The organism is Micromonospora sp. NPDC049374 (genome assembly GCF_040677165.1).
Classification (GTDB): Bacteria; Actinomycetota; Actinomycetes; order Mycobacteriales; family Micromonosporaceae; genus Micromonospora.
Window position 1 is genome coordinate 1 of sequence record NZ_JBFAQH010000008.1, and the last position, 113,503, is coordinate 113,503.

General features: G+C 71.7%; 108 protein-coding genes, 1 pseudogene and 1 riboswitch (1 of these 110 cut by a window edge). Of the genes and pseudogenes, 69 read left to right on the forward strand and 40 right to left on the reverse strand.

What is annotated here, in order from left to right; all coding sequences use genetic code 11:
• From AB0J93_RS15090 to AB0J93_RS15100, 3 genes are all read left to right on the forward strand, one after another.
• Nucleotides 1–486: glycoside hydrolase family 11 protein (locus AB0J93_RS15090; RefSeq protein WP_363922075.1), on the forward strand; the 486-nt coding region annotated here is incomplete at its 5' end.
• A gap of 271 nt (nt 487–757) precedes the next feature.
• On the forward strand, nt 758–1,651 hold the full coding sequence (locus AB0J93_RS15095) for a DUF1996 domain-containing protein (RefSeq protein WP_363922077.1): 894 nt from the start codon (nt 758–760) through the stop codon (nt 1,649–1,651).
• Between the two features lie 74 nt (nt 1,652–1,725).
• The gene (locus AB0J93_RS15100; RefSeq protein WP_363922079.1) at nt 1,726–2,175 is read left to right on the forward strand and encodes a hypothetical protein; all 450 of its coding nucleotides are present in this window, start codon (nt 1,726–1,728) and stop codon (nt 2,173–2,175) included.
• Between the two features lie 57 nt (nt 2,176–2,232).
• On the opposite strand, the gene AB0J93_RS15105 is transcribed toward AB0J93_RS15100, so the two are convergent.
• Complete coding sequence (locus AB0J93_RS15105; protein ID WP_363922081.1) at nt 2,233–2,649, reverse strand: DUF6223 family protein; 417 nt, start codon at nt 2,647–2,649, stop codon at nt 2,233–2,235.
• A gap of 229 nt (nt 2,650–2,878) precedes the next feature.
• Between AB0J93_RS15105 and AB0J93_RS15110 the strand changes: the two genes are divergently transcribed.
• Complete coding sequence (locus AB0J93_RS15110; protein WP_363922083.1) at nt 2,879–4,012, forward strand: histidine kinase; 1,134 nt, start codon at nt 2,879–2,881, stop codon at nt 4,010–4,012.
• Complete coding sequence (locus tag AB0J93_RS15115) at nt 4,009–4,671, forward strand: response regulator transcription factor (RefSeq protein WP_363922085.1); 663 nt, start codon at nt 4,009–4,011, stop codon at nt 4,669–4,671. Before AB0J93_RS15110 ends, AB0J93_RS15115 begins: the two co-directional genes overlap by 4 nt.
• 58 nt (nt 4,672–4,729) lie before the next feature.
• Here AB0J93_RS15115 and AB0J93_RS15120 read toward each other — a convergent pair whose 3' ends face one another.
• Nucleotides 4,730–7,456: a M48 family metalloprotease gene (locus AB0J93_RS15120; RefSeq protein WP_363922087.1), complete on the reverse strand. Its 2,727-nt coding sequence runs from the start codon at nt 7,454–7,456 to the stop codon at nt 4,730–4,732.
• Nucleotides 7,440–7,961, reverse strand: a complete 522-nt coding sequence (locus AB0J93_RS15125; RefSeq protein WP_363922089.1) for a hypothetical protein — start codon at nt 7,959–7,961, stop codon at nt 7,440–7,442. The genes AB0J93_RS15120 and AB0J93_RS15125 overlap by 17 nt, the downstream gene beginning before the upstream one ends.
• 122 nt (nt 7,962–8,083) lie before the next feature.
• Between AB0J93_RS15125 and AB0J93_RS15130 the strand changes: the two genes are divergently transcribed.
• The 12 genes and pseudogenes from AB0J93_RS15130 to AB0J93_RS15185 all read left to right on the forward strand — a co-directional run bounded on the left by AB0J93_RS15130 (nt 8,084) and on the right by AB0J93_RS15185 (nt 20,286).
• The gene (locus AB0J93_RS15130; RefSeq protein WP_363922091.1) at nt 8,084–8,857 is read left to right on the forward strand and encodes a (Fe-S)-binding protein; all 774 of its coding nucleotides are present in this window, start codon (nt 8,084–8,086) and stop codon (nt 8,855–8,857) included.
• 17 nt (nt 8,858–8,874) lie between these two features.
• The gene (locus tag AB0J93_RS15135; protein ID WP_363922536.1) at nt 8,875–10,284 is read left to right on the forward strand and encodes a lactate utilization protein B; all 1,410 of its coding nucleotides are present in this window, start codon (nt 8,875–8,877) and stop codon (nt 10,282–10,284) included.
• Nucleotides 10,266–10,940, forward strand: coding sequence for an LUD domain-containing protein (locus AB0J93_RS15140; RefSeq protein WP_363922093.1), 675 nt, complete (start codon nt 10,266–10,268; stop codon nt 10,938–10,940). Before AB0J93_RS15135 ends, AB0J93_RS15140 begins: the two co-directional genes overlap by 19 nt.
• A 69-nt stretch (nt 10,941–11,009) precedes the next feature.
• The gene (locus AB0J93_RS15145; RefSeq protein WP_363922095.1) at nt 11,010–11,459 is read left to right on the forward strand and encodes a helix-turn-helix transcriptional regulator; all 450 of its coding nucleotides are present in this window, start codon (nt 11,010–11,012) and stop codon (nt 11,457–11,459) included.
• 4 nt (nt 11,460–11,463) lie between these two features.
• Nucleotides 11,464–11,874: a VOC family protein gene (locus AB0J93_RS15150; RefSeq protein ID WP_363922097.1), complete on the forward strand. Its 411-nt coding sequence runs from the start codon at nt 11,464–11,466 to the stop codon at nt 11,872–11,874.
• Nucleotides 11,871–14,249: an excinuclease ABC subunit UvrA gene (locus AB0J93_RS15155; protein ID WP_363922099.1), complete on the forward strand. Its 2,379-nt coding sequence runs from the start codon at nt 11,871–11,873 to the stop codon at nt 14,247–14,249. The genes AB0J93_RS15150 and AB0J93_RS15155 overlap by 4 nt, the downstream gene beginning before the upstream one ends.
• A gap of 354 nt (nt 14,250–14,603) precedes the next feature.
• A complete protein-coding gene (locus AB0J93_RS15160) occupies nt 14,604–15,350 on the forward strand; it encodes a hypothetical protein (protein WP_363922101.1) in 747 nt (248 codons plus the stop codon).
• A 518-nt stretch (nt 15,351–15,868) separates the two neighbouring features.
• Nucleotides 15,869–17,065, forward strand: a complete 1,197-nt coding sequence (locus AB0J93_RS15165) for a helix-turn-helix transcriptional regulator (protein WP_363922103.1) — start codon at nt 15,869–15,871, stop codon at nt 17,063–17,065.
• Nucleotides 17,066–17,386: 321 nt separating this feature from the next.
• Nucleotides 17,387–17,734: pseudogene (locus AB0J93_RS15170) on the forward strand (hypothetical protein); the annotation flags it as partial.
• Nucleotides 17,731–18,021 carry a hypothetical protein gene (locus AB0J93_RS15175; protein ID WP_363922105.1) on the forward strand — a complete coding sequence of 97 codons (291 nt, stop codon included), beginning with the start codon at nt 17,731–17,733 and terminating at the stop codon, nt 18,019–18,021. The pseudogene AB0J93_RS15170 and the gene AB0J93_RS15175, both read left to right, overlap by 4 nt.
• A gap of 319 nt (nt 18,022–18,340) precedes the next feature.
• A complete protein-coding gene (locus AB0J93_RS15180; RefSeq protein WP_363922107.1) occupies nt 18,341–19,840 on the forward strand; it encodes a SulP family inorganic anion transporter in 1,500 nt (499 codons plus the stop codon).
• Nucleotides 19,840–20,286: a MerR family transcriptional regulator gene (locus AB0J93_RS15185; RefSeq protein WP_363922109.1), complete on the forward strand. Its 447-nt coding sequence runs from the start codon at nt 19,840–19,842 to the stop codon at nt 20,284–20,286. Before AB0J93_RS15180 ends, AB0J93_RS15185 begins: the two co-directional genes overlap by 1 nt.
• Before the next feature lie 84 nt (nt 20,287–20,370).
• Here AB0J93_RS15185 and AB0J93_RS15190 read toward each other — a convergent pair whose 3' ends face one another.
• Nucleotides 20,371–21,606, reverse strand: a complete 1,236-nt coding sequence (locus AB0J93_RS15190; protein ID WP_363922111.1) for a cytochrome P450 — start codon at nt 21,604–21,606, stop codon at nt 20,371–20,373.
• 95 nt (nt 21,607–21,701) lie between these two features.
• A complete protein-coding gene (locus AB0J93_RS15195; RefSeq protein ID WP_363922113.1) occupies nt 21,702–22,343 on the reverse strand; it encodes a response regulator transcription factor in 642 nt (213 codons plus the stop codon).
• A 65-nt stretch (nt 22,344–22,408) separates the two neighbouring features.
• Between AB0J93_RS15195 and AB0J93_RS15200 the strand changes: the two genes are divergently transcribed.
• The 7 genes from AB0J93_RS15200 (at nt 22,409) to AB0J93_RS15230 (ending at nt 29,561) form a co-directional block, all read left to right on the forward strand.
• Nucleotides 22,409–23,134: a sensor histidine kinase gene (locus AB0J93_RS15200; RefSeq protein ID WP_363922115.1), complete on the forward strand. Its 726-nt coding sequence runs from the start codon at nt 22,409–22,411 to the stop codon at nt 23,132–23,134.
• An 84-nt stretch (nt 23,135–23,218) separates the two neighbouring features.
• Nucleotides 23,219–24,088 carry a manganese catalase family protein gene (locus tag AB0J93_RS15205; RefSeq protein ID WP_363922117.1) on the forward strand — a complete coding sequence of 290 codons (870 nt, stop codon included), beginning with the start codon at nt 23,219–23,221 and terminating at the stop codon, nt 24,086–24,088.
• A gap of 69 nt (nt 24,089–24,157) precedes the next feature.
• Nucleotides 24,158–25,264: a putative manganese transporter gene (locus AB0J93_RS15210; RefSeq protein WP_363922119.1), complete on the forward strand. Its 1,107-nt coding sequence runs from the start codon at nt 24,158–24,160 to the stop codon at nt 25,262–25,264.
• 20 nt (nt 25,265–25,284) lie between these two features.
• Entirely contained in the window at nt 25,285–25,557 is a 273-nt protein-coding gene (locus AB0J93_RS15215; RefSeq protein WP_363922121.1) for a hypothetical protein, read from the forward strand.
• 187 nt (nt 25,558–25,744) lie between these two features.
• Nucleotides 25,745–27,400: a hypothetical protein gene (locus AB0J93_RS15220; protein WP_363922123.1), complete on the forward strand. Its 1,656-nt coding sequence runs from the start codon at nt 25,745–25,747 to the stop codon at nt 27,398–27,400.
• Nucleotides 27,400–28,485, forward strand: coding sequence for a hypothetical protein (locus tag AB0J93_RS15225; protein WP_363922125.1), 1,086 nt, complete (start codon nt 27,400–27,402; stop codon nt 28,483–28,485). Before AB0J93_RS15220 ends, AB0J93_RS15225 begins: the two co-directional genes overlap by 1 nt.
• On the forward strand, nt 28,482–29,561 hold the full coding sequence (locus tag AB0J93_RS15230; protein WP_363922127.1) for a hypothetical protein: 1,080 nt from the start codon (nt 28,482–28,484) through the stop codon (nt 29,559–29,561). The genes AB0J93_RS15225 and AB0J93_RS15230 overlap by 4 nt, the downstream gene beginning before the upstream one ends.
• Nucleotides 29,562–29,572: 11 nt before the next feature.
• Here the strand turns inward: AB0J93_RS15230 and AB0J93_RS15235 are convergent, their stop codons facing one another.
• Together AB0J93_RS15235 and AB0J93_RS15240 are read right to left on the reverse strand one after the other, a co-directional pair.
• Complete coding sequence (locus AB0J93_RS15235) at nt 29,573–30,349, reverse strand: NAD(P)H-binding protein (protein ID WP_363922130.1); 777 nt, start codon at nt 30,347–30,349, stop codon at nt 29,573–29,575.
• A gap of 70 nt (nt 30,350–30,419) precedes the next feature.
• Nucleotides 30,420–31,109, reverse strand: a complete 690-nt coding sequence (locus AB0J93_RS15240; RefSeq protein WP_363922132.1) for a DUF2306 domain-containing protein — start codon at nt 31,107–31,109, stop codon at nt 30,420–30,422.
• A 241-nt stretch (nt 31,110–31,350) separates the two neighbouring features.
• On the opposite strand from AB0J93_RS15240, the gene AB0J93_RS15245 reads away from it, so the two are divergent.
• The 3 genes from AB0J93_RS15245 to AB0J93_RS15255 all read left to right on the forward strand — a co-directional run bounded on the left by AB0J93_RS15245 (nt 31,351) and on the right by AB0J93_RS15255 (nt 34,007).
• Nucleotides 31,351–32,025, forward strand: a complete 675-nt coding sequence (locus tag AB0J93_RS15245; protein WP_363922134.1) for a response regulator transcription factor — start codon at nt 31,351–31,353, stop codon at nt 32,023–32,025.
• Between the two features lie 189 nt (nt 32,026–32,214).
• Nucleotides 32,215–32,847, forward strand: a complete 633-nt coding sequence (locus AB0J93_RS15250; RefSeq protein ID WP_363922136.1) for an HNH endonuclease family protein — start codon at nt 32,215–32,217, stop codon at nt 32,845–32,847.
• A 152-nt stretch (nt 32,848–32,999) separates the two neighbouring features.
• Nucleotides 33,000–34,007 (forward strand): 1-aminocyclopropane-1-carboxylate deaminase, encoded by a 1,008-nt coding sequence (locus AB0J93_RS15255; protein ID WP_363922138.1) that lies wholly within the window; start codon nt 33,000–33,002, stop codon nt 34,005–34,007.
• Between the two features lie 188 nt (nt 34,008–34,195).
• On the opposite strand, the gene AB0J93_RS15260 is transcribed toward AB0J93_RS15255, so the two are convergent.
• Both AB0J93_RS15260 and AB0J93_RS15265 read right to left on the reverse strand, forming a co-directional pair.
• Nucleotides 34,196–35,434, reverse strand: a complete 1,239-nt coding sequence (locus tag AB0J93_RS15260) for a sigma-70 family RNA polymerase sigma factor (RefSeq protein WP_363922140.1) — start codon at nt 35,432–35,434, stop codon at nt 34,196–34,198.
• The gene (locus AB0J93_RS15265; protein WP_363922538.1) at nt 35,434–35,823 is read right to left on the reverse strand and encodes a YciI family protein; all 390 of its coding nucleotides are present in this window, start codon (nt 35,821–35,823) and stop codon (nt 35,434–35,436) included. Before AB0J93_RS15265 ends, AB0J93_RS15260 begins: the two co-directional genes overlap by 1 nt.
• A 235-nt stretch (nt 35,824–36,058) precedes the next feature.
• Between AB0J93_RS15265 and AB0J93_RS15270 the strand changes: the two genes are divergently transcribed.
• Both AB0J93_RS15270 and AB0J93_RS15275 read left to right on the forward strand, forming a co-directional pair.
• On the forward strand, nt 36,059–36,829 hold the full coding sequence (locus AB0J93_RS15270) for a neutral zinc metallopeptidase (protein WP_363922540.1): 771 nt from the start codon (nt 36,059–36,061) through the stop codon (nt 36,827–36,829).
• 101 nt (nt 36,830–36,930) lie between these two features.
• Complete coding sequence (locus AB0J93_RS15275) at nt 36,931–37,578, forward strand: HAD family phosphatase (protein ID WP_363922542.1); 648 nt, start codon at nt 36,931–36,933, stop codon at nt 37,576–37,578.
• Nucleotides 37,579–37,680: 102 nt separating this feature from the next.
• On the opposite strand, the gene AB0J93_RS15280 is transcribed toward AB0J93_RS15275, so the two are convergent.
• From AB0J93_RS15280 to AB0J93_RS15300, 5 genes are all read right to left on the reverse strand, one after another.
• Nucleotides 37,681–40,230, reverse strand: coding sequence for an FtsX-like permease family protein (locus tag AB0J93_RS15280; protein ID WP_363922142.1), 2,550 nt, complete (start codon nt 40,228–40,230; stop codon nt 37,681–37,683).
• Nucleotides 40,230–40,997 (reverse strand): ABC transporter ATP-binding protein, encoded by a 768-nt coding sequence (locus tag AB0J93_RS15285; RefSeq protein WP_363922144.1) that lies wholly within the window; start codon nt 40,995–40,997, stop codon nt 40,230–40,232. The genes AB0J93_RS15280 and AB0J93_RS15285 overlap by 1 nt, the downstream gene beginning before the upstream one ends.
• Before the next feature lie 281 nt (nt 40,998–41,278).
• On the reverse strand, nt 41,279–41,965 hold the full coding sequence (locus AB0J93_RS15290) for a response regulator transcription factor (RefSeq protein WP_363922544.1): 687 nt from the start codon (nt 41,963–41,965) through the stop codon (nt 41,279–41,281).
• 40 nt (nt 41,966–42,005) lie between these two features.
• A complete protein-coding gene (locus AB0J93_RS15295) occupies nt 42,006–43,202 on the reverse strand; it encodes a sensor histidine kinase (protein ID WP_363922146.1) in 1,197 nt (398 codons plus the stop codon).
• Between the two features lie 79 nt (nt 43,203–43,281).
• Complete coding sequence (locus tag AB0J93_RS15300) at nt 43,282–44,196, reverse strand: PD-(D/E)XK nuclease family protein (RefSeq protein WP_363922148.1); 915 nt, start codon at nt 44,194–44,196, stop codon at nt 43,282–43,284.
• A gap of 83 nt (nt 44,197–44,279) precedes the next feature.
• On the opposite strand from AB0J93_RS15300, the gene AB0J93_RS15305 reads away from it, so the two are divergent.
• From AB0J93_RS15305 to AB0J93_RS15315, 3 genes are all read left to right on the forward strand, one after another.
• Complete coding sequence (locus AB0J93_RS15305; protein ID WP_363922150.1) at nt 44,280–45,443, forward strand: M50 family metallopeptidase; 1,164 nt, start codon at nt 44,280–44,282, stop codon at nt 45,441–45,443.
• Nucleotides 45,440–46,462, forward strand: a complete 1,023-nt coding sequence (locus AB0J93_RS15310; RefSeq protein ID WP_363922152.1) for a tRNA (adenine-N1)-methyltransferase — start codon at nt 45,440–45,442, stop codon at nt 46,460–46,462. Before AB0J93_RS15305 ends, AB0J93_RS15310 begins: the two co-directional genes overlap by 4 nt.
• 256 nt (nt 46,463–46,718) lie before the next feature.
• On the forward strand, nt 46,719–47,291 hold the full coding sequence (locus AB0J93_RS15315) for a hypothetical protein (protein ID WP_363922154.1): 573 nt from the start codon (nt 46,719–46,721) through the stop codon (nt 47,289–47,291).
• Between the two features lie 28 nt (nt 47,292–47,319).
• Here the strand turns inward: AB0J93_RS15315 and AB0J93_RS15320 are convergent, their stop codons facing one another.
• Entirely contained in the window at nt 47,320–47,613 is a 294-nt protein-coding gene (locus tag AB0J93_RS15320) for a ferredoxin (RefSeq protein WP_363922546.1), read from the reverse strand.
• A 178-nt stretch (nt 47,614–47,791) separates the two neighbouring features.
• On the opposite strand from AB0J93_RS15320, the gene arc reads away from it, so the two are divergent.
• The 6 genes from arc to prcA all read left to right on the forward strand — a co-directional run bounded on the left by arc (nt 47,792) and on the right by prcA (nt 53,946).
• Nucleotides 47,792–49,573 (forward strand): proteasome ATPase, encoded by a 1,782-nt coding sequence (arc, locus tag AB0J93_RS15325; protein WP_363922156.1) that lies wholly within the window; start codon nt 47,792–47,794, stop codon nt 49,571–49,573.
• 190 nt (nt 49,574–49,763) lie between these two features.
• The gene (gene dop / locus AB0J93_RS15330; protein WP_363922158.1) at nt 49,764–51,281 is read left to right on the forward strand and encodes a depupylase/deamidase Dop; all 1,518 of its coding nucleotides are present in this window, start codon (nt 49,764–49,766) and stop codon (nt 51,279–51,281) included.
• Between the two features lie 117 nt (nt 51,282–51,398).
• Entirely contained in the window at nt 51,399–51,614 is a 216-nt protein-coding gene (locus AB0J93_RS15335) for a ubiquitin-like protein Pup (protein WP_013734319.1), read from the forward strand.
• Between the two features lie 95 nt (nt 51,615–51,709).
• Entirely contained in the window at nt 51,710–52,291 is a 582-nt protein-coding gene (locus AB0J93_RS15340; protein ID WP_363922160.1) for an endonuclease VII domain-containing protein, read from the forward strand.
• A complete protein-coding gene (prcB, locus tag AB0J93_RS15345; RefSeq protein ID WP_363922162.1) occupies nt 52,210–53,049 on the forward strand; it encodes a proteasome subunit beta in 840 nt (279 codons plus the stop codon). The genes AB0J93_RS15340 and prcB overlap by 82 nt, the downstream gene beginning before the upstream one ends.
• A 63-nt stretch (nt 53,050–53,112) precedes the next feature.
• Nucleotides 53,113–53,946, forward strand: coding sequence for a proteasome subunit alpha (gene prcA / locus AB0J93_RS15350; RefSeq protein ID WP_363922164.1), 834 nt, complete (start codon nt 53,113–53,115; stop codon nt 53,944–53,946).
• A 122-nt stretch (nt 53,947–54,068) separates the two neighbouring features.
• Here the strand turns inward: prcA and AB0J93_RS15355 are convergent, their stop codons facing one another.
• The 6 genes from AB0J93_RS15355 to rfbB are packed head-to-tail and all read right to left on the reverse strand — an operon-like array spanning nt 54,069 to nt 59,363.
• The gene (locus AB0J93_RS15355; RefSeq protein ID WP_363922166.1) at nt 54,069–55,097 is read right to left on the reverse strand and encodes a glycosyltransferase family 2 protein; all 1,029 of its coding nucleotides are present in this window, start codon (nt 55,095–55,097) and stop codon (nt 54,069–54,071) included.
• Complete coding sequence (locus AB0J93_RS15360) at nt 55,094–56,398, reverse strand: polysaccharide biosynthesis protein (RefSeq protein WP_363922168.1); 1,305 nt, start codon at nt 56,396–56,398, stop codon at nt 55,094–55,096. Before AB0J93_RS15360 ends, AB0J93_RS15355 begins: the two co-directional genes overlap by 4 nt.
• On the reverse strand, nt 56,395–57,096 hold the full coding sequence (locus tag AB0J93_RS15365) for a glycosyltransferase family 2 protein (RefSeq protein ID WP_363922170.1): 702 nt from the start codon (nt 57,094–57,096) through the stop codon (nt 56,395–56,397). The genes AB0J93_RS15360 and AB0J93_RS15365 overlap by 4 nt, the downstream gene beginning before the upstream one ends.
• Nucleotides 57,089–57,487: a DUF2304 domain-containing protein gene (locus AB0J93_RS15370; protein ID WP_363922172.1), complete on the reverse strand. Its 399-nt coding sequence runs from the start codon at nt 57,485–57,487 to the stop codon at nt 57,089–57,091. The genes AB0J93_RS15365 and AB0J93_RS15370 overlap by 8 nt, the downstream gene beginning before the upstream one ends.
• The gene (gene rfbD, locus AB0J93_RS15375) at nt 57,484–58,368 is read right to left on the reverse strand and encodes a dTDP-4-dehydrorhamnose reductase (RefSeq protein WP_363922174.1); all 885 of its coding nucleotides are present in this window, start codon (nt 58,366–58,368) and stop codon (nt 57,484–57,486) included. Before rfbD ends, AB0J93_RS15370 begins: the two co-directional genes overlap by 4 nt.
• On the reverse strand, nt 58,365–59,363 hold the full coding sequence (gene rfbB, locus AB0J93_RS15380; protein WP_363922176.1) for a dTDP-glucose 4,6-dehydratase: 999 nt from the start codon (nt 59,361–59,363) through the stop codon (nt 58,365–58,367). The genes rfbD and rfbB overlap by 4 nt, the downstream gene beginning before the upstream one ends.
• 85 nt (nt 59,364–59,448) lie before the next feature.
• Here rfbB and rfbA point away from each other — a divergent pair, with 85 nt between their 5' ends.
• From rfbA to AB0J93_RS15400, 4 genes are read left to right on the forward strand one after another with little or no spacing between them, the layout of a single operon-like run.
• A complete protein-coding gene (rfbA, locus tag AB0J93_RS15385) occupies nt 59,449–60,360 on the forward strand; it encodes a glucose-1-phosphate thymidylyltransferase RfbA (protein ID WP_363922178.1) in 912 nt (303 codons plus the stop codon).
• Nucleotides 60,357–60,974, forward strand: coding sequence for a dTDP-4-dehydrorhamnose 3,5-epimerase (rfbC, locus tag AB0J93_RS15390; RefSeq protein WP_363922180.1), 618 nt, complete (start codon nt 60,357–60,359; stop codon nt 60,972–60,974). The genes rfbA and rfbC overlap by 4 nt, the downstream gene beginning before the upstream one ends.
• Before the next feature lie 57 nt (nt 60,975–61,031).
• The gene (pafA, locus tag AB0J93_RS15395; protein ID WP_363922182.1) at nt 61,032–62,390 is read left to right on the forward strand and encodes a Pup--protein ligase; all 1,359 of its coding nucleotides are present in this window, start codon (nt 61,032–61,034) and stop codon (nt 62,388–62,390) included.
• Nucleotides 62,391–62,443: 53 nt separating this feature from the next.
• Nucleotides 62,444–62,629: a hypothetical protein gene (locus AB0J93_RS15400; protein ID WP_363922184.1), complete on the forward strand. Its 186-nt coding sequence runs from the start codon at nt 62,444–62,446 to the stop codon at nt 62,627–62,629.
• 50 nt (nt 62,630–62,679) lie between these two features.
• Here the strand turns inward: AB0J93_RS15400 and AB0J93_RS15405 are convergent, their stop codons facing one another.
• Nucleotides 62,680–63,792, reverse strand: coding sequence for a DUF3866 family protein (locus AB0J93_RS15405; protein ID WP_363922186.1), 1,113 nt, complete (start codon nt 63,790–63,792; stop codon nt 62,680–62,682).
• Between the two features lie 197 nt (nt 63,793–63,989).
• Between AB0J93_RS15405 and AB0J93_RS15410 the strand changes: the two genes are divergently transcribed.
• The 8 genes from AB0J93_RS15410 (at nt 63,990) to AB0J93_RS15445 (ending at nt 71,175) form a co-directional block, all read left to right on the forward strand.
• Entirely contained in the window at nt 63,990–64,979 is a 990-nt protein-coding gene (locus AB0J93_RS15410) for a WYL domain-containing protein (RefSeq protein ID WP_363922188.1), read from the forward strand.
• Complete coding sequence (locus AB0J93_RS15415) at nt 64,976–65,998, forward strand: YafY family protein (protein WP_363922190.1); 1,023 nt, start codon at nt 64,976–64,978, stop codon at nt 65,996–65,998. Before AB0J93_RS15410 ends, AB0J93_RS15415 begins: the two co-directional genes overlap by 4 nt.
• 10 nt (nt 65,999–66,008) lie before the next feature.
• Complete coding sequence (locus AB0J93_RS15420; RefSeq protein WP_363922192.1) at nt 66,009–66,257, forward strand: hypothetical protein; 249 nt, start codon at nt 66,009–66,011, stop codon at nt 66,255–66,257.
• A gap of 249 nt (nt 66,258–66,506) precedes the next feature.
• The gene (gene tatA / locus AB0J93_RS15425) at nt 66,507–66,797 is read left to right on the forward strand and encodes a Sec-independent protein translocase subunit TatA (RefSeq protein ID WP_363922194.1); all 291 of its coding nucleotides are present in this window, start codon (nt 66,507–66,509) and stop codon (nt 66,795–66,797) included.
• Between the two features lie 18 nt (nt 66,798–66,815).
• On the forward strand, nt 66,816–67,766 hold the full coding sequence (gene tatC / locus AB0J93_RS15430; RefSeq protein ID WP_363922196.1) for a twin-arginine translocase subunit TatC: 951 nt from the start codon (nt 66,816–66,818) through the stop codon (nt 67,764–67,766).
• Nucleotides 67,767–68,965: 1,199 nt separating this feature from the next.
• Nucleotides 68,966–69,559 (forward strand): hypothetical protein, encoded by a 594-nt coding sequence (locus tag AB0J93_RS15435; protein WP_363922198.1) that lies wholly within the window; start codon nt 68,966–68,968, stop codon nt 69,557–69,559.
• A 193-nt stretch (nt 69,560–69,752) separates the two neighbouring features.
• Nucleotides 69,753–70,358 (forward strand): response regulator transcription factor, encoded by a 606-nt coding sequence (locus AB0J93_RS15440; protein ID WP_363922200.1) that lies wholly within the window; start codon nt 69,753–69,755, stop codon nt 70,356–70,358.
• Between the two features lie 238 nt (nt 70,359–70,596).
• Entirely contained in the window at nt 70,597–71,175 is a 579-nt protein-coding gene (locus AB0J93_RS15445; protein WP_363922202.1) for a response regulator transcription factor, read from the forward strand.
• A gap of 28 nt (nt 71,176–71,203) precedes the next feature.
• Here AB0J93_RS15445 and AB0J93_RS15450 read toward each other — a convergent pair whose 3' ends face one another.
• The 4 genes from AB0J93_RS15450 to lanKC all read right to left on the reverse strand — a co-directional run bounded on the left by AB0J93_RS15450 (nt 71,204) and on the right by lanKC (nt 77,508).
• Nucleotides 71,204–72,991 carry an ABC transporter ATP-binding protein gene (locus AB0J93_RS15450; protein WP_363922204.1) on the reverse strand — a complete coding sequence of 596 codons (1,788 nt, stop codon included), beginning with the start codon at nt 72,989–72,991 and terminating at the stop codon, nt 71,204–71,206.
• Nucleotides 72,988–74,715, reverse strand: coding sequence for an ABC transporter ATP-binding protein (locus AB0J93_RS15455; RefSeq protein ID WP_363922206.1), 1,728 nt, complete (start codon nt 74,713–74,715; stop codon nt 72,988–72,990). The genes AB0J93_RS15450 and AB0J93_RS15455 overlap by 4 nt, the downstream gene beginning before the upstream one ends.
• A gap of 73 nt (nt 74,716–74,788) precedes the next feature.
• On the reverse strand, nt 74,789–74,908 hold the full coding sequence (locus tag AB0J93_RS15460; RefSeq protein ID WP_093405935.1) for a SapB/AmfS family lanthipeptide: 120 nt from the start codon (nt 74,906–74,908) through the stop codon (nt 74,789–74,791).
• 5 nt (nt 74,909–74,913) lie between these two features.
• On the reverse strand, nt 74,914–77,508 hold the full coding sequence (gene lanKC, locus AB0J93_RS15465; protein WP_363922208.1) for a class III lanthionine synthetase LanKC: 2,595 nt from the start codon (nt 77,506–77,508) through the stop codon (nt 74,914–74,916).
• A 232-nt stretch (nt 77,509–77,740) separates the two neighbouring features.
• On the opposite strand from lanKC, the gene AB0J93_RS15470 reads away from it, so the two are divergent.
• Nucleotides 77,741–78,673, forward strand: coding sequence for a diacylglycerol kinase family protein (locus tag AB0J93_RS15470; RefSeq protein ID WP_363922210.1), 933 nt, complete (start codon nt 77,741–77,743; stop codon nt 78,671–78,673).
• A 92-nt stretch (nt 78,674–78,765) separates the two neighbouring features.
• On the opposite strand, the gene AB0J93_RS15475 is transcribed toward AB0J93_RS15470, so the two are convergent.
• On the reverse strand, nt 78,766–79,524 hold the full coding sequence (locus AB0J93_RS15475; RefSeq protein ID WP_363922212.1) for an HAD-IA family hydrolase: 759 nt from the start codon (nt 79,522–79,524) through the stop codon (nt 78,766–78,768).
• A gap of 86 nt (nt 79,525–79,610) precedes the next feature.
• On the opposite strand from AB0J93_RS15475, the gene AB0J93_RS15480 reads away from it, so the two are divergent.
• The 3 genes from AB0J93_RS15480 to AB0J93_RS15490 all read left to right on the forward strand — a co-directional run bounded on the left by AB0J93_RS15480 (nt 79,611) and on the right by AB0J93_RS15490 (nt 83,897).
• The gene (locus AB0J93_RS15480; RefSeq protein ID WP_363922214.1) at nt 79,611–82,391 is read left to right on the forward strand and encodes a DEAD/DEAH box helicase; all 2,781 of its coding nucleotides are present in this window, start codon (nt 79,611–79,613) and stop codon (nt 82,389–82,391) included.
• Between the two features lie 160 nt (nt 82,392–82,551).
• Nucleotides 82,552–83,442, forward strand: coding sequence for an MHYT domain-containing protein (locus tag AB0J93_RS15485; RefSeq protein WP_363922216.1), 891 nt, complete (start codon nt 82,552–82,554; stop codon nt 83,440–83,442).
• A gap of 41 nt (nt 83,443–83,483) precedes the next feature.
• Nucleotides 83,484–83,897, forward strand: a complete 414-nt coding sequence (locus AB0J93_RS15490) for a type II toxin-antitoxin system Phd/YefM family antitoxin (protein ID WP_363922218.1) — start codon at nt 83,484–83,486, stop codon at nt 83,895–83,897.
• Between the two features lie 105 nt (nt 83,898–84,002).
• Here AB0J93_RS15490 and smpB read toward each other — a convergent pair whose 3' ends face one another.
• The 6 genes from smpB to AB0J93_RS15520 form a co-directional block, all read right to left on the reverse strand.
• Nucleotides 84,003–84,494, reverse strand: coding sequence for an SsrA-binding protein SmpB (gene smpB, locus AB0J93_RS15495; protein ID WP_363922220.1), 492 nt, complete (start codon nt 84,492–84,494; stop codon nt 84,003–84,005).
• A gap of 32 nt (nt 84,495–84,526) precedes the next feature.
• Nucleotides 84,527–86,884, reverse strand: a complete 2,358-nt coding sequence (locus tag AB0J93_RS15500; RefSeq protein WP_363922222.1) for a hypothetical protein — start codon at nt 86,882–86,884, stop codon at nt 84,527–84,529.
• Nucleotides 86,885–87,038: 154 nt separating this feature from the next.
• A complete protein-coding gene (locus AB0J93_RS15505; protein ID WP_363922224.1) occupies nt 87,039–87,551 on the reverse strand; it encodes an NUDIX domain-containing protein in 513 nt (170 codons plus the stop codon).
• A gap of 126 nt (nt 87,552–87,677) precedes the next feature.
• Nucleotides 87,678–89,747, reverse strand: a complete 2,070-nt coding sequence (locus AB0J93_RS15510; RefSeq protein WP_363922226.1) for a glycogen debranching N-terminal domain-containing protein — start codon at nt 89,745–89,747, stop codon at nt 87,678–87,680.
• Nucleotides 89,744–90,187: an SCP2 sterol-binding domain-containing protein gene (locus AB0J93_RS15515; protein ID WP_363922228.1), complete on the reverse strand. Its 444-nt coding sequence runs from the start codon at nt 90,185–90,187 to the stop codon at nt 89,744–89,746. Before AB0J93_RS15515 ends, AB0J93_RS15510 begins: the two co-directional genes overlap by 4 nt.
• 154 nt (nt 90,188–90,341) lie before the next feature.
• On the reverse strand, nt 90,342–91,670 hold the full coding sequence (locus AB0J93_RS15520; protein WP_363922230.1) for an FAD-dependent oxidoreductase: 1,329 nt from the start codon (nt 91,668–91,670) through the stop codon (nt 90,342–90,344).
• Between the two features lie 332 nt (nt 91,671–92,002).
• Here AB0J93_RS15520 and AB0J93_RS15525 point away from each other — a divergent pair, with 332 nt between their 5' ends.
• The gene (locus AB0J93_RS15525) at nt 92,003–92,323 is read left to right on the forward strand and encodes a TraR/DksA family transcriptional regulator (protein ID WP_363922232.1); all 321 of its coding nucleotides are present in this window, start codon (nt 92,003–92,005) and stop codon (nt 92,321–92,323) included.
• Between the two features lie 22 nt (nt 92,324–92,345).
• Here AB0J93_RS15525 and AB0J93_RS15530 read toward each other — a convergent pair whose 3' ends face one another.
• Nucleotides 92,346–92,840, reverse strand: coding sequence for an ATP-binding protein (locus tag AB0J93_RS15530; RefSeq protein WP_363922234.1), 495 nt, complete (start codon nt 92,838–92,840; stop codon nt 92,346–92,348).
• 62 nt (nt 92,841–92,902) lie between these two features.
• Nucleotides 92,903–93,775, reverse strand: coding sequence for an SDR family oxidoreductase (locus AB0J93_RS15535; protein ID WP_363922236.1), 873 nt, complete (start codon nt 93,773–93,775; stop codon nt 92,903–92,905).
• A gap of 218 nt (nt 93,776–93,993) precedes the next feature.
• Here AB0J93_RS15535 and glpK point away from each other — a divergent pair, with 218 nt between their 5' ends.
• Nucleotides 93,994–95,511 carry a glycerol kinase GlpK gene (gene glpK / locus AB0J93_RS15540; protein WP_363922238.1) on the forward strand — a complete coding sequence of 506 codons (1,518 nt, stop codon included), beginning with the start codon at nt 93,994–93,996 and terminating at the stop codon, nt 95,509–95,511.
• A gap of 141 nt (nt 95,512–95,652) precedes the next feature.
• Entirely contained in the window at nt 95,653–96,978 is a 1,326-nt protein-coding gene (locus AB0J93_RS15545) for a carbohydrate-binding domain-containing protein (RefSeq protein WP_363922240.1), read from the forward strand.
• A 56-nt stretch (nt 96,979–97,034) separates the two neighbouring features.
• Here AB0J93_RS15545 and AB0J93_RS15550 read toward each other — a convergent pair whose 3' ends face one another.
• The gene (locus AB0J93_RS15550) at nt 97,035–97,934 is read right to left on the reverse strand and encodes a TetR family transcriptional regulator (RefSeq protein WP_363922242.1); all 900 of its coding nucleotides are present in this window, start codon (nt 97,932–97,934) and stop codon (nt 97,035–97,037) included.
• A gap of 107 nt (nt 97,935–98,041) precedes the next feature.
• Between AB0J93_RS15550 and AB0J93_RS15555 the strand changes: the two genes are divergently transcribed.
• On the forward strand, nt 98,042–98,962 hold the full coding sequence (locus tag AB0J93_RS15555) for an ABC transporter ATP-binding protein (RefSeq protein ID WP_363922244.1): 921 nt from the start codon (nt 98,042–98,044) through the stop codon (nt 98,960–98,962).
• A complete protein-coding gene (locus AB0J93_RS15560; RefSeq protein ID WP_363922246.1) occupies nt 98,959–100,584 on the forward strand; it encodes an anibiotic ABC transporter in 1,626 nt (541 codons plus the stop codon). The genes AB0J93_RS15555 and AB0J93_RS15560 overlap by 4 nt, the downstream gene beginning before the upstream one ends.
• Nucleotides 100,585–100,973: 389 nt before the next feature.
• Here the strand turns inward: AB0J93_RS15560 and AB0J93_RS15565 are convergent, their stop codons facing one another.
• The 3 genes from AB0J93_RS15565 to AB0J93_RS15575 are packed head-to-tail and all read right to left on the reverse strand — an operon-like array spanning nt 100,974 to nt 103,367.
• Nucleotides 100,974–101,705 carry an amino acid ABC transporter ATP-binding protein gene (locus tag AB0J93_RS15565; protein ID WP_363922248.1) on the reverse strand — a complete coding sequence of 244 codons (732 nt, stop codon included), beginning with the start codon at nt 101,703–101,705 and terminating at the stop codon, nt 100,974–100,976.
• Nucleotides 101,702–102,481, reverse strand: coding sequence for an amino acid ABC transporter permease (locus tag AB0J93_RS15570; RefSeq protein WP_363922250.1), 780 nt, complete (start codon nt 102,479–102,481; stop codon nt 101,702–101,704). The genes AB0J93_RS15565 and AB0J93_RS15570 overlap by 4 nt, the downstream gene beginning before the upstream one ends.
• Before the next feature lie 37 nt (nt 102,482–102,518).
• Nucleotides 102,519–103,367: an ABC transporter substrate-binding protein gene (locus tag AB0J93_RS15575; protein ID WP_363922252.1), complete on the reverse strand. Its 849-nt coding sequence runs from the start codon at nt 103,365–103,367 to the stop codon at nt 102,519–102,521.
• Between the two features lie 261 nt (nt 103,368–103,628).
• A riboswitch (SAM riboswitch) is annotated at nt 103,629–103,741 on the reverse strand.
• Between the two features lie 387 nt (nt 103,742–104,128).
• Here AB0J93_RS15575 and AB0J93_RS15580 point away from each other — a divergent pair.
• The 8 genes from AB0J93_RS15580 (at nt 104,129) to AB0J93_RS15615 (ending at nt 110,929) form a co-directional block, all read left to right on the forward strand.
• The gene (locus AB0J93_RS15580; protein WP_363922548.1) at nt 104,129–104,431 is read left to right on the forward strand and encodes an urease subunit gamma; all 303 of its coding nucleotides are present in this window, start codon (nt 104,129–104,131) and stop codon (nt 104,429–104,431) included.
• Nucleotides 104,428–104,751, forward strand: coding sequence for an urease subunit beta (locus tag AB0J93_RS15585; protein WP_363922254.1), 324 nt, complete (start codon nt 104,428–104,430; stop codon nt 104,749–104,751). Before AB0J93_RS15580 ends, AB0J93_RS15585 begins: the two co-directional genes overlap by 4 nt.
• Before the next feature lie 67 nt (nt 104,752–104,818).
• Nucleotides 104,819–106,522 (forward strand): urease subunit alpha, encoded by a 1,704-nt coding sequence (locus tag AB0J93_RS15590; RefSeq protein ID WP_363922256.1) that lies wholly within the window; start codon nt 104,819–104,821, stop codon nt 106,520–106,522.
• A complete protein-coding gene (locus tag AB0J93_RS15595; protein ID WP_363922258.1) occupies nt 106,522–107,280 on the forward strand; it encodes an urease accessory UreF family protein in 759 nt (252 codons plus the stop codon). The genes AB0J93_RS15590 and AB0J93_RS15595 overlap by 1 nt, the downstream gene beginning before the upstream one ends.
• Nucleotides 107,270–108,010, forward strand: a complete 741-nt coding sequence (ureG, locus tag AB0J93_RS15600) for an urease accessory protein UreG (RefSeq protein WP_363922260.1) — start codon at nt 107,270–107,272, stop codon at nt 108,008–108,010. Before AB0J93_RS15595 ends, ureG begins: the two co-directional genes overlap by 11 nt.
• The gene (locus AB0J93_RS15605; RefSeq protein WP_363922262.1) at nt 108,010–108,792 is read left to right on the forward strand and encodes an urease accessory protein UreD; all 783 of its coding nucleotides are present in this window, start codon (nt 108,010–108,012) and stop codon (nt 108,790–108,792) included. Before ureG ends, AB0J93_RS15605 begins: the two co-directional genes overlap by 1 nt.
• On the forward strand, nt 108,770–109,735 hold the full coding sequence (locus AB0J93_RS15610; protein WP_363922264.1) for a maleylpyruvate isomerase N-terminal domain-containing protein: 966 nt from the start codon (nt 108,770–108,772) through the stop codon (nt 109,733–109,735). The genes AB0J93_RS15605 and AB0J93_RS15610 overlap by 23 nt, the downstream gene beginning before the upstream one ends.
• Nucleotides 109,736–109,906: 171 nt before the next feature.
• Nucleotides 109,907–110,929 carry a serine hydrolase gene (locus tag AB0J93_RS15615; RefSeq protein WP_363922266.1) on the forward strand — a complete coding sequence of 341 codons (1,023 nt, stop codon included), beginning with the start codon at nt 109,907–109,909 and terminating at the stop codon, nt 110,927–110,929.
• 148 nt (nt 110,930–111,077) lie between these two features.
• Here AB0J93_RS15615 and AB0J93_RS15620 read toward each other — a convergent pair whose 3' ends face one another.
• Nucleotides 111,078–111,530 (reverse strand): MarR family winged helix-turn-helix transcriptional regulator, encoded by a 453-nt coding sequence (locus tag AB0J93_RS15620; RefSeq protein ID WP_363922268.1) that lies wholly within the window; start codon nt 111,528–111,530, stop codon nt 111,078–111,080.
• Between the two features lie 97 nt (nt 111,531–111,627).
• Here AB0J93_RS15620 and AB0J93_RS15625 point away from each other — a divergent pair, with 97 nt between their 5' ends.
• Nucleotides 111,628–112,755 (forward strand): substrate-binding domain-containing protein, encoded by a 1,128-nt coding sequence (locus AB0J93_RS15625; protein ID WP_363922270.1) that lies wholly within the window; start codon nt 111,628–111,630, stop codon nt 112,753–112,755.
• A gap of 457 nt (nt 112,756–113,212) precedes the next feature.
• A protein-coding gene (urtA, locus tag AB0J93_RS15630) for an urea ABC transporter substrate-binding protein (RefSeq protein ID WP_363922272.1) crosses the window boundary here: on the forward strand, nt 113,213–113,503 show its 5' portion. Its footprint extends 954 nt past the window's final position; 291 of the gene's 1,245 nt are visible here — the first part of the coding sequence; it begins with the start codon at nt 113,213–113,215; its stop codon lies off the right edge, out of view.

Sequence of the window (113,503 nt, forward strand, 5' to 3'; positions counted from 1 at the left end):
CAGTACTGGAGCGTCCGGCAGCAGAAGCGCAGCAGCGGCACCATCACCACCGCCAACCACTTCGACGCCTGGGCCCGGGTTGGCCTGAACCTCGGTAACCACTACTACCAGATCATGGCGACCGAGGGTTACCAGAGCCAGGGAAGCTCGGACATCACCCTCTCGGAAGGCGGCACCCCCGGCCCCGGCCCGACCAACCCGACCACCCCGCCGCCCGGTAACGGCGGCTGCACGGTCAGCGTGAACCGCGCCGAGGATTGGAACGACCGGTTCAACACGACCTTCTCGGTCAGCGGCAGCAACAACTGGACCGTCACCATCCGCACGAACGGTGGCCAGAGCCTGCAGAACAGCTGGAACGCCTCGATCAGCGGCAACAGCGGCACGCTCACCGCACGTCCGAACGGCAACGGCAACAACTTCGGCATCACGCTCTGGAAGAACGGCAACAACACCACGCCGAGCGCGACCTGCTCAACCGGCTGACCTGGTGAACCGGGTGGGGCGTCGACCGAGGCCGACGCCCCACCGCCACCGCCAGTACCGGCACTGCGACGGGCCGACCCTGAGGGTCGGCCCGTCGTTGCTGCGCCCAGCTGGCGTCTGTATTGACAACCATCGACATTCGGGTGACGCTGATGTGTGAGAGCGCTCTCTCGGTCACAGCCGCGACCACACCAGTCCGGCCAGGGGAGCTCCGATGTCCACGGCGGCGGCGTCGGAAGGACCCCTGACCCTCCCCGACAGGAGCCATCAGATGGAAAACGCCGCACCCCACCCCGTCAACCACAGCCGGCTACGCCTCGCCACCGCGATCGGTGCCCTGCTGGTGCTGCTCGGCAGCTACGTCGTGGCCAGCACCGCGCCGGCCGACGCCGCCCCGGGCATCAACGCCATCCGGGTGGCCGAATTCCCGGCCGACTGCACGTACAGCCATCGGCTCCCGGACGACCCGATCGTCTTCCCCGGGCTGCCCGGCGCCTCGCACATGCACAGCTTCTTCGGCAGCACGGTGACAAACGCCCACACCACGCTGCCCGACCTGGTCGGCTCCGCCACCACCTGCAACCCTCGGGTGGACGTCTCGTCGTACTGGGTGCCGACCCTCTACCGCGACAACGTGCCGGTGGAGCCGTCCATCGCCACGTTCTACTACCTGGGCGAAGGAGTACGCGCCGACGTCGTCGCGCAGACCCAGCCGTTCCCACTGGGGCTGCGCCTGGTCGCCGGAAACGCCCGGGCCGCCGGACCGGGCGACAGCATCGCCCGCTGGTCCTGCCTGCACGCCGGGCACGTGCCGCCGTCGAAGGACTTCGTCACCTGCCCGGCCGGCACGATGCTGGAGTCGTACCTGGACTTTCCGCAGTGCTGGAACGGCCGGGACCTCGACTCGCCGGATCACAAGAGCCACCTGGCATATCCGGTGAACCAGGCCTGCCCGGCCAGCCACCCGGTGCACGTGCCGAAGCTGCGGCAGGTGCTGCGGTACCCGGTCAACGGTGACCCGGCGCGGCTACGGCTGGCCTCCGGGCCGGGCTACACGATGCACGGCGACTTCTTCAACGCCTGGCCCGTGGAGGAGCTGGCGCGTCGCGTCCGCGACTGCATCCGTCCGGTCATCAAGTGCGGACACGACGGCAGGCCGCTCTGAGTCGACCCGTGACACCCGACGGCGGGCCCGGTCGTGCCGGCCCGCCGTCGGGCGGACGCGAAGGAGGAGGCCGGGTGCGAGCCCGACCCGCTACGCTGCTCGCCGCGCTGCTGCTCGTCACCGGGTGCGCCGCCGGAACGCCACCCACCGCCGGACCATCGTCGCCGCTGTACACCGGGCCGTCGCCGGCCCTCGCACCGGCGGCCGACCCACCACCGGCCGGCGGGCCGCCCACGGTGGCGTTGCCGGGTACGACCCGACAGTTCAGCGCCACCGACATCGCCTGGCTCCAGCTGACGGCGGCCATGGCCGAACGGCTGCTGCCGATGCTCGACCTGGTGCCGAACCGGACCAACGACCGGGGCTGGCGGCGGCTCGCCACCGCCGAGCAGCAGGGCGGTGCCCACCCGGCGACCACCGCGTTGGCTGCGGCCGTGGTCCGGACCGGCACCGCCCACCTCGCCCGGCTCGACCACCTGGACCGGCCACCGACGCTTCCCCCGGTGCCTGGTCCACCACAGTGACGGCGACCCCTCGGCGGCGACGGCGACCGTCGGCCGTGTCCAACCAGCCGCGGCCAGTCAGTCGACACGCCGGGAGCGGGCCAGCACGACTCCACCGACGACCACGGCGATCAGCCCCACCACCAGCGCCACGTAACCGCCGCCCCGTCCGTTGCCGGTGCCGATGCCAGCGTCCGAGGTGACCACGACCAGACCACCGAGGGCCATCCCGACCGCCCCCGCGACCAGGGCGATCCAGCCCGCCCGCACCCTGCCGGTGCGGAGACGACCCGGGGCGAGCGCCAGTCCGCCGACGACCACCCCCGCGAGTGCCACCAGGGCGGCCACCGTCGATCCGATCCGGCCGCTGCTCATGCTCATTCCCTGGGCGGCGGTCGGATGGGCGGCGATGTGCGTGGTCACCGGTGCGGCGAGTCCGACCGCCCCGGACGGGATGGCCACGACGGTGGTGAGCACGAGCCTGACGATCGTCATGTCTGTCTCTCCTCTGTGGTGCGACTGGTCGTGGATCCGACTTCACCGATCATGTCGGCGGGCGTACCGACGGTCATCCGGCCGGTGTAGGCACTTGCGGCTGCCGCAGCCGGCATGACCTGCTGCCACGTACGCGGTTGGCCGCCGCCCCACTACCGCGTGCGTGGTAGGTGGCCAGTCGTCCGTGAGCAGGAGTCGCCGGGCCGCGCCGGCCGGTTAAGGTGCGCGCATGGGCGAGCGGTGCGGACGGATCCTCAGGGGCGCTGCGGTCAGGGACTGGGCGATCGCGGTCGGCGTGACGGCAGTGCTGCTGATCGCCGGGCTGTCCGCGACACGCCCCGCCACCGGGGAGGACCTGTTCGGTTACGCCTGGTTGGTGACCGGCGGCCTGGCGTTGGCCGCGCGTCGACGGGCTCCGGTCGCGGTGCTGATCGTCACCGGGGTGTGCGCGGTGGGCCACCAGGCGACCGGCATCGAGGTGCCCGCCGTCGCGTTCCTGTTCGCGGTGTACGCGGCCGTACGGGCGGGGCACCGCGTGGTGACGGCTGTGGCGGGGGCCGCGATGCTGGTCTCCCTTCCGCTCGCGGCCCTGGCTCTACCACCGGGACTGCCCGTCGGCGAAGCACTCGCGCGGGCCCGCGACGCCCTCGAAGTGGCCTGGCTGATCGCCGCCGGGGCGGCGGGTGAGGCGCTTCGGCAGGCCGAGCGGCGTGCGGAGGAGGCCGAGCGCACCCGGGAGGAGACGGCACTGCGCCGCGCCGACGAGGAGCGGCTGCACATCGCGCGGGAACTGCATGATTCCCTCACCCACCAGATTTCGATCATCAAGGTGCAGGCCGAGGTCGCCGTGCACCTGGCCAGCCGGCGCGGCGAGCCGGTGCCGGAGGCGCTGTCGGCCATCCGGGAGGCCAGCCGCGAGGCGACCCGGGAACTGCGCGCGACCCTGGAGACGCTGCGCGCCGACGGCACCGCCACCTCGCCCGGGCTCGACCAACTCCCGGAACTCGTGCGACGGGCCCGGATGGCCGGCCTGGACGCGACGTTGACGATCGACGGACAACGGCCCGACGTGCCGGTCGCGGTGGGCCGCACCGCCTACCGCATCGTGCAGGAGTCCCTCACCAACATCGCCCGTCACGCGTCGGCCGCCACGGCGTCGGTGCGGGTCGACTACCGGCCGGGCATCCTCGCGATCCGGGTGGACGACGACGGCGCCGCCGCTCCGGGCCGCGCGGCGGCACCCGGCGTCGGACTGCTCGGAATGCGGGAACGCGTCGCCGCTCTCGGTGGACTGCTGCGGGCCGAGGCACGCGACGAGGGCGGTTTCACCGTCCACGCCGAGCTTCCGGTGGGCGCGGCATGATTCGCGTCCTGCTGGTCGACGACCAGCCGCTGCTGCGCAGCGGATTCCGCGCTCTGCTCGACATCGAGGACGACATCGAGGTGGTGGCCGAGGCCGCCGACGGCCAGCAGGCGCTGACCCTGGCCCGCAAGCACCTGCCCGACATCGCGCTCGTCGACATTCAGATGCCGGTCATGGACGGCATCGAAGCGACCCGGCACATCGCCGCGGATCCGGCGCTGGCCGGCGTGCACGTGGTCATCCTGACCAACTACGGTCTGGACGAACACGTCTTCCACGCGCTGCGCGCCGGTGCCGCCGGTTTCCTCGTCAAGGACATCGAGCCGGCGGATCTCGTGCACGCCGTCCGGGTGGCTGCCCGCGGCGAGGCCCTGCTCGCACCGTCGATCACCCGCAAGCTGATCGACAGGTACGTCACCGAGCCGCCGCGGACGCAGACCGGTGCGCGACTGAAGGAGTTGACCAACCGCGAACGGGAGACGGTCGTTCTCCTCGCGCAGGGCATGTCCAACGACCAGATCGCCGAACGCCTGGTGATCAGCCCACTGACCGCCAAGACCCACATCAACCGGGCGATGACCAAGCTCCATGTCCGCGACCGTGCCCAACTGGTGGTCATCGCCTACGAGTCCGGCCTGGTCGCCCCCCGCGACCGCTGACCTCGACGGTTCGCGGTGCGGCAAGGTGCGGCATCCCGGACACCCGGGTACCAGCCGGTCACGGTTCAAGCAGGTGGTGCTCCACGGTCGTCAGGACCAGCCGGAGCAGTTGCTCGTCCAGCGGCTCCTGCCAAGCGGAGACGAACACCGTGACGACGGCGTACCCGACCGCCATCATCACGTACGCATTGTCCGCGGCCAAGGTGCCGTCGCCGGCAAGATCGGCTGTCATCGTGCTGTCGTACCGCCAGCTCAACTCGCCGATCCTCGGCGCGGTGGCGGCCTGGACCTCGACGTCCAGCGAGTCGTCGAGCGTGAACGACGGGCAGGCCCGCCGGGCGTCGCGGGCGGCGGTCAGCACGGCTTCGCCCACCGCGGCGTCGTACGCGTAGACGGTGACGGTCAGGTCGGTGTACGGGAATCCACCGTCCGTCGGTTCGCTGGTGTAGGTCCGCTTGCCGGTCGCGCGCAGGCTGGACTCACCCACCGCCAGGAACCGCTCCCTGACCAGTGGCTCACACTCGGGGACGGAAACAGCCACCCGCGCCGACACGATGCCCTGACCAGCCGGTCCGGATTCGGGGGCACCCCAGCCGAACGGGATCACCTGCACGCTGGACTGGGCCGCCCGGTCGGCCTGCTCGGCGGTGAGCACCCGCCGCGCCACCTCGTACCGTCGGTCGAACTCCGCCAGCCGGCGCTGGGCGGCGTTGGTGGCGACGCCACCGGGCACGCCGACGTTGACGACCACCACCGCGACGGCGGCGACCAGCACCGCCGTCGCGGTCGTCGCGGCTGTCGCACCGAGCCAGGCCGGCGTGGTACGGCTCCGCATCGCGCTCCAGAAGATCACCGGCCCGCGCCGGGCGGCGCACAGCGGTATCAGCAACGCCGCCAGCAGTATCACCGTGTAACCGAGCCAGAGCGGGCCAACCGCGACGTCCATGATGAACATGTCCGGTTCGGTCGGCCGGTCCGTCAGCCAGCCGTACCCGTAATGCGTCGCCGTGGCGGCGACGGTGGTCGCGGCCGCGGCGAGCACCCCCCGCGCCCAGCCGTACGGCCAAGAGGTGGTCAGCGTGACCACGACGAGAACCACTGCGCCGGCGGCGGCAGAGAGCCACCACCGCTGCTGCTGCGCCCGCAACTGGTCGGTCAGGCCGGCACCCTGCACGGTCACCAGGATCGCCGCGGTGCCGCCGAGCGTCGCCGCGACGAGCGCCACCAGCCACGAGCGGCGTCCTCCGGGCAGGCGTCGCGGCGACAGCAGCGCGTAGACCGGCAGCAGCGCGTAGACGAGAGCCGGCCACACCTGGTTGGCCAGCCCGTAGGTGAGCAGGTAGCGCAGGTCGTCGACGTCGTGCAGCACCATGGCCACCACACCGACCGTCCAGATCGCAGCGACAGCGGCCAGGCCGGCCGCACTCCCGGCCAGGCAGGCGTGGACCGGCCGCTGCCGGCGAGCCGCCAACTCGGCCAGGTGGGCGGCGAGCGCGACCACCCCGGCGGCGACCAGCGCGAGCAGCACCACGGAGAGTGCCGTACGCGTCGCGTCACCCGGCCGCACGAACGGGTAGCGAAATGGCCCGGACAGAAACACGACCGGCATGACCACCGCTGCGGCGGCGACTCCGGCACCGGTGCCGAGCACCGGCCGCCACCACCCCCGGTGCGGCAGCCGGGCCCGCCGCAGCAGCGACGGAAACAGCAGGCCGAGCACGGCGACACCGGCCACCACCGGGACGATCCCGTTACCCCACGTGTACCACCGTGGATCGCCGAAGTAGACCAGCACGAGGAGGGTGTACATGACGGCGACGGCGACGAAGCCGACCGCCACTGCCTGTGCGAACCCGCCCTCGTAGCCGGGCACCGGCCGCCGTAGGGCGCGCATCCGGTCCGTCGGGCTCGGGTGGCGGGCCAGCATCCGGCGGGGCCAGCCGAACGGTCGTCGCTGCGCTGCCGGCACCGTCCGGGCGAACGACGCGGTCAGGGCGGCCTCGGCGCCCACGCTCGCGGCGTAACGGTCGGCCTCGTACTCGCGCAGCCGCAGCAGCGCCGCCGCGAGCACCGTCACGACCACCGCCAGCAGCGCGACCCCGAGTTGTGCCGCGACCAGCCGTGGTGTCACCCCGACCAGGTTCAGGAAGGGCACGCCGGCCAGCGCGAAGGCGGGCGGGGCCAACCATGCCGGACCTCGGATCGTCGAGACCCAGCTGACATCGCGGGCCAGCACATGCGCGATCTCATGGGAGGCGACCGCGTCGAACCGGTCACCGGCGTCGAGGGCCAGCCGCGCCGGCACCACCACGGTGGGTCGCCGGCCGGGCAGGGCGGTGGTGAACGCGTGGCGCACCGCCGGCCCGGCCACCCACAGCCGAGGCGTACGCCCACCCGACAGCCCCTGCCGCCGGCACAGCTCGGCGAAGCGTTGCTGGGCCGGCGGGACGTCGAGCCGGCCGAGGCGACCGAGGCGACGCAGATCCCACCACGGTACGACCATCGCCAGCGCCAGGGTTCCGGCGAGCAGGACGAGGGCGGCGGCACCAACCACGGACCCGTGGACTCTGACCTGCTCCGCCGCGCATGCGCGAAAAGCGTCGAGGGACTCCCGGTGCAGCGCCTCGCATCGCCCCGTCGTCAGCTCGTACGGAAGCACCAGGGACAGGGTGCCGTGGAAGAACAGGTTGCCGGCCGCCACTCCCAGGCTGGTCAGGGAGAGCGCGATCAGGGCGTACAGCCACCACAGCGGCCGGGGCCGGTGCTGGTCAGGGGTGGGTGTCATCCGGCGGCGCCGTGCTGAGGTGAACCGCACCGACCAGGGCATCGGCGAGTAGGTCGGCGGCGACCTCGTCGAGCCCGAGCGTCGTCGCGTGCCCCCGTGCCACCGCCCGCAACCTGGTTACCTGGGCGGTGGTCAGCACGACCCGACCGTCGACCGTCGGCAGGGCGGTGCCGTCCAGGTCATCCGCGGCGGGCCGGCGTCTACCGCGTACCCACCAGCGCCGCCACCGCGATCGGACCGTGGCGGCACCGAGACGCAGCACGTCCAGGACCGATGCGGCCACCACCTCGATGACGATCGCGCTGACCAACGCGTCCTCGATGCCGAAACCAACCCCGCCGCCCGGTGCCCGGCGTTGCGCCACCCCGGCCCGCCAGGCGGCGGCCACCTGGTCGAAGATGCCCGACTCCGCCGGGGCGATCTGCCCGCTCACCTCCCGGGCCAACCGGATCACGGCCTCGGATCCGTTGACCGTCGCCGGTGGACGGGCGGGTTCGATCGTCAACGCCGGCTCCCCGAGGCACCTCATGCACGGACGGCAGGTCCGCCACAGACTATCGTGCGCTACGGGCCCGGCGGGGTCCCGTAGCGTCGGGACGGGTGCGGCGGGGGTGGGGGAGGTGCGGCGTGCGGATTGCGTTGTTCGTGACGTGTCTGGCGGACACCCTGTTCCCCGAGGCGGCGAAGGCGACGGTGCGGTTGCTGGAGCGACTCGGTCACGAGGTGGTGTTCCCGCCGGGGCAGACGTGTTGTGGGCAGATGCATGTCAACACCGGCTACCAGGCGCAGGCGGTGCCGTTGGTGCGTCGGCATGTGCGGGTGTTCGATCCGTACGACGTGATCGTGGCGCCGTCGGGGTCGTGTGTCGGGTCGGTGCGGCATCAGCACGTGACGGTGGCGCGGCGGGCCGGTGATGTCCGGTTGGCGTCCCGGGCGGAGTCGGTGGCGGCGCGGACGTTCGAGTTGTCCGAGCTGTTGGTGGACGTGCTCGGGGTGACCGACGTCGGTGCGTTTTTCCCGCACCGGGTGACGTATCACCCGACGTGTCATTCGCTGCGGATGTTGCGGGTTGGCGACCGGCCGGTGCGACTGCTGCGCGCGGTGCGGGGGCTGGATCTGGTGGAGTTGCCGGCGGCGGAGCAGTGTTGTGGGTTCGGGGGCACCTTCGCGGTAAAGAACGCGGACACGTCGACGGCGATGTTGGCGGACAAGATGCGGCATGTGGTGTCCACGGGTGCGGAGGTCTGCGCGGCGGGGGATGCGTCGTGTCTGATGCACATCGGTGGTGGGCTGTCGCGGACGCGGACCGGGGTGCGCACGGTGCATCTGGCGGAGATCCTGGCCTCGACCGAGCAGGACGTCGTTACCGACGGGCGGGGTGGGCTGGTGGTGGGGTCGTGAGGCGGACCTTCCTGGGTATGCCGGCGACCGCCCCGGCGGGCGTGGGCCATCTGCGTGGCGCGGAGCCGTTCCCGGCTGCCGCCCGGCGGGCGCTGGGCGACGCGCAGTTGCGCCGTAATCTCGGGCATGCCACGGCGACGATCCGGGCGAAGTCGGCCGGGGTGATCGGTGAGGTGCCGGACTGGGAGCAGTTGCGGGCGGCCGGGTCGGCGATCAAGGCCGACGTCATGGCGCGGTTGCCGGAGCTGCTGGAGCAGCTTGAGGATCGGGTGACGGCCGCCGGGGGAGTGGTGCACTGGGCGGCCGACGCCCATGAGGCGAACGCGATGGTCGTGGACCTGGTGCGGGCCACCGGTAGTGACCGGGTGATCAAGGTCAAGTCGATGGTGACGCAGGAGATCGGTCTCAACGAGGCCCTCGAGGCGGCCGGGATCGCGCCGGTGGAGACGGATCTGGCCGAGCTGATCGTGCAGTTGGGTGAGGATCGGCCGAGCCACATTCTGGTGCCGGCGATCCACCGTAACCGGGCCGAGATCCGGGAGATCTTCCTGCGGGCGATGCCGGGGGTGGATCCGGGGTTGACCGACGAGCCAGCGGTCCTCGCCGCAGCGGCGCGTCGGTTTCTGCGGCAGACGTTCCTGTCCACGTCGGTGGCGGTGTCCGGGGCGAACTTCGCGGTGGCGGAGACGGGCACGCTGGCGGTGGTGGAGTCCGAGGGCAACGGTCGGATGTGTCTGACCCTGCCGCAGACGCTGATCACGGTGATGGGTGTGGAGAAGGTGGTGCCGACCTGGCGCGACCTGGAGGTGTTCCTGCAACTGCTGCCCCGCGCCTCGACCGGGGAGCGGATGAACCCGTACACCTCGATGTGGACCGGTGTGACTGCTGGTGACGGGCCACAGGCGTTTCATCTGGTGCTGCTGGACAACGGTCGCAGCGCGGTGCTCGCCGACGAGGTGGGCCGGCAGGCGCTGCACTGCATCCGCTGCTCGGCCTGCCTGAACGTGTGCCCGGTCTACGAGCGCACCGGCGGGCACGCGTACGGGTCGGTGTATCCGGGGCCGATCGGTGCGGTGCTGTCGCCGCAGCTGACCGGGGTGGCCGACAACGCCTCGCTGCCGTACGCGTCGTCGCTCTGCGGGGCCTGCTACGACGCCTGCCCCGTGAAGATCAACATCCCGGAGCTGCTGGTGCACCTGCGCGACCAGGCGCCGCACCCGCGCGGCGAGTCGGCCGCGATGGCCGCCGCCGCGTACGCCATGGACCACCCGGCCCTGTACGCGGCGGCGCAACGCGCGACCCGGCTGAGCCGGCTGACCGGCCGGCGCGGTCGGGGCCTGCCACCGCCGCTGTCCGGCTGGACCACCGGCCGCGACCTGCCCGAGGCACCACCGCAGACCTTCCGCGAGTGGTGGGCGCAGCGGTGAACGCCCGGGAGACCATCCTCGCCCGACTCCGCGCCGCCCTCGACCCCGCGGCCCCCGACCGGGCCGCTCTTGACCCCGCCGCTCTCGACCCCGCCGCTCTCGACGCGGCCGCGTCGGTGCCGGTGGAGGTGCCACGCGACTACCGACGTGACGGCCCGGTCGACCTCGACCGGCTGGTCGACCGGCTCACCGACTACCGCGCCCATGTGCACCAGGTCGCCGAGCCGGCCGTCGCCGACACCATCGCCGCCATCCTGCCGACCGGCGCGAGCATCGTCGTACCACCGGGGCTGCCGGCGGCCTGGCTGCCCCCGACCGTGACCGCCCGGCCCGACGACGACCTCGACAACCAGCAGATCGCCGCCGCAGATGGCGTCGTCACCGCCGCCGCCGTCGCCATCGCCGACACCGGCACGGTCGTGCTCGACGGCTCACCCGACCAGGGCCGCCGCGTGCTCAGCCTCCTACCCGACCTGCACATCTGCGTGATCCGCACCGACCAGGTCGTCGCCGGCGTGCCCCAGGCACTGGCCCGCCTCACCCCGCACCGACCACTGACCTGGATCAGCGGCCCGTCAGCCACCAGCGACATCGAACTCAACCGGGTCGAAGGCGTCCACGGCCCCCGCACCCTGCACGTCATCCTGCTGCCCTGAGCGCTCCGCGGCACGCCAGGCGGCCGGCGAACTCGCCGCCTGTCGGACCGGCGTGGCACGATCGCTCAGGTGACCAGCAGATCCACCACCGAACAGCGCCTCGACGATCTGGCCCGGCTGCGCCGCGTGCGTGACCGCATCGACCGGGAGTACGCGCAGCCGCTTGACGTCGAGGCGCTCGCCCGTGGGGTCAACATGTCGGCCGGGCACCTCAGCCGCCAGTTCCGGCTGGCCTACGGCGAATCCCCGTACGGCTATCTGATGACCCGGCGCATCGAGCGGGCCATGGCACTGCTGCGTCGTGGCGACCTCAGCGTCACCGATGTCTGTTTCGCGGTCGGCTGCTCGTCGCTGGGCACCTTCAGCACCCGTTTCACCGAACTGGTCGGCGTGCCGCCCAGCGTCTACCGCCGCGACGCGGCCCGCGCGACGAAGGGGATGCCCTCCTGCGTGGTGAAACAGGTGACCAGACCGGTCAGGAATCGAGAAGCCGTGGCCCGCGCGCCGCAGTTAGCGTGACGACATGGACATCACGATTCACGCCAGTTTCCTGCCGCACAACGACGCGGACGCCGCCCTGGCCTTCTACCGTGACCTCCTCGGCTTCGAGGTCCGCAACGATGTCGGCTACCAGGGCATGCGCTGGATCACCGTCGGCCCGCCCGGTCAGCCCGGCACCTCCGTCGTGCTGCATCCGCCGGCCGTCGACCCCGGGGTGACCGAGGAGGAGCGCCGTACCATCACCGAGATGATGGCCAAGGGCACCTACTCCTCGATCCTGCTGGCCACGCCCGACCTCGACGGTGTCTTCGAGCGGTTGCAGGCCAGCGACACCGAGATCGTGCAGGAGCCGACCGAGCAGCCGTACGGGGTTCGTGACTGCGCCGTCCGGGACGCCGCCGGCAACATGATCCGTATTCAGGAAGTGCGATGAGCAAGGACAACCGGTCGGCGGCATCGCAGGCCGCCGACAGCCACGATCTGATCCGGGTGCAGGGTGCCCGGGAGAACAACCTCAAGGACGTCACCGTCGAGCTGCCGAAGCGCCGGCTGACGGTGTTCACCGGCGTCTCCGGTTCGGGCAAGAGTTCGCTGGTGTTCAGCACCATCGCGGCGGAGTCGCAGCGGCTGATCAACGAGACCTACAGCGCCTTCATCCAGGGCTTCATGCCGACGTTGGCGCGGCCGGAGGTCGACGTCCTCGACGGGCTGACCACCGCGATCATCGTCGACCAGGAGCGGATGGCCGCTAACCCACGGTCCACCGTCGGCACCGCCACCGACGCCAACGCCATGCTGCGGATCCTGTTCAGCCGGCTCGGCAAGCCGCATATCGGCTCTCCCCAGGCGTACTCCTTCAACGTCGCCTCGATCAGTGGCGCCGGCGCGGTGACCATCGAACGGGGCGGCACCACGACGAAGGAACGGCGGAGCTTCAGCATCACCGGTGGCATGTGCCCGCGCTGTGAAGGCACCGGGCGGGTGACGGACATCGACCTGACCGCGTTGTACGACGACAGCAAGTCGCTCAACGAGGGCGCGATCACCGTGCCCGGTTACAGCATGGACGGGTGGTACGGCCGGATCTACCGCGGCAGCGGCTTCTTCGACGCGGACAAACCAATCCGCAAGTACACCAAGAAGGAGCTGCACGACCTGCTCCACAAGGAGCCGACCAAGATCAAGGTTGACGGGATCAACCTGACGTACGCGGGTCTGATCCCGCAGATCCAGAAATCGTTCCTGTCCAAGGACGTCGAGGCGATGCAGCCGCACATCCGCACCTTCGTGGAGCGGGCGGTCACCTTCACGACCTGCCCCGACTGTGGCGGCACCCGGCTGAGTGAGGCGGCCCGGTCTTCGAAGATCAAGGGCGTCAACATCGCCGACGCCTGCGCGATGCAGATCAGCGATCTCGCCGAGTGGGTACGCGGGCTGCGCGAGCCCTCCGTGGCGCCGCTGCTGGCGTCGTTGCAGCACACCCTCGACTCCTTCGTCGAGATCGGGCTCGGCTACCTCAGCCTGGACCGACCGTCCGGGACGCTCTCCGGCGGCGAGGCGCAACGCACCAAGATGATCCGCCACCTCGGCTCGTCGCTCACCGACGTCACCTACGTCTTCGACGAGCCGACCATCGGGCTGCACCCACACGACATCCAGCAGATGAACCGCCTGCTGCTGCGGCTGCGCGACAAGGGCAACACCGTGCTCGTGGTGGAGCACAAGCCGGAGACGATCGCCATCGCCGACCACGTCGTCGACCTCGGCCCCGGCGCCGGCACGGCGGGCGGCACCGTCTGTTTCGAGGGCACCGTCGAGGGACTGCGGGCCAGCGGTACGCTCACCGGCCGGCACCTGGACGACCGGGCCACCCTCAAGAAGTCGGTGCGCACGCCCACCGGGCAACTGCCGATCCGTAAGGCCTCGACGCACAACCTGTGCGACGTCGATGTCGACATCCCGCTCGGGGTGCTGGTCGTGGTCACCGGCGTCGCCGGTTCGGGCAAGAGTTCCCTGGTGCACGGGTCGATCCCGCCCGGTGCCGGGGTGGTGTCGATCGACCAGGGCGCGATCCGTGGCTCACGGCGGAGCAACCCGGCGACGTACACCGGACTGCTCGACCCGATCCGTAAGGCGTTCGCCAAGGCCAACGGTGTGAAGCCGGCGCTGTTCAGCGCCAACTCCGAAGGCGCCTGCCCCAACTGCAACGGCGCCGGTGTCATCTACACCGACCTGGCGATGATGGCCGGCGTCGCCACCGTGTGCGAGGAATGCGAGGGCAAGCGGTTCCAGGCCTCCGTCCTGGAATACCGCTTCGGCGGTCGGGACATCGCCGAGGTGCTCGCGATGCCGGTGAGCGAGGCGGAGGAGTTCTTCGGGTCCGGCGAGGCGCGCACGCCGGCCGCGCACCGCATCCTCAATCGGCTCGCCGAGGTCGGCCTCGGCTACCTCAGCCTCGGCCAGCCGCTCACCACGCTCTCCGGCGGCGAGCGGCAGCGGCTCAAGCTGGCCACCCACATGGCCGAGCAGAGCGGGGTCTACGTGCTCGACGAGCCGACCACCGGGTTGCACCTTGCCGATGTCGAGCACCTGCTCGGCCTGCTCGACCGGCTCGTCGACTCCGGCAAGTCGGTCATCGTCATCGAACACCACCAGGCGGTCATGGCCCACGCCGACTGGATCATCGACCTGGGTCCGGGCGCCGGCCACGACGGCGGTCGGGTGGTCTTCGAGGGCACTCCCGCCGATCTCGTCGCCGCCCGGTCCACCCTCACCGGCGAGCACCTCGCCGCCTACGTGGGCGACTGAAAGCCACCGAGGAGGGGATCTGCTTGTCAGTCCGCTAGCGGACAGCGGATGCTCTTGAGAGGTTGTTCGCGCCGCATCAGCCGGATCGGTCGACGTGGGGCCTAGGCGGCAGCAATGGGCCGGGACGAGGACAGCCGTCGTCTGCCGGACATGGACAGTCGCCCGGTCGCAGATGCCGACGGATCCCACCAGACGGAGTGCTCAGAACTTACTAGCGGAGGCTCGGGGTGGCTCTCGGTCAGGGTCGGCAGAGCTCGAAATCTCCCACCTGACGGATACGGCATCTGCCGCCGTGGCGGGGACTGCGTAGACCTCGTTCGGGATGCCGCTGGTGCGGTCTCTATAGTGCTCTTGGTGGCGATTCCATCAGTGTTGCAAGAGTCACTGCACGATCCGGTGTTCTGGGCGCGGTACACCTTTGCGCACGAGGAGGGGCCCGGGGCGGATCGGCTTGGTGACCTCGAAGGCCTGCTCGACGACGATGACGACGATGCGGATGAGGACTCCGCCGACTCGTCACTCGACGTGGCCTTCGAGGTCGGCGATGGCCATCACGTCGTACTGAGCATCGACGCCTCCGCCGACTCCTACAGCCTGGGCATCACCACCCCTGACTTGGCCGAGCCAGCCGAGCTCGGATGGGACGACCTCGCACACTGGCACCCGCATGCGTTGCGCTGGCCCGAACTCGACCTGATCTGCCGGGCGATCGCCGCGCGGAATCCGCAGCTGCAGCACCCCGGGGCTCCGTTGGCCCTGCTGTGCCGGTTCGCTGCCGTCTTTGACGATGACGACGTGGACCAGGCCGTCGCCGCCGTCGACGAGGCATACGCCGCATTACGTCCTCCGCAGTGGGAGGGCTACTGGCCGTGCGGCGCTGACTGGCTCGATCGCGTCGACTTCCGTGGTGAGAACGTCATCTGGCAGCGGGACGAGGCCGGCAACCTCTGGGCCCACCAGGACGACGCCGACCGCGACGGCGAACCCTTTTACAGCACGCGGCTAGGGCCGGATTCCGGCACGGGCGACGGGTTTCCACACACCCCGCTCCGGGCCGTGCTGAGCGCTGCCAGGGCGACGGTGGGCGACCCGCAGGCCTGACCGACTACGCGGCGAGTACTGCCCAGATCATGTCCCAGATCATCGCGTTCCTGATCGAGAATGACGCTCCGCAGATCTTGGCACAGTTCCGTCACGAGGCCGTTCAGAACCTCTCGTAGCGCTCAGTACGGCGCAAGCCAAAGGAACATGGTCCACGTGCCAGACGTGTGCCAGGTCGACAGGTGATGTCGGGGGATTGACGGGACTGGCGGGGAGAGCGGTGGCATGGACACAGGTCACCGCCGTGCCAGGCCAAAGGTGTTGGTGAGATCCCCTGGCAATGTGGGAGTCTTGGCCGTAGCTGTCGACAGCAGCGGTGACAGCAACCGGTCGAGACGAGGACAACCGGCGGCGGTCGGACGCGGACAGTTGCCCGAGGTCGCGGACGCCGACGGACCCCGCCAGACGCGGCACCTAGAACTTGCAACGAGGGGTCAACGGCGTGCGACGTTGAGGGTACGGTCGATGGGGTGGCGGCTGGGTGGGTTCGCCTGGCCTGTTGAGCTTGGAGCGGCGTTATGGCCTCGTCCGTCGATCCGCGCTTCGGTGTAGCCCTGCGTGAGTTTCGGGAGCGGCGTGGTCTGTCGCTTCGATCTCTGGGGCAGCTCGCGCATCGGAGTAAGAGTCACCTGCAGGAGTTGGAGACAGGGCTGAAGGCTCCGACAGCGGACACGGCGCGCCACCTGGACCAGATTCTCGATGCGGGAGGCGTGCTTGCTGGCCTGGTGGATGCGCCGGTCGACCACGCCGCCGAGGCTGGCGAGCTGCTTGCGAGAGTCGCCGCCAGTGACGTGAGCAGAGACGTGCTCGACCGGATCGAGCAGGGCGTTGACGATCTGGCCAGTTCCTATCCGACGATGGCTCCGGCGGATCTTTTGCCGTTGGTGCGGCGGCAACTCGCTTATGTGGGACGGTTGCTGGATGGACGGGTCACGCTTGCTCAACGGCGTCGGCTGTTGATTGCCGGTGGCTGGCTGGCGGTGCTGCGGGCGACCGTCCACATCGATCTGCGGCAGCGGACTGCTGCGGCTGCCCATTTGCGAGCTGCTCGTGATCTTGCCGTGCATGCGGAGCATGGCGAGATCCAGGCATGGTGTCTCGAAACCCGGGCCTGGGACGTGTTGACTCAAGGTGACTACCGGACCGCACTCGATCTTTCCGATCAAGCTCAGCGAGTCGCCCCGAAGGGTAGCTCCGCCCGCATCCAGGCGACTGCTCAGGAGGCCCGTGCGTGGGCGCGGATCGGGGACGTGGGTGCGACTCGGCGGGCGTTGGACCGGGTTGAGCGGCTGACGGCGAATCTGCCTGTTCCCGAGCGAGCCGAGCACCACTATCGGTACGACCCGGCGAAGGCCGCCGCCTATACGGCCACGACTCTGGCATGGGCGGGTGACCCCGGTGCCGAGCAGGTAGCGCGGGCGGTGTTGGCCGAGTTGGACCCGCACGGCGATGGGGGAGCGCGGCCCCGCCGGTCCGCGTCGGCTCGTCTCGACCTTGGTCTTGCCCTGGTCGCTGCCGGCCGGCCGGATGAGGCGATCGCTCTTGGGGCGCAGGCGGTGGCGTCCGGACGGGTGGTGCCGTCGAACTGGTGGCGGGCTGCGGAGTTGCTGGCGAAGGTGGAGCAGTCGGGGGTACCGGAGGCCGCGACATTGCGTGACCTGTGCATCGAGTACGCCCCGGGACGTCGACCACCAGCGGACAGCACACCTGGTTAGCGGACAGTCACCTTCTGGATCGACTACGCGCGCGGCGTGACGCTTGACCTCTGCACGCGGGCACGGATCGAGGCGCATCAGCAGATGGCCCTCCGTGTCCTCAGGAGGGAGGGCTGGACAGGTGGCGGTGGCTATTGGACTCCTGCGGCGAATAGTCAGCCGGTACTTCCCGTCGTCACCGACGGTGTCGGGGTTCGGCCAGCGCGTACAGACGATGGAGCAGGAAGCCGCCCGGCGGCGGCTGTTGGACCAGGCGCGAGGCGTACGACAGCATCCGGCAGCGGATAGGGATGCGTCAGTGTCGCGGGAGCGGCGCGTCTCGTACGACGAGTACCTGTCGGCCACCGCGTTGACTTTCGCTCGTCGGCATCGGCCGGTGTGGTCGTGGCAACTGTGGCGGCGGGTCTGCCGGTGCGGAGCCGACCTGCCGTGTCGGGCTCGGCACCGGATTCCGATCAATCGGGGTCACTGGCCGCAGGAGAGTGAGCAGTGACCGGCGGCCCGGAGCAGGTGATCCTCGCGGTCCACGTCCGAGGGCTCGATGGCATGTGCGTCGGCTGCCGCGCGTGGTGGTCACGGCTCGCCCCGTACCCCTGCTGGCAGGTGGATTGGGCGACCAGCCGGCAGGCCCGCGCGAGCGTCGCTCGGTTCCTGGGCGGTGTGCGGTGAGCACCCACGGCCCGGTGCTGCCGATCTGGAGCTGCGGCGGTTGCGACCTGCCCTGGCCGTGCCCGACCCGACGGCGGGAGCTACGCGCGGAGTACGCGGATGCGCCGGTGTCGCTGGCCCTTTACCTCGGCGGCTACCTCGTCCAGGCCGCCGAGGACATGCCCTGGGCACCGGCTGGCGCGATGCACCGCCGCTTTATCGGCTGGACCCGGCAGCCGTCGGAAGTGCAGCAGCGACGTACCGCAACCGTACCGGTCGGCCGGGACAGGCGTCACCAGGCCGGATGACCTCGTATCGAGCCCGACCCGACCGGCCTGCCGAGAGTTCATACCCACGGCGGTGAGGGCCTTCGCCACCACATCGTGATGATCATCACCGTGGGGTGAAACCTACCCTCTCCGGAGGGTAGGTTTCGTGCTGGTCGTCGAGGTGCGGCTACGGTCCCTCGCGGTCTTCTTTTGAGCGGTCTTCTGTCGGGCGACGATGCCCGGAAACGGTCCGGAAACGTCCGACCGGTACTGGTATGTGCAGATCACGTCGTTCCCTGCCAGGGGAGCGGCATCGTGTGTGCGTCTGGGGCGTGCACCCTGAAGTGGAAACGGCTGTATGTCTTCGATGCTGTCCGCGGTCGTCCGGCCGCGTCTGTCCCGCCCGTCGTGGTTGTCGCCGAAGGTGTTCCGGACCGAGGTCCTCGCCGGGCTGGTGGTGGCCCTGGCGTTGATCCCGGAGGCGATCAGCTTCTCGATCCTGGCCGGGGTGGATCCGCGGGTCGGGTTGTTCGCCTCGTTCACGATGGCCGTGGTCATCTCGATCTGCGGTGGCCGGCCGGCGATGATCAGCGCGGCGACCGGCGCGATCGCCCTGGTCGTCGCGCCCCTGGCGAAGGAACACGGCCTGGACTACCTGATCGCGGCGGTGATCCTGGGCGGGTTGATCCAGGTGCTGCTGGCCGCCCTCGGGGTGGCGAGGCTGATGCGGTTCATCCCGCGCAGCGTGATGGTCGGTTTCGTCAACGCCCTGGCCATCCTGATCTTCGCCGCGCAGGTGCCGTACCTGCTCGGGGTGCCGTGGCTGGTCTACCCACTGGTCGCCCTCGCCCTGGTGATCATGGTCGGGCTGCCCCGACTCACGCGGGCCGTCCCGGCGCCGCTGGTCGCGATCATCGTCCTCACCGTGATCACGGTGGTCGCCGCAGTGACCGTGCCGACCGTCGGTGACCAGGGTGAACTGCCCAACAGCCTGCCCACCCTCGGCCTGCCGCAGATCCCCTGGACGATGGACACCCTGGCGCTGATCGCCCCCTACGCCGTCGGTATCGCGCTGGTCGGGCTGATGGAGTCGCTGATGACCGCCAAGCTGGTCGACGACATCACCGACACCCACTCCAACAAGACCCGCGAGTCCTGGGGTCAAGGGGTGGCCAACATCGTCACCGGCTTCTTCGGCGGCATGGGCGGCTGCGCCATGATCGGCCAGACGATGATCAACGTGAAGGCGTCCGGCGCCCGCACCCGACTGTCGACGTTCCTGTCCGGCGTCTTCCTGCTCATCCTGGTCGTGGCGCTCGGCGACGTGGTGGCCACCATCCCGATGGCCGCCCTCGTCGCCGTGATGATCATCGTCGCGGTCTCGACCTTCGACTGGCACTCCGTGGCCCCCGCCACCCTCAAGCGCATGCCGCTGGGGGAGACCCTGGTCATGGTCACCACCGTCGCCACCACCCTGGCCACCCACAACCTCGCGATGGGCGTCGTCGCCGGAGTGCTCACCGCCATGGTCATCTTCGCCCGCCGGGTCGCCCACCTCGTCGAGGTCACCAGCGTGCTCGACCCCGACGGCGGTACCCGCATCTACTCCGTACACGGCGAGTTGTTCTTCGCCTCCAGCAACGACCTCGTCTACCAGTTCGACTACGCCGGCGACCCCGACAAGGTGATCATCGACATGAGTCGCGCGCATGTCTGGGACGCCTCCTCCGTCGCCGCCCTGGACGCCGTCACCACCAAGTACGCGGCGCGGGGCAAGACCGTCGAGATCGTCGAACTGAACAAGCCCAGCGCCGCCATCCACGGCAGCCTCGCCGGCACCCTCAGCGCAGGCCACTGATGCCCCTCACCGGACGCGACGCCGAGCCGCGACACGCCGGCGGCCCGGCACCCGGCCGACTCATGCAGATCGGCGAAGCCGCCGAGCGGGTCGGCCTGAGCATCCGCACCATCCGTCACTACGAACAGGTCGGGCTCATCGTCCCGTCGGCTCGCACCGACGGCGGCTTCCGCCTCTACACCGAACCCGATCTGGACCGCCTCGGGGTGGTCAAACGGATGAAACCCCTCGGGTTCACCCTCGACGAGATGCGCGACCTGCTCGGCATCCTCGACGCGCTGCGCGCCGCCGACGTTGACGAACGTCCCGCCCTGCTCGACCGGCTCGCCATGTTCCACACCCTCGCCACCACGCGGGTTGACGCGCTCCGCGAACAACTGGCCACCGCCGAAGGCTTCGCCGACACCCTGCGGCAGCGGATCGACAAGCACACGCCCCAGGACTGACCGGCCCGATCCGCCGGGAAACGCACGGCCCTGCATCGCGCCGGGTGGCGGGAAACCGGTGCCGTGAGCCGTTCGCTGCGCAGTTCACGAGGCGTGAGACGTCTCGATGACCAGGCCGCTGCGCAGGCGAGTCGGAATGCGGTGCAGCGGGATGGTGAGGTCCTGCTCCGGCACCGCATAGTCCAGCCGCGCGAGTCGGACGGCGAGCGACTGGAGCAGCGCCACGGTGATGGCCTCGCCGGGGCAGCGGTGCCCGGTGCGTGGATCGCCGCCGCCCTGCGGGATCAGCTCGAAGGGGCCGATCTCACGATCGACGAACCGGTCCGGGTCGAAGCGGTACGGCTCGGGCCAGAGCCGGGCGTCGTGGTTCTGGCCGTACAGGTCGAGCAGCACCATCGCCCCCTTCGGGATCGGTACGCCGCGCCAGGCGAGGTCGGCTACGGCGAGGCCACCGACGAAGGGTGCGAACGGGTAGAACCGGCGGATCTCGTGGGCGAACGCCCGGGCGAAGGCCGGGTCGTCGGCGCGCAGCCGGTCCCGCTGGGACGGCCAGCGGTGCAGGGCGTGGCCGGCGAACGTCAGGAACCAGGCCACCGCCACCGTCGGCCGGATGATGTTGAGTAGTTCGACGGCGGCGGTACGTGCGTCGAGCGGTCGACCGTCAGCGTCGCGATGGTCTGCCACCGCCGCCACCGCCGAGCCGGCCGACGCCTCGGCTGAACCGCGGCGAACCCGCCGTACCAGGTCGGAAAGCCAGCGCTCGCGGCGCCCCCGAGCCCGGCGCGCCCGCCAGTGTCGCGGCCCGGCCGTGGCGAACCCGTCCACCGCGGCCACCAGGTCGGCGGCGAGTGCCGGCACCTCGTCGCGCCGGACCGGGATGCCCGTCCAGTCGCAGACCGCCCGGGTCAGCACCTGGGCGGTCTCGTCGAAGAGCACCACCTGCCGGCCAACCCAGGAGCGGGCCGCCTCGTCCCAGGCGGTCTCGGTCCGGACGACGAGGTCGTCGACGCCACCGCCGTTCAGCAGTGACATGAACATCGCCTTGCGGGCCCGGTGCGCCGCACCGTCGAGGGTGTGCACGGCGCCCCGCCCGAACAGGGTGCCGCGTACCGGCTCCGGGATCGCTCCGTGACGCCGCACGTGCCGCTCGTCGTAGAACCACTCGGCGGCCTCCGGCCCGCGCAGGGCGATCGCCCGTTGCCCGAGCAGGCGGGTACGCAGCACATCCGACTCGCCACGCCGCAGCCGGTTGGGCAGCCAGGCGTAGCCACGGATGGCGAGTGGGAGGGTGTTGTCGAGACGGCTGATCAGATCGGGCATGCCGGGTGGTGCCCGCCAGATGGTCCATCAAACCAGCGACCAGTGGGAGTCGCCGCACCCCGCCGTCGGGCTCGTCGGCCCGGTGGTGCGGCCGGTCAGTCGCCCAGCAGGCCCGCGTGCCCGGCGAGCGCCGCGGCCTCGGCACGGTTGGAGACCCGCAGTTTGCGCAGCAGCGCGGCGGTCATCCGTTTCACCGTGCGTTCCGAGACGTGCAGCTGATCCGCGATGGCCAGGGTGCTGCGACCGGCGGCGATCGACCGGAGCAGGACGCGCTCCTCGACGTCGAGATCGACCCGGGCCCCGGGGCCGGAGCGCAGCAAATCCCGCAGGAGCTGGGCCGGCAACACGGCCCACCCGTCGAGAACCGCCAACAGCGGCGGCAGCAGGGCTTCGGGTTCGGCGCTCTTGGGCAGGAACGCCTCAGCGCCGGACCGCAGGGCCTCCAGCGCCGGGGCCGGATCGCCGTCGCCGGACATCGCCACCACCCGCACCCGGGGGGTGGTGCGGCGGATGGCCGCCACGGCGCGGATGCCGCCGGGAGCGGGCATGTGCAGGTCGACAAGCGCCACGTCCGGTAGGCACCGGCACATCAGGGAGGCCGCCGCGGCGGCGTCACCGGTGGAGCCCACCACCCGTACCCGCCCGGCGGTGGCCGCCGGCAGCAGCAGTTCGAGTCCACGGGCGAACAGCGGATGGTCGTCGACGACGGCCACCCGGATGGCCGGGGACTCGGGCATGCCTGTTCCCTTCCCGAGCGGGTACCGATCATGCGGCGGGTGCCAGCTCGGGGGAGTGGGGACGGATGCGCGGACGGATCGGTCGATTGCTGGGGGCGCTACGCGGTACCGATACTCCCGGTGGTGGTGCCACGGCCGGCGCCGCCTCCCGCGACCTGCTGTTGCGGGTGTTCTGTCACGAACTTCGTACGCCGGTCAGCACGTTGACCTCGCTGACCCGGGCCCTCGCCGACGAGGCGAGGCCGCTGACCGGCGAGGACCGTCGGGCCATTTCCGCACTCGCCCGTGACCAGGCGGCGTACCTGCAGACTCTGCTCACCGAGGCGGCGACGAGCGTGGGTGCCCTGACCCTGGTGGCCGGGCGGAACGAGCGTGCGGTGCCGCTGGCGGAGATCCTGCCCGCCGTGGCGATGCTCGTACCGGTCGAGCGGCGGCGCGTGCGGGTCACCCGGGAGGCGGCGCGGTGTGCGGTGCCGGCCGGTCGTACCCGGCAGATGTTGGGCAACCTGGTCGAGAATGCGCTGCGGCACGGACCGGCTGCGGGGCGGGTGGGCATCCGCGCGGTGCGCCGTGGGGCCGATCTGAGCATCAGTGTCCTGGACGAGGGGCGCGTGGCGGACAGCCTGGTCGAGGCGCTGCGCCGGCCCTCCCCGGCCGTCGGCATGTCCGGCCTGGGGCTGTGGATCGTCCGGGAACTCGTCGCCGCCGACGGCGGCCGGGTGCGTCTGCACCGGCTGCGGCCCGACGGGGTGGCGGTGGAGCTGCTGCTACCGGCGCGCCAGGCAGGTTGACCCGTCCGGGCCACCGGTCGGCCCGGACGGGCCAGCGATCCGGGAAGTGACCTCGGTGTCAGCTCGTCGCATCGAGGAGGGCCCGTGTTCACCCATATCAAGGACCTGCAGTTCGAAGCCAAGCCGGACGGCCCCGACGCCGCGTTCGCCCGCCGGCTCCAGGAGATCCTGGGCGGCAAGTGGGGCGAGATGACCGTCGCCAACCAGTACCTCTTCCAGGGCTGGAACTGCCGGCTGCCCGGCAAGTACAAGGATCTGCTGCTCGACGTCGGCACCGAGGAGATGGGCCACGTCGAGATGATCGCCACCATGATCACCCGGCTGCTGGACAACGCGCCGTTGTCGTTGCAGGAGGCCGCCGAGGACAATCCGATGGTCGGGGCGATCTACGGCGGCTCCAACCCCGCACACTTCATCCACGGCGGCGGCGGGGCGATGCCGGTGGACAGCGTCGGGGTGCCCTGGAACGGCAGCTTCGTCACCGCCAGCGGCAACCTGATGGCCGACTTCCAGCTCAACGTCACCGCCGAGGCCCAGGGCCGGCTCCAGGTGTCGCGCCTGTTCAACATGACCGACGATCCCGGCGTGAAGCAGATGCTCCGCTTCCTGCTGGCCCGCGACACCATGCACCAGAACATGTGGATGGCCGCCATCGAGCAGCTCAAGGAGGACGGCCTGGAGGAGATGCCGGTGCCGGACGCCTTCCCCGACTCGCCGGACTTCACCGAGCAGTTCAGCTACACCTACCTGGACTTCTCTCCGGGTCAGGACGCCGCGCAGGGACGCTGGGCCGCCGGACCCACGCCGGACGGCAAGGGCGAATTCCGCTACGACCACAGCCCTCGCGCCCACGCGCCCGAACCTGTCCTGCCGCCGGGTGACCCGCGCCTGTACGGGACCAACCCGGGCATGGCGCAGGGCGTGGTCAACACCGTCAAGAGCAAGATCAGCTGACGTCGCCCGCCGGGCCGCCCACCCACCGGGTGGTCCGGCGGGCGTCACCCCGCCCCGAGGAGGTGCGCCGTGACCGAACTCGTGCTCCGCCCGCTCGCGGACGCGTTCATGCAGGTGGGTGTGTACGTCGCCGTGATGGTGGCGCTGTTCGGCTGGCTGCGGTGGCGGTACGGGGACCGGGTCACCGACGGGCTGACCCGTCGCCGCCGGGTGGGCCCGCTGGTCGGCGCGCTGCTGGGGGTCACGCCGGGCTGCGGTGGCGCGATCATCCTCATGCCCCTGTACGCGCGCGGCAAGGTCTCCTTCGGCACCGTCGTGGGGGCGCTGGTCGCGACCATGGGCGATTCGTCGTGGGTGGTGCTGGCCTGGAACCCACTCTTCGCGCTCCAACTGCACGCGCTGCTGTTCGTCGTCGGCCTGGCCACCGGGTACGCCGTCGACGCCCTCGGCATCGACCCGGCCCGGTCCGCCGTCCGGCGGCGGGCGGTGCCCGTCACCACGCCGGTGCGCCCCGCCGTCGACGCCGGACCCGATCTCGCCTCGTCCCGCCGCCTGTTCGGCGGCCTGCTGCCCCGGATGCCCGCCTCGACGGCGTTCTGGGGGCTGACGACGCCGGCCTTCGCGGTGTCCGTACCGGTGGTGTTCCAGCTCGTCGACCCGACGGCGCTGGCCGTGATCGGTGGGGTGGACCCGTACCTGGCGCTCGGTGTGCTCGGCACCCTGGTCGCGGCACTCATCTTCGCCGCCGGGCGGGGGCGGCTGGCCGACGACAGCCTGGAGACCGCACACGCCAGCACGATGGCGGCGACCATGCGGCACAGCGCCCACGAGGCCTCGTTCGTCACGGTCTGGGTGGCGGTGGCCTATCTCGGCTGGCAGGTGCTGAGCACCACGACCGGCTTCGACGGTACGCAACTCGTCCTGACCGGCATCGTCGGCGTGCTGGTCGGCGCCTTGATCGGCCTGGTACCCGGCTGCGCCCTGCAGATCGTCTTTACCGGCCTCTACGTCAGTGGCGGACTGCCGCTACCCACTCTGGTCGCGAACGCGATCAGTCAGGACGGAGACGCCCTGATCCCACTCGCCGCGCTGCGTCGACACTCCGCGGTCGTGGCGACCGTCATCACCACCGTTCCCGCGGCGGCCGTCGGCGGGGCGCTGCTCGTGTTCTGGTGAACCGGCCGAAGGAGCATGCCATGTCGATCTCGAAGACGGATCTCGTCCCGCTGTCGCGGGTCCGGCGCAAGCTGGCCGTTTTCAGTGGTCTGAGTCTCGTCGCGCTGGCCGTCGGGCTGCCCGGCTGGTCGGTCGCGGCACTGGTGCTGACCAGCCTGGCGATTCCCGTCGCCGTCGGAATGGCCGGCGGCGGCAACCTCCTTCGCCAGCTGCTGCGCCCGGGCGGGAACCCGGGCGGCTGGAGAACGCGGTCGACGGATCGTGGCTCACGGCGGACCCGCGCGTCGGTTTGAAAAAGGTTCACCCCTGATGCTGTCCCGGCCATCTGTTGTCCATGCGATGTCAACCTGAATTCCTCTCGGCGCCGGTACCTTGCGGTCTCCGTGAGTCGTGCCGGGCCTGCCGGCGCGCTCCACGGTGCACAAACGAATTCACACACAGCGCGCTCAGACGGGTATGCGGGGGAAGGCGGTTCTTCGGGTGTGGCTCGGGGCTGACAAGAAGGAGTTCGAGGCCTTCCTCGATTCCGCTGACGTTTACTGGCGCAAGAACCTCGGCTCCACGACGTCCCAGAACTACCTCGTCGTCGAGGTGTTCCACCAGGACATCAGGGTGGCGATGCGCAATCTGTCGGTCGCCAACGCGATCCGCCGCATCGTCCCCGCCCAGCTGGTCGTGGTGACCGGTGTGGAGCAGATGTGGCACGACGCGCTGTGGACCGAGTTCGACGTGAAGCTGGTCGAGCGGATCGCGGCGGCCTACGGTGCCAGCCAGGTCATCGACCTGTACCGTCTCGTCGAAGGGCCGGCCAACTCCGCCACTGCGAGTGCCGTGCCGGTGGAGCTGTTCGGACGGCCGCTGCCCCCCGGCGCGCCGATCAGTGCGGAGACCCTCGCCGAGTTCGTCAGCGCCACCTACTGCCGGGTGACCAAGCGGCCCCGGGCGCCGGAGAACCCCACCGCCGACCCGCGCTACCAGCGACGGCAGGCGTTGGCCCGGGCCATCTCCTCCGCCTACGACGCCCTGCTCGGCAGCGGCTCGGTGGTCGCGCTGGTCACCAGCCACGTCGACTACGACCACTGGGGGCTCGCGGTGGACTCCGCCCGACGGGCCGGGGTGCCGGTCGTGCACACCCAGCAGACCGGGTGTCTCAAGGCGTACGCGCTGTTCCCCGAGAACGACACCGGTGAACACACCTTCCGTGGTGAACTCACCCACCAGATCGGCGCCTTCTTCGAACAGCGGGTGTGGTCGCGACGCAGCGAGGTGCGGCGCAACGCCGAACTGGTCGCCTGGCGCTCGAAGGTCAACCTGGGTCGGCCCAGCTGGTGGCGGGGCGGCGCCAGCGCCTCCGTCGACATCACCAACAGTAGTGAGCGGGCCCGGCTGCGTACGCACTTCGCGGCCCGCCTGGGTTTCGATCCGGCTCGTCCGGTGGTGGCGGTGTTCAACCACGCCGTGTCCGACGCGCCGGGCACGAACCACCAGTCCTTCCCCACGCTGGCCGACTGGTTCGAGGAGACCGCCCGGTTCGCCAGCACCGCCACCGAGGTGCAGTGGCTGTTCCAGGACCATCCGAGCCAGTTCCGCTACGACAGCACCGACTTCTTCGACTCGGTCGCCCGCCGGTACGCCCGACACCGGCACATGGTGTTCCAGCCCAGCAAGGACCTGAGCAAGAACGGTCTGTGGAGCCTCGTCGACCTGGGCGTGACCGTTCGCGGCAGCGTCAGCAACGAACTGCCGGCGTACGGCATCCCGGTGATCCAGGCCGGCTGGTCCGAGTGGAGCGAGTGCGGTCTGTCCACCGTGGTGAACGACCCGGAGAGCTACTGGAAGGCACTCGACGCCGCGATCAGCGCCATGCTCAACGGCGAGGAGATCATCTCAGCCGAGCAGGTCGAGCGCGCCCGACTGTGGTTGTGGTTCTACCGCAGCGCCACGGACCTGTTCACCCCCCAGGTGCCGCACTGGGAGGTCTGGCCCGCCGACTACCTGCTGCGCGCGGTGCGCACCTCGTTCCGGCACATCGAGAGCGACGCGGACCCGGTCTTCGAGGCCGTCGAGCGCATGTGGACCCGGCGGGAGCCGGTGCTGACCCGGACCGACCTCCAGGAGCCGGGAGGTGTCCGGTAGTGGCGATCGGTACGTGGTTCGCCACCGAGTTCGACGAGCCGATCCCGGCCCGGGAGCTTCCCGCGATGTTCACCTCGGGTGGGGATCCCGAGGTGCTGCTCGCCGACCAGGTCGCCCGGGGCGTCGCGATCGTGGGCCGGGTCCAGGGCGGGTCCGGCGCGGTCGTGCTCAAGGTACGCACCGACGGCCGCCCGGTCCGCGTCCGGGTCGACCTGCACATCGACGGTGCCTCGCAGACCGCCTGGTCGCGGGCGGCGGCACCGGCCCGGGGGATGCGTGAGCTGCCGCGACTGGTCATGGTCCGGGCCCAGGGCACGGACCGGGCCGCCGCCCTGATCAGCCGTCAGCGGGGGCGGTTGCGGATGGTGGAGGCCCACGCCTGGGTGGAGTTCGACCTACGGGCCGACGAGGTGGGCGAGGACGGCCTCCTGATCATCGAGGTGGTGGACGGCACGTTGCCGCCGTGGGCGTCGACCGCGCTCAGCCCGCTGGCGGCGATCGGGGTGCGGATCAACCAGGTCGAGATCGTCGCGATCGACGAGGCGGAGCAGCGCAGCGGTGCCACTCGACTCGCCGGTGCCGCCGCGCAGCTGGCCGGGCTGGTCAGCGTCGGCGGTCTGGTCGGGGCGCGAGGTCGCGGCCAGGGACACGCCCGGTCGAGGTTCGTCGTGGTCAACGCCGCTGACCCCACCGTGCGGTGCCGGCTGCGGATCTCGGCCGCCACGGCTCCACCGGCCGCGATGCGACAGCCGAGCCAGAAGTGGCTGCGTCGCCGGCAGGGCCAGACCGTGCTGAAGGCGTTCCGGGTGGCTCAGCGCGGGGCCGGATATGCGCTGTTCGAGGCGTCGCCGTTCACCCGGTCGCCGGATCCGGACCGGCTGGTCGTCCGGGGCGTACATCTGGTCGGCGGCACCGAATGCCGGGTGAGCGCCACCCCGCAGACCGAGGACATTCTCGACGTGGTGATCGAGCGTACGGCCCCTGGTCCGGTGCTGGTCGGGCTCGCCGAGCGGGACAACCCGGCGGTACGGCGGCGGGTCGCCGAGACCGTCTGCCAGCTCGTCGAGCTGGAGTGCCACCGGTGACCGCGCAGAACCACCACGACCTGACGCTCACCGATGATCCGGCGGCCAACCGGCGAACGCTCGAACGAATCCTGACGTCCGGGACCGGGGGCACCGTGCGGCTGCCGGCGGGCACCTTCACGCTGGACCGGGGAGTGGTGCTCGGACCGGACTGGACGCTGACCGGCGCGGCGCACGGGAACGGGCCGGTGACAACGTGGCTGACGTCGTCCTCGTCGGCCGGCGAACCCGTCGTCCACGTGCTGGGTTCACGGGTGACGGTCCAGGACATCGGCTTCCTCCCACCGCCGTGCGCGCCGGGGGAGCACGGCGGTGACCGGGGCACCGCCATCACCATCGGGAGCTACCTGTACCCGGCCGAGACGGAGTGGATCGAGGACATCGAGATCCGGCGCGTCCAGGTCGAGCGTCGCGACGAGCGCGCCGCCAACTGTGTCGCCGTCATGGGCGCGGTACGCGACATCACCATCAGCGATGTGTCGATCGTCGGCGGTTGCACCGGCATCGCCGTGCACTGGGGTGCGGTCGGCGACGGGGTCGACTCGATCGTCGGACCCTCCTACCATCCGCACCACCTCGACATCCGTGACCTGCGCGTGTCCGACGCGTTCGAGGGGTTCTACCTCAGCTCGGTGCACGACGTGGCGGTGGATCGGGTCCACCTGAGCGAGGTCGAGATCGGCTTCCGGCTGCTGCCCGGCGACAACACGGACCGGTTCCACTCGGGCGGCGACGAGCCGGTCGGCGCGCGGATCCGGGTCTGCGGTGCGCACGTGGCCTGGAACGGTCCGTTGTACGCGGTCCGGATCGCCGGCTGGGGACGCAGCGAGATCGACCACTCGTTCCGGGTGCTCGAATACCGGGACGTGGTGGTCCGGGACTGCACGTTCGTGCCGCTGCCGCTCGCCACGGCCGGGCCCGGCGACGCGCGGCGTCCGCGGTCGCCCATTGTGGTCGAGCAGGCCTCCGGTGTGATCCTGGAGGGGATCAGCGTCGACCTGCGGGCGGATGCGGTCGGTTCGCAGCTCGACGAGGGGGCGACCGCCGTTCGCCGCCAGCCGGCCGGGTTCCGGTAGCCGGAGGTCGATCAGCTCAGCCGCTCGGCGAGAAAATCCTCCCAGGTGCGGGTGCCGACGGTGACGCCGTCGAAGCTGAGGTTGTCGCCGTTGCGGTACGCCCGGCCGGCCGCCCCGGGCACCGGCACCGGCAGGAAGGGCCGGTTCCTGCGGCGGGCGGCGAGGTAGCTACGGACCAGGTCGGCCAGCGTGTAGACCTGCGGGCCGGCCAGCTCCGGCACGAGGCCGGACGGAGGACCCTGGACCAGGGCGACCAGCCGGTCGGCGACCTCGCGGGAGTCAACCGGCTGGAACCGGATCACCCTCGGGTCGGGCACGATCGGCAGGGCTGCCAGCTTCTGCACGACGGTGAAGACCAGGTCGTGGAACTGCGCGGCCCGCAGCGTCGTCCACGGCACGCCGGATTCGCTGACCGCCCGCTCCGCGCCGCGCTTGGCCTCGAAGTAGCCGATCGGGACCCGGCCGGCACCGATGACCGAGATGTGGACGACGTGCCGTACCCCGGCTCGGGCGGCGGCTCGCATCAGGGTGGCGGTGGCCCGGTCGTCGCCCTTCGGGCCGCCCGCCAGGTGCAGCAACGTGTGGACACCGTGCAGCGCAGGCTCGATGCCCTCGTCCCTGAGCAGGTCACCGGCGACGTACTCGATGCCGTCGACATTTCGGTGGATCTTGCGGCTGAGTACCCGTACGGTGTGGCCCGCCGCGCGTAGGCGCGGCAGGACGTGCCCGCCGAGGGTGCCGGTGCCGCCGGTGACCAGGACAGGTGCGTTCGTCGCCGCATCGCTCATGGCTTCTCCGTTCGGATGGGTTCAGGTCTTCGACCCCGCCCGGCCGCCGAACGTGACTCCGCCGGCGGTCTCACACCGGAATCGCCGTGTCCTCTCGCGCGCGGCGCCCGCGTACCGCCGGACGCGCTCGAGCGGCACCGCCGCGCCGCCGGATGATCCATTCCGCCAGCACCACGTTGATCAGCCAGGCGGCGGTCATCGTCCCGGTCCGGCCCGCCGTCGTGACCGGACCGACGGTGGCGAGCCAGGCCATCTGGGTGAAGAACTGGGTACCCGCGCCCATCCCGATGGCGTAGCCACGGATCATCCAGGCCCGGTGCCGGGCGAAGTCGCGGCGGCGGACCGCCACGAAGCCGAGGACGAGCGCGCCGGCCATGGCGACGCTGACCACCACCCGGACGGCGACCAGCGCGGTACTGTCGAGCGCGCCCGGCGGTAGGAACAGCGTCAGCCACAGGCCACTCAGCGCGGTGAGCAGCCCGCAGGGGATCAGGATCCGGCCGGCGACCCGGTGCCAGCGGCGGTGCAGCCGACGGAACCGGGGCGCGAACTGGAAGGCGCCGAGGACGCTGAACACGGTCACGGCGACGATGTGGGCGACCACGGGCAGCGGAGCCGAGGCGATCCGGTCGCCGTCGGGCAACACCTGGGCGCCGCCGGCCAGTTCGGTCAGGCGGAGGCCGCCGGCGACCACCGGCACCGCGCTGAGCACCAGCAGACCGGCGGGGATGAGCCAGGTCGACCTGGCGGAAGACGTCACAGCGGTGAGTCCCTTCTCGCGGCGACCAGAGCCCTGACCACGTCCCCGCTCCACGCCCGCCCGACCCTGGACGGACGTGGTGCGCGGTTCGGTCGACAAGCCCCACGGTCGCTCCTGCTCCGTCGATCCTGGCAACGCGGCGGGTCGCACTCATCGCCGTGCGGGCCGGCGTCATCTCGGCCGATGGACGGGGAAGCCGGCCGTACTTTGGGTCGGGCCACCGGCCGTGTTCAATCGTGGGGTGGCCATCCGCGTGATCGTCGCCGACGACCAGGAGATCGTCCGCACCGGACTGACGATGATCCTCAACGCCCAGCCGGACATCGAGGTGGTGGGCGAGGCGGGCGACGGTCACCGGGCCGTCGAACTCGCCCGGCGACTACGCCCGGAGGTGTGTCTGTTCGACATCCGGATGCCCGGCGTGGACGGCATCGAGGCCACCCGCCGCCTCGCCGGCCCGGCCGTGCCCGACCCCTTGGCGGTGGTCGTCATCACCACCTTCGACCTCGACGAGTACGTCTACGCCGCGCTCCGCGCCGGAGCGCGGGGTTTCCTGCTCAAGGACGCCGGTACGGCCCTGCTCGCGCAGGCCGTGCGGGCCGCCGCCGCCGGTGACGCGCTGATCGCGCCGAACATCACCACGCGGCTGCTCCGGGCCTTCGCCGACGCGGGTCCGGCCGCGCCACCGCGGCAGCCGGTCGACGCGCTCACGCTGCGGGAGGAGGAGGTGCTGGTGGCCGTCGCCCGTGGTCGCACCAACACCGAGATCGCCGAGGAGCTGCACATCAGCCTCAGCACCGTGAAGACCCACATCGCCAGCCTGATGGTCAAGCTCGGCGCCCGTAACCGGGTGGAGATCGCGATGTGGGCGTACCAGACCGACCGCGTCCGCAACGGTCCGGACCGCCCGGCGTAACGTCCGGGCTCCGACACACCGCGGGGACGGTCACGCACGACGTGGCTGGACTTCACGTGGCGTTCACGGGGGTTGTGGCGCGACGACACGTATTGATCGTCATTTCTGCGAGAATCCTGATGTCCCCTGCCGCGCCCCCCAGCCGGGTTCCCCCACCCGCCGTCGCAGGAGACAGTCAGGAGTCGCCCCGTGGCTCACCTACGCAAGGTCGCCATCGTCTCGGTGGTCGCCGTCGCCCTGTCGGTCGTCCTCGTGCCGCCGGCTGCCCAGGCCACACCGCCCAACATCCCCTCGTACAGCACGGCGGTGAGCCGACTGAACTCGCTCACGGTCGCGGCCGAGTCCCACCAGTCCAGCTACAACCGCGACCTGTTCCCGCACTGGATCACGGTCACCGGCACCTGCAACACCCGGGAGCAGGTGCTCAAGCGGGACGGCAGCAACGTCGTGGTGAACTCCAGCTGTTACCCGACCTCCGGGTCCTGGTACAGCCCGTACGACGGGGTGACCCGGACGAACCCGGCCGAGATCTCCATCGATCACGTGGTGCCGCTGGCCGAGGCATGGCGTTCGGGCGCCTGGGCCTGGACCACCGCGCGGCGCCAGACCTACGCCAACGACCTGGGCGGGCCGGAACTGTGGGCGGTCACCGGCACCGTCAACTCGTCCAAGGGCGACAAGGACCCGGCCGCCTGGAAGCCGCCGCGTGCGGCCTTCCACTGCACCTACGCCCGGGCCTGGATCCAGGTGAAGTGGTACTACGGCCTCACCGTGAACAGCGCGGAGAAGTCGGCGCTGAACACCATGCTCAACACCTGCTGAGCAGCCGCCCGCCAGGGCGGCAGCGGTGACGGGGGCGTGACGTCGACGGCGTCACGCCCTGCGTTGCTGTCGTCGTGCCAGCGAAGTTTCGCTGCTGAGCGTGCCGGACGGAGGGCTTGACAGTCGACGACATGCAACGTGCAATATATCGCATGCCTCTCGACGCGTTCGACCGTTACCCGTTGCTCTTCGGTCCCAGCCCGGTCCACCCACTGGACCGGCTGAGCCGCCACCTGGGCGGCGCCCGGATCTGGGCCAAGCGGGAAGACTGCAACAGCGGCCTGGCCTTCGGCGGAAACAAGACCCGCAAGCTGGAGTACCTGCTGCCCGACGCCCTGGCCCGGGGCGCGGACACCCTGGTCAGCATCGGTGGCGTGCAGTCCAATCACACCCGCCAGGTGGCCGCCGTCGCGGCCCGGGCCGGTCTGAAGGCCGTGCTGGTGCAGGAGAGCTGGGTGGACTGGCCCGACCCGGTCAACGACAAGGTCGGCAACATCCTGCTGTCACGGGTCATGGGTGCCGAGGTGCGCCTCGCGCCGGACGGCTTCGGCATCGGCATCAAGGAGAGCTGGCAGCGGGCGCTGGAGGAGGTCCGGGCCGGCGGTGGCGTGCCGTACGCGATTCCCGCCGGGGCGTCCGACCACCCGCTGGGCGGGCTCGGCTTCGCCAACTGGGCCGACGAGGTCCAGCGGCAGGAGCGGGAGCTGGGGATCTTCTTCGACACCATCGTCGTGTGCAGCGTCACCGGCAGCACCCAGGCGGGGATGATCGCCGGTTTCGCCGGCCAGGACCGCCCTCGGCGGGTGCTCGGCATCGACGCCTCGGCGAAGCTCGACGAGACCCGGGCCCAGGTGGAGAAGATCGCCCGCGACACCGCCGGGCTGATCGGTCTCGGGCGGGACCTGCGCGACGACGAGATCACCGTGCTGGCGGGCTGGGCCGGGGAGCGGTACGGCATTCCGGTGCAGTCCACCCTGGATGCGATCCGACTCAGCGGCGAGCTGGAAGGCATGATCATCGACCCGGTGTACGAGGGCAAGTCGATGGCGGCGCTGATCGACCTCGTCCGTACCCGGGACATCCCCGCCGACGCCAACGTCCTCTACGCCCATCTGGGCGGCCAACCCGCCCTGAACGCCTACCACACGCTCTTCGCCTGACCGGGCCGCAGCGCCGACCGGGGCCTCGTCCGGCGAGCTGCCATCCGGCCGGTGAGCGTGTCCTCGACGTCGGCTGCGGTCGCGGCGCGGTCCTCTTCCCGGCCGCGCACGCCACCGGACCGACCTCCCGCCCCGCAGCTTCCACGCCGTCCTGGCCGGACTGGTCGAATGGTGACGTCAGGTTCGCCTCAGCCGTCGGTGAGGCGGTCCGCACGAGCGTTGAGGTAACGCTGCTGCGCCAGGTTGGTGGCCTGCGCGGCGGCCGTCCGGTACTCGGCGCGGGCCGCCGCCGGGTCGCCGCGCCGCTCCAGCAGATGCGCGCGTACGGCGGGCAGCCTCGGATCCCGGGCCAACCGACCGTCGGCGGCCACCTTGTCGACAAGCGCCAGTCCCGCCTCCGGCCCGTCCGTCATGGCCACCGCGACGGCATGGTTCAACGCGACCAGGGGGTTGGCGTCCATCGCCGTCAGCACCTCGTACAGTGCCGCGATCTGCGGCCAGTCGGTCTCCTGCGGGCCGGGCGCCTCGTCGTGCAGGGCGGCGATGGCGGCCTGGACCTGGTACGGCCCGGGTCGTCCCCGGTGCAGCGCCTCGACCACCAGCGCCGTGCCCTCGGCGATCTGATCGGCACGCCAGCGGGAACGGTCCTGCTCGGCCATCGGCACCAGTTCGCCGTGGGGACCGGTGCGTGCCGGCGCTCGGGCGTCGGTGAGCAGCAGCAACGCCAGCAGACCGGTCACCTCCGCGGCATCGGGCAGCATCCGATGCAGCAGCCGGGTCAGCCGGATCGCCTCGGCACACAGGTCGGCGCGGAGCAGCCCGGGCCCGGAGGTGCTCGCGTACCCCTCATTGAAGATCAGGTAGAGCACTCGGAGCACGGCCGTGAGGCGCGCCGGGGCCTCGGTCGGGTCGGGCATCGCGAAGGGCAGGCCGCTGTCGCGGATGCGTTGCTTGCCCCGGGTGATTCGCCGGGTCATGGTCTGCTCCGGCACCAGGAACGCCCGGGCCACCTCGGCCGTGCTCAATCCGCCGACCGCCCGTAGGGTCAACCCGATCTGCGTGGCCGGGGGCAGCGACGGATGGCAGCACAGGAACAGCAGGATCAGGGTGTCGTCGGAGTCCGCGGTCCGGTCACCCGGCGGTGGCAGCCGCCATTCGGCCAGCACTCGTCGGCCGACGACGTCCTCCCGCTGCCGTCGCGCCTGCTCGGCCCGGAGCAGGTCGGTGAGCCGCCGCGAGGCCACCGTGATGAGCCAGGCCCGGGGGTTCGCCGGTACGCCGTCGCGGGGCCAGCCGGTGGCCGCCGCGATCAGCGCCTCCTGGGTGGCGTCCTCGGCGGTGTCGAAATGCCCGTAGCGGCGCACGAGCGCGCCGAGGACCTGCGGCGCCAGCCGGCGCAGCAGGTCCTCGAGGGTCGGTTCAGCCATCAGACGAGGTCGTCGATGCCCTCGGCGATCGGGCGGACATCGACGTACTCGCCGGGGCTGTCGGGGTTCACCAGCAGGGCGGCGATCTCGGCGGCCCGGTCGAAGCTGGCGCACTCGACCACCGTGTAGCCGGCGAGGACCTCCTGCGTCTCCGGGTACGGCCCGTCGGTGACCATCGCAGCGCCGTCGCGCACCTGGACCCGGCGGGCGTGCACCGGCGCGGTCAGCCCCTGGGCGTCCACCAGTTCACCGGCGTCGGCCAGATCCTGGTGCACCTTGCCCATGTGCGCGTGCATCGCGGCCACCTGCTCGGCCGACATCGCCGGCCGGTCGGAGCCGTGCCCGGCCATCGCGTCGTAGTCCCGCTGCGAGCCGTACAGCATGATCATGTATTTCACGGGTTGTCTCCCTCTCGCGTCCGCCACCATCTCCAGTGCCGGTTCACCGGGGACGTCGGAGCCGGACGTCCGTTCCGGACACGGACCACCGCACTCTAGGCCGCGTCACCTCCGGCTCGCCCGAGCGAGCCGGAGGTGACGCGCCGAAAGAGGGCGGCCACTGAACCGGACGGGACGGGACGGCGTACCTGACGGCAACGGGCGTGACGGTCGTACCGTCGGGGTACTGGACCGGCGACGTCGAGGTGGGAGGAGCACGGTGGCGGCAGGTGGGCGAGGGCGACGCCGGGGCAGGCTCGTCGGCCTGGCGGTGGCGTTGGTGGCGGCGGCCGCCTGCATGGTGGAGCCGGTGGGTGGGCCCGCGGACCCGGACGGGCAGCGGGAACCGGCCGAGCCGACGGCCGAGGTGACCCGTGCCGACGGCACCGACACGGTGGAGGAGTTCCGGCAGGACGTGGCCGACGCGCAGCGGCTCGCCGAGCTGTACTGGGCCGACCAGTTCGAGGCGTCGGGGCAGTCCTTCCGGCCGATCCGGCGGGTCGTCCCGTACCAGCGCGACGGCGAGGTCTCCTGCGGTGGGCAGGAGGTGCCCCGCAACAACGCGGTCTACTGCACCGTCAGCGACTACATCGCGTACGACATCAACTGGTCCTTCGGCGCCTTCCGGCAGATCGGTGACGCGTTCGTGTTCTACCTGCTCGGCCACGAGTACGCGCACGGCATCCAGACCCGGCTGGGCATCCGCTACAACTTCACCATCCAGCAGGAGTTGCAGGCCGACTGCATGGCCGGGGCGTTCCTCGGCGACTCGGTACGGGCCGGCCGGCTCACCCTCGAGGAGGGCGACCTCGACGAGTTCAACGACGGACTGCTTGCCGTCGGCGACGACCCCGGCCAACCGTGGTTCGCCGAGGGCTCCCACGGCACCCCCGAGCAGCGCACCGAGGCGTTCTTCCGCGGCTACGAGCGGTCCCTGTCCGCCTGCGACCTCGGTTGAGAAAGGTCACTGTGCCGGGCACCGGACCACCGTCGGCTGACAGGATTCACCGGTTACCCGAGCCCGAGGAGGATCCGGTGAGCAGCACCCGTCCAGCCGCCGTGCTCTTCGACATGGACGGCACCCTGGTCGACAGCGAGCGGTTGTGGGACGTCGCGTTGGCCGAACTCGCACACCACTACGGCGGCACCCTGTCAGCCGACGCCCGCCGGGCGATCGTCGGCACGGGCATGGCCGACTCGATGCGTATCCTGCACGACGACCTGGGGCAGCCGCACCGGGATCCGCAGACCAGCGCGGAGTGGATCAACGCGCGGATCCTGGAGCTGTTCCGCACCGGGCTGCAGTGGCGGCCGGGGGCGCTGGCGCTGCTCGGCGCGGTTCGGCAGGCGCGGATCCCGACGGCCCTGGTCACCTCCAGCGGGCGGGCACTTGTCGAGATCGCCCTGGACACCCTCGGCCGGGACAGCTTCGACGTGGTGGTCTGCGGCGACGAGGTCGACTCGACCAAGCCGCACCCGGAGCCGTACCTGACGGCCGCCCGACTGCTCGGAGTGCCCATCGACAGGTGCGTGGCGATCGAGGACTCGGCGACCGGGGTGGCCAGTGCGGTGGCCGCCGGCGCCGCGGTGCTGGCCGTCCCCGCCGAGGTGCCGCTGGCACCCACCGACGGTGTGCACCAGTTGGAGAGCCTGCTGCTGGCGGACCTGGAACTGCTGTCCGGGCTGCTGCGCCGAACCCCCGTCTGACACCGTCACCGTCCACCCATCCGGCCCGCCCGGCTGACCCGCGGGACGCGCAGCGCAAGGCCCCTGCCACCGACCGGTGACAGGGGCCTTCGCTCCAGCGCCTCAGTCGTGGGCGATCGCGCCCAGCACGTTGATCCGGGCGGCCCGGATCGCCGGCAGCGCCGCCGCGATCACGCCGATGATCGCGGCCAGGCCGAGGAAGACACCCATCTGGCCCCACGGCAGCACCAGCTTGGTGATTCCCTCGTCGCGCAGGGCCTCCACCACCGCGGCACCCAGGCCGGCGCCGACCACGACGCCGAGCAGCGCGCCGAACACCGAGATCACCACCGCCTCCACGGTGATCATCCCCATGGTCTGCGACCGGCGCAGGCCGATGGCGCGCAGCAGACCCAGCTCCCGGGTCCGCTCCAGCACCGACAGGGCGAGGGTGTTGATGATGCCGAGCACGGCGATCACGATGGCCAACGCCAGCAGGATCTGGATCATCTGGAGCAGCCCGTCGAGCTGCCCGGCCTGCTCCTCGATGAACGCGTCCCGGTCGGCCACCGACACCTCCGGGCTGTCCGCCAGCAGCGTCTCCACCCGGGGCAGTACGTCGGCCGCCCGTACCCCCGGCTCCAACTGGATGTAGCCCTGGATGGGCTGCGGGATGGAGAAGTCACGCGCCGCCTCGGCGGGCAACGTCACGCCGCCGAACAGCGGGGTGCTCTGGTAGATGCCGGTGACCGTGTAGGTGCGCTCCTCACCACGGGCCAACTGCACCGGCACCGTGGAGCCGACCGACAGGCCACGCGACTCCGCCGCGTCGGAACTGATCAACATCTGGCCCGGCCCCAGCCGCCCGATGTCCCCGGCGGTGGCGGTGGCACCGAACATCTCCACCAGCGCGCTCGGTTCGCTGCTGGCACCGACCCAGGTACGCTCGCCGCCGACCAGCGCCATGTCGCCGTACTCCCCGTCGACGAGACGGACCCCGGGGATCGCCTTCGCCTCGTCCAGCACCGCCGGGTCGAACGTCGGCGGGCGCGGACCGGACTGCACCCCGGCGATCACCAACTCGGCGCTGATGCTGTCCTGCGCCAGGCTACTGATGCTGCTCTTGGCCGAATCCAGAATCACCGTGATGCCGGTGACCAGGGCGATCCCCACCATCAACGCGGCGGCGGTGATCGCGGTGCGGCGTGGGTTGCGACCGGAGTTCAGCCGACCCAACTTGCCCGGCACCCAACCGGAGAAGACCGTGCCCAGCGCCGCCACCACCGGACGACTGATCAGCGGCGTCAGCAGGGCCACCCCGATGAACGAGAACAGCACGCCACCCAGAATGGTGGCCAGCGTGCTGCCACCGGCGTGCCCGCCCAGGCCGAGGAAGAGCAGGGTGGCGCCGATCGCGGTGACCAGCGCACCGCCGACGGTCACCTTTGTCAACGGCCGATCCGGCGTGGCGACGTCCTGCATCGCCGCGATCGGCGGGATCCGCGCGGCCCGCAGCGCCGGCAGCAGCGCCGCCAGCACGGTGATCACCAGACCGACACCGAACGCGCCGATCACCGCCGACGCCGGCACCCCGACCCCGGCCAGGGCCAACCCACCGGCGAGGTTGCCGAACAGGTACGCCAGCAGCGCGCCGATGCCGATGCCGGCGGCCAGGCCGAACACCGAGGCGATCAACCCGACGGCGACCGCCTCCAGCACCACCGAGCCGATGATCTGCTTGCCGCTGGCACCGACCGCCCGCAGCAATGCCAGTTCACGGGTGCGCTGCGCCACGATGATCGAGAAGGTGTTGAGGATCAGGAACGTACCGACCAGCAGGGCCACCGCGGCGAAGCCGAGCAGGATCCGGTTGAAGAAGGACAGCCCCTCCTTCAGGCCGGCGGCGGCGTCGGCGGAGAGCTGCTCGCCGGTCTTGACCACGTAGTCGTCGCCGACCGCCGTGGCGACCGCGTCGCGCAGCTGCTCGTCGGAGACGCCGTCGGCGGCGGTGACCACGATGTTGCTGAACACGTCCGTCTCGCCGAGCATCAGCTGCTGCGCCACGGGGGTGGTGAACATGACCTCGTTGGCGCCGCCGAGGGAGTCCCGGTCACCGCTGTAGCCGAAGATGCCGACGATTGTGAAGTCCTTGCGCGGCCCGAGGGTGAGCACACCCACCCGGTCGCCGAGCGCCACCCGGCCGGCGTCCGCCAACCCCTTGTTGATGACGATCTCGTCGTCGGCCTGTGGCTCCCGGCCCTCCCGCAACCGCACCAGGTCGCTCTCGCCGGTCCAGTTGCCGCCCAACTGCGGCGGCCCGAACGAGGTGACGGCCTTGCCGTTGCTGCCGATCAACCGGGCCCCGTCGACGGAGACCACTCCGGTGGCCTCGGCCACCCCGTCCACCGCGCGTACCGTCTCCACCGTGGCGGCCGGGAACGGGGTGGCGAGTTCGTCGTCCTCCCGCTCGCCGCGTTCCAGCTTCGGCTTGGCGGCCACGTTGACATCGACCTCGGCGTACGCGTCGGCGAACAGCGAGTCGAAGGAGCGGCCCAGGGTGTCGGTGAGGACGAAGGCACCGGAGACGAACATGACGCCGAGCACCACGGCCAGGCCGGACAGGATCAGCCGGACCTTGCGGGCCAGCAGACTCTTCAAGGTTGCCCGGAACATCAGCCGGCCACCTCGGCGGGCGTGTCCAGCTTCTTCATCGTGTCCAGCACCGTGTCCGCGGTCGGCTCGATCAGCTCCGAGACGATCTGCCCGTCGGCGAGGAACACCACCCGGTCGGCGTACGCGGCGGCCGTCGGATCGTGGGTGACCATGACGATGGTCTGCCCGTGCTCGCGGACCGAGTTGCGCAGGAAGTTCAACACCTCCGCGCCGGAACGCGAGTCGAGGTTACCGGTCGGCTCGTCCGCGAAGATCACCTCGGGGCGGGCCACCAGGGCACGGGCACACGCCACCCGCTGCTGCTGGCCGCCGGACAACTGCGCCGGCCGGTGACCCAACCGGTCCCGCAGACCCACCGTGTCGATCACCACGTCGAACCAGGCTGGATCCGGCTTGCGCCCGGCGATCGACAACGGGAGCAGGATGTTCTCCTTGGCGGTCAACGTCGGCAGCAGGTTGAACTGCTGGAAGATGAAGCCGACCTTGTCGCGGCGCAACTTCGTCAGACCCGCGTCACCGAGGCCGGTGACGGTGGTCTCGCCGATCTCCACGGTCCCCCTGGTCGTCGAATCCAACCCGGCCAGGCAGTGCATCAACGTCGACTTGCCGGAACCCGACGGGCCCATGATCGCCGTGAACCGTCCGCGCTCGAACTCCGCGCTGACCCCCCGCAGGGCGATGACCTGTGCCTCGCCGCTGCCGTACACCTTCCACACGTCGCTCGCCCGGGCTGCGGCCGATGCCGGCTGGCCTGTCGTAGCGGTCACGTTACGTACCTCTCCGTCGCGTCTGCTCGCACCGCCCCCGCTGGTCCGGTGCGAGTCCATCATCTGTGCTGCCCACCGCCGATCCGTCCGACTCCGGGCGGAGGCGGAGCGGATTTCCGGCTGCGGGTACCCCCCAAACCGAAGTCAGGGTTGTCCCCGACCCGGCAGCTGTCGGCAGTCTGCAGCCGGTGGTCACGGTCATCCTGGACGTTGCCGTCGCGTGAGGGTCAACCGAGTTCCACCGCAGGCCGTCACGGTAGGTGACGGATGCAACGCCGGCGTTAACCCCCAGGTCGGACCAGGCCCGACTCGTACGCCAACACCACCGCCTGCACCCGGTCGCGCAGCCCGAGCTTGGTCAACACATGTCCGACGTGCGTCTTGATGGTGGTCTCGCTCACCGACAGCGCCCGGGCGATCTCGGCGTTCGACAGGCCACGGGCGACCTGCACGAGCACCTCCCGCTCCCGCTCGGTAAGCGCGCCCAGCGCCTTCGGCGGCGTCGCGGACGGATCCGGCAGCACGTCGGCGAAACGGTCCAACAGCCGACGCAGGATCCGCGGCGCCACCACCGCGTCACCGGCGGCCACCGTGTGGATCGCGGTGACCAGATCCTCCGCCGGCACGTCCTTGGCCAGGAAGCCGCTCGCCCCGGCCCGCAACGCCCCCACCACGTACTCGTCCAGATCGAAGGTGGTCAGGATGAGTACCCGCACCGGCAACCGGGCATCCACGATCGCCCGGGTGGCGCTCACCCCATCCATCCGGGGCATCCGAATGTCCATCAGCACCACGTCCGGCAACAACCGACGGGACAGCTCCACCGCCTCCACCCCGTCGCCGGCCTCCGCGACGATGTCCAGGTCGGCCTCCGCGCCGAGGACCATCCGGAAGCCCGTACGCAGCAGCGGCTGGTCGTCGGCGAGCAGGATCCGCACCGGCCGGGCCCGCCCCGTCGAATCGGCCATCTGGTCCTCCCCGTCGACTGCACCGCTCACCAGACCCACCTCACCGACGGCTCGCCTCGGGCAGCGGCTCAACCGGAATCCGGGCGTACACCCGGTAGCCGCCGCCGCTGCGCGCGCCGGTGCGCAGGATCCCACCGTAGAGGCCGACCCGTTCCCGCATCCCGACCAGGCCGTGCCCGATCCGATCGGTGTCCGGCGACGGCCCGCGACCGGTGTCGGTGACCTCGACCTCCACCGCGTCGCCACCGAAACCCACCCGCACCTGCGCGGTCGCCGTCCCGGCATGCTTGAGGGCGTTCGTCAGCGCCTCCTGCACGATCCGGTACACGGTCAGCGCCACCCCCTCCTCCAGCTGTCCCGGCTCACCCGCCACGGTCAACGTCACCGGCAACCCGGCCTCCCGCACCTGATCAGTGAGCGTCTCGATTCCGGCGAGGCCCGGCTGCGGCGCCAACTCCGCCGCCGGCTCGGCCTCGGTACGCAGCACGTCGAGCAGCCGGCGCAGCTCCCGCAGCGTCGCCCGGCTGGTCTCCTCGATCGTGGCCATCGCCTCGTCGGCGCTGTCCGGGTCGCGGCGCAGCACCCGTCGCACCCCGGTCGCCAGCACCCCCATCACGCTGACGTGATGGGCCACCACGTCGTGCAGCTCCCGGGCGATCCGGCGCCGCTCGTCCGCGACCGCCTGCTCGGCCAGCGCCCGCTGATTGGCCTCGGCGACCCGGGCCCGCTCCCGCAGCGCCTCGGTGGAGGCGCGGCGCGCGTGCACCGTCCGGCCCACCGAGAACGACACGATCCCCACCAGGATGTTGTTCGCGATCAGGAACGCCGTACTGACCTGCGGAACACCCTCCGGCGGCACCACGGTGTTCACCACGGCCACCGGAAGCCACAACCCCACCGCCGCCACCAGCGCCGGACGCACCGGGCGGTAGGCCGCCATCGTGTAGGTGAGCACCACGAAGGTGAGACTCTGCGTCGTGGGCGCCACCTCGATGACGACCGGCAGCAGCAGCGTGGCCAACGCGGCCAGCAGTGCCGGCCACGGCGCCACCCGGCGCAGCACCACCGGCGTCGCGCACAACACACTCCACCCCAGCGCCGCCGGCAACGGTCGCGGCCAGAACTCCTGAGGAGTGAGCAGGGTGAACACGACCTCGCCCAGGACCAGGCCGACGGCCAGCAGCGCGTCACCGGCCGCCGGATTGCGACGCAGCCACTCCCTCAGCGCGTTACCCACGCCCCGACGCTAGCCGCCTCCGCCGCCGAAAGATCGTCTTGTGTGGTGACTCGTCCCTCATCCCCGGGAAGGAGGGCGACTACTCGTCGGCGCCCGGTGGCGCGGGGGAGGACCGGGCGTCACGCAGCGGACCGGGCGTCGCCGCCGGCTCCGGGAAGGGTGGCGGAGTCCCCCCGTAGCTGGGGCACCGGGCCTGATGACTGCACCAGTCGCACAGCCGGCTCGGCCGGGGTCGGAAATCCCGGGCGGCGGTGGCCTGCTCGATCGCCCGCCACAACGCCACCACCGTCCGCTCGAAGCGCACCAACTCCTCGGCGTCGGGAGCGTAGTCACACACCTCGGCGTCCTTGAGGTAGAGCAGGCGCAGCACCCGGGGCACCACGCCACGGGTGCGCCACAGGACCAGGGCGTAGAACTTCAACTGGAACAGGGCCCGCGCCTCGAACGCCTCCCGCGGCGCACCCCCGGTCTTGTAGTCCACCACCCGTAGCGCGCCGTCGGGAGCCACGTCGAGCCGGTCGAGGTAGCCGCGAATCAGCAGCTCGTCGTCGACCACGGCGGAGATCAGGCTCTCCCGCTCGGCCGGCTCCAGCCGGCGCGGGTCCTCCACCGCGAAGTAGCCGCCCAGCAGGGCCGACGCCGAGCGGAGGAACTCCGCCACGGTCGACGGGTCGTCATCGGAGAACAACCCGGCCAACTCCGGCTGCTCGGTGACCAGGCGATCCCACTGGCCGGCCACGAGATCACCGGCGGCCTCCGGAGTGCGGGCCGCCGGCGGCAGGTCGAACAGCCGCTCCAGCACCGCGTGCACAAGCGTGCCCCGAGCCTGCTCCACGCTGGGCCGCTCGGGCAGCCGGTCGATGCTGCGGAACCGGTAGAGCAGCGGGCAGGTCTTGAAATCCGCCGCCCGCGACGGCGACAGCGAGGCCCGCACCGTCGCCGGCAACTCCGTCGGGGTCGGGGCCTGCTGAGTGATCACCGGATCCGCCGTCATGCCCCGGAAGGTTAGGCCACCGGTATGACAGGTCGACCGCCGCCGCTCCGGTACGTGATCTCCCGCCGCGTAGCATCAGCCCGATGGAACAGCGCAGGCGACCACGGGCCGGCCAGCGCCCCGGCATGCAGGTGGGCCGGATCCTCGGGGTGCCGCTGTACCTGAACGCCTCGATCCTGCTGCTCGCCCTCCTGATCACGGTCCTGTACGGCGAACTGGCCGGCCAACGGCTGCAACTGTCCCCGCTCGGCGGCTACCTCGTCGGCGCCGGGTTCGTCCTGGCGCTGCTCGGCTCGGTGCTGGCCCACGAACTCGGCCACGCCCTCACCGCCCGTCGCTTCGGCATCGGGGTGCGCGGCATCACCCTGGAACTGCTCGGCGGGTACACCGAGATGGACCGCGACGCACCCTCCCCGCGGGTGGATCTGATGGTGTCGCTGGCCGGGCCGGCCGTCTCCGCCGTGCTCGGCGCGGTCGCCGTCGCCGCGACGGTGGCCCTGCCTGACCGCACCGTGGCCGACCAACTCGCCTTCCAACTCGCGGCGAGCAACGTCATCGTCGCGCTGTTCAACATCCTGCCCGGGTTGCCGCTGGACGGCGGTCGGGCGTTGCGCGCGGTGGTCTGGGCGCTGACCCGGGACCGGCACCGGGCCACCGAGGTGGCCGGTTGGGCCGGACGGGTCCTCGCCGTCGGTACCGCGCTGCTGGTGGCGGCGCTCTACGCGATCGACGTCCTGAGCCTGCTGGCGCTGCCGCTGACGGCACTTGTCGCCCTGACCCTCTGGCACGGCGCCGGTCAGTCGATCCGGATGTCCCGGATCAACCGGCGGCTGCCGCTTGTCGACCTGGCCACCCTGGCCCGTCCGGTGCACACCGTGCCCACCGGCACTCCGCTGGCCGAGGCGCAGCGCCGCGCCGCGCAGGCGTACCCGACCACCGAGCCGCAGCACCCGGCCGCGTTGTTGGTGACCGACTCCGCGGGCCGGCCGGTGGCCCTGGTCGACCCGGCGGCCGCCGCGGCGGTGCCGGAGGCCCGCCGACCCTGGCTGGCCGTGGACACGGTCGCCCGTACCCTCGCCGACCTGCCGGCCATCCCGGTCGACACGGACGGCGAACGGGTGCTGGAGACCGTGCAGACCCACCCGGGCGCACAGTACGTCGTGACGGCAGGCGAAGATGTCGTCGGCGTTCTGCACATCGCGGATCTGGCTCAACTGCTCGAACCTCACCGGAAGATGAACACGTGACCGTCACCCACTCCGCCCACCCGGCCAGCGACCTCCCCGAGGAGAAGGTGGAACCGCCCGCCGTGCGGCGTGGGCCGTTCCAGCCCGGTGACCGGGTGCAGCTGACCGACCCCAAGGGGCGGATGCACACGGTGACCCTGGAGCCGGGCAAGGAGTTCCACACCCACCGCGGCATCCTGGCGCACGACACGCTGATCGGCCTGCCCGACGGCAGCGTGGTGACCACCTCTGGCGGCGGCACGGCGTTCCTGGCACTGCGCCCACTGCTGTCGGACTACGTGCTCTCCATGCCCCGTGGCGCCCAGGTGATCTACCCCAAGGACGCCGCGCAGATCGTCGCCATGGGTGACATCTTCCCCGGCGCCAAGGTCCTCGAGGCCGGTGCCGGCTCCGGAGCGCTGAGCTGCTCGCTGCTGCGCGCGGTGGGCACCGCCGGGGAACTGCACTCCTACGAACTGCGCGACGACTTCGCCCAGATCGCCCGACGCAACGTCGAGTCGTTCTTCCAGGGCCCGCACCCGGCCTGGCACCTGCACGTCGGTGACGTCGCCGAGTGCACCGAGACCGGTTTCGACCGGATCATCCTCGACATGCTCACCCCCTGGGAGAACCTCGACATGGTCGAACGCGCGCTGCTGCCCGGCGGCGTGTTCATCGGCTACGTGGCCACCACCCCGCAGCTGTCCGAGCTGGTGGAGGCGCTGCGCGAGCGCGGCGGCTGGACCGAGCCACGGGCCTGGGAGTCGCTCGTCCGGGACTGGCACGCCGAGGGGCTGGCGGTCCGCCCCGACCACCGGATGATCGCCCACACCGCGTTCCTCGTCTCCGCGCGTAAGCTCGCCCCCGGAGTCACCGCCCCGCCACGGCGTCGCAAGCCCAGTAAGGGCACCGAGGCGTACGCGCAACGTCGCCAGGCGCTACGCGAGGCGGAGGCGGCCCGGCAGGCGACCGTGGTGCCGCACGAGGCGCCGGCCGAGCAGATACGACCCGACGTGGCCCAGGAGACGGACAGGCCGTGACGGCGGAGGTGATCCGATGAGTGAGCGTCAGCGAGCGAATCATCAACTCGGCGCCTTTGTGCCTCATGTCGGCCCGCAGCGCAGCGGAGGGCCGGCATGAGTGAGCGTCAGCGAGCGAATCATCAACTCGGCGCCTTTGTGCCTCATGTCGGCCCGCAGCGTAGCGGAGGGCCGGCATGAGTGAGCGTCAGCGAGCGAATCATCAACTCAGCGCCCTAGTGCCTCATGTCGGCCCGCAGCGCAGCGGAGGGCCGGCATGAGCCGTCCCGGCTTCGGCGGTGGCGACCTGCCGGCGGTCTTTCCCGACTGGTCTCCGTACACCGACCTCGAATCGGCGGCGCGGGCCTACCTGCGCGACCCCGACGTCGCCCTGGAAGCGCTCGGCGGCGTCCTGCGCGGAGCGTCGGTGCTCGGCTTCACCCTTGAACGCTTCGTCAACGAGGTGAACGGCGTCTGGCAGGAGGTCGTCGTCTGCGACGGCAGCCGCCTGGTGCTCTGGCACGGCGAGGACGTGCCACCGGGGGAGGGGCCGCCGGGCTCGATGACCTCCTCGCTGCGGGTGGTGCCGGTCTCCTCGGTCACCGAGGTCGGCTGCCGACGTCGGCTGTTCCGTCATGACAACGGTGAGATCCGGGTGGACAGCATCGACGTCTACCTGCTGCTGACCTCGCTGGACGAGTCGCCGCCGAGCGAGGAGGCCGCCGGCGGGCCGCGCCACGACGCCCTGCGCTTCGGTAAGACCCTCGACGACGGCGGCGCCGGGCAGATCACCCGGTTGGAGGAGTTCGCCCGGTTGGTCGCCTCGGTGGTCGGCCGCCCGTTGCTGTAGCCCGCCCGGGTGATCCCGGGATCAGCGGTCAGTCCTCGGCCTCCGGGCCGGCGACCTCGACGCCGTCGCTGCCGCGTACGACGTGAATGCACTCGCCCGGGCACTCCTTCGCCGAGTCGATCACCTCGAGGCGCAGGTGCTCGGGCACGTCCACCCGGCCACCCGGTGCCTGCACCAGCTCACCGTCGGGACCCTTGACGTACGCCAACCCGTCGACGTCGAACTCGAAGACCTCCGGCGCGTACTGCACGCACAGCCCGTCGCCCGTGCACAGATCCTGGTCGACCCAGACCTGCAGCTCGTCGGTCGCGACCTCGGCCACCGGTGCACCCCCCATGTTCTCCCGTCCCACCCCTCGACGGTACCCGAATGCCCGTACCCGCCCGTCGACCCACCCTTGGCGATCAAGCTTCGGTGACGGGCGCGTTGCGGAGGACCGAATCGGGCTCATAGCGGCTAGTGTTAGGTCAGAACGTTCAAGCCCCCCGGGGAGGTGGGACGTGGCACGCAGCGACGACGCGGACTCGCGCGCCGCACGGTGGGAGAAGGAGGCCCACGATCTCTCCACGCAGGTCGCGTTCCTTCAAGAGGAACTCGCTCTGGTGCGGCGCAAGTTGACCGAGAGCCCCCGACACGTCCGGCAGCTCGAAGAGCGGCTGGCCGCCACCCAGGCGCAGTTGGCGCGGCTGACCGAGAACAACGAACGGCTCGTGAGCACCCTCAAGGAAGCTCGCGCGCAGATCGTGACGCTCAAGGAGGAGATCGACCGGCTCGCTCAACCCCCAAGTGGCTACGGCGTCTTCCTGGCCCGGCACGACGACGGCACGGTCGACGTCTTCACCGGCGGACGGAAACTACGCGTGGCCGTCTCGCCCTCGCTCGACGTCGGCGAGCTGCGGCGCGGCCAGGAAGTCCTGCTCAACGACGCGCTCAACATCGTCGACGCGTTCGGCTACGAGCGGGTCGGCGAGGTGGTCATGCTCAAGGAGATCCTCGCCGGTCCCGAAGGTGCCCCGGGTGACCGGGCTCTGGTGGTCTCGCACTCCGACGAGGAACGCATCGTCCACCTGGCCGAGACCCTGATCGGCAGTCCGATCCGGGCCGGCGACTCGCTCATGATCGAACCTCGCTCGGCCTACGCGTACGAGCGGATTCCGAAGAGCGAGGTCGAGGAACTCGTGCTGGAGGAGGTGCCGGACGTCGACTACACCGACATCGGCGGCCTGCACTCCCAGATCGAGCAGATCCGCGACGCGGTGGAGCTGCCGTTCCTGCACGCCGACCTGTTCCGCGAGCACCAGCTGCGCCCGCCGAAGGGCATCCTGCTCTACGGTCCGCCGGGCTGCGGCAAGACGCTTATCGCCAAGGCGGTCGCCAACTCCCTCGCCAAGAAGATCGCCGAGCGGCAGGGCAAGGAGAGGCACACCAGCTTCTTCCTCAACATCAAGGGCCCCGAGCTGCTCAACAAGTACGTCGGCGAGACCGAGCGGCACATCCGGCTGATCTTCCAGCGGGCCCGGGAGAAGGCCGGTGAAGGCACTCCGGTCATCGTCTTCTTCGACGAGATGGACTCGGTCTTCCGCACCCGCGGCTCCGGTGTCTCCTCCGACGTGGAGAACACCATCGTGCCGCAGCTGCTCAGCGAGATCGACGGTGTCGAAGGGCTGGAGAACGTCATCGTCATCGGTGCCTCCAACCGGGAAGACATGATCGACCCGGCGATCCTGCGTCCGGGACGACTCGACGTGAAAATCAAGATCGAGCGTCCGGACGCCGAGGCGGCCAAGGACATCTTCTCCAAGTACATCCTCCCCGGTCTGCCACTGCACGCCGACGACCTGGCCGAACACGGCAGTGACCCCCAGGCCACCGTCGCCGCCATGATCGACGCAGTGGTGCTGCGGATGTACTCGGAGACGGAGGAGAACCGCTTCCTGGAGGTCACCTACGCCAACGGTGACAAGGAAGTCCTGTACTTCAAGGACTTCAACTCCGGCGCGATGATCCAGAACATCGTCGACCGGGGCAAGAAGATGGCCATCAAGGAATTCCTCACCTCAGCTCGCAAGGGACTGCGCCTGCAGCACCTGCTCGACGCCTGCGTCGACGAGTTCCGCGAGAACGAGGACCTGCCCAACACCACAAACCCGGACGACTGGGCCCGCATCTCCGGCAAGAAGGGCGAGCGGATCGTCTACATCCGCACGCTCGTCTCCGGCGGCAAGGGCGCCGAGGCCGGACGCTCCATCGAGACCGCCAGCAACACCGGTCAGTACCTCTGACCGGTACGCGCCACCGGGGCCCGCGACGCCGTGCGTCGCGGGCCCCGTCGCACGCCCGGAACCCGCGTCGCGCAAGCCTCACCACCTCGGTCGGGGGCGGACCCGCCCCACCGCCACGCCCCCGGTTGGCGAAGTGGCGACTACGCTCGACATGACGGGGACCGGTCGGGCAAACGAAGCGGGTAGGTCGATGAGCGTTAGACGAATCATGGGCACCGAGGTCGAGTACGGCATCTCCGTGCCCGGCCAGGCCGGCGCCAACCCGATGGTCACCTCCTCCCAGGTGGTGAACGCCTACGGCGCCCGACCGGAACTGAACCGCGGTGGTCGGGCCCGCTGGGACTACGAGGAGGAGTCACCGCTGCGGGACGCCCGCGGCTTCACCTACTCCGGCGCGGCCTACGACCCGGCCGAGGCGCTCGCCGACGAGGACCTCGGCCTGGCCAACGTCATCCTGACCAACGGGGCACGGCTCTACGTCGACCACGCGCACCCGGAGTACTCCACCCCCGAGGTGACGAACCCCCGCGACGTGGTCCGCTGGGACAAGGCGGGAGAGCGGGTGATGGCGGAGGCGGCGCGACGGGCCGCCACGATCCCCGGCACGGCACCGATCCACCTCTACAAGAACAACACCGACAACAAGGGCGCCAGCTACGGCGCGCACGAGAACTACCTCATGCGCCGGCAGACGCCGTTCGCCGACATCGTGGCGTACCTGACGCCGTTCTTCGTGACCCGGCAGATCGTCTGCGGCGCCGGCCGCGTCGGCATCGGCCAGGACGGTGGCCAGAGCGGTTTCCAGATTTCCCAGCGGGCCGACTTCTTCGAGGTCGAGGTCGGCCTCGAGACCACGCTCAAGCGGCCGATCATCAACACCCGCGACGAACCGCACGCCGACGCGGACAAGTACCGCCGCCTGCACGTCATCATCGGAGACGCGAACCTCTCGGAAATCTCCACCTACCTCAAGGTGGGCACCACCGCGCTGATCCTCACGATGATCGAGGAGAAGGCCCTCGGCCCCGACCTCGGCATCGCCGACCCCGTCGGCGAACTGCGCGCGGTCAGTCACGACCCGTCGCTGTCGCACCTGATGCGGCTACGCGACGGACGCCGGCTGACCGCGATGGACGTGCAGTGGGCCTACCTGGAACGGGTGCGCGCGTTCGTCGACGACCGCTACGGCAACGACGTCGACGAGCAGACCGCCGACGTGCTGGACCGGTGGGAGAACGTGCTCGACCGGCTGGGCCGCGACGTGATGCTCTGCGCCGACGAACTGGACTGGGTGGCGAAGCTGCGGCTGCTGGAGGGCTACCGGGAGCGGGAGCAGCTCGGCTGGGGCTCGCACAAGCTGCAACTGGTCGACCTGCAGTATTCCGACGTACGCCCGGAGAAGGGCCTCTACCACCGGCTGGTCTCCCGCGGGTCGATGAAGACGCTGCTCAGCGACGAGGAGAGCCGTACGGCGATGACGGAGCCGCCCGAGGACACCCGCGCCTACTTCCGGGGCCGCTGCCTGGCCCAGTACGCCTCCGAAGTGGTCGCCGCCAGCTGGGACTCGGTGATCTTCGATGTCGGCCGGGAGTCGCTGGTGCGGGTGCCGATGATGGAGCCGGAGCGTGGCACCAGGCGGCACGTCGGAGAGTTGTTCGACCGTTGTGCCAGCGCCAAGGATCTGCTGGAGACCCTGACCGGCGGCTGACCCACCGGCCCACGTCACCAACTGTTCGTCCCCCGCGCGTCGGTACCGGCGCGCGGGGGACGTTTCGTCGCTCCCGCGAGGTAAGTTCATCGCAGGGAGATCGTGGAGGAGGCAACGATGGCCACTCGTGACAGCGGCGGTCAGTCGCAGTCGGGCAAGTCCCGTCAGGGCGAAGAGGTCGAGGACGTCACCGTCGAGGCGAACCCGGAGGTCGCCGAGCGGCACGCCGAGATCACCGAGGACGTCGACGACCTGCTCGACGAGATCGACTCCGTCCTCGAGGAGAACGCCGAGGAGTTCGTGAGGGGTTATGTCCAGAAAGGGGGTCAATGAGGCATATGTCCGATTTGCCCACCGGGTCGGACAAGATATGCCCACAGTGCCAACGCACGCTGCCTCTCACCGAGTTTCACCGCAACAGTCGCCGGGTGGACGGGCGTGCCTACTACTGCAAGGCGTGTGCGACAGCTCGCTCGCAGGCCAGCCGGCGCAAGCGCGGCATCGCCCCCGCACGAAGGTCGGCGATTCCGGTGGGCCAGGGTCTGAAGTGGTGCCCGGACTGCGAGCAGATCAAGCCGTTGGACGAGTTCCCGAGCACCACCCGGAAGGCCAGCGGCCGGCACAGTTACTGCAAGCCCTGCCACAACGCGCGGGGCAAGGAGACCGCCCAGCGGCTGTACGGCGGCAATCGCGAGTATCACCTGCGGCGGCGGTACGGCATCGGGCAGCGGGAGTTCGACGAGCTGCTGGCCGAGCAGGGCGGCCTCTGCGCGGTCTGCGGTGACCCCGATCCGGAACATGTGGACCACGATCATCGCACCGGGTGGGTGCGCGGGATACTCTGCTTCAACTGCAACGGTGGTCTTGGCCAGTTCCGCGACAGTCCGACGAGGCTGGCCAGGGCCATCACGTACCTGAGAGGAACCACGTGGCAGCGGGTTTTGATCCATCCGGGCGTCTTCCAGATGTGTTCACCAACGCGGGGACGTCCTCCTTCACGGCATTCCTGAGCAAGGTGGCCCCCGAGATGCTGCCGGGCCGTCGGGCGCTGCCCCCGGGCATGGCCGCCGATCTGGCCCCGCACGCCACCACGATCGTGGCCATCGCCGCGGCCGGTGGTGTCGTGATGGCCGGTGACCGGCGGGCCACCATGGGCAACCTGATCGCCCAGCGGGACATCGAGAAGGTGCACCCCGCCGACGCGTACTCGCTGGTGGGCATCGCTGGCGCCGCCGGCATCGGCATGGAGCTGATGCGGCTGTTCCAGGTGGAGCTGGAGCACTACGAGAAGATCGAGGGCGCGATGCTCTCGCTCGACGGCAAGGCGAACCGGCTCGCCTCGATGATCCGCGGCAATCTTGGTGCGGCGATGCAGGGGCTGGCGGTGATTCCGCTCTTCGCCGGGATCGACCTGGCGGCCAGCGATCCGGCGCGGGCCGGGCGGATCTTCAGTTTCGACGTCACCGGCGGCCCGTACGAGGAGACTGGCTACGACGCCATCGGCTCGGGTTCGCTGTTCGCCAAGTCGGCGTTGAAGAAGCGCTTCCGGGCCGGGCTGTCCGTCGACGACGCGGTGCGGTTGGCGGTGGAGGCGCTCTACGACGCCGCCGACGACGACACCGCGACCGGCGGGCCCGACCTGACGCGACGGATCTACCCGGTGGTGATGACCGCGACGGCGGAGGGTACGCACCGGCTGACCGACGCGGAGACCTCGGCGATCGCGGAGAGCGTCGTCGCCGGTCGGATGGAGAATCCGGGCGGCTGAGCCAACCGCCCGCCTGTAGCTGATCCCGTTTCCCCGAGTACCGCCCGAAGGAGAGCCGCCGCCGTGGCCATGCAGTTCTACGCCTCGCCCGAGCAGATCATGCGCGACCGTTCCGAGTTGGCCCGCAAGGGCATCGCTCGGGGCCGCAGCGCGGTGGTCGTCAGCTTCGCCGGCGGGGTGCTCTTCGTTGCCGAGAATCTCTCCAGCACCTTGCACAAGGTCAGCGAGATCTACGACCGGATCGGTTTCGCCGCCGTGGGGCGGTACAACGAGTTCGAGAACCTGCGCCGGGCGGGTGTGCGAATGGCCGACCTGAACGGTCTGAGCTACGACCGCCGTGACGTGACCGGTCTGGCGTTGGCCAACTCGTATGCGCAGATTCTCGGCGCCATCTTCACCGAGCAGTCGAAGCCGTTCGAGGTGGAGATCTGCGTGGCGGAGGTGGGTGCCACGCCGGCGGAGGACTCGCTGTACCGGTGCACCTATGACGGTTCGGTGACCGACGAGCCGGGCTGGATGGCGATGGGCGGTCAGGCCGAGTCGATCTCCGGGGTGCTGAAGTCGAACCACCGGCCGGACATGTCGCTCGGCGACGCGGTGAGGGTGGCGGTGCAGGCGCTGGGCAGTGTCGGCGGCGAGGGCGGTGCTGCCCGTACGATCGCCGGCGACCAGTTGGAGGTCGCGATCCTGGACCGCAACCGGGTGGGTCGTACCTTCCGACGGATCACCGGGGCCGCGTTGACCGGGTTGCTGGATGGCGGCGCGGCCGGCGAGTCAGCGGCGGAGGGCGACCGGGCACAGACCCCGAGCACGCCGACCGAGGAGGGGCACAAGCCGCCCACCTCGGCCGGCTCCGCCGACCTGGAGGACAAGCCGGGCGACAAGTCCGACACCTGAGTTCCGCCCCGGCCCCGGGCCGGGCAGTGGCGGCGCCCGTCCTGGTTTCGACCGGTCGGGCGTCGCGTCGTTCGGCTCGCGGCTGTCGCTGGTCGGCTGACGGTGTGCGGGTTCGGGGTGGGTCAGTGGCGGGCGAGCAGCGGCCGGGCCAGTGCCCACCACGCCGCGGCGACCGCGTTGAAGACGCCCATGCCGGGTGGGGCCGCCACGTTCGACGGGGCGACGCGGGCGGTCATCAGGTCGGCGAGGGTGCCGTCGCCGATGGTGCGCTCGGCCTGTAGGCGGCGTCGGCGGGCGCGTATCCAACCCCGGTGACGCCACAGCCATGCCCAGCCGCGGGTCTTCTGGCGTCCCCAGCCACCCGCCAGCGCGGCGGCGAGCATGGCCGCCTCGGTGAGCAGCAGCATCGGTGCCAGCAGTGCCAGGGTCCGGCCCTGGTACGCGGTGAGCAGGGTGAGCAGGCGGTTGCGTTCGACCAGGTAGAGCTTGAGGTCGTTGCGGGAGAACTCGTAGTGGTGCAGGACCACGGCGTCGGGCACGTACTCCAGCCGTAGGCCGCGTTGCCACAGCCGCAGGCTGAGTTCGGTGTCCTCGTGGTAGGCGAAGTACTCGTCGGGGAAGCCGTCGAGTTCCGCCCAGCGGTGGCGGCTGATGACGAAGCAGCAGCCGCTCAGCGAGGGCACTACGGTGCGCCTCGCGTGGGCGGTGGCCGGCTCGCCGTTGCCGCCGGCCCAGGACAGGCCGGTGAAGTGCAGCGGGTTGCCCGAGGTGTTGATCAGGTCGGGGTCGTGGGCGAGCCGGATGGAGGCCATGGCGGCGCCGACGCCCGGCTCGGCGGCCACCGCGACGACCTTGGCGAGGGCGTCGGGGGTCACGATGGCGTCGGAGTTGACGAAGGCCAGCCAGTCGCCGGTGGCCTCGGCGGCACCGACGTTGCAGCCGCCGGAGTAGCCGGTGTTCGCCTCAGGCCGGATCACCTGCACGCCGGGCAGGCCCTTGACCACGTCGATGCCGTCGCCGGTGCAGCCGTTGTCGACCACGACCAGTTCGAGGTCGACGCCGGTGCTGGCCAGGACGGCCCGCGCGGCGTCGACCAGCCAGGGTTCGGCACCGTAGGCGAGCATCACGGCGGTGACGCGGGGCGGTCTCATGGCGTATCTCCGCTGGTGGTGGCCGGCATCGGCGTCGCGACCGGTGGGGCGGGCGGGGCCGCCCGGTGGCGGCGCAGCAGGGTGACCATGACGACGGCGGCCACCACGGAACCGACGGTGTAGCCGAGTTCGACGCGCAGCGCGACGGGCAGCGGGGGCAGGGTCGCGACGGCCAGCGCGGCGACGCCGATGGTCCAGGCGAGAGCCTGGGCGTGGTGCCGGTCGCGGGCCAGCAGTGCCTGACCGAGCACCATCGCCCACAGGTACGCCAGGGTGGCCGCCGAGAGCCAGGCGAAGTCGCTGTGGCCGAGGACGTCGGGGGTGTCGAAGAGGGCCCGGACGAGCGTTGGGCCGAGCAGGGCGGCGAGGATGCCGCCGAGGGCCCCGAGGGCGGTGACGACGGCCAGGGAGCGGCGTAGCAGGGCGCGGAAGGCCGGTTCGTCGCCGGTGGCGGCGGCGGTGGACAGGCCGGGTAGCAGCGCGGCCTGCATCGAGCCGAAGACGAACAGTGGTATGCGGACCAGCACCAGTGCGGAGAGCAGCGCGCCGGCGGTGGCGACGTCGGTCGGGTCGAGCAGCCGTATGTTGATCACGCCGACGTTGACGACCACCTGGGCGAGCAGGCTGGAGACGGTGAGCAGCGCGAGTCCGCGCAGCAGTGGCGGCCAGGGGACCGCCGGTCCGCGCCCGATCGTCCGGGCGACCGGTGCGACGGTCAGTGCGACGGCGGCCAGCGGTGCCGCGACCAGGACCAGCGCGTAGGCGACGGGTGAGTCCACGCCGGTGCCGGCGAGGATGGCGACCAGGCCGATGCGCAGTCCGCCGTCGAGGCCGAGCTGGGTGCCGTACCAGCCGAAGCGACGCAGGCCGGAGAGCACACCCCGGCTGGTGTGCGCCACGGCCAGTGCGGCAAGTGCGCCACCGAGGGCGGGCACCATCGCGGGGTCGCCGTCGAAGAGCCGGTCGGTGAGGAGGTCGGCGCCGCCGATGGTGAGCACCAGGAGGAGGCCGAGCACGGCGGCGGCGACGGCGGCACCGCGGGCCAGTACCGGCCCGGGCGGCAGCCCACGGGTGTGCCGGGCCGCGACGAGGCGGGCGACTTCCTGCTCGACGGGGAAGAACACGCCGATGCCGAGGGTGAACACGACGGACCAGAGCACCGACAGTGAGGAGTAGTCGGCGGCGTCGAGGTTGTGCCCGGCCACGGCGAGGTGGACGTACGAGGCCAGTCCGACCACGGCGAGTCCGATGCCGACGCCGACGGTTCCGGGTGGGACGAGGCGGAGCAGGCGGCGGATCACCGGCGGATGAGGGCGAGGGTGAGGACGGCCAGGGCCCGGCCGAGGTAGATCATCGCCCGGGTGGGGGAGTGGCTGGGGCTGCCGGCCATCCGGCGGCGCATGGCGACCGGGACCTGCTGGATCCGGTAGCCGCGGCGGGCGGCGTGCACAAGCGTCTCGACGGTGTCGCCGAGGTACTCGACGGGGTACCAGTGGGCGAACATTTCGATCATCCGTCGGTTGGCGGCCCGGAAGCCGCTTGTGGTGTCGGTCAGGGTGGTGCCGGCCAGGCCGGACAGCACCAGCGACAGCATGCCCATGGCCCAGCGGCGGGGGCCGCGTACGGTGTAGTCGCCCTCGCCGGCGAAGCGGGCCCCGATGACCAGGTCGTAGTCGTCGAGGAGGTCGACCAGCTTCGGCACGTACCGGGGGTCGTGCTGCCCGTCGGCGTCGACCTGCACCGCGGCGTCGTAGTCGTGGTCGCGGGCGTAGCGGTAGCCGAGCCGCATGGCGCCACCGACGCCGAGGTTGTAGGGCAGCCGGGCGACGCGGGCACCGGCGGCGGTGGCGACGGCGGCTGTGTGGTCGGTGGAGCCGTCGTCGACGACGAGCACGTCCGCTGCGGGCAGTTCGCCGCGGATCTCGCCGACGATGTCGCCGATGGAGGCGGCCTCGTTGAGCGCCGGAATGATGATGAGCAGGCGTTTGCCGTCAACCATCGCGGGAGACCATTTCCGTCCGGTCCAGGCGTCGGGTCCACTCCGCCCGTTCCACCCGTTCGGCTTCGACCTCGGCGCGGAGCAGGGCGAACTCCTCGGCGAGGGTGCGGGTCTCCTCCTCCAGCGCGCTGACCTCCCAGCTGAGGTGGATGCAGACCAGCAGGAGGAAGACGACGCCGAGGAAGAGCACCAGGCTGACTCCGGAGGCGACTCCGAGCAGGTCCGCGACGCCGTCGAGCAGCCGGGGGAACAGCGACAGCGGGATCACCACGAACAGCAGGCCGAGCCAGAGCATGCCGTACTTCTCGCGCAGTTGGCGGCGGCGCAGCAGCTCGACGATCGTGGCCAGCAGGAGCAGGCCGGTCAGCCCGGTGACCAGGGTGAGCTTCATGCGACCTTCCGCGGGGAGGGTGGGGCGGCCGGGGCGAACGCGTCGACCAGGGTGGCGTGCCAGTCCGGCAGGGGCGGCAGCCCGGCCTCGGCCCACCGGCCGTGCGCCAGCACACTGTACGTCGGTCTGGGGGCGGGTCGCACGAACCGGGCGCTGGTGGTGGGCCGGATCCGGTCCGGGTCGAGGCCGTGTCGGGCGAACACCGCGCGGGCCAGTCCGTACCAGGTGGTCTCGCCGGCGCAGGTGCCGTGGTAGATCCCGGGTGCGGCGCGTCCGGTGTGGGCGGCCTCGGCGAGCATCACCAGGTGGCGGGCCAGCGCGTGGGACCAGGTCGGCTGGCCGTGCTGGTCGTCGACGACGTCGAGGGTGTCGCGCCGGTCGGCCAGGTCGAGCATGGTGGCGACGAAGTTGCGGCCGTGGGCGCCGTAGAGCCAGGCGGTACGCACCACGTATCCGGTGTCGGGCAGCAGCCGGGCCACGGCCTGTTCCCCGATGAGCTTGCCGCGACCGTACGCGTTGAGCGGGGCGGTCGGCGCGTCCTCGGGGTAGGGGGTGGTGGCGGTGCCGTCGAAGACGTAGTCGGTGGACAGGTGCAGCAGGCGGGCGCCGTGCGCGGCGCACGCGGTGGCGAGGTGGACGACGGCGTCGCCGTTGACGGTGGTGGCCGCCGACTCGTTCGCCTCGGCGCCGTCGACGTCGGTCCAGGCGGCGGTGTTGACCACCACGTCGTGCCCGTCGACGGCGGCGTGCACGGCGGCGCTGTCGGTGATGTCCAGTTCGGTGCGGGTGACCGCGGTGAGACGGTGTTCCGGCCGGGCGGCGAGGACGTCGACCAGGTCGCGTCCGAGCATCCCGCCGGCGCCGGTCACCAGGAACCTCACGCCTTGGCCGCTTTCAGTGGTTCCCACCAGGCTCGGTTGTCCCGGTACCAGCCGACGGTCTCGGCGAGACCGGTGTCCAGGGTGATGCTGGGGGCGTACCCGAGCTCGTTGCCGATCTTGGTGATGTCGAGGGAGTAGCGGCGGTCGTGTCCCTTGCGGTCGGCGACGGGTGTCACGCGGTCCCAGCCGGCGCCGCAGGCGTCGAGGAGCCGGGCGGTCAGTTCCTTGTTTGTCAGTTCGGTGCCGCCGCCGATGTGGTAGACCTCGCCGGCGCGACCCTTGTCCTGGACGAGGGCGATGCCGCGGCAGTGGTCGTGCACGTGCAGCCAGTCGCGTACGTTGCCGCCGTCGCCGTAGAGCGGGACGCGGTGTCCGTCGAGGAGGTTGGTGACGAACAGCGGGACGACCTTCTCCGGGTACTGGTAGGGCCCGTAGTTGTTGGAGCAGCGGGTCACCACCACGTCGAGGCCGTGGGTGCGGTGGTAGGCCAGGGCGAGCAGGTCGGCGCCGGCCTTCGACGCCGAGTAGGGGGAGTTGGGGGCCAGCGGCCAGTCCTCGGTCCAGGAGCCGTCGGCGATGGAGCCGTAGACCTCGTCGGTGGAGACGTGCACGAACCGGGCGACGCCGTGGCGCAGCGCGGCGTCGAGCAGGTTCTGGGTACCGAGGACGTTTGTGGTAACGAAGGGTGCGGCGCCGGCGATCGAGCGGTCGACATGGGACTCGGCGGCGAAGTGCACGACGACGTCGTGCCCCGCGACGGCCCGGTCGACGACGTCGGGGTCACGGATGTCGCCCGGCACGAAGCGCAGCCGGGGGTCGTCGGCCACCGGCGCGAGGTTGGCCAGGTTGCCGGAGTAGGTGAGCGCGTCGAGCACGGTGACCTGGGCCGGTTCCAACGCCGGCACGCCCGCCGCGCTGCCACCGGGGACGCCGAGCAGCGTCCGGACGTATTCCGAACCGATGAAGCCGGCGCCGCCGGTGACCAGGATCCTCACGGGTCCGAAAGTCTACGCGAAACGGCCACATCGGCAGCGCAGGCGAGGCGCGGCTGCCCGTCCGATTGCCGGTAGGCTGCCCCGGATGCGTGGAATCCTGCTCGCCGGTGGCACCGGGTCCCGGCTGTGGCCGATCACCCGGGCGGTGTCGAAACAGTTGATGCCGGTCTTCGACAAGCCGATGATCTACTACCCCCTCTCCACGCTGGTGATGGCGGGGATACACGAGATCCTGGTGATCACCACGCCGGAGGAGCAGGGTCAGTTCCAGCGGCTGCTCGGCGACGGCGGTCAGTTCGGGCTCCGGTTGGCGTACGTCGCCCAGCCCCGCCCGGAGGGCATCGCGCAGGCGTTCGTGCTCGGCGCGGAATTCATCGGCGACGCGTCGGTGGCGCTGATCCTCGGCGACAACATCTTCCACGGGGTGGGCCTGGGCCGGCAGTTGGCCGCGGCGGGCGAGCCGGTGGGTGGCCGGATCTTCGCCTACCCGGTGGCCAATCCGCAGGCGTACGGCGTGGTGCACTTCGACGCCGCTGGTCGGGTGCTGTCGATCGAGGAGAAGCCGCAGCGCCCGACGTCCCGGTACGCGGTGCCCGGCCTGTACTTCTACGACAACCGGGTGGTGGAGATCGCCCGGGGGCTCACGCCCAGCGCCCGGGGCGAGTTGGAGATCACGGCGGTGAACGAGACGTATCGGCGGTGGGGTGAGCTGTCGGTCACCGTGCTGGACCGGGGGACCGCCTGGCTGGACACCGGCACCTTCACCTCGCTGATGCAGGCCGCCGAGTTCGTCCGGGTGATCGAGGAACGGCAGGGCATGAAGATCGGTTGTGTCGAGGAGGCCGCCTGGCGGGCCGGGTTGATCGACGACGCGCAGTTGCGTGCCCTGGCCGAGCCGTTGACCAGGAGCGGCTACGGCGACTATCTACTCGATCTGCTCGCCGGTGGGCGGCAGGAGCCGACCGGTGAGTTCCGCGGGGTGGGGGCGACCCGATGAAGCTGCGGCCGTTGGGCGTCGAGGGCGCCTGGGAGATCACTCCGCAGCAGCACGGCGACCCGCGCGGGCTGTTCCTGGAGTGGTACCGCTTCGACCGGCTGGACGAGGCGGTCGGGCATCCGCTGCGGCTGGCGCAGGGCAACCTGTCCATCTCGGCCCGGGACGTGGTGCGCGGTATCCACTTCGCCGACGTGCCGCCGGGGCAGGCGAAGTACGTCACCTGTGTGCGGGGGGCGGTGCTCGACGTGATCGTCGATCTGCGGGTCGGCTCACCCACCTTCGGCCGGTGGGAGGGGGTGCGGCTGGACGACGTGGAGCGACGCGCGGTCTATCTGGCCGAGGGGCTCGGCCACGGCTTCTGCGCGTTGACCGACGACGCCACCCTGACCTACCTCTGCTCGACCACCTACAACCCGTCGGCCGAGCACACGGTGCACCCGCTGGACGAGGAACTGGGCATCGACTGGCCGACCACCGCGGCGCGGCTGTCCGCCCGCGACGCCGCCGCGCCGACCCTGGCGCAGGCCCGGGCGGCCGGGCTGCTGCCGGCGTACGAGACGTGCCGTCGGCATGTCGCGACTCTCGCCGCCACGGCAGGTTCCACCGGCGGCTGAGGCCGGCACGTGCCCCGACAGTGACGAACAGGGCCTCCGTACGGCTAATGTCTCATCATGGAACGGCGAATCTTCGGTCTGGAGACCGAGTACGGCGTCACCTGTACCTACCGCGGACAGCGGCGGCTGTCCCCTGACGAGGTGGCCCGGTACCTCTTCCGCCGGGTCGTGTCCTGGGGCCGGTCGAGCAACGTTTTCCTGCGCAACGGCGCACGGCTCTACCTGGATGTCGGCTCACACCCCGAGTACGCCACCCCGGAGTGCGACTCGGTGGTCGACCTGGTCGCCCACGACCGGGCCGGTGAGCGGATCCTGGAGGGTCTGCTCATCGACGCGGAGAAGCGGCTGCACGACGAGGGCATCGCCGGTGAGATCTACCTGTTCAAGAACAACACCGACTCGGCCGGCAACTCGTACGGCTGCCACGAGAACTACCTGGTGTCCCGGCACGGTGAGTTCGGTCGGCTCGCCGACGTACTGATTCCGTTCCTGGTCACCCGGCAACTCATCTGCGGTGCCGGCAAGGTGTTGCAGACACCGCGCGGTGCGGTCTACTGCCTGTCCCAGCGGGCCGAGCACATCTGGGAGGGCGTGTCCTCGGCGACCACCCGCAGCCGTCCGATCATCAACACCCGGGACGAGCCGCACGCCGACGCGGAACGCTACCGCCGGCTGCACGTCATCGTCGGCGACTCCAACATGAACGAGGTCACCACGCTGCTGAAGGTCGGCACCGCCGACATCGTGCTGCGGATGATCGAGGGCGGCGTGGTGATGCGCGACCTCACCCTGGAGAACCCGATCCGGGCGATCCGGGAGGTGTCGCACGACATCACCGGCCGGCGGAAGGTGCGGCTGGCCTCGGGCAAGGAGATCAGCGCCCTGGAGATCCAGCAGGAGTACCTCGCCAAGGCCACCGAGTTCGTCGAGCGCCGTGGCGGCGACCAGACCGCCAAGCGGGTGGTCGAGCTGTGGGGCCGGGTGTTGCGCGCGGTGGAGACCGGTAACCTGGACCCGGTCTCCCGGGAGATCGACTGGGTGACGAAGCTGCGCCTGATCGAGCGTTACCAGCGCAAGCACGACCTGCCGCTGTCGCATCCCCGGGTGGCGCAGATGGATCTGGCCTACCACGACCTGCGCCGGGGCCGGGGCCTCTACGCGCTGCTGGAGCGGCGCGGCGACGTGGACCGGGTGGCCACCGATCCGGAGATCTTCGAGGCGAAGGAGACCCCGCCGCAGACCACCCGGGCCCGGCTGCGCGGTGAGTTCATCCGGCACGCCCAGGAGAAGCGGCGGGACTTCACCGTCGACTGGGTGCACCTGAAGCTCAACGACCAGGCGCAGCGGACCGTGCTCTGCAAGGACCCGTTCCGGGCGTACGACGAGCGGGTGGAACGGCTGATCGCCAGCATGTGACGGGCCGACCGGGGCCGTGCCGACCGGCCGGCCCCGGGTAGGCTGGTGCGGTCATGATTCCACCGGAACCTCCCACCCCCGGCGCTCAGCGGCAGGGCTGGCTCGAACGCCGCCGCGACAAGATCCGCGCCGAGATCGAGCGTAACCGCCGCGGCGAGTACACCGTGCCCACCTGGGTGCTGGCCCTCGCCCTGGCGCTGATCGTGGGCGCCTGGGCCGCGCTGATCATCTTCGCCTGAGCTGCCAGGATGGGCCCCTTGGCAACGCCGGCGGCAGAGCAGGGGCCGGGTCAACGCTCGGCCGACGCCGGTGGCGTCTGCGCCGCCAGGCGGGCGGCGTGCCGGCCGGCTGCGGCGGCGGCCAGGAAGTAGGCGTGGTCGGCGTCCAGCCCGCGCCCCATCGTCGACAGGGGCACCGGGCTGCGTCGTAGCGCCGCGTCCAGCCCGGTGGTGTCCACCCGCACCAGGGTGTGCCGATCGGCGAGCGGTTTCAGCGCGGCGTCGACCTCGGCGGCCAGCATCGGCTCCAGGTCCGCCGGCAGCACCAGTTCCGCACGGGCCAGCGCCACCCGGCCGTACGCGGTGAGGCTGTGGTGCGACACGCCACGGTGCCGGGGTCGCGGGTCGGCGGCGGAGATGCGCAGTGAGCCGACCGGGCGTCCGCCGAGGGTGGCGACGGCGTTGACCGCCTCGCCGACGGCCACCCCGGAGAATCCCCAGCGGGTGCCGGTGCCGAGATTGCCCGGACCCTGCGCCACCACCGCGACGTCGGCACCGAGCACGTGCCGGGCGGCGAGCAGCCCACTGTGCAGCGTCGAGGCTTCCAGGTCGCCGCCGAACGCCTGCCCGACGCTGATGGTGCCGACCAGTTCGTCGCGCAGCCCGGCGAGGGTGCGGGAGAACCAGGCGGGCAGCGCCCCACCGTCGGTGAGCAGGTACGCCACCCGAGCCCGGGGCGCGTCGATGCGAATTCCGGCCAGGATCGCCGGCAGCGCGGAGTGCAGGTCGGCGGTGACCACCGGCAGACCGGCCAGGTCGTCGGCGGCGGCCAGCACCTCCCGGTGCGGTGACGCCTCCTCGTCGACGCCGAGCAGGATCGGCTGCAACGGGGTGTAGCGGGCCTTGACCAGATGACCAGCGTCGCGGGAGTCGAGGGCCTGCGGCGGGTCCGGCGGCAGCCGCTCCGGCAGCGCCACGACCAGGGCGTACCCGCCGGTACCCAGGCCCATCAGCAGCGCACCGGCGTTGAGCAGCACCCGATCGCCCGGCTCCGGCTCACCCACCAGCGCCGGGTAGGCAAGCGCCCGCATCGCGCCGCCGTCGTCCACCTGGACGTCCAGTTCCACCGCCCCGGCCCACCGCCGACGCACCCCCACCACCGCACCTGCCCGCCACCGCACCACCCCCGCACGCTAACCCCCACCCCGCCGCCGCCCCACCCCCTACCCCGTCGATCTTGCACATCCTGTCGCCGCAAAGAACATGAAAAGCCGTATATCGGCGACCGAAAGTGCAAGATCGACGAAGGAGTGGGACGGGGGGTTGGGGTGGGTGGTGTGGGGTGCCTGTGTGAGGGGTGTGGGCTGCTAGCGTCTACGGGGTGTCGCGCAGCCGCACCGAACGCCTGGTCAACCTGGTGATCTGCCTGCTCTCCACGCGGCGGTTCCTGACCGCCGCGCAGATCGCCGCGACCGTGCCCGGTTATGAGCACGATCCGGACGACGCCCGCGAGCACGAGGCCTTCCAGCGCAAGTTCGAGCGGGACAAGGCCGAGTTGCGGGAGCTGGGCGTACCGCTGGAGACCGGGACGGCGAGCGCCTTCGACGCGGAGCCCGGGTACCGGATCGCCCGCCGGGAGTACGCACTGCCCGACATTCCCCTGCAGCCGGACGAGGCAGCCGCGGTCGGCATCGCCGCGCGCCTGTGGCAGCACGCCGGCCTGGCCGCCGCCGCCTCGTCGGGGCTGGCGAAGCTGCGCGCCGCCGGCGTGGACGTGGACCCGCAGGCAACCCTCGGGCTGGAGCCGATGGTCACGGTCGACCCGGCCTTCGCGCCACTGACCGCGGCCGCCCGCGACCGGCGGGAGGTCCGCTTCGACTACCGGGTTCCGGACCGCGACGCACCCGCGCGGCGCCGACTGCAACCGTGGGGTGTGGTCTGCTGGCGGGGCCGGTGGTACGTGGTCGGCCACGACCTGGACCGCGACGCCACCCGCTGTTTCCGGTTGTCGCGGGTGGTGGGCGCGGTGCGGGCCACCGGTGAGCCGGGTGCCTACCAGCCCCCGACCGGAGTCGACCTGATCAGTCACGTGGCCCGCTGGTCCGGTCCGGTCGAGCGACCCGGCCGGGCGACCGTGCTGGTCACCCCGGGGCGCGCCGCCGGGTTGCGCCGCTGGGCGGTGGAGGTCACCGCCGGGCCGGACGCGGACCGGCTGGTCCTGCCGTACGGCGACGCCTGCTCGCTGGCCGGTCACCTCGTCGGCTACGGGCCGGACGTGCGGGTGATCGACCCGCCCGAGGTCCGGGAGGCGGTCATCCAGCGGCTGAAGGAGATCGCCGCCCGACACGACGCCCTGGCGGTGGTCCCATGAGCGGCACGACCCGTCCGGCGGCCCGCGCCGGCTCCCGGGCCTCGGCGGATCGGCTGGCCCGGCTGCTGAACCTGGTGCCGTATCTGCTCGCCCGGCCCGGGATCGAGATCGCCGAGGCGGCCGGTGACCTGGGCGTCACCGAACGGCAGCTGCGGGAGGATCTGGAGCTGCTCTGGGTCTGCGGGCTGCCCGGGTACGGCCCGGGTGACCTGATCGACATGGCCTTCGACGGCGACCGGGTGACCATCACCTACGACGCGGGCATCGACCGGCCGCTGCGGCTCACCCCGGACGAGGCGTTGGCGCTTGTGGTGGCGTTGCGGATGCTGGCCGAGACACCCGGGGTGGCCAACCGGGAGGCGGTCGAGCGGGCCCTGGCGAAGATCGAGGACGCGGGCGGTGACCTGGTCGCCGCGCCGGTGGAGGTGCGGCTGCCCGGCGACACCGGGCGGGTGGAGCAGTTGCGTGCCGCGGTGGAGGGTGGTCGCGCGCTGCGCATCACGTACTACACGGTGGCCCGGGACGAGACCACCGAGCGGGTCATCGACCCGCTGCGGGTGCTGATGGTGGGTGGCCGGACGTACGTGGAGGCGTGGTGCCGTCGCGCCGAGGCGGTACGGCTGTTCCGGGCCGACCGGATCGACGCCGTCACCGAGCTGGCCGAACCAGCCGTGGTGCCGCCGCAGGCCCGACCGCAGGATCTGCGCGACGGGGCGTTCCGGCCCTCGCCCGACCTGCCGCTGATCACGTTGCGGATCGGCCGGGGTGAACGGTGGATCACCGAGTACTACCCGTGCGAGCGGGTCGAGTCCGACGGCGAACGGTGGCTGGTCTCGCTGCGGGTCACCGACCTCGGCTGGGCCCGCCGGTTCGTGCTGGGTCTCGGCCCGGACGTCGAGGTCGTCGCGCCGGCCGAGCTGGCCGGGCAGATCCACGAGTCGGCGGTGGCGGCCCTGGAGGCGTACGCCCAGCCGGTGCCGGCCGACGCGGACCCGGCGGCGGCCGGCGACAGGCAGTAGGCTGGCCGGCGTGCTGAAGTGGATCGTGCTCGCGCTGGTGCTGGTGCCGTTGGTTCTGCTCGCGCTGGCGGTACGACCCGTGTTGGCCCGACTGCCCCGGCTGCGTCGGGCGGCGCTGGCGTTGCAGCGGCGAGCCGACGAGGCGGCGGCGCTGCGCGAGGCGGCGGAGAGCCTCCAGCAGCGGGCGGAAGGGTTGCAGAGCCGGCTGGAGACGACCCAGCAGCGACTCACCTTGATCCGAGCCCGCCGCGGCGACTGAGACGCACCGTCCACCGGTGGGGCTGTCCGGCGCGGTGCGCATTCCTGCCCGCACGGTGCGTTCTGTTGCTCGTGGCGGGCCGGCTTCGCGCAGAATGATCCAGCCGTCTGGTTGACGGGACACTCGCGGTTGGCCGAGACTTCACCCGCCGGGACGAACCACCACCGCCCCGGCGGGTGGCAACGCCCTTCGTCGCACGTACGATGGGCTGCGGAACACCCCCGTTGGTACAAGCGACTGGAGCTTCACATGGGTGCCCTCAAGCCGTGGCACATCGCCGTACTCGTGGTCGTGCTGATCCTGCTCTTCGGCGCGAAGCGGCTCCCCGACGCCGCCCGGTCCCTCGGTCGCTCGCTGCGGATCATCAAGGCCGAGACGAAGAGCCTGGCCGACGACGACCGCGACCTCGCCGGCAAGGCCGACGCGCAGGCCGGCTACCAGCCGTACCCGCCGCAGCAGCCGGCACCGCAGCAGCAGCCCTACGAGGGCACCGTGCAGCAGCCGGTCGTCGACCCGGTGCAGCGCGTCCGCGAGAACTGATCCCCGGGTCCGGTAACCGTGGCCTTCGGACTCCGCAAGCGCGGACCGACTAACTTCGAGCGGGCCGCCGACGGCTCGATGACCCTCGTCGAGCACATCCGCGAGCTACGCGATCGGCTGTTCCGTGCCTCGCTGGCGATCGTCGTCGGGCTGATCGGCGGCTACCTGCTCGCGCAGCCGGCGTTCAACCTGTTGAGCCAGCCGTACTGCCGGCTGCCGGGGATGATGGTCGACGGCGAGTGCCAGCAGTTCCTGATGCTCGCCCCCGCGGACGGTTTCATCCTCAAGCTCAAGCTGGCGCTCTGGATCGGTCTGATCCTCGGTGCCCCGGTCTGGCTCTACCAGCTGTGGGCGTTCATCGCGCCGGGGCTGCACCGGCACGAGCGCAAGTGGGCGTACGTCTTCGTGGCGATCGCGGCGCCGCTGTTCGCCGCCGGCGCGGTGCTCGCCTTCCTGGTCGTCGACAAGGGTCTGGCGTTCCTGCTCGAGGCCGGCGTCACCGGCACCGACTCTCAGCTGGAAGTCACCCGCTACATCAGCTTCGTCACCACCATGATCCTGCTCTTCGGGGTGGCGTTCGAGTTTCCGCTCACCCTGCTGATGCTCAACTTCACCGGCGTGGTGAGCGCCCGGCGACTGCTCAGCTGGTGGCGGATCGTGGTGTTCGTCTGCTTCGCGTTCGCGGCGGTGGCCACGCCCGACCCGGGGCCGTTCGGCATGACGTTGCTGGCGCTGTGCCTGTCGTTGCTCTACTTCATCGCGGTCGGTGTGGCGTTCCTCAACGACAAGCGTCGAGGACGCGGCAAGGAGCTGTACGCGGACACCGACGACGACGAGGCGTCCCCCCTGGAGTTCGACCGGGAGCCGGTGGAAGCGGGACAGCCGGTCGGCGCGGCCAGCCCGATCGACGCCCCCGAGCCGGTGACCCGGCCCCTGTCGATCGAGCGACGCTACGACGACGTGACCTGACCCCGCGACGCCTCGCCGGGCCAGAGCGACAAGCCTTCCAGGATTGGAAGGCTTGTCGCTTCGCTTTGGGTGGGCGATCGGCTCTGTGCGGCGCTCGGTGCGAACGCACGGACTACCGGACAACTGCGCCTTCGTCAGCCTGACAGTCGGCAATCCGTCAACGGGTGCTTCACGGTCAGCGACGGGGTAAGGGACTGAATACGATGAGTCGACGTTCTTGGCGAGAGAGAGGCTCCGTGCGTCGTCCGACGTTCCGCCGTCCACCCGCCGCCCGGCGGGGGCCCGACGCGTCGGCAGCGCGGTGGGGAGCCACGGTCGCCCGTTTCGCCTTCACCGGTGCCGCCGCCGTGGGCGTCGGGTTCCTCTTCGGTGCCCTGTCCAGCGACCCGGCCAGCGCGGACACCACAGATATGCCGTCGGTCGCCGCGGATCAGCGGGAGCCCGAACGCGCCCGACCCCCGTCGTCCCTCGACGATCTGGTCACCGGGCTCGTCGAACGCCCGGCGGCCCGGCATCCCGGTGCCAGCCGGAGCCCGACACGCGGCTCCCCGGTCACCGGTCGGCCGGCTGACGAGAACAGTGCGGGCAGAGGCACGTCGCGGAGCGGCCGACCGGCTCGGGAACGCCCGGCGGAGCCACCAGCGGCCACGCGTGCCGGTGGAGTGCCGGCGGCCGACCGTCCGTCAACCGGCCCGCCACCGGGCAGCCGGTCACCGGTTGGCCGGTTGCTGACTGACCGGTCACCGGCTGACCGGTCACTCACCGACCGGTCGTCCGGCAGCCGGTCACCGGTCGACGGCCCGGTGACTGCCCGGTCATCGGGCGACGGTTCGCCGGAGGGCTCCGGGTCGGAGGGCCCCGGGTCGGTCGGGCGCGCGCCGGGGGCACCATCCATCCGGTCGACCGTACCGATCGTCGGTGACCGCACGCCGGTCCCAGACGAGGGGACGGACCTGCCGCCCCTGCCGGGGGTGACCCGAGCCGCGACCGGCCTGGCGTCCCCGCCCACGACGGCCCTGGTGGCCTTGCCCGCGACCGCCCTGGCGTCCCCGCCCACGACGGCCTTGGTGGCCTTGCCCGTGACGGGCCTGCCGGGCCTGCCCGTGACGGGCCTGCCGGCCCTGCCCGTGACGGGCCTGCCGGCCCTGGCCACGATGGGCTCAGCCCCTGTGCTTGCGACCGGCCTGGCGGTCCTGCCCGTGACGGAAGCCGTCATCGTGCGGCCGGTGCTGGTCACGGTCGTCGCGGCGGTGTCGTCCGGCGTCACAGCGGTGACGACGCCGGTCACCCGGCTCACGGATCTGATCAACCCCATGCTTCCCGTCGTGTCGGGATGTTCGGCCACCGGCTCGTCCACCGTGGGGCAACCGACGTCGCGGGTGCCGCCCACCGGCCCCACGTCGGGTGTCGTGGAGGTGACGTCGCCGGCCCGGTCGCTGCCGCCGGATCCGCCGCCCGCCGCACCGTCGCCCGCCGCCGCACCACGCGCCGCACCGCCGGCGGAGGTGACGCCTGCCGCGTCCGCAGCGGGGGCGATGCTCGGGTGGCACCGGCCCGCCACCGGCAGGCCGGGTGCCGGATCCGGCTCGACGTCGGCACCGACCGGCTTCCCGCAGCGCCCTCACACGCCCGGTGGAGACGGTGTCACCGGTGCTGATGGCGGTCCCGGGCCGTTGCGGGGGATGACCCTCGACGCGTGCCAGGTGCCGGCGACGGCCAGCGCCCGGTCCGATGTCTCCCCGCCCCGCAGGCACGCGGGCCGTTTCCCCGGCGTGGCCGCCCGACCCGGCTGAGTCCGCCCTGACCCGCCCGCGCCGCCGGGACTCCACCGGCTGGTCGCCCGGCGTGGTCGTACGGGTGCCCGGGGTCGTCGTAGCTGACGTCCCACGGGCCGGGCCCAGTCCGTTCGTGCGTGGCCGACCTGCGTAGTCCCGTCCAGGGGACCGGCAGACGGCCGTGGCGCGTACCTCAGATCGGAGCTACGTGGTGATCCGCGTTGTGGTTGGCGAAAGTATGGGTCTGCTGCGCAGTGCGTTGTGCGCGGCACTGGCCGGTGAGGAGGACATCGAGGTCGTCGCCGAGGCGACGGGCATCGGTGAGTTGCCCGGGATGGTGCGTCGCCACCTGCCGGACGTGGTGCTGGTGGACCTGGCGTCGGGCGCTCCCGAGCCGGTGGCAGTGATCACCGAGATCACCGAGGCGGCACCCGCGACAGCGGTTCTGGCCTTGAGTGACCGGTGGGGCCGGGTCCTGGTGGAGGAGGCACTGACGGCCGGGGCGAAAGGGTTGGTCGGCAAGGACGAGCCGCTGCACGAGCTGGTCCGGGCCGTACGTTCGCTCGCGGCGGGGGAGCGGGTCATCGACGTGACCGCCGCCGCGACGGCGCTGCGGCCCGCCACGGGCCCGCTGACGCCGCGGGAGGCCGAGGTGCTGCGGATGGCCGCCGAAGGGCTGCCGCTGAAGGAGATCGCCTGTCGGCTGTTCCTGGCGCACGGCACGGTGCGTAACCATCTGTCGGCGATCATGCGCAAGACCGGTGCCCGCAACCGGATGGAGGCGGTCCTGCTCGCCCGCCGTGACGGCTGGATGTGACGCTGGGTGGGGCCGCCGCACGGCGGCCCCACCCAGCGGTGCGGTACCTCGACCTGCCAGCGAGGGATGCACCTGCCGACCTCCGACGCGGATGCCGGCCGCGCCGGTGCGGCACGGAACATCCACCGTGCGGGTCGGCGTCCTCCCGGCGGGTGGCCGTCGACGGGCGGAACCGGCGGGGGCGTGTTTGAATGCTGACGTTCTGTGATGCAGTCGACGATGCTCGGGGAGCCCTACGGTGATCCGTACCCTGCTCGCTATCGATGGTGCCCTGGTCCGTGGCGCCCTGTCCCTCGTGCTCGCCGCGGAGGACGACATAAGTGTGGTGGCGGAGGTCGATCGCGGCGACGTGGTCACGTGGACGATCCGCACGCGGCGTCCGGACGTGGCAGTGGTCGACCTCGACCTCGTCGAAGGGCTGCCGGCGACCGGCTCCTGTCCGCTGCTGGTGCTCGCCGAGCCGCGTCGGGCCGGGAGTCTGCACCGGATGCTCACACCGTCGCGGACCGTCGGCATCCTCGGCAGCGACGTCCCGCCGCAGCGGGTGGTCGACGGGATCCGTCGGCTGTCCCGTGGCGAGCCGGTGGTCGACGCGGAACTGGTGATGGCGGCGCTGCACCGGGACAGCCCACTCACCCCGCGTGAGGCGCAGATCCTCGACCTGACGGCGGGCGGCGCGCCGGTCGCGGAGGTGGCCGGATCGCTCGGTCTCGCCCCCGGCACCGTCCGCAATCATCTCGGCCGGATCATCCGGAAGACGGGCGGGCGCACCAGAGTGGAGGCGGTCCAGGTGGCCCGCGACGCGGGCTGGATCTGACCAGCCTGGCACGTGGCCCGCGGCGGGGTCAGCCGTGGGGTGCGGCCACCCCGGCGACGGTACGGTCAGCGGTGGCGGTGCCGCCGGTCGCTGCCGCCGCGACATCGTCCCAGTGCCCGACCAGATCGCGGTAGGCGGGCGAGCGGGCGAGCAGTTCCTGGTGGCCGCCCATCATCGGGCCGTCCTCGTCGAACACCAGCACCCGGCGGGCCCGGACGGCGGAACTGATCCGGTGGGCGATGACGACGAGGGTGCCCGGTCGCCGGGCGAACGCCCACTCGACTGTCGCCTCCAGCGTCGGATCCAGGTGACAGGTGGCCTCGTCCAGGATGACCAGGGGGGCGGGGGCCAGATAGGCGCGTACCGCGGCGATCAGTTGCCGCTCACCGGCGGAGAGCGTGGCAGGGTCGACAGTGGCGGCCAGGCCACCCAGTCGTCGGGCGAGGGGTTCGGCACCGAGCACGGCCAGGGCGGTTTCGACTGTCGGGTCGTCCGCGTCCGGACAGAGGTAGCGGAGGTTGTCGGCCAGGGAGCCGGTGAACACGTACGCCTCCTGCGGCACGAGCACCCGCAGCGCGGCCCGGTCGGCGGGGGCGACGGCGGCCACCGGCCGACCGGCGAGGTGCACCGTGCCGCGTTCCGGCTCGACCAGGCCGGCGACCAGCGCGGCCAGGGTGGACTTGCCGGCCCCGCTCGGCCCCACCACCGCGAGATGCTCCCCCTCGGGCAGCGTCATCGAGAAGTCGTCCAGGATCGGTCGGGCGCGGAGGCCGTACCGGAAGGCCAGGCCGGACAACCGGACCGCCGGGGAGCCACCGTCCGGCACCGGGGCGGAGGTGGCCGCAGCACCGCCGTGCGCAGGAGGACGGCAGGTGCGCAGGATCCGTTCCAGGGTGACGGCGTAGCGCAGCCCTCCGCCGCCCAGCCCCTGCACCAGCGCGTGCAGTGCGGGTTGCAGGCTGGTGGTGACGTAGACGAGTGCGCCGAGCACCGCGCCGGTGCTCAGCCCGCGCCGCACCAGCCACGGTGCGGCGAGCAGCAGGACCACCACCGGCAGCCAGCCGCCCAGCCCGAGACTGAGGCTGCGCAGCGCGGACATCCGGGCCAGTGTCCGCTCGGCGTGGGCATGGTCGCCGACCTTCCGGTCGACCTCGGCCACCGTGCGTTCCTCGGCACCGCAGGCGAGCACGTCGCGGTGCCCGGTGAGCGCGTTCGCCGCCGACCGGCCGAGCGCCTCGCCGGCCCGCACCTGGGTGCGCTGGTGCGACAGCATGGCCGGGAGCGCCGCGGCGAAGACGACCAGCCCTGCGAGCAGCGGAGCCGCCACCAGCACCGCGACCGTCGGATCCAGTGCCAGCAGGCCGAGCAGGGCCGCTCCGGCGGTGAACAGGAAGCCGCGTACCACCATGACCAGGCCACCGAAGGTGTCCCGGACGATCTCCACATGATGGGTCAGGCGGGCCACCGGGGCGCTGTCCGGGTGACCGCCGGCCCGGGTGGCGTCGTGCAACGCGCCGTGGACCACCAGGCGGGCCAGATCGTCGCGGAACGGTTCCACCACGGCGCCCAGGGCCCGGTAGACCCGCCCGGTCGCCACCGCGCCGAGCAGGATGGCCACGGCGAGTCCGCCCAGCCAGGCCAGGCCGGTGGCGAAGCGGCCGGCCAGGAAACCCTGGTCGACGGCGCGGGCGACGAGCAGCCCGGCGAGCAGCGCCGGCAGGGACTCGACCGCCGACCAGGCGGCGAGCCGGCCGACGTCCCGGCGACGTGCGCGCAGCGCCCGCCACGTGGTCCGACCGACGTCGGGGCCGCTCATCGGGGGACACCGTCGCCCGCGAACACCGCCCGGTAGTCCGGGTCCGCCCAGAGCCGCCGGTGCGGTGCCAGGGCGCGCAGCCGACCGGCATCGAGCCAGGCGACCAGGTCGGCCGCGGCGGCCGTCGCCACCCGGTGGGTGACCACCAGGCGGGTACGTCCCGCGTCCCGGCCGGTCAACGTGCGGGTGATCCGATGTTCGGTGGCGGTGTCCAGGCTGGACGTCGCGTCGTCGAGGATGAGCAGCCGCTCGGCGTGGAACGCGCGAGCCAGCCCGAGCCGCTGGGTCTCACCCCCGGACAGCGGTGCGTCCACGATCCGGGTGCGGAATCCGTCGGGCAGCCGGGCGACGACCCCGTCGACCTGCGCGGCCCGGGCCGCCGCAAGCACAGCGGCGGTGGCCGGCGCACCGGTCGACGGCGGCCGGGCCGACCGTTCGGGCAGACCGAGGCCGATCGCTTCGTGCACCGTCTCACCGACCAGCACCGGACGGTCGAAGGCGTGGCCCACCGCCCGACGCAGCGCGGCCCGGTCGAGACGGGTCAGTGGCACCCCGTCCAGCAGCACCTCACCGCTGTCCGGGTCGTACAGCCGCCCGGCCACGGCGGCGAGGGCGGACTTGCCGGCGCCGGAACGCCCGACGACGGCCACCGTGCAGCCGGCGGGCACGTCCAGGTCGACCGCGTCCAGGACCGGCCGGTCGTCGGCGCGGACGCCGACTCCGCGCAGCCGCAGGTGGCCGCCGCCGGGCGGCAACGGCTCGTCGCCACCGGATCGCACCGGACAGGACAGCGGCTCGGCGATCCGGCGGGCCGCGGCCCGGCTGCGGACCAGCCGGTTGAGGGTGGCCAGCACCGCGCCCAGTCCGGCCCCGAGCGCGGCGTACTGCACGGCGGCCACCAGTTGGCCGGGGGTCAGCCAGCCGGCGCTCAGCGCGTACCCGCCGACGGCGACGACAGCGACCTGGAGCAGCGGTGCCACGGCCGCGACACGGGCGTTGGCCCGGGCCAGCAACCGCCAGCCGAGCCGGCCGTGGCCGCGTAGCTGCGGCAGCGCGGCCAGCACGCGGTCGCACTCGGTGTCGGTGGTGCCGGCCGCGGCGATGGTGCGGGAACCGCCGAGCGCCTCCTGTAGCCGGCCGGCGATCGTCCCGAGCACCCGCTGGTACGCGGCGATGGCCGCCGAGGCGTCGGTGACGAACGTGGCCATGAGGACGGTCAGCACGGCCAGCCCGGCGAGGAGGGTGAGCCCGAGGACGGGTTCCAGCAGGAACAGGGCCACGACGCTGCCCAGCGGCGGCAGGACCGCGATCCCGCCCAGCGCCACGGCGGTACCGGCCTGCCCGGTGTCGGCGGCCTGCCCGGCCAGCCGGCCGACCAGGTCACCGACCGGGAAGCGGCGCACGGCCCGAACGTCCAGCGCGAACAGGTGCCGCAGCAGCCGCCGGCGGAGCCGGGCGGTGGCCCGGGCGGCTCCGTACCCGCCGGCCAGGTCACCGAGGACGTCGGTGACCAGCAGGATGACGACCAGGGCGCAGGCGATCACGGGCCATCGGGGGGAGGCGTCACCACCGACGGCGGCATCCACGGCCAGTCCCAGTACCGCGGGCAGCGCCAGTTCGGCGGCGGCGCCGGCCAGCGCCACCACCACCAGCATGGCGGTCCAGCCGCCACCGTCGCGGACCACCCGGAACAGCAGGCGGTCCTCGCCGGCCAGCGTTCGCATCGGTCCTCCCGGTCGTACGGCGTGGCCCTGGACGGTCAGGTCACCGTCCAGGGCCTCGCGTGGTGCGGTCCGATCAGTTGCAGGTCGTCACGGACAGCGAGCTGTCGCCGCAGAGCAGCAGGCTCGCCCGGCTACCACCGCCGGTCCGGTCGGCCGGAGCCGCCTCCAGTCCCTGAAGGTCGAGGAGCGCCATGTCTGTCACCTCCTATCGGGCGTCGGGGTCAGGGTCGCCCCCGCCGTTGCGGGGGAGTCTGGTGCGCCGGTGAGGGGCGCGAGGAAGGGCAGGGTCGTCGGGGCGTCGGGCCGGGCGGTGGCCAGGGCCAGCAGTACGCCCGCGGTGCCGGTGGCGAGGTCCATGGACAGCCGCAGCAACTGCTCGCCGGGGAAGGCGGTGCCGTCCCGGTACGGCAGGGCGTGCCAGCCCAGCCGCCGGATCTGCCTGTCCAACTCGTCGCGTAGCTCCGGATCGCCGGGTTGGGCGGCGAGGTAGGCGATGATGCCGGCCCGCCCCGCGAAGAGGCCGGACTGCGCGTAGAACGGTGACCGGGCGGCGCGACGCACGCCGGCGCTCGCCTCGGCAAACTGCTCGTCGTCGCGGTGGCGCAGGTACTGGTCGAGGACGAGCCCGATGCCGACGCTGCCCTGCCCCAGGTAGGGCATGGTCCGCCAGCCCTCGTTGACCTCCAGCGCGCCGTCGGGGCGTACCACGCAGCGGTGCAGGTCCTGGCGCAGCGCGGTGGCGGCGTGGTCGAGCAGGTCCGGGTCGCCGGTCAGCTCGTACAGTCGCACCAGCAGCAGCGCTGCTCCGGTCCGGCCGCGCAGCAGCCCGGCGTACGGGTGTCGCCCGCCGCTGACCTCGCCGCCGGGGTCGTCGGCGAGCCGTTCCACCAACTGTCCGGTGACCTGCCAGGCCGCGTCCAGCAGCGCCGGTTCTCCGGTACGCCCGCCCAGCTCAGCCAGGTTGAGGGCGATTCCGGCCAGTCCGCCGGCCAGGCTGTGGTCCAGTCCGGTCGTCGACTCGCGTAGGCAGATGTCGAGCACGTCGAGCGCGTCCTGCCGGCGACCGAGCACTTCCAGGGCGTACGCGACGCCGTGCAGGCCGTCGTAGAAGCCGCACCGGGTGCCCGACGGGGGTGCGGTGGCCTTGCGGACCAGCCACTGCTCGTGTTCCGGCCACCGGCCGGCGCCGCTGCGGTGCAACGCGTACAGCACGCCGGCGGCCCCGTGGGCGAGGTTGAGCCCGCCGCTGCGGAACTGTTCGATGTCGCCGGGGAACAACCGGTCGGTGCGTGCGGGCGTGGCGCTGGTGAGGATGGCGCGGGCGAGCCGGTCCCGGTCGACGGGGGCGACGTCGGCGGTGGGTGGGATGCGCTCCCCGGGCGGTGTGTCCGCAGCGGTGATCTCCGCTACCGCCGCGTCGAGGAAGTCCCTCGGCACCGGGAAGGTGTCGGCGATGATGTCGGCGAGGTGCGCCGCCTTCGCCGGGACGAGGCGGACCAGTTGGGTCAGCGGCAGGAACAGGGCCAGTCGCAGGCAGGCCAGGGCGTAGTGGTCGACGGCGACGCCGGTGCGTCCCCGGGGTGCGGCGAAGCCCTGGTTGCGCAGGCCCGGCCGGCGGTGCCCGTCGATCGGGGCGGCCACCTCGAAGTCGACGAGCGCGACCCGGTCGTCCGGGCGGATCATGATGTTGAACAGGTGCAGGTCGCCGTAGACCAGACCGCGCTCGTGGATCGCCCGGACCACCTCGTCGACCTGGCGGTGGACGTCCAGCGCCCAGCTCGCGTACGCGGCGCGGTCCTCGTCGGTGGCGTCGGCGTCGATCAGCGGGTAGCGGTCGACCAGGACCTTGTTCAGCGGGCGGCCCTCGATGAACTCCAAGGCGAGGAACCGGTGGTCGCCCAGGGCGAACTCGTCGTGCACCCGCGGCACCTGCGGCAGGTCGGCGAGCTGGCGCAGGACGGCGGCCTCCCGGGTGAGCCGGGTGACGGCGTCGGTGCCGTCGGCGTCCAGGCCGGCGTGCGGCCGGGCCTCCTTGAACACGAGCTGCGTGTCGGTGCGCCTGTCGCGTCCGACGTACAGGCCGCCGCCGTTGGAGAAGTGGATGACCTTCTCGATCCGGTAGGGGACCTCGTCGGTGCTTGTCGCGTTGCGGGCGGCCAGGTGCGGCGCGAGGAAGTCGGGCAGCGTCACCCAGGACGGCACGTGGAAGACCGGGTCGCGGCGGTCCGGCACGAGGGTGCCGGTGTCGTCCTCGACGGCCGGGACCACCTGGCCGTCGGGGGAGTGGCAGTACCGGGCGGCGAAGCCGCCGTAGCGCACGTACACCGGCCCGGCGGCGTACCGCAGGTCGCTGAGGATGTACGGGCCGGCCTCGCCGGTGAGCAGCTCGTCGAGTTCCTTGCAGACCAGTTCGAGTTCGGCGTCGTCGCGAGGGTAGACGGTCACGAACTTGCCGCTGGCCGCGCGGGCCGCGTACTTGGAGTTGCGCAGCAGCAGGGTGCGGGGGCCGCGCAGGAACTTGAAGGACAGGCCCCGGGGGACGCAGTAGTCCCAGACGGTGTCCAGCACCCGGTCGGCGTTGGCGACCGTGGCCGACACGTGCACCTTCCAGCCCTGCTGCGGCAGGCGTTCGCCGTCCGGGGCGTGGATGAGCCAGTCGTCGAGCGGCTCCCGGCGCCAGCCGGTCGGCAGCGGCCTGCCGGCCGCGGCGAAGGTGGGTTGCGCGACGGCGCTGCCGAGGGAGTCGTAGAACAGCGGGTCGGCTGCGCAGTAGCTGTCGTAGCGCTCGTCCACTGTGTCGCCTCCCATCCGCCTGCCGGCTGCGGTCCTGTTGATGGATACGAGTCTGTCCGTTCGGCCTATGGCGCCCATAGTGTTTTCAGTCATGGAGATGAATGCGTGCCGCACGACCGGTCATGACAAATGACAGTTGTGGCGCAGACGGTGGGACTGTCCGGTTTTCCTCCCCGGCACGGGCCGGTACCGGGTCGGCACCGGCCCGCCCGCACCGGTCCGGGCAGGTACGGTGCTCGCCGTGACCTCAGACGATCACCTGTCGGTGCCCGATGGGCCCGTCGCCGTACTGGCCAACCCGACCGCCGGCCGTGGCCGGCACCGGGGGCTGCTGCCGGACCTGCTGGACGGGCTAGCGGCGGCCGACCGGCCGGTACGGCTGTTGCGGGCCGGCAGCGCGGCCGAGGCCGAGGCGGTCTGCCGATCCGCCGTGGCCGACGGGGCCGGTGCGCTGGTCGCGGTGGGCGGCGACGGCACGGTGCACCGGGCGATGCAGGCCGTCGCCGGCACCTCGGTGCCGTTCGGGCCGGTTCCGGCGGGTACCGGTAACGACTTCGCGGTGGAGACCGGTTTTCCGGCCGACCCCCGGGCGGCGGTCGGCGTCATCGCGACGGCCCTGCGCGAGGGCCGCAGCCGACCGGTCGACCTGGCCCGGATGACCGGCGCCGACGGCACCGTCCGCTGGTACGGCGCGGTGCTGGCGGCCGGATTCGACGCGATCGTGAACGAGCGGGCCAACCGGATGCGCTGGCCGCGCGGTGCACGCCGCTACGACCTGGCCATCCTGGTGGAGTTGGCCCGGCTACGTCCGCGCCGGTACACCCTCACCCTCGACGGCGAGCGGGTGGAGGTCGACGCGGTGCTGGTGGCGGTCGGCAACGGGGCCAGTTACGGCGGCGGGATGCGCATCTGCCCCGACGCGGACCCGACCGACGGCCTGCTCGACGTGGTGGTCGGCGGCCGGTTCGACAGGCGTACGTTGATCCGGGTCAAGCCGCGCATCTACGCCGGCACCCACGTCGCCCATCCGTTGGTGCGCACCTACCGCGCCCGCACCGTCACCATCGCCGCGGCGGGCATCACCACCTACGCCGACGGCGAACCCTCCCTACCCCTCCCCCTCACCATCACCGCCACCCCCCACGCGGTACGCCTCCTCCGCTGACCACCCTCCACCACGTCGATCTTGCACTTTTGGTCGGGGAAAAGCCGCCCAAAGCCGCCATATTGGCGACCGTTACTGCAAGATCGCGGAAGTCAGGGGGTGGGGAGGAGGTCGAGGACGGAGCCGAGGGCGTTGGGGCGGCCGGGGTCGGCGGCGGGGAGGATCAGCGCGGCGCAGCCGGCGGCGACGGCACCGGCGTCGGCAGGGGTGTCGCCGACCATGAGGGACTCCTCGGGGTCGACGCCGAGCATGCCGCAGGCCCGCCAGAAGATCGCCGGGTCGGGCTTGCAGCGGCCCACCTCGTACGACAGCACGTGGGCGTCGACCAGGTCGGCCAGTCCCCAGGCGTCGAAGAGCGGCCGGATGTCGAAGCCGATGTTGCTGACCACGGCCACCCGCACGTCGGCGGCCCGCAGCGCGGCGAGGGTCGGGGCGGTGTCGGGGTAGGGCACCCACCCCTGCGGCGTCAGCACCCGTTCGTACAGCGCCTCGGCGAAGCCGTCGATGCCGGCGTCGACGGTCTCGGCCAGCCCGGTGTAGGCACCCCGGTGGGCGTGCTCGTAAAGATCCCGGTCGGCCCACAACTCGGCCAGGTGGGGTGGCACCCGGGCGGGCAGCGGCCCACCGGCGCGGCCGGCGGTGAGCAGCCGGTCGGCCAGGGCGGTCGCCCGGGCGCGGTCCAGGTCCACGCCGCACGCCGACGCGGCGGCCAGCACCCACTGGCTGGGCTCCTCCACCTGCGCGAGGGTGCCGTGGAAGTCGAAAAGCACCGCCCGCACCTGCCGACGGGACGGGCCCCGACCGTCGACGTCGGGCACCACGGGGCTGGTCGGTTCGGCATGATCCGGCACGTCGTGCACCCTACCGACCCACTCCGGCCGCCCCGGCGCTCGGCCTTGCCGGGTGCTCGTCGTGGGCACGCACTAATCTTGGTGACATGTCGAGCCCCGCCGAGCGGTACGCCGCGGCGCGCCGCCGGGCCGCCCAGGCCTCACAGTTCCCGGCGCTTGAAGAGTTCACCGCTGACCTGGGGTTCGACCTCGACGACTTCCAGCGGGAGTCGTGTCAGGCCCTGGAGCGGGGCAGCGGCGTGCTGGTCTGCGCCCCGACCGGGGCCGGCAAGACGGTGGTCGGTGAGTTCGCCGTACACCTGGCGTTGCGCGGTGCGCCGGGGCGGCCGGAGCCGGCCGACGGCGTCCGGCGCAAGTGCTTCTACACCACACCGATCAAGGCGTTGTCGAACCAGAAGTACCACGACCTGGTCGACCGGTACGGTGCCGAGCAGGTGGGGCTGCTCACCGGCGACAACGCCATCAACGGCGACGCGCCGGTGGTGGTGATGACCACCGAGGTGCTGCGCAACATGCTGTACGCCGGCTCGGCCACCCTCGAGGGCCTGGCGTACGTGGTGATGGACGAGGTCCACTACCTGGCCGACCGGTTCCGTGGCGGGGTGTGGGAGGAGGTCATCATCCACCTGCCCGCCTCGGTGACCCTGGTGTCGCTGTCGGCGACGGTCTCCAACGCCGAGGAGTTCGCCGACTGGTTGATCACCGTTCGGGGTGAGACCACCGTCGTGGTCAGCGAGCACCGGCCGGTGCCGCTGTGGCAGCACATGCTGGTCGGCAAGCGGATGTTCGACCTGTTCCACGACGCCGCCGCGGCACGCAAGCACGACGTGCACCCGGAGCTGCTGCGCTACACGCGGGACACGGTGCGCCGGCTCGACCTCGGCGAGGGGCGCTCCGCCGGCTTCGGTGCCGGCCGGCGCGGTCCCCGCTGGCGTGGGCCGATGCGCCCGGACATCGTCGACCGGCTGGACCGCGAGGGCCTGCTGCCGGCGATCCTGTTCATCTTCAGCCGGGCCGGCTGCGACGCCGCGGTGCAGCAGTGCCTCGGCGCCGGGCTGCGGCTCACCTCACCCGAGGAACGGGCGGAGATCCGCCGCGTGGTGGAGTCCCGGGTGACCGCGATCCCCGGCGAGGACCTGTCGGTGCTCGGCTACTGGGAGTGGCTCGACGGGCTGGAGCGCGGGCTGGCCGCCCACCACGCCGGGATGCTGCCGGCGTTCAAGGAGGTGGTGGAGGAGCTGTTCGTCCGTGGGCTGGTCAAGGCGGTCTTCGCCACCGAGACCCTCGCCCTGGGCATCAACATGCCGGCCCGTTGCGTGGTGCTGGAACGCCTGGTCAAGTACAACGGCGAGGCGCACGTCGACCTGACTCCGGGGGAGTACACCCAGCTCACCGGGCGGGCCGGGCGCCGGGGCATCGACGTGGAGGGGCACGCCGTGGTGGTGTGGTCCCCGGAGACCGACCCCCGGCACGTGGCCGGCCTGGCCTCCACCCGGACGTACCCGCTGCGGTCCAGCTTCCGGCCCTCGTACAACATGGCGGTGAACCTGGTCGGCAGCGTCGGCGCGGAGTCGGCGCGGGCGCTGCTGGAGTCGTCGTTCGCGCAGTTCCAGGCGGACCGTTCGGTGGTCGGCCTGGCCCGGCAGGTGCAGCGCAACACCGAGACCATCGAGGCGTACGGCGTCGAGGCGGAGTGCCACCACGGTGACTTCGACGAGTACTTCGCGCTGCGCGTCGCCATCGCCGACCGGGAGCGGGCCATCGCCCGGCAGGGGCAGAGCCAGCGTCGGGCGGCTGCGGTGGCGGCCCTGGAGCGGCTGCGGGTGGGTGACGTGATCCGGGTGCCGTCCGGGCGGCGGGCCGGCCTGGCCGTGGTGCTCGACCCGGCGGCCGGAGGCTTCAGCGAGCCGCGCCCGCTGGTGCTCACCCAGGACCGCTGGGCCGGGCGGATCAGCCCCGGCGACTTCACCACCCCGGCCGAGGTGCTGGCCCGCATCCGGGTGCCGAAGCACTTCAACCATCGCAATCCGTCGGCCCGGCGTGACCTGGCGGCGCAGGTCAGCGGCACCGGGCTGGACCGGCATTCCCGCCGGGGGGCCCGGGGCCGGCAGTCGGGGGAGGACCACCAGCTCAGCCAGCTGCGGACCGAGCTGCGCCGGCATCCCTGCCACGCCTGCCCGGAGCGGGAGGAACACGCCCGCTGGGCCGAGCGCCGCCGGCGGCTGGAACGGGACACCGAGGAGTTGCGGGACCGGGTCGCCGGGCGGACGGGGTCGTTGGCCCGTACCTTCGACCGGATCGTCGCGCTGCTCACCGGGCGCGGATATCTTGCCGCCGACGGTGCCGTCACCGACGCGGGCCGGATGCTGGGGCGGATCTGGACGGAGGCGGACCTGCTCGTGGCGGAGTGCCTCCGGCGCGGCGTCTGGGACGGGCTGTCGCCGGCCGAGCTGGCCGCCGCGGTTTCGGTGGTGGTCTTCGAGGCCCGCCGCGACGTCGACGAACGGGCCTCGCTGCCCCGTGGCGGGGTGGCCGAGGCGGTCGACGCGACCCTGAAGCTGTGGAGCGAGATCGAGGCGGACGAGGCGTCGCGCGGGCTGGCCGTCACCCGCGAGCCGGATCTCGGTTTCGCCTGGCCGGTCTACCGCTGGGCCCGAGGCGAGGCGCTGGCGAAGGTGCTGGCCAGCGGGCACGAACTCGACGGTGAGATGCCCGCCGGGGACTTCGTCCGGTGGGCCCGCCAGGTGGTGGACCTGCTCGGCCAACTCGCCGACTCCGGTGGTGCCTCGACCGAGCTGCGGGCCACCGCACGGCAGGCGATCAACGCCGTCAACCGGGGGGTGCTGGCGTACCACTCACCGGCCTGAGCCGGCCCCACGGCGACCGGCGGAACCGACGCATCGCTGCGTCACCGCGGTAGCACCCCCCGAATTGCCCGGGGGGCCGTGTTGTGCCTGGTGAGAGCGTCCCGGATCATGTCATCGGCGCGTGCGCTACGCGCCGGTAGCAGCTCTGGGGGGAGCCCACGTGGCGGACATCAATCACTTTGAGTACGGCTGGATCACACCGGCGTTGAGCTACGCGCTGTCGGTGCTCGGTTCCATCCTCGGCCTGGTCTGTGCCGGCCGCATCCGGAGCGCCGCCAGCACGGGCCAGAAACTCTGGTGGGGGACCCTGGCCGCGTGGGCGCTCGGCGGCACGGCGATCTGGACGATGCACTTCATGGCGATGCTGGGCTTCGCCGTGACCGGGTCGCGGATCCGCTACGACGTGCCGATCACCGTTGGCAGCGCGCTGATCGCGGTGGTCGCGGTCGGCATCGGGCTGGCGATCGTGGGCACCGGCCGGATCTCGGCCGCGCGGATCCTCGGCGGTGGCCTGTTCACCGGCACCGGGGTGGCGGCGATGCACTACACGGGAATGGCGGCGATGCGGCTGGACGGTCGGCTGCTCTACGACAACCTCCGGGTGGGGTTGTCGGTGTTGATCGCCGTGGTCGCGGCCTCCGTCGCGCTCTGGCTCGCGGTGACCGTCCGCAAGGGGACAGCGATCTTCGCCTCGGCGCTGGTGATGGGGGTGGCGGTCAACGGCATGCACTTCACCGGGATGAGCGCCCTGTCGGTGCACCTGCACGAGGAGCGGGGGGAGATCACCGGGGCGGGTGTCGGTACGTTGCTGATCCCGATCGTGCTGCTGGTCATCTTCGGCGTGGTCGGTCTGGTGTACGCGTTGCTCGCCGCGCCCACCGACGAGGACCGCGCCGCGCTCGCCTACCTGGACGCCCGGCAACCGCAGCCGCCCACGGCCACCGCGGCGCCGAACGCCAACGAACCCGATCCGGTGGGGCTGCGTGCCCGGTCGACGCTGGCCCGCCCCGGCGCCCAGTTTCCGTCCCGCCGGGACCATCCGCCGCGCTGACGGTTGCGGAAAGTGTCGTACCCGGCACCGACCATGTATTCATGGCTGTCCCCGCCCTCACTCCGCGAAACGCCCCGGCGCGCTCGCTGCCCCTTCGCGAGGCGCGCACCCGTCTCAGCCAACTCGTCGCCATGGCCGAGCTGACCGACTCGGTCACCGTGGTCACCCGCGACGGTGATCCCCGGCCGGTCGCCGCGATCGTGCCGGCGGCGGCCGCCCGCACCGTCGCCGAGGCCCGCGCCGACGCCGGGCGCCTGGCCGAGGTCACCGCCGGCTGGTCCCGACGCCTCGACGCCCAGCGGCAGCAGAGCGGGCGCCGGCACGCCGCCGAGCTGCGGGCGGTGACCACGGCGCTCGCCGAGGTCTGGGCCGAGCTGGATCGGCGCTTCCCGCCGGGCAGCGATCCCGCGCTGACCCGGTTACGCGCGGCCCACGCCCAGCTGCTCGCCGGCTGAGAGACCGTCGGGAGGCCAGGCGAGGCTTCCCGACGGTCTGAGTCGTGCCGATCAGGCGCGGCGGCGCCGTGGCACGCCGATCCGGACTGAGCTTCGTTCTCCGGCTCAGCCTCGGGCGGTGCGGCCCTTGAGTCGGCGGCCCAGCTCGCGGGCGATCTCCCGGTTGGCGTCACGTTCGGCCAGCACCTGCCGCTTGTCGTACGACCGGCGCCCCCTGGCCAGCGCCAGCTCGATCTTCGCCCAGCCGCCGGAGAAGTACATCGACAGCGGCACCAGGGTGATTCCGCCCTCACGGGTCCGGTCGAGGATCCGGGCGATCTCCACCCGGCGCAGCAGCAGCTTGCGGGTGCGCCGGGGCGCGTGGTTGGTCCAGCTGCCGTAGCCGTACTCGGCGATGTGCAGGCCGTGCAGCATGATTTCCCCGTCGTGTTCCTGTGCGAAGGCGTCCACCAGCGAGACGCGTCCCGCCCGCAGCGACTTGACCTCGGTGCCGGCGAGCACGATGCCGGCCTCGTACGTCTTGAGCACGGCGTAGTCGTGGCGGGCTCGGCGGTTCGACGCGATCAGCGTCCGCTCGGCATTGGGGGAGGTGCCCATCCGGGGAAGAATAGCCGCAGCCAACGGTCGACTCACGCCGGTTTGTCATGCTCCCGCAGCTGGACCCGCAACCGGCTGGCCAGCTCCGTCACCGCGGTCTCGAAACGCGGGTCGGATTCGCCGGGCCAGTGCCCGATGATCGAGGGCGGGACGCTGTCGCCGGGCGGCGGGACGACGTCGACCGGGTCGCGTAGCCGTCGGTCCACCGTGCCGGCGGTGCCGGCCACGGTCGGCGGACGGTCCGGTCGGTGCGGTGAGAAGACCCAGCCGCCGATCGGGTCGGTGTCCCGCCACAGGTTGATCCACCGCCAGTTGACCAGGTCGCCCACCTCACGGAGCACGTCCTCGCTGACGTAGGCCGGGAACAGCCGCGTGTAGAGCCGGCGCAGTGGTGAGCCGTAGGTCAGCAGTGCCAACCGGCCGCACACCTGGGGTGGCAGTTGCAGGATGGTGGCGGCGAGCAGCACCGAGCCGTGACTGTGCCCGGTGAGCAGTACCCCATGTCCCTGTTCGGTGAGGTGCACGATCCGTCGGCTCAGCTCCGGCACCGCGCGCTCGGCGTAGCAGGGTGGCGCGAAGGGGTGCGCCACCCGTGGCCAGAAGGTGCCGAGATCCCACAGCACGCCGACATACCTGCGGAACTGGGCCGTACGGTAGGCGAGGACGCCGCCGACGAGCAGCCCGAGCACGACCGCGGCAATGAGGAAACTGCCCAGCTGGATACCGAAGTTGGTCGCCGCGGCCGGAATCCCGGTCAACCGCTGCACCGTGGTGTCCGGTGCCAGCCTGAGCATGCCGAGCAGGCTGCTGGGCATGCCCACCCCGACGACACAGGCGTACACCACCGCGAATGTCTCCACCCGTTCGGTGAATCGCGCCCGGGCGATCATCCGCTCGACCTGGCGCAGCCGGTATCCGGCGGCCGCTGGTGCGTCGGGATAGTCGTGCGCGACGGTGGCCCGGGCGGTACGCGTTCGGCCGATACGACTGGCCAGGACGACGATCAGGGCCGCCAGCAGGGTGGCCGCCGTGGCCACCAGGAAGACGAAGATGGCCCACTTGTAGCCCAGCGGCGGGCTGATCTCCCGTTCACCGTCGGCGTCGGCGCGGCGGTTGAGGAAATCGGCGACCCGATAGACAAGGTCGGCGGAGATCGCCACCGCCAGACCGGTCGCGGTCGCCGCGATCACGGGCGCACCCAGCCCTTGCAGCGGCCCGGCGCCGAGTCCGTTACGGCCAAAACCGCGACGCGCCTCATCGGGCTCGACACTGGGTGCCGGGTCGCGGCCGGCGGGTCGGCGGTCGGGCGGTTCGGCGCTGCGGGGGTTGTCCGCAGCGCTTCGGCGTGCCCGGCTCCGGGCGATAAGCGCGCTCGTGCCGAGCAGGAACAGCAGCAGCGCCTGGGAGAAGATGACCAGCCCGACGGCGGTGGCGTAGCCGGGCAGCCCGTCCCGGATCCGCCACGGAGTGGGGTCGACCGACACCGCGACCAGCACCACAGCGATCAGTACGAAGGCCAGGTTGCGCAGCCCGCGCGCGATCCGGTCCGCGTACGAGCCGGTCGGCAGCAGGTCGACGAACGGGTGCGCGCAGACCAGCACGATGCAGGCCAACAGCACCGCCCCGCTGACGCCGGCCAGGGCGAGGCTGAGCGGCGACGGGCCCGAACCGATCCGGGCGGCGACCAGACCGAGACCGAGGGTCATCAGGCCGGCGGCTCCATGCAGGGAGCAGAGCCGGTCGACGGTCGGCGCGGTGTCCCACTGGCCCACCGCGCTGAGCTGGTAACCCCCTGAGGTGCTGATGGGGGTGTGGAAGGCGTCGAAGTTGCGGCCGGGGCGGACGCCGAGCAGCCAGACCAACATGAGCGCACCGAAGGGCAGGAGCGCGAAGACGGCCAGGGTCAGCCCGGGAGGTCGGTCGCTGATCCAGGACAGCCACGGCCGCCCGGTCAGACAGGACGGGTTCGGCACGCACCGCCAGGCGATCAGGTCCAACGCCACGCCCATCGCCGCGAGCACGTACAGCATGGTGAGGGTGAGGGCGAGCAGCCGGCACAACGCCTTCACCCCGGAACCGGACCTGCCCCGGGGGGCCGGCCGCATCCAGATCGCGACGTTGCACAGCATGAAGGGCAGCAGGAACATCAGCGACAGGGTCCGGACGATGGTGCCGGAGGGCAGGTCGCTCCAGCGGTACGCCTCCAACGTCACGCCCGCCGGGCCTCTGGTGTCCGGATAGCCCGGACGAGGCCGGTAGAACCCGCCGCTGCGGTCCCCGGTGACCTGGTGACTGTGCGGGCGGTCGAGGATCTGTTCGGCGCTGGCGCTGGACACGCCGTGCACCCGGAGCTCCACGACGTCGTCCGACGTCCCCGGTTCGCTGCTCATCGACCCCCCGGAACGTGTCCACAGGCCCGACCCGGCGCGGGCCCGTCGCCCCGGCGCTCCGGTGCGGTCTCGCCCGTCTACCCGCCGCGTCGCCGAACACGCCTGCCTCCGGCGGTCGGCCGGTCAGGCCAGCCCGGTCAGGTCGGCCAGCCGGTCAGGTCGGCTGGCGGCCGAGGACGTCGGCCAGCACCTCGGTGTGGGTGGAGAAGGCCAGCTCGGTCGGTTCGGTCACCACCAGCCACTCGGTGGCCTCCGCGGTCGGCGCCGAGGGCGGAAGCTCCTCGGCTGGGCGTACCGGCAGCTCTCCGAAGATCAGCATGGTGCCGCCGGCCGGCGCGCTGTGCACCGCGACCAGTGTGGCGCCGGCCGCCTCGGCATGCAGCCCGGTCTCCTCGCGCAGTTCGCGGACCAGGGCGTCCTGCCACCGTTCGCCGTACTCGATGAACCCACCGGGCAGCGCGAGCAGCCCGCGGGCGGGTTCGATGTCCCGCCGGACGACGACCACGCCGAGGCCGGTGGCGGTCAGCACCGGCTGTACGGCCACCGCCACCGGCAACGGGTTACGCCAGACCTGCTGACCACAGCTCGCGCAGAGCCGGGGCCAGTCGACCGGCGGCGGGTAGGCCGCGCCGCAGTACGAACAATGCGAGTACGCCACGCCACTCATGCCGCAGCACGTTACCGGGCATGCGGCCGGGCGCCGCCGCCCGGAGGACCGCCCGATCAGCTTGGGAGAGCACCCGACGTGGTCGGCGGTGGCGCGGACCTGCCCGGCTGGTGCGGGCGGACCGGCTCACCGCGTGTCGGCACGCACTGCTGGCAGGCCGTCGACGCGGGCGTTGCCGATCGCGTCCTTACGGCCCCAGCGTCCCGGGATGTTCAGCAGCTCGATCCGGCCGAAGCGCGGCGGGATCTCCGGGTGCACCACCAGGTGCTCGCCGTACGGTTTCAGGCCGAGCAGGGTGCTCAGCAGCAGGAAGGTGGCACCGGTGGCGGAGGCCTGGGGGCTGTTCGCGGCCGGGTACGGCACCGGATAGCGGGTCAGTTCGCGGTCGTAGCCGGCGAAGGCCTCCGGCATCCGCCCGGCGAAGTGCTGCGACGCCTCGATGATGGATTCGGCGATGACTCCCGCCTCCTCGACGAAGCCGTACTGGCGCAGCCCGCAGGCGATCAGCGAGTTGTCGAACGGCCACACCGTACCCACGTGGTAACCGAGCGGGTTGTAGCTGGCCTGCCCGGTGGCCAGCGTCCGCACCCCCCAGCCCGAGAAGAGTCGTGGCCCGAGCAGGTGACCGGCGACCGCGGCGGCCCGGGAGGGGTCCACGATGCCACTCCACAACAGGTGGCCCATGTTCGACGCCAGCGCGTCCACCTGGTCGCCGTCGGGGCCGAGCGCCAGCGCGAAGTACTCGCCCCCGTCGATCCAGAAGTCCCGGTTGAACCGTCGCTTGAGCTCCTCGGCCTGCCGTTCCAGGCGTTCGGCGTACGCCGGGTCGCCCCAGAACTCACGGGCCAGCCGGGCCCCGCGCCGCTTGGCGTCGTACGCGTACCCCTGCAACTCGCAGGTGGCGCGGGGCAGCCCCGGCAGCCGGCCGTCCCGGTAGCAGATCGCCTCCGGCGAGTCCTTCCAGCAGTGGTTCTGCGCCCCGCTCTCGTCGTTGCGTGGCTGGTACCAGAGGTAGCCGTCGCCGCGCAGGTCGCCGTACTCGTCGATCCAGTGCAACGCCGCGCGGGCGGCGTCCTCCAGGTCCCGCACCAGCGCGGCGTCGCCGGTCCAGCGTTCGTACTCGTCGAGCAGCACGATGAACAGGGGGGTCACGTCCGCCCCACCGTAGTACGGCGACTGGGGGCGATGTTCGAAGGCGGCCATCTCCCCGTACCGGAACTCGTTGAGGATCTTGCCGGGTTCCTCGTCCCGGAAGTCGTCGAGCACCGTGCCCTGGTCGATGGCGAGCAGGCGCAACGTGGTCGCCGCCATCCGGGGTACGAACGGCAGCGTCTGGTAGCAGGTGAGGAGGTTGTCGCGGCCGATGATGGTGGCCGACCAGGGCAACCCGGCGGCGAGCATGGTCTCGTGCGGCAGCGCCAGCGGAGAGAAACGCAGGCCGGCCAGGTCCACCAGCCCGCGCTGGTAGGTGGTACACACCGAACCCCAGTCGCATTGCAGCCGGGGGGCTTCGGCGACCCACTGGCTGAGGTCCTGGCGCAACTCGAGGCCAACCTTGCCGCGTGGATGCCGCAGCCGCTCCCGGATGTCCGCCCCGTCCGGGCGCAGCACCTGCCCTTGTACCCGCAGGGTCGTGCTCCACCGGCCCTGCGGGTCCACCCGGATCCGGAAGGTCAGCCCGCGTTCGTCGAACTCTGCCGGTTCGCTGGTCGCGATGTCGGTGACCCGGTGGAACTTCTCCCGCCGGAAGCCGAGCCGCAGACCACCCCCCGACACCTCGCGGTAGCCGCGCAGCGCCGACCCGTGCGGCCAGACCACGTTGTAGACCGGGGCGAAGTCGCTGTCCGCGTCGATGCGCAGCACGTAGTCGACGGGGTCGTTGGTGTGGTTGAGCACGGTGAGCCGCTCGACGAAGGCGCTGTCGGAGATCCACCGGTCGCGGATCACCGAAACCTTCGCGTCGACGTAGTGGGTCGGGTGACCGGGGACCAGGAAGAACCGGATCTTGTAGTAGCTCGGATCGTGCACGGCCAGCGGGTGCAGCCGTTCCCCGTCGAGACGCAGCCGCCAGGTGGACAGGAAGCGGGTGTCGAAGGCGAAGAATCCACTCGGATTGGTGGGGCTGAAATCCATGTCGCCGTTGTCATCGCTCAGCGCGTAGATGTTGCCGTCGAGGATGCGGACCAGTTTCCTCACTGCGGCTCCCCGTCGCCGGCCGGGAAGGCCGCCTCGCCCGGCGGCGGCTGTCGGCATTCGGCCAGGGCGTGGGGATGCTGGCGGGCGGCGACCTCGCGGGGGTGGTGGGCGTTGGGCGGCGGTGCGAACAGCCGCTCCAGCATGACGACGAAACGGAACTCGCCGTCGGCGGTGAAGTCGTTGCGCAGCCACGCCGGCAGGGGCTTGACCTCGCCGCGGGCCATCCGGAGGAAGAACTGCGCGTCGGTGCAGATCACCGTGTCCGCATCCGCCACGTCGTCGCGCGACACCGTGATCCGGCCCTGGTCGATGCTGACCAGCCAGTGCTCGACCCGGTCGGGATAGCTCAGGTCGAATCGCACGGTGCCGGAGACCTGCCGAAGCATTCGCCCCCCACCCTCGGCGAGACCGTCGAAGAAGTCGCGCACAGCCTCCGACATCCCGGCACCTCCTGCGGGCCGTGCCCGGCCGACGAGGGCTGGTGCCAGGGTGGCCCGAGCCGGCGGCGAAGCGCCGGTCAACTCCTCCGCCACCGTCACCTTAACGGCTTTGGTCCGCTCTGGTGCTGGTATGTGCTGGCTGGCTCACCTTCACCTAGGTCCGGGCAGGTATCCCGGTCAGCACCTCGTCGGCGGCACGCTCGCCGGCCTCGATCGCCCCGTCGAGGTAGCCGGTCCAGCGGACCGCGGTCTCGGTGCCCGCCCAGTGGATCCGGCCCACCGGCGCACGCAGCCACGGCCCGTACTCCGACCAGGAGCCGGGGGTCAGCGCGCCGCTGAAGCAACCACGGGTCCACGGGTCGGCCGACCAGTCGTGGTCGATGACCTCCTCGACCTGCCGCGCGGTCGGTCCGGCGATCTCCGCCAGTGCGTCGAGCAGGGCCGTCGCGCGTGCCGATGGCGCCATCGCCCGCAGCGCGTTGGCCGCCGTCCCGTAGCTGAACATGGTCAGCACCCCGCGTGGCGAGGTCGGCGTGCCGCTGTCGACGGTCTCGGTGATCGGACCGTCGGAGCAGGTGGCGACCCCGGACCAGCCATCGGCCCGCCAGAACGGTTGCGGGTAGATGGCGTGCACCTTGAGTGCCGACCCCATCGGCATCCGCTGGGTCAGCCCGTCCCGTAGCGCCGGCAGCGCGGGGACGTACCGGAGGCGGCCGGCCAGGGTCGGCGGTACCGCGACCACCACGGCGGCGGCCTCGAAGCGTTCGGTCTCGGCACGAACCAGCACACCGGCGTCGTGCTGTTCGATCGCGACCACCGGGGTGGACAAGCGCACCACACCGGGGCCGAGCCCGGCGGCCATCGCCTCGGCCAGCGCCGCCGGTCCGCCGACGATCCGATCCTGCTGCGCGCCGCCGGCCATTGCCAGCAGCGCCGCGGCCCCACCACCGCTGCGCAGGTAGCAGGCCATCTGGAGCACGGACACCTTGCTCGCGGAGGTGGCCAGCAGTCCACCGGCGAGCAACCGGTCGACGTAGCGGGCCGTCACCGGATCCGGCGCGGTGCCCGCCAACCAGTCGCCCAGGGTGGTCTCGTCCCACCGGGCCGCCTCGGGCACCGTCCACGGCGCGGCCGGGTCGAGCCGCCCGGCGTACCCGTCGAGCAGGTCGACGACGCGGGCCGCGACGTCCGGCGCCGCGTCTCGCCGTACGCCGTCCCACATCACCACCGGTGCGCCGACCGCGGCGGACGGGAACGTGTCCAGCGCGTACCTGCGCACCAGGGCCTGGACCCGGTCCTGGCCGGGACCGATCCACTGCGCGCCCAGGTCGAGTTGCGTACCGTCGTCGAGCCATCGGGTCAACGTCCGGCCACCGACCCGGTCGCGGGCCTCCAGCACCCGCACCCGTACGCCGGCGCGGGCGAGGCGGAGCGCGGCGGCCAGACCGGAGCACCCGGCACCGACCACGAGGACGTCGGTCACGCCCCGGTCTACCCGCTGAGGGCCGGAGCGCACCGTGCCGATCCGTCCCGTGCGGTGGAGATCGGCATTGGTTTCCGGCCGGCCGCCGCCTATGGTGGTCCGATGCGAACCGCCGCGCTGCTCAACCGCGCCGCCGCCGTCACGGCGGCGGCGCCGGCTGGGCTGCGCGTGCCGGGCGCGGCCACCCCAGCGCCCCGGGTCCGGGCGCGGGCCGGTCACGGCCAGCCGCGTCCCGCAGGTCGCAGCCCTCCGGAAACCGTGCACATACACGTGACGGCAAGGGCGAAGCGCACAGCTTCGGCCCTTTTTCTTTTTCCGGAGAGGGAACCGACATGAGCGAACGGACCGGCACTTACGACAAGCAGTGGCGCACCGAACTCGAGGCGACGCTGAACCACGAGTTCGAGGCCCAGACGGCTCGGCTGACCGAGTTGACGGCCGACACCGGGGACCCGGCGGAGGCGCACACCAACGCCGCGCTGATCGCCGCCACCCGGCAGAGCCTCGACCAGATCTCCGGGGCGCTGCGGCGCCTGACCGCCGGCGGCTACGGCAGCTGCGAGCGGTGCGGAACGGAGATCCCCCGGGAACGCCTGGAGATCCTGCCGCACGCGCGGTTCTGCGTGCCGTGCCAGCAGAAGCAGAACGGCTGACCGGGTGGACCGGCCGCCCGCCTCACGGGTGCGGCGGCCGGTCCGTGGCCACCTCGGGCGACCCGGACGGATCGCTGCGCAGGCTGGCGGTGACGGTCGCGGTCAGACCGTCGGGCCGGCGGGTCAGCGTCAACGCCCCGGTCAGGTGATGGGCGAGCCAGAGACCCCGGCCGCCCGGGGTGTTCGTCGCCGGCAGGTTCACCGGCAGGTCCCCGCCGCGCTCGTGGCCGTGATCGGTGACCTCACAGACGAGCAGGTCGGCCCGCCGGTACAGGTCGAGTCGCCCCCGGCCGCCGCCGTGCAGCACGGCGTTGGTGACCAGTTCGTGCACGGCCAGGACCAGATCCTCGGCCGGATCGCCGGTGAGACCGGCGGCGGCCACCCGGGCGGTGAGCAGGTGCCGCAGCGCCGTCACGGTCTGCGCGGTGAATGACTCGGACAGCAGTGGGGTCTCCTCGCCGCCGCCGGAGGCCGGGTCGCGGGAATCCCGGGCGTCCGGCGGGCCGAGGTAGTTCATGCAGGCAGAGTACGTCGTCCACGAACATCCGCGACCTTTGCCAAGGGGCAACCATCCGGACGCTACTGACCGCCCTCCACCGACGTCCGGCCGAAGGACCGGCCGAGGCGGTGTACCTCCGCCTCCATCCGCTCGGCCAGCTCCGCCCCGCCGAAGCGGTCGATCAGCCGGTCGGCGAACCCGCTGAGCACCACCGGGCGCAACGCCTGGACCAGGGCGATGGACCGTGGCACGTAGACCTTGCGGCGGCGACCTTCGATGCCGCGCAGCAGCGCCTCGGCGCACCGCTCGACACTGACCACGGTGTTCAGCGGCCAGGGCAGTCTGCGCTGCGCGGTGTGGAACGAGGCGAGGTCGTCGCGGATGTCGCGCACCAGGTCGGTGTCGATCCAGATCGGGTGCGCGGTGCCCACGGTGAGTCCCCGGCGGCGGTTCTCCAGCCGCAGCACGTTGCCGAACTGCTCGACCCCGGCCTTCGACGCGCAGTACGCGGCCATCCCGGGCATCGCGGCGAAGGCCGCCGCCGACGAGACGATCAGGACGTGACCGCGGGCGGCGCGCACGTGCGGCAGCGCCGCGCTGACCGTGCGGACCACGCCGGTCAGGTTCACCTCGATGGTGCGTGCCAGGGCGTCGACCGGGCCGGTGGACACGGTGCCGATGTTGGCGATGCCGGCGTTGGCCACCACCACGTCGATGCCGCCGTAACGCTGCACGGTCGAGGCGACGGCGTCGTCGAGACCCGCCTGGTCGGTGACGTCGCACTCGTACCAGTGCCCGCCCACCTCGGCGGCGACCTGCCGCAACAGCACCGGTTCCAGGCCGACGAGGGCGACCCGGGCGCCCCGGGCCGCGGCGGCCCGGGCCAGTTGGGCGCCGATACCCCGGGCCGCGCCGGTGATCAGGATGGTCCGGTCGCGTAGGTCTAACCGCATGCTGCGCTCCTGGTCCCGGTCGCCGCCAGCGGCGACCCAGTGGTGGTCTGCCGAACGGTACCGGGCATCCGCCGACCGACCCACCCGGTGCCGGTCGGTCCGGCGCGCGCCCGCCCCTCCCGGCGTCCGGACCGTGCGTTCGTGGTGGGCGGCGCGGACATCGGGAAGGATCTACCCCGAGGCCGTACCGCAGCGAGGACCAGGACAAGGAGAACCGCATGGCTGACTTCGTCGGCGCCGTGGACCAGGGCACCACCAGCACCCGGTTCATGATCTTCGACCACGGTGGCAACGAGGTCGGCCGCCACCAGCTCGAACACCAGCAGATCCTGCCGCGCGCCGGCTGGGTCGAGCACAACCCGCTGGAGATCTGGGAGCGGACCCAGACCGTCGTGCGGACGGCGCTGAACACGCACAGCCTGGCCGCGGGCGACCTGGCGGCCCTCGGCGTCACCAACCAGCGGGAGACGACGGTGGTGTGGAACCGGCGCACCGGCCGGCCGTACTACAACGCCATCGTCTGGCAGGACACCCGGACCGACCGGATCGCCTCGGCGCTGGAGCGCGACGGGCGTGGCGAGGTCATCCGCCGCAAGGCCGGCCTCCCACCGGCGACCTACTTCTCCGGCGGCAAGATCCAGTGGATTCTGGAGAACGTCGACGGGGTGCGGGCGGACGCCGAACGCGGAGAGGCGATCTTCGGGAACACCGACACCTGGCTGCTGTGGCACCTCACCGGTGGTACGGACGGCGGTGCCCACGTCACCGACCCCACAAACGCCAGCCGGACCATGCTGATGAACCTGGAAACCCTGGACTGGGACGACGAGCTGCTGTCCATCTTCGGCATTCCGCGCGCCATGCTGCCCCGGATCGTCCCGTCGTCCGATCCGGACGCCTACGGCGTCACCCTGCCCAACGGGCCGTTCGCCGGCCCGGTCCCGATCACCGGGGACCTGGGCGACCAACAGGCGGCCACCGTCGGTCAGGTCTGCTTCGCGCCGGGCGAGGCGAAGAACACCTACGGTACGGGCAACTTCATGCTGTTGAACACCGGACCGGAGATCGTCCGCTCCGAGGCCGGGCTGCTCACCACCGTGTGCTATCAGTTCGCCGGCCAGCCACCGGTCTACGCCCTCGAAGGTTCGATCGCCGTCACCGGTTCGGCCGTGCAGTGGCTCCGCGACCAGTTGAAGATCATCAGTAGTGCGGCGCAGAGCGAGGACCTCGCCCGCCAGGTCGACGACAACGGCGGCGTCTACTTCGTACCGGCCTTCTCCGGCCTGTTCGCCCCGTACTGGCGATCCGACGCCCGGGGCGCGATCGTCGGCCTCTCCCGCTACAACACCGACGCCCACATCGCCCGGGCGACGCTGGAAGCCATCTGCTACCAGAGCCGCGACGTGGCCGAGGCCATGGCGCGGGACTCGGGCGTAGCGCTGGAGTGCCTCAAGGTCGACGGCGGCGTCACCGTCAACGACCTGTGCATGCAGTTGCAGGCGGACATCCTCGGCGTGCCGGTCAGCCGGCCGGTGGTCGCCGAGACCACCGCCCTCGGCGCGGCCTACGCCGCCGGACTGGCCGTCGGATTCTGGCGGGACACCGACGAGCTGCGGGAGAACTGGAACGAGAGCCGGCGTTGGCAGCCGTCCTGGTCGCCCGAGCAGCGTGCGGGCGGCTACGCCGGCTGGCGGAAGGCGGTGCAGCGCACGCTGGACTGGGTCGACGTCGGCTGACACCTCCACCGCGCCGCCGGTCACGTTTCGCCGAGGTTAACGTCACTGCGTGTCAATGTCGCGGTGCCGGAATGTCCGGTCGGTCTGCCTTAGCATCCCGATGTCCGGCAGCTGCCGGAGGTGTGCACAGGGAGGGCATCCATGCGGATCACGCGCGCGATCATGGCGGTCGTGGTCGTGCTGTCGGCCGGCGTACTGGCCGGCGTGGCGCACGCGGCGTCGCCGTTCACCGTGGTCAACGGCTCGATCCAACCGGCGACGGGCACGCCCCGGCCGCCGTCGGGCACCCACGCCACGCTGTGGCACAACGCCAGCTACGCCAGCATTCCGGTGCCGGGCGCCGGGCGGCTGGTCGTCGGTGCGATCGGCGACCACTGCGACGGCTGGCCGACCCTGCGGGTCCGGGTGGGCGGCGAGCTGATCGGCGAGGTCACCGTGACCAGCGCCACCGACTACGGCAGCTATCCGGTCGGTGGGCAGCTGCCGGCGGGCCGGCACGACGTCCGGGTCGAGCTGGTCAACGACCGGTACACCGGCGCGTGCGACCGCAACGCACACCTGGCGTACGTGCGCATGCAGCCGCCTCCGGCGGTCGACAGCACCTTCACTTTCGCCGTGGTTCCGGACACCCAGGAGGAGGTGCTGTCCGCCGACGACACCCGACTGCGCCAGCGGGTCGACTGGCTGGTCGCCCAGCGCGTCCCCCTCGACCTGCGTTTCGTGACGCACTCCGGCGACGTGGTCAACTACGACTCACCCGGCCACGTGCAGTACGAACGGGCCCGGGCCGCGTTGCGTCCGCTGGAGACGGCGGGCATGCCGTACAGCCTCGCCGTCGGCAACCACGACACCCAGGCCGCCGGCCCGGACGGGGAACTACGCAGCCCCGCCGGGCGACTGCTGCGCGACACGACGGTGTTCAACCGCTACTTCACGGCGGGGCGGTTCGGGGCGGTGCGCGGCCGGTTCGAGGCCGGCAAGGTGGACAACGCCTACGCCACCTACACCGCCGGTGGGGTGCGGTGGCTGGTGCTGAGCCTGGAACTGTGGCCACGCCGGGCGGCCGTCGCCTGGGCGAAGGCGGTCGTGGCCGCCCATCCTCGGCACAACGTCGTGATCGTCACCCACCACTACCTGGAGAGCGACGCCTCGATCGGTCAGTCGGCCGGCTACGGCTCGACCAGTCCGCGGTACCTTTTCGACAATCTCGTGGCGCGGTACCCCAACATCCGGTTCGTCTTCTCCGGCCACACCGGCACGGCGGCCTCCCGGGTGGACACCGGCGTCCACGGCAACCGGGTCCACTCCTTCCTGCAGACGTTCCACTCCCGCCGGACCAACCCGGTGCGGCTGGTGGAGATCGACACGGCGGCCGACTCGCTGCGTACCTGGATCTACGCGCCGCACACCGATGAGGAGTTTCCGGCGCACGAGCGCACGTACACCGGGCTCGGCCTGGTGCGGTGACCTGCCGTCGGGGCGGCCCGGCCGCCCCCGACGAACGTCTCAGTGGTGTCTCGAAACTATCTTAGAACCGTCTCGTTATCGTCGTCCGGTTCGAGGTGGCGGTAGACGGTGGCGCGCGACACGCCGAACTCGGCGGCGATCTCGTCGGCCGAGTGGGTGCCCGCCAGATGCATCCGGCGGGCCGCCCGCACCTGTTCCGGGCTCATCGACCGCGGGCGTCCCGGCCGCCGCCGGCCCACCCGCCCCGCTGCTGCGGTAGCGGAGGCCGCGTCGGTGGCTCCGGCTCCGCTGGCTGTCCCGGGGGAATCCAGCGCCGCCCCGGTGTCGGTCCTGACCGTCGCGGCCTGGTCGGTCGGCTCGGGTCCGTGGTCCGTCCCGGGTTCGCCGGTCGTTCCGGTGTGGGCGGCGGCTGGCGTCTCGTCCAGCAGGCGGTGGGCGCCGTCGAGCATGTCGCCCCGCAGTACCGACGGGGGAACGTCGATCATGAACACCACCGGGTCGCTGCACATGGCGATGGCCTGGACCGCCCGGACCCGGTCCCGGCGTCCGGCGTCCGGTCCGGCGACGATCTCGTTTGCCCGCATCGCGATCTGCATCAGTCGGTGGTAGGTGCTGCCCCGGTCGACGAGCGCGAGGTCGTGGAAGAGCATGCCGAGGGGGCCGCGGTGCGCGAGCATGGTGTCCACCCAGCCCTCCAGCAGCGCCCATCTCGCCTGCCGGCCGGGTAGCGCCCCGGCCTCGTCCAGCAGCGCCTCCAGGTCGCGGATCAGTGGCTCGGCGAGTGCGGTGAGCAGATGCGCCTTGCTGGGGAAGTGGTAGAGGATGGCGGCCTTGGTCAGTCGCAACCGTTCGGCGATCTGCCGCAGGGAGGTGCGTTGGTAGCCCTGCTCGGCGAAGAGGTCCGATGCGGTGCGCAGGATCCGGCTGCGGGTGCCGTCGGTCTCCTCCCAGGTCATGCGCCAAGCGTAGTGCCTCCTGACCGCCGGGTGGGACGCCTCGCGTCGACCCCTTACCATCGGTAAGTACAGTGGGTTCGGCAGACACCGGTACGGCGGGAGGCACCATGTCCGTGATCTCCATCGAGAACCTCGTCAAGACCTTCGGCGGCGTACGCGCGCTCGACGGGCTCGACCTGACGGTGGAACCGGGGGAGGTGCACGGATTCCTCGGACCCAACGGCTCGGGCAAGTCCACCACCATCCGGATCCTGCTCGGCCTGCTGCGCCGCGACTCCGGCCAGGTCCGCATCCTCGACGGCGACCCGTGGCGTGACGCGGTCGCGCTGCACCGGCGCCTGGCGTACGTGCCGGGCGACGTCAACCTCTGGCCCAACCTCTCCGGCGGGGAAGCGATCGACCTGTTCGGCGCGCTGCGCGGCGGGCTGGACCGCCGTCGCCGCGACGAGCTGCTGCAACGCTTCGATCTGGACCCGACGAAGAAGTGCCGCACCTACTCGAAGGGCAACCGGCAGAAGGTCGCCATCGTCGCCGCCTTCGCCAGCGACGTCGAGCTGTACGTGCTGGACGAGCCCACCTCCGGGCTGGACCCGCTGATGGAGGCGGTGTTCCAGGAGGAGGTCCGCCAGCTCACCCAGGCCGGCGCCAGCGTCCTGCTCTCCAGCCACGTGCTGGCCGAGGTCGAGGCGCTCTGCGACCGGGTCAGCATCATCCGCGAGGGCCGGATCGTCGAGTCCGGCACCCTGTCCGAGCTGCGGCACCTGGCGCGTACCACCGTCACCGTCGAGACCGGACGGCCGGTGACCGGTCTGCCGGAGCTGCCCGGCGTGCACGAGGTCCGCCCCGTCGACGGTCGCGTCCGGCTGGAGGTCGAGCCCGAACACCTCGACGCGCTCCTGGCCCACCTGGTCCGCTTCGAGGTCCGAGCGCTTACCAGCACACCGCCCACTCTGGAGGAACTGTTCCTGCGGCACTACGGCGAGGCCGTCAACGGTGACCGGCAGGCGACGACCGGAGGCACCCGATGAGCGCCTTCACCGGCACCGGCCGGCTCACCCGGCTGGCCCTGCGTCGCGACCGGGTCCGCCTGGCCATCTGGACGCTCGGCAGCCCGTTGATCGGCTACGCCCTCGCCGAGAGCGTGGCCAGCCTCTACCCCGACGAGCAGAACCGCATCGGGTACGCCGAGGTGGCCAACACCAGTGTCGTCGCCCGCGCGTTCAACGGCCCGGTCGCCAGCACCGACCTCGGTGCCGTGGTGGTCACCGAGACGTACCTCACCCTGGCCGTGCTCGCCGCGCTGCTCAGCACGTTCGCCGTGGTCCGGCACACCCGGCAGAACGAGGAGACCGGCCGCGCCGAACTGCTCGGTGCCGCCGCCGTCGGCCGGTACGCGCTGCTCACCGCGGCCCTGGTCGTCGTGGTCGGCGCCAACGTGTTGGCCGGTGCGCTGCTCGCGCTCGCCTTCATCGGTGCCGGGCTGCCGGCCGCCGGCTCGGTGGCCGCCGCCGCCGCGATCGCCGGTGTCGGCCTCGCCTTCACCGGCGTGGCCGCCGTCACCGCCCAGCTATCGGTGACCTCCCGGGGCGGCAACGCGCTCGCCGCCGCCACGGTCGGAGTGGCGTTCCTGCTGCGGGCCACCGGTGACGTGCTCGGTCAACGCGCCGCCGACGGGGTACGCCTGGACAGCGCCTGGCCGACCTGGTTGTCGCCGCTGGGCTGGGGCACCCAGATCCGTGCCTTTGGCGACGAACGGTGGTGGGTCCTCGCGCTGCCGGTCGCCCTGCTGGTCGTCGGGGTCGCCGGGGCGTACGCGCTTGCCGAACGGCGCGACCTCGGCGCCGGCCTGCTCGCCGCCCGCCGCGGGCCGGCCACCGCCGCCGCCGGCCTGCTCAGCCCGGCCGGACTGACCTGGCGTCTGCACCGGGGCGCGTTGACCGGCTGGGCGGTCGCGGTGGCGGTGCTCGGCCTCGCCATGGGACTGGCCGGCAACGAGGTCGACGACATGATCGCCGACAACCCGGCCGCCGCCGAGGCGATCGCCCAACTCGGTGGCGGCTCCGAACTGGTCGACGCCTTCCTGGCGGCGATGCTCGCACTGTTCGCCCTGACCCTCGGCGCGTACGTCGTACAGGCCCTGCTGCGGGTACGGGGCGACGAGTCCGACGGCATCCTGGAAGCCCTGCTCGCCACCGCCGTCAGCCGCTACCGGTGGTTGGGCACCCAGGTGGCCGGCGCGGTGCTCGGTGCGCTGGCGCTGATGCTGCTGGCCGGCGCCACCACCGGCCTCGGTTACGGGCTGGCGGTCGGTGACCCGGTCGGCTGGACCGTCGAGCTGACCGGCGCGGCGCTGCTGTGGTTGCCCGCCCTGCTTGTCGTCGCCGGGGTGGTGACCGCCCTGTTCGGCGCGCTGCCCCGCTTGTCGGTCGCGTTGAGCTGGGCGGTGCTCATCGTGTTCCTGCTGCTCGGCCAGTTGGGTGCCGCGCTGGACCTACCGCAGGCGGCGCTGAACCTCTCGCCGTACACCCATGTGCCGTCCGTGCCCGCCGTCGACGTCACCGTCCTGCCCCTGGTGCTCCTCACCGCCGTAGCCGCAGCCCTCCTGACGATCGGCCTCACCACCTTCCGCCGCCGCGACACCCCCACCTGAGCCCCCTGAGCCGTCCTGATCGTTTGTCGTCGAGTGACTCGACACGCCGCTGCCACGGTCACTCGACTGCAAACGATCAGGATCCATAGCACACGCGGCACTGGGACAACGCGTTGTGCACAGCTTCGTGCGGTGTCCACAGGGGGCTGCGCGGTCGGCGTGGCCTGGGGCAGGCTCGCTCGCCGTGGATGCCGTGCTCCGATCGCTCGTCAAGGCTGGTGGTGGTGTGGTGACCCGTGCTCGGGCACTGGAGGTGGCACCACCATGGACCTTGCGGCGGGCGTACCGTGCTGGCTGGCTGCCGCAGCCCGTTGGTGATCTGGGGCCATGACCGGGTCTTCACCGGTCGGGGAATGCGGGTGCTGATGCGGCAGGTGCGCGTTCGAGCTTCACAGCACCTGGGACAGGAAGCGGCGCAGCCGGGGGTGCTGTGGTGAGTCGAAGAGGGCCTGCGGGTCGCCGGCCTCCAGCACCACCCCGGCGTCCATGAAGGCGACGGTGTCGGCGACCTGGCGGGCGAAACCCATCTCGTGGGTGACCACCACCATTGTCATACCCTGCGACGCGAGGTCCGCCATCAGCGCCAGCACCCCCTTGACCAGCTCCGGGTCCAGTGCCGAGGTGGCCTCGTCGAAGAGCATCACCTGTGGCTGCATGGCCAGCGCTCGGGCGATGGCGACCCGCTGCTGCTGCCCGCCGGACAGGTGCGCGGGTCGGGCGTCGGCCTTCGCGGCCAGGCCGACCCGGTCGAGTTCGGCCCGGGCCCGGGCCACCGCCTCGTCCTCGCCGAGCTTGCGGATGCGGCGCAACGGCAGGGTGATGTTGCGCTCCACGCTCATGTGCGGGAAGAGGTTGAACTGCTGGAACACCATGCCGATGCGCTGCCGCAGGGCGTCCGGGTCGTCGCGCAGCACGCTGCGCCCGTCCAGCAGCACGTCCCCCCGGTCCGGTTCGAGGAGCCGGTTGACGGTCCGCAGCAGGGTGGACTTTCCCGACCCGGACGGGCCGATCACGCAGGCGGTGCCGCCGCGCACCACGTCCAGGTCCACTCCACGCAGCACCCGGTGACGTCCGAAGGCCAGGTGCACGTCGCGCAGGCTCAGGCTGACCGAGGTGTTCATCGTTGGTTGCCTCCGGCGGCGCCGGGCAGCGCCAGGTCCAGGTCGTCGGGGTCGTCGGTCGGTCCGGCCGCAGGCCGGCCGTGTCGCAGCCGCTTGTCGATCCAGTTGACGACGTGGGTCAGTGGCACCGTCAGCGCCAGGTAGAACAGCCCGGCCAGCAGCAGCGCCGACTGGTTGCCGGTGTTGGCGGCGTAGTCCTGACCGATCCGGAACAGCTCGCGCTGACTGGCCAGCAGGCCGAGGAAGTAGACCAGGCTGGAGTCCTTGATCAGGGCGATGAGCTGGTTCACCCAGGCCGGCAGGATCCGCCGGATGCCCTGCGGGATGATCACCCTCCGCATCGCCTCACGCCAGGAGAACCCCAGCGCGCGGGCCGCCTCCAACTGGGTGGCCTCCACCGACTGGATGCCGGAGCGGAAGATCTCCCCGAGGTACGCCGAGGCGATCAGCGACAGCGCGAGGATCCCCAGCGGGTACGGGTTGGGGCCCCACACCTGCATGCCCAGCGGGGCAAGGCCGACCCCGATCAGCAGGATCGTCGCCGCCGCCGGCACGCCCCGGAACACGTCGGTGTACACCCGGGCCGGCCACCGCAGCCAGCGGGTACGCGAGATGCCCGCCACCGCCAGCACGATGCCCAGCGTCGAGCCGAACAGGGCGGCGGTGACCGCCAGGATCAGCGTGTTCGGCAACCCGACGGTGAGCATCTCGGGTAGCGCCGCACGCATCGACTCCCCGTCGAAGAACGTCTCCCACAGGGTGCGCAACGGATCCACAGGTCAACCTCCGCCCTGCTCGCTCGTGGTCCTACCGTCAGGAGGCGGCCGGGGCCGACACGTCACCGCTGCCCGGGGTGAAGTCGGCCGGGATCGGCCGGCCCGGGTAGTACTGCTCCTGTAGGCGCGTCCAGGTGCCGTCGGCGATCACCTCGTCGAGGGCCCGGTTCAGCGCCTCGCGCAGCGCGTCGTTGCCCCTGGCGAAGGCGTACGCGGTCGGGGCCGGGCTGAGTTCCTTCGCCGCCACCGTGATCTTGCCGCCGCTGTCCGCGGCGGTCTTCTCGCCGATCTCGGCGGGGGCGATCCACGCGTCCGCGGTACCGGCCTTGAGCTGGTTGATCGCGCCGTTGTAGTCGGGCACGCGGACCGGGTCGAGGCCCTTGTTCGTGGCGTAGTCGTCCTGGACGGTGCCCTGCACGACCACCACCCGCTTGCCGGGCAGCTCGTCGAAGCTGGTCAGCGGCGACCCGGCGGGCACGTCGAGCCCGAAGTAGCCGAAGTCGTACCCGTTGCCGAAGTCCACGGTCTTCTTCCGCGCCTCGGTGATGGTGATCGAGGAGCTGCCGACGTCGAACTTGCGGTTGTTGACCTGGGCGAGCAGCCCCGAGAAGTCGGTGCCGACGAACTCCACCTTCAGGCCGAGCTTGTCGGCGGCGGCGACCAGCAGGTCGTTGTCGAAGCCGGTGAACGTGCCGTCCTTCAGGTAGACGTTCGGCGGGGCGTCGGTGAGCGTGCCGGCCCGCAGCACGCCCGGCTGGAGCAGGTTGTAGGGATTGTCGGCCGTACCGCCGGCGGAGTTCGAGCCGCAGGCGGTCAGGGTGGCGGCGGCGACGATGGCGGCGACGCCGACGGCGGCGGCCCGGGTCAGGGCAGGAAGGATTCGCACAGGTGTCTCCTGATTGAGTGGCGGTGGGCACACGCGTGCCGCACCGACGGTCCGCCGCAGGACGGACCGCTGGGATGGGATCGATGGCAGAGCGGAAAGAACCGATCAGGGGTTGGTGACCGGCGGCGACGCGGTCAGCTACACGCGGCGCTACAGACCCGCATCATGTCGACGTGGCGACGCCGGGTCAGGCCCGGGCGGGCCACAGAACGATCGCGGTACGACATGGTTCTCCTCAAGGTCGTGATGACCTGGGAACCCAGGCCACGCTTGCACCGGAGAACGCTCCGATGCCTGGTCCTCACCCGGGGCACCCCTGCGCGGAGGAGGGTTGCCGGCCAGCGAGCCGGGGCTTGACGCTGGCACTCATGACCTGCCGCCGAAACTAGCAGCCAGCCCCCGCCCACCGTCCACCCCTTATGACCACCCTCACCCCAAGCCAGGTTGATCATGAGGTTAGCGGCATGTTTGATCTCTTCAACTGCCGCTAACCTCATGATCAACGCGGGCGGGGTCGGTGCGTGCACCCGTCGGGGGTGTTGCCCGTGGACGGCGTGATCCCTTACGGTCTGCTCAGCGGTGGGCGGTGCGGTCCGCATCCGAGAAGCCACCGCCGGTGCGCCGCCATGCGGGCCGGGACGGTGGAGTTCCGGGCCTTCCAGGTGTGGTGGTCGAGCCGGCGGGCGAATCCCGAGCCGTGGCGGCGCGTCGAGGCGCCGGGCCGGCGGCGTCGGGAGCGCGGACATCCACCGGGAGCACCCGTGTATCTCACTCCTCACGAGCAGGATCGCCTGCTCGTCCATGTGGCGGCCGACGTCGCCCGGCGTCGCCGCGAGCGCGGCCTGCGCCTCAACTATCCGGAAGCCGTCGCGGTGATCACCGCCTTCCTGCTCGAAGGGGCGCGCGACGGTGAGTCCGTGGTCGACCTGATGGCCGCCGGACGCAGCGTGCTCAGCCGCGACGACGTGCAGGACGGCATCCCCGAGTTGCTGGGGGAGGTGCAGGTGGAGGCGACGTTCCCGGACGGCACCAAGTTGGTGACGGTGCACCACCCGATCCCGTGATCCCCGGGGAGATCCTGCCGGCGGCCGGGCCCGTCGAGATCAACGTCGGTCGGCCGGTGACGGTGCTGACGGTGGTCAACACCGGTGACCGGCCGGTGCAGGTCGGGTCGCACTACCACTTCGCCGAGGCCAACCCGGCGCTGGACTTCGACCGGGACGTCGCCTGGGGGCAGCGGCTCGCCGTGCCGGCTGGCACCTCGGTGCGGTTCGAGCCGGGGGTGAGCCGCCGGGTGGACCTGGTGCCGCTGGGTGGCGCACGGATCGTGCCGGGCCTGCGCGGCGAGTGCGCCGGAGCGCTTGACGAGGGGCGGCCGGAGTGAGCGGGCGAATCGGCAGATCCGGCGCGGTGGCGCGGCCGGGCGGCTGGCAACGACGGGGAGCGTGGGCATGAGCAGCGTCGAACGGGACCGCTACGTCGCCCTGTACGGACCGAGCACCGGCGACCGGATCCGGCTGGCCGACACGAACCTGCTGATCGAGATCGAGCAGGACCACTGTGCCGGCGGTGACGAGGCAGTCTTCGGCGGCGGCAAGGTGATCCGTGAGTCGATGGGCCAGTCGCGGGTGACCCGCGCCGAGGGTGCCCTGGACACCGTCATCACCGGCGCGGTCATCCTCGACCACTGGGGGGTGGTGAAGGCCGACGTCGGGCTGCGGGACGGGCGGATCGTCGCGCTGGGTCGGGCCGGCAACCCGGACACCATGGACGGTGTCCATCCGGACCTGGTCATCGGCCCGGCCACCGAGGTGATCGCCGGTAACGGCCGGATCCTCACCGCCGGGGCGGTCGACACCCACGTGCACTTCATCTGCCCGCAACTGGTCGCCGAGGCCCTCGCCAGTGGGGTCACCACCCTGGTCGGCGGCGGCACCGGCCCCGCCGAGGGCACCCGGGCCACCACCGTCACCCCGAACGGCTGGCACCTGGCCCGGATGCACGAGGCCCTCGACACGTTCCCGGTGAACGTGCTGCTGCTCGGCAAGGGCAACACCGTCTCGGAGGAGGCGCTGTGGGAGCAGTTGCGGGCCGGGGCCGGCGGGTTCAAGCTGCACGAGGACTGGGGCACCACCCCGGCGGCGATCGACGCCTGCCTGCGTGTCGCCGACGCCTCCGGTGTGCAGGTCTCCATCCACACCGACACCCTGAACGAGGCCGGGTTCGTGGCCGACACGCTGCGCGCCATCGGCGGTCGGGCGATCCACTCGTACCACACCGAGGGGGCCGGCGGCGGGCACGCGCCGGACATCATCACCGTCGCCGGTGAGCCGAACGTGCTGCCGTCGTCGACCAACCCGACCCGCCCGTACACCCGCAACACGCTCGCCGAGCACCTCGACATGCTGATGGTCTGCCACCATCTCAACCCGGCCGTGCCGGAGGACCTGGCGTTCGCCGAGAGCCGCATCCGGCCGTCCACGATGGCCGCCGAGGACCTGCTGCACGACCTCGGCGCGATCTCCATCATCGGCTCCGACTCGCAGGCGATGGGCCGGATCGGGGAGATCGTCCTGCGGACCTGGCAGAGCGCGCACGTGATGAAGGCTCGGGTGGGCGCCCTGCCCGGGGACGGGGCCGCCGACAACCACCGGGCCCGCCGGTACGTCGCGAAGTACACCATCTGCGCGGCGATGGCCAACGGGCTCGACCACGAGATCGGGTCGGTGGAGCCGGGCAAGCTCGCCGACCTGGTGCTGTGGGAGCCGGCGTTCTTCGGCGTACGACCGCACCTGGTCATCAAGGGCGGCATGATCGCGTACGCCCAGCTGGGTGACGCGAACGCGTCGATCCCCACCCCGCAGCCGATGCTGCCCCGGCCGATGTTCGGCGCGTACGGCGTCGCGGCGGCCGCCACCAGCCTGGCCTTCGTGGCGCCCGCCGCGCTGGAGGCCGGGCTGCGGCTGGACGTGCGACGCCGGGTGGTGCCGGTGGCCGACGTACGCTCGCGCGGCAAGGCCGACCTGCCGGAGAACAACGCCCTGCCGCGCATCGAGGTCGACCCGGACACCTTCACGGTCCGGATCGACGGCGTGGTGGTGGAGCCGGATCCGGTGACCGAACTGCCCATGGCCCAGCGGTACTTCCTGTTCTGATGGCCACCCCGACGATGCTGCTGCTCCTCGCCGACGGGCGGTTTCCGGCCGGTGCGCACGCCCACTCGGCCGGGTTGGAGGCGGCCGTCGCCGCCGGCCGGGTGACCGATCTGAGCACGCTGGGGGAGTACCTGCGCGGGCGACTCGCCACCGCCGGGCTGGTCGCGGCGGCCTTCGCCGCGGCATCCTGCCGGGCGGCGCGCGGCTCGCCGGGGCCCTCGGCAGGCGGTCGCCCGGTCGGCGGCGACCACCCGGCGGACCCGCCCCACGTCGGCCTACCGTCGCGACGTCGCGCCACGCTGGTCCGGCTCGACGCCGAACTGGACGCCCGAACCGCTTCGCCGGCCCAGCGGTCGGTGTCGCGTCGGCAGGGGCGCGCACTGCTGCGGGCCGGTCGCCGGATCTGGCCGGCGGCCACCTTCGACGACCTGCCCACCACCTCCGCCGGCCCGCACCAGCCGCTGGTGCTGGGGCTGGTCGGTGCCGCCGCCGGTCTCGACCCGGGGCAGGTGGCCACCGTCGCCGCCCACGCCACGGTGACCGGCTCGGCAAGTGCCGCCGTACGCCTGCTCGGCCTCGACCCGTACCAGGTGCAGGCCCTGCTGGTGCGGCTCGCCGGGGCCTGCGACGCCATCGCGGCGCGGGCGGCGCGGGCCGCCGAGGAACCACCGGAGCGGCTGCCCGCCGCCGCCGCTCCGCTCGCCGACATCCATGCCGAAGCTCACGCCACCTGGGAGGTGCGTCTCTTTGCGTCCTGAATTCGAGCACGACGAGTCCGTTCCCCACACCCACCCCGAGCCGGGGGTCGACCCGCACGCCCCGCTGCCCGCCGCCGCGCGGGCGCTGCGGGTCGGCATCGGCGGGCCGGTCGGCTCCGGCAAGACCGCCCTGGTCGCGGCGCTGTGCCGGGCGTTCGCCGACGAACTGCGCCTGGGCGTGGTGACGAACGACATCTACACCACCGAGGACGCCGACTTCCTCAAGCGCGCCGGTGTGCTCGACCCGGCCCGGATCCGGGCGGTGGAGACCGGCTGCTGCCCGCACACCGCCATCCGCGACGACATCGGCGCCAACCTCGACGCGGTCGACGAGCTGACCGACGCGCTGGGTCCGCTGGATCTGGTGCTGGTGGAGAGCGGCGGCGACAACCTGACCGCCACGTTCAGCCGGGGTCTGGTGGACCGGCAGATATTCGTGGTGGACGTGGCCGGCGGGGACAAGGTGCCCCGCAAGGGCGGCCCGGGGGTGACCGCCGCCGACCTGCTGGTCATCAACAAGACCGACCTGGCACCGATGGTCGGCGCCGACCTGTCCGTGATGGACCGCGACGCCCGGGCCCGCCGGGGCGACCTGCCGACGGTGTTCCAGTCCATCACCGAGGATCCCCTCGCCACCCGGGTCGCCGCGTGGATCCGTCACGAGCTGGGCCATCACCGGGGCGCGCAGTCCGTACCGGACGGGCACGCGGTGCCCGCCGGGCAGGCCTGATGCGGGCCACCGCCCGGCTGGTGGCTTGTGCCGACCGGCGCGGCCGTACCACCCTGGTCGAGCTGCGCGGCGAGAGCCCGCTGCTGCTCCGCCAGGTACCGGCGCCCGGCGGAGGTGTCACGGTGTACGTCGTCGGCGGTGCGGCCGGTCCGCTCGCCGGCGACGACCTGCGGCTGGACGTCGAGGTCGGCCCCGGCGCGGTGGTCCGCGTGCACACCGTGGCCGCCTCGGTGGCCCTGCCCGGCCGCCCCGGCGCGGTGTCCCGGACGCTGGTCCGGGCCACCGTCGCCGATGGCGCGACCCTGTACTGGCTGCCCGAGCAACTGGTCGCGGCGGCCGGCTGCGCGCACGTCGCGGGCTCTCAGGTGGACGTCGCCGAGGGCGGCGTCCTGCACTGGCGGGACGAGCTGATCTGCGGGCGGCACGGCGAACAGCCCGGCAACGTCGAGATCAACACCTGGGTCGACCTGGGCGGCAGACCACTGTTGCGGCAGTCCTTGGCGGTCGGGCCGAATGCCGCCGGCTGGGCCGGACCGGCGGTGTTGGCCGGCGCGTCCGCCACCGGTTCGCTGCTGATCGTGGACCCGGCCCGGCCGGCGGCGTCGCCTGCGGTGTGCGGTACGCGGGCCCGGCTGCCGCTGGCCGGTGGCCCGGCGACCCTGTGGAGCGCCACCGCGCCGGACGCGCACACCCTGCGGGAGTACCTCGAACCCGATACCGCGATGGATACCATCGCTGCCTCGGCCGGGGGAGAGGAGCGTGGGGTTGTACGAGTTGGGTGAGGTCGTCGCCGAGCGGCGGATCGCGATGGTTCTTCCTGACGACGGCACGTCGGAGCTGGTCGTCCGTTTCGGCAAGCCGCACCCCGACCCGTTGCCGGGCGGTGACTGGTGCTGCCCGTTCCAGATCGAAGGGCTGGCCGACGGCACGGTCGACGCCGCGTTCGGGGTGGATTCCCTACAGGCGATGCTGCTGGCCGCGTACCGCGTGCGGCTGCTGCTTACCGAACATGCCGAGCAGACCTCGGCTCGACTGGACTGGCTGGGACAGCCGGACCTCGGTCTGCGCGTCGACCCGGGCCTGGTGCCCCAGGATGTCACCACCCCGAGCGCCTACCTCGCCGCCGCCGACGTCGCCGCCGCGCTGCTGCGTACGCCGGTGCTGGCGGAGCACTGGATGATGCCGAGCGCGCTGCCGTACTACTCGACCGGTGGGCTGGCCCGGCACCTCGCCAACCAGATCACCCGGACGGCGGAACTGCTCAGCGCCCCGCCCGGGCACACCGCGATCGACGTCCTGGCGCACTTCACCCGCAGCGCCTGGGTGACCACCGGCGCGGACGAGGCGGACAACACCGACATCCGCGACCGGGGTGAACGGGCCGCCGCCGAGACCGACGCCGGTCAGCTCGCCGTCGAGGTCGACGGGGTCCTGGCGAAGCTGCGCCGCGCGGTGCCGGCACAGCCGCCGCACCGGATCGTCGACCTCGGCGACTGGGGTCTGGCCGTCGACGACTTCCTGCTGACCAGGCTGCTGGAGCTGGTGGTGCACACCGACGACCTGGCGGTCAGCCTGGGCCTGCCGACGCCCGAGATGCCGGCCGCCGCCACCGAGCTGACCAGTGACCTGCTCACCCGGATCGCCGCCTGGCGGCACGGTCCTCTCGCGGTGGTGCGGGCGTTGTCCCGTCGGGAACGGGCACCGGAGACCATCAGCGCACTCTGATCGGCGTTTTACGACGGCCACCCCTACCGGCTGCGCGGGCGAGGTGCGTCACCTCGGCCGGCTCGCGGGAGACCTCGGGGTAACCACGAGCGATTGTCCTTTGTGGTCTTCTGGCAGGGTGTGTCAGGTGCCGGTGCTCGCCGGTGCCAGCGGAAACCCTGGGGAGAGGCAATGACCAAGCGGATCAGTCGTCGGGCCGCGATCGGGTTCGGTGCGGCAGCGGTGACAGTGGCGGCAACGCCGTCCGGTGCGGTGGCCGCGCCGGACGACGACGCCACAGCGGCCAACGGCAGGGTGTCGCCGCGAGAGTCGATCCGCCGGACGTACCGGCAGCAGAAGGCCCGGGCCGGCGGGGTGTGGCGCTCGCACGTCGCGATGCTCGACGCCACCGGGGCCCTCCGGACCGTGATCGCCGACGACGCCGACCGGGTGACCCACGGGTACAGCGTGCAGAAGTTGGCGGTCGCGGTCGCCGTCATGGACAAGATCGACCGGGGCGAGCTGCGGCTGGACCAGCGGCTCGACCTGAGCGCCGACATCATTCTCGGCGGCAGTGGGATCTACTTCCTCCAGACGGTCTGGGGCGACGAGGTCACGGTGGCGAACTTCCTCACCGCGATGCTGCTCGTCTCCGACAACACGGCCGTGCGGATGTGCGGCCGGGTGGTGCCGGCACTGGAGATCAACGAGATTCTGGCGGCCAAGGGCTTCACACACACCCGGGTCGAGCCGGTGGCCAACCCGAACCGGTTCTTCCTCGGGGTGACGACCCCGCGCGAAACCCACGACCTGTTGTGGCGGCTGGCCAACAAGACCCTGCTGTCGACCCGGTCGAGTGACTTCCTGCTCGGCGTTCTGCGCTGGATCAACGGTTACCACGACGGGGTCCGCCGGGACATGTCGTCGGCCGAGCGCAGCCGGGTCGCCACCAAGTATGGTGCCGACTTCGACGCCTCCGGTGCCGCCCGGCACGAGGCCGGCGTCATCTTCGACGCGACCGGCGCACCCACCCTGACGTACGCCTTCTTCGCCGACTCCCTCGGTGACCTGGACAACTACGGCGGCACCCACCCGGCCGTCCGCGCCCACGCGACCCTGGGCCGCACCATGTTCGACGCCATCGGCCCCACCACCAACCGCACCCCCCGCGCCCGCCACACCGTCCCCCAGTTCCACCCCGTCAACGGCGGCTGACCCCACCCCCATCTCCACCCCCGCGATCTTGCACTTTCTGTCCGCCCAAAAGCCGCAAGTGGTGCATATCGACGACCGAAAGTGCAAGATCGCGGCATGCGTGGGGGGGTGGGGCGGGGTGGGCGTAGCTGCGCCGGTCAGGGGGTGGTTAGGCGGGGGTGGGGGTTGGGGTGGGGTGGCCGGCGTTCAGGCGGGCGATGAGGGCTTCGAGCAGGCTGGTCAGGTCGGCGTCGGTCGACGTGTCGAACCCGGCCAGGTGGGCGCGGATCTCGGCGTCCACCCGCTCGTGCTCACGGCGGCCCCGCGCGGTCAGGTAGGCGCGGATGCGGCGGCGGTCGATCGGGTCGACCCGGCGGAAGACGAGGTTACGGTCGACGAGCTGGTCGACCAGCTTGGTCAGTGTGCCGGGCGGCAGCGACGCCTCGGCGGCGACCTCGCTCATCGGGTGCCCGAGACCGTCGGCGAGCAGGCAGAGGACCCGCCACGCCTCGATGCTCAGCGACTCGGCGGCGAGCACCCCGCCGACCCGGCGCGAGAGCAGCCGCTCGGCGCGGGTGAGCAGCGGTAGCAGGTCGGCTGCGGAACCGGGAAGGTCTGACATGGCACTCCCGCCTCGCGGTTGCGGTGTCATCGTACCGAGATGTCCCGCTGGCTGGGAGGGCTGGTCTTCCACAAGCAGCGGCGGCCACCATGTGTTCATGTCCGCGCCGGCACCGGGGTCCGGGCGCCCGCAGGCGGGGGAGAGCATCACCGCCGGGGCGTCCTGGCTGACCGTCGACAGCGGCGTGGTCAGTATCGCGCTGGTGTACCCGATGCGTGGCCCGGCGGGCATGTTCGGCCCGAGCTGCGAACTGTGCGCGCAGCTCGCGGTCGAGGAGCTGAACCGGCGCGGCGGGGTGCTCGGCCGGGAGTTGCGGCTGGTGCCGGTGGACGGCGGGGCACCGCCGGCCGAGGTGGCCGCCGAGGTGGAGGCGCTGGTGTCGGTGGGCGCGGTGCAGGGCGTCACCGGCTGGCACATCTCCTCCGTGCGTCAGGCGGTGGCGCCGCGCATCGCGCACCGGGTGCCGTACGTCTACACCGCCCTGTACGAGGGGGGCGAGCGTACCGAGGGTGTCTTTCTGACCAGCGAGACGCCGGACGCGCAGCTGTGGCCGGCGATGCGGGTGCTGGCCGGGGATCTCGGGGTGCGGCGCTGGTTCGTGGTCGGCAACGACTACGTCTGGCCGCGCCGGACGACCCGGGCGGCGCACCGGTACGCGCTGCGCAGCGGCGGGCGCGTGGTGGGCCAGCACTTCCTGCCGTTGGAGACCCACGACTACGCCGAGGTGCTGCGGCGCATCGAACGCAGCGACGCCGACGCGGTGCTCATGCTGCTCGTGGGCGCGGACGCGGTCCGGTTCAACCGGGCGTTCGCGCGGGCCGGTCTGGACCAGCGTTGTCGACGGCTGAGCACCCTGATGGACGAGAACATGCTGCTCGCCAGCGGTGCCGCCAACACCCGGGGGCTGTTCAGCACGGCGGGTTTCTTCGCCGGCCTGGTGACCCAGGAGAATCTCGACTTCCACGGGAGCTTCGGTCGCCGCTTCGGGCTGGAGGCGCCGCCGCTGGGCAGCCTGGGGGAGTCCTGTTACGAGGGTGTGATGTTGCTGGCGGCGCTGATCGCCAAGGCCGGCACGCTTGACGTACGGGCGGTGGAGGCCTCCGCCGACGTGGTGTCGTACGACGGGCCGCGTGGCGAGTTGCGGCTGCGCCGACGGCACGTCCGCCAGCGCATCTACCTGGCCGAGGCCGACGGACTGGACTTCACCGTCCTGACTGAACTGTGACCCCCGTCGGGGCGTGACCGGACCGTGCCTTGACAGGTCCGTCAGCTGGCGGCAAAGATACTTCCTGCGTGAAGCATCCGGCCGTCGCGTCGGATATCACCACCGTCCGGCGATGGACGGAAAAGCGCAGCCGATTGCGGCTGAAAATCGTGTGCCGGTGTCATTCCGCCGATTCTCCCCGGCGACGCACCGGCATTTTTCGTGCCCACGATCAGGGCGGCCAGGCCAGCGGAAACAGTCTCTTGAGGACTGGGAAACATCCGTGCAATGAAACGGATCGAAGCTTTCCCTGCCCGATATTCGAATCGCCGCCCGGATCGGTGTCCACCCGCCGTACCGGGCAGCGCCAATGTTCCGACGGACCGCACCGCAGTTAGACAGATCCGCACTTCGACTCGGGGCCGACGATCGCTCCCGGGCACTGACTGACGTCACACGCGCGACGCAGGGAGAATTGATGACACTGATCCGGGGCCGCCGCATCCTGGCGGGTGCCATGACCCTGGTCGCCGCGGCCGCGCTGGCCGCGTGCGGCAGCAAGACCACCGACGGGAACACCGCTGCGGGAGTCGCCGCCGATGTCTCCGGCGACACCGTCAAGGTGGGCCTGCTCAACTCGCTGTCCGGCACGATGGCCATCAGCGAGGTCACCGTCCGAGACGCGATCATGCTGGCGATCGAGGAGATCAACGCAGCCGGGGGCGTACTCGACAAGAAGATCGAACCCGTCGGCGAGGACGGTGCCTCG

What these genes read in the sequence shown, in the direction of transcription:
- pafA (WP_363922182.1), top strand. Translation starts at nt 61,032, where the DNA reads ATGGAACGGCGAATCTTCGGTCTGGAGACCGAGTACGGCGTCACCTGT.
- AB0J93_RS15300 (WP_363922148.1), bottom strand. Translation starts at nt 44,196, where the DNA reads ATGACGGCGGATCCGGTGATCACTCAGCAGGCCCCGACCCCGACGGAG.
- AB0J93_RS15200 (WP_363922115.1), top strand. Translation starts at nt 22,409, where the DNA reads ATGCGCGGACGGATCGGTCGATTGCTGGGGGCGCTACGCGGTACCGAT.
- AB0J93_RS15120 (WP_363922087.1), bottom strand. Translation starts at nt 7,456, where the DNA reads ATGACACCCACCCCTGACCAGCACCGGCCCCGGCCGCTGTGGTGGCTG.
- AB0J93_RS15235 (WP_363922130.1), bottom strand. Translation starts at nt 30,349, where the DNA reads ATGAGCGATGCGGCGACGAACGCACCTGTCCTGGTCACCGGCGGCACC.
- AB0J93_RS15095 (WP_363922077.1), top strand. Translation starts at nt 758, where the DNA reads ATGGAAAACGCCGCACCCCACCCCGTCAACCACAGCCGGCTACGCCTC.
- AB0J93_RS15505 (WP_363922224.1), bottom strand. Translation starts at nt 87,551, where the DNA reads ATGAGTGGCGTGGCGTACTCGCATTGTTCGTACTGCGGCGCGGCCTAC.
- AB0J93_RS15215 (WP_363922121.1), top strand. Translation starts at nt 25,285, where the DNA reads ATGTCGATCTCGAAGACGGATCTCGTCCCGCTGTCGCGGGTCCGGCGC.
- AB0J93_RS15625 (WP_363922270.1), top strand. Translation starts at nt 111,628, where the DNA reads ATGTCCGCGCCGGCACCGGGGTCCGGGCGCCCGCAGGCGGGGGAGAGC.
- AB0J93_RS15460 (WP_093405935.1), bottom strand. Translation starts at nt 74,908, where the DNA reads ATGGCGCTCCTCGACCTTCAGGGACTGGAGGCGGCTCCGGCCGACCGG.
- AB0J93_RS15595 (WP_363922258.1), top strand. Translation starts at nt 106,522, where the DNA reads ATGGCCACCCCGACGATGCTGCTGCTCCTCGCCGACGGGCGGTTTCCG.
- AB0J93_RS15555 (WP_363922244.1), top strand. Translation starts at nt 98,042, where the DNA reads ATGTCCGTGATCTCCATCGAGAACCTCGTCAAGACCTTCGGCGGCGTA.
- dop (WP_363922158.1), top strand. Translation starts at nt 49,764, where the DNA reads ATGAGCGTTAGACGAATCATGGGCACCGAGGTCGAGTACGGCATCTCC.
- AB0J93_RS15305 (WP_363922150.1), top strand. Translation starts at nt 44,280, where the DNA reads ATGGAACAGCGCAGGCGACCACGGGCCGGCCAGCGCCCCGGCATGCAG.
- AB0J93_RS15290 (WP_363922544.1), bottom strand. Translation starts at nt 41,965, where the DNA reads ATGGCCGATTCGACGGGGCGGGCCCGGCCGGTGCGGATCCTGCTCGCC.
- AB0J93_RS15190 (WP_363922111.1), bottom strand. Translation starts at nt 21,606, where the DNA reads ATGCCCGATCTGATCAGCCGTCTCGACAACACCCTCCCACTCGCCATC.
- AB0J93_RS15280 (WP_363922142.1), bottom strand. Translation starts at nt 40,230, where the DNA reads ATGTTCCGGGCAACCTTGAAGAGTCTGCTGGCCCGCAAGGTCCGGCTG.
- AB0J93_RS15115 (WP_363922085.1), top strand. Translation starts at nt 4,009, where the DNA reads ATGATTCGCGTCCTGCTGGTCGACGACCAGCCGCTGCTGCGCAGCGGA.
- AB0J93_RS15620 (WP_363922268.1), bottom strand. Translation starts at nt 111,530, where the DNA reads ATGTCAGACCTTCCCGGTTCCGCAGCCGACCTGCTACCGCTGCTCACC.
- AB0J93_RS15615 (WP_363922266.1), top strand. Translation starts at nt 109,907, where the DNA reads ATGACCAAGCGGATCAGTCGTCGGGCCGCGATCGGGTTCGGTGCGGCA.
- AB0J93_RS15400 (WP_363922184.1), top strand. Translation starts at nt 62,444, where the DNA reads ATGATTCCACCGGAACCTCCCACCCCCGGCGCTCAGCGGCAGGGCTGG.
- AB0J93_RS15455 (WP_363922206.1), bottom strand. Translation starts at nt 74,715, where the DNA reads ATGCGAACGCTGGCCGGCGAGGACCGCCTGCTGTTCCGGGTGGTCCGC.
- AB0J93_RS15265 (WP_363922538.1), bottom strand. Translation starts at nt 35,823, where the DNA reads ATGATCATGCTGTACGGCTCGCAGCGGGACTACGACGCGATGGCCGGG.
- AB0J93_RS15560 (WP_363922246.1), top strand. Translation starts at nt 98,959, where the DNA reads ATGAGCGCCTTCACCGGCACCGGCCGGCTCACCCGGCTGGCCCTGCGT.
- AB0J93_RS15530 (WP_363922234.1), bottom strand. Translation starts at nt 92,840, where the DNA reads ATGAACTACCTCGGCCCGCCGGACGCCCGGGATTCCCGCGACCCGGCC.
- AB0J93_RS15565 (WP_363922248.1), bottom strand. Translation starts at nt 101,705, where the DNA reads ATGAACACCTCGGTCAGCCTGAGCCTGCGCGACGTGCACCTGGCCTTC.
- AB0J93_RS15550 (WP_363922242.1), bottom strand. Translation starts at nt 97,934, where the DNA reads ATGACCTGGGAGGAGACCGACGGCACCCGCAGCCGGATCCTGCGCACC.
- AB0J93_RS15180 (WP_363922107.1), top strand. Translation starts at nt 18,341, where the DNA reads ATGTCTTCGATGCTGTCCGCGGTCGTCCGGCCGCGTCTGTCCCGCCCG.
- AB0J93_RS15185 (WP_363922109.1), top strand. Translation starts at nt 19,840, where the DNA reads ATGCCCCTCACCGGACGCGACGCCGAGCCGCGACACGCCGGCGGCCCG.
- AB0J93_RS15255 (WP_363922138.1), top strand. Translation starts at nt 33,000, where the DNA reads ATGCCTCTCGACGCGTTCGACCGTTACCCGTTGCTCTTCGGTCCCAGC.
- AB0J93_RS15135 (WP_363922536.1), top strand. Translation starts at nt 8,875, where the DNA reads ATGCCGGCGACCGCCCCGGCGGGCGTGGGCCATCTGCGTGGCGCGGAG.
- AB0J93_RS15105 (WP_363922081.1), bottom strand. Translation starts at nt 2,649, where the DNA reads ATGACGATCGTCAGGCTCGTGCTCACCACCGTCGTGGCCATCCCGTCC.
- AB0J93_RS15260 (WP_363922140.1), bottom strand. Translation starts at nt 35,434, where the DNA reads ATGGCTGAACCGACCCTCGAGGACCTGCTGCGCCGGCTGGCGCCGCAG.
- AB0J93_RS15195 (WP_363922113.1), bottom strand. Translation starts at nt 22,343, where the DNA reads ATGCCCGAGTCCCCGGCCATCCGGGTGGCCGTCGTCGACGACCATCCG.
- AB0J93_RS15525 (WP_363922232.1), top strand. Translation starts at nt 92,003, where the DNA reads ATGAGCGAACGGACCGGCACTTACGACAAGCAGTGGCGCACCGAACTC.
- rfbC (WP_363922180.1), top strand. Translation starts at nt 60,357, where the DNA reads ATGAAGCTGCGGCCGTTGGGCGTCGAGGGCGCCTGGGAGATCACTCCG.
- AB0J93_RS15535 (WP_363922236.1), bottom strand. Translation starts at nt 93,775, where the DNA reads ATGCGGTTAGACCTACGCGACCGGACCATCCTGATCACCGGCGCGGCC.
- AB0J93_RS15545 (WP_363922240.1), top strand. Translation starts at nt 95,653, where the DNA reads ATGCGGATCACGCGCGCGATCATGGCGGTCGTGGTCGTGCTGTCGGCC.
- AB0J93_RS15315 (WP_363922154.1), top strand. Translation starts at nt 46,719, where the DNA reads ATGAGCCGTCCCGGCTTCGGCGGTGGCGACCTGCCGGCGGTCTTTCCC.
- glpK (WP_363922238.1), top strand. Translation starts at nt 93,994, where the DNA reads ATGGCTGACTTCGTCGGCGCCGTGGACCAGGGCACCACCAGCACCCGG.
- smpB (WP_363922220.1), bottom strand. Translation starts at nt 84,494, where the DNA reads ATGGGCACCTCCCCCAATGCCGAGCGGACGCTGATCGCGTCGAACCGC.
- AB0J93_RS15450 (WP_363922204.1), bottom strand. Translation starts at nt 72,991, where the DNA reads ATGAGCGGCCCCGACGTCGGTCGGACCACGTGGCGGGCGCTGCGCGCA.
- AB0J93_RS15110 (WP_363922083.1), top strand. Translation starts at nt 2,879, where the DNA reads ATGGGCGAGCGGTGCGGACGGATCCTCAGGGGCGCTGCGGTCAGGGAC.
- AB0J93_RS15355 (WP_363922166.1), bottom strand. Translation starts at nt 55,097, where the DNA reads ATGAGACCGCCCCGCGTCACCGCCGTGATGCTCGCCTACGGTGCCGAA.
- rfbA (WP_363922178.1), top strand. Translation starts at nt 59,449, where the DNA reads ATGCGTGGAATCCTGCTCGCCGGTGGCACCGGGTCCCGGCTGTGGCCG.
- AB0J93_RS15490 (WP_363922218.1), top strand. Translation starts at nt 83,484, where the DNA reads ATGGCTGTCCCCGCCCTCACTCCGCGAAACGCCCCGGCGCGCTCGCTG.
- AB0J93_RS15480 (WP_363922214.1), top strand. Translation starts at nt 79,611, where the DNA reads ATGTCGAGCCCCGCCGAGCGGTACGCCGCGGCGCGCCGCCGGGCCGCC.
- AB0J93_RS15590 (WP_363922256.1), top strand. Translation starts at nt 104,819, where the DNA reads ATGAGCAGCGTCGAACGGGACCGCTACGTCGCCCTGTACGGACCGAGC.
- AB0J93_RS15365 (WP_363922170.1), bottom strand. Translation starts at nt 57,096, where the DNA reads ATGGTTGACGGCAAACGCCTGCTCATCATCATTCCGGCGCTCAACGAG.
- tatA (WP_363922194.1), top strand. Translation starts at nt 66,507, where the DNA reads ATGGGTGCCCTCAAGCCGTGGCACATCGCCGTACTCGTGGTCGTGCTG.
- AB0J93_RS15605 (WP_363922262.1), top strand. Translation starts at nt 108,010, where the DNA reads ATGCGGGCCACCGCCCGGCTGGTGGCTTGTGCCGACCGGCGCGGCCGT.
- AB0J93_RS15165 (WP_363922103.1), top strand. Translation starts at nt 15,869, where the DNA reads ATGGCCTCGTCCGTCGATCCGCGCTTCGGTGTAGCCCTGCGTGAGTTT.
- AB0J93_RS15370 (WP_363922172.1), bottom strand. Translation starts at nt 57,487, where the DNA reads ATGAAGCTCACCCTGGTCACCGGGCTGACCGGCCTGCTCCTGCTGGCC.
- AB0J93_RS15415 (WP_363922190.1), top strand. Translation starts at nt 64,976, where the DNA reads ATGAGCGGCACGACCCGTCCGGCGGCCCGCGCCGGCTCCCGGGCCTCG.
- AB0J93_RS15500 (WP_363922222.1), bottom strand. Translation starts at nt 86,884, where the DNA reads ATGAGCAGCGAACCGGGGACGTCGGACGACGTCGTGGAGCTCCGGGTG.
- AB0J93_RS15335 (WP_013734319.1), top strand. Translation starts at nt 51,399, where the DNA reads ATGGCCACTCGTGACAGCGGCGGTCAGTCGCAGTCGGGCAAGTCCCGT.
- AB0J93_RS15515 (WP_363922228.1), bottom strand. Translation starts at nt 90,187, where the DNA reads ATGTCGGAGGCTGTGCGCGACTTCTTCGACGGTCTCGCCGAGGGTGGG.
- AB0J93_RS15150 (WP_363922097.1), top strand. Translation starts at nt 11,464, where the DNA reads ATGGACATCACGATTCACGCCAGTTTCCTGCCGCACAACGACGCGGAC.
- AB0J93_RS15155 (WP_363922099.1), top strand. Translation starts at nt 11,871, where the DNA reads ATGAGCAAGGACAACCGGTCGGCGGCATCGCAGGCCGCCGACAGCCAC.